The organism is Aquimarina penaris, assembly GCF_040786285.1.
Taxonomy (GTDB): domain Bacteria; phylum Bacteroidota; class Bacteroidia; order Flavobacteriales; family Flavobacteriaceae; genus Aquimarina.
In genome coordinates this window covers 1-115,343 of the sequence record NZ_JBFMKQ010000003.1, presented here as the reverse complement: position 1 = coordinate 115,343, position 115,343 = coordinate 1, and the positions used below count along the sequence as shown (strand labels likewise).

The 115,343-nt window shown below is 33.2% G+C and carries 105 protein-coding genes, 4 tRNA genes and 1 pseudogene; 43 read left to right on the top strand and 67 right to left on the bottom strand.

Annotated features, from left to right (window positions below):
• Positions 1 to 47 precede the first annotated feature (47 nt).
• From hisS to rpsF, 6 genes are all read right to left on the bottom strand, one after another.
• Complete coding sequence (gene hisS, locus ABW637_RS14355) at positions 48 to 1,415, bottom strand: histidine--tRNA ligase (protein WP_367585403.1); 1,368 nt, start codon at positions 1,413 to 1,415, stop codon at positions 48 to 50.
• A gap of 94 nt (positions 1,416 to 1,509) precedes the next feature.
• Positions 1,510 to 1,989 (bottom strand): DUF6495 family protein, encoded by a 480-nt coding sequence (locus ABW637_RS14350; RefSeq protein ID WP_367585402.1) that lies wholly within the window; start codon positions 1,987 to 1,989, stop codon positions 1,510 to 1,512.
• Between the two features lie 159 nt (positions 1,990 to 2,148).
• A complete protein-coding gene (locus tag ABW637_RS14345; RefSeq protein WP_367585401.1) occupies positions 2,149 to 5,367 on the bottom strand; it encodes a TonB-dependent receptor in 3,219 nt (1,072 codons plus the stop codon).
• 122 nt (positions 5,368 to 5,489) lie between these two features.
• Positions 5,490 to 5,942, bottom strand: a complete 453-nt coding sequence (rplI, locus tag ABW637_RS14340) for a 50S ribosomal protein L9 (protein ID WP_367585400.1) — start codon at positions 5,940 to 5,942, stop codon at positions 5,490 to 5,492.
• Positions 5,943 to 5,958: 16 nt separating this feature from the next.
• Positions 5,959 to 6,258 (bottom strand): 30S ribosomal protein S18, encoded by a 300-nt coding sequence (gene rpsR, locus ABW637_RS14335; protein ID WP_201918229.1) that lies wholly within the window; start codon positions 6,256 to 6,258, stop codon positions 5,959 to 5,961.
• On the bottom strand, positions 6,258 to 6,596 hold the full coding sequence (gene rpsF, locus ABW637_RS14330) for a 30S ribosomal protein S6 (protein WP_027391118.1): 339 nt from the start codon (positions 6,594 to 6,596) through the stop codon (positions 6,258 to 6,260). Before rpsF ends, rpsR begins: the two co-directional genes overlap by 1 nt.
• Before the next feature lie 164 nt (positions 6,597 to 6,760).
• Here rpsF and ABW637_RS14325 point away from each other — a divergent pair, with 164 nt between their 5' ends.
• Positions 6,761 to 7,474, top strand: coding sequence for a LytR/AlgR family response regulator transcription factor (locus ABW637_RS14325; protein ID WP_367585399.1), 714 nt, complete (start codon positions 6,761 to 6,763; stop codon positions 7,472 to 7,474).
• A 69-nt stretch (positions 7,475 to 7,543) separates the two neighbouring features.
• Here the strand turns inward: ABW637_RS14325 and priA are convergent, their stop codons facing one another.
• The 7 genes from priA to nadC form a co-directional block, all read right to left on the bottom strand.
• Positions 7,544 to 9,997, bottom strand: coding sequence for a replication restart helicase PriA (priA, locus tag ABW637_RS14320; RefSeq protein ID WP_367585398.1), 2,454 nt, complete (start codon positions 9,995 to 9,997; stop codon positions 7,544 to 7,546).
• A 142-nt stretch (positions 9,998 to 10,139) separates the two neighbouring features.
• Entirely contained in the window at positions 10,140 to 10,706 is a 567-nt protein-coding gene (locus tag ABW637_RS14315; protein ID WP_367585397.1) for a chalcone isomerase family protein, read from the bottom strand.
• A gap of 70 nt (positions 10,707 to 10,776) precedes the next feature.
• A complete protein-coding gene (locus ABW637_RS14310) occupies positions 10,777 to 11,205 on the bottom strand; it encodes a DUF2147 domain-containing protein (protein ID WP_367585396.1) in 429 nt (142 codons plus the stop codon).
• A gap of 115 nt (positions 11,206 to 11,320) precedes the next feature.
• Complete coding sequence (locus ABW637_RS14305) at positions 11,321 to 11,887, bottom strand: chalcone isomerase family protein (protein ID WP_367585395.1); 567 nt, start codon at positions 11,885 to 11,887, stop codon at positions 11,321 to 11,323.
• Positions 11,888 to 12,053: 166 nt separating this feature from the next.
• Positions 12,054 to 12,614: a chalcone isomerase family protein gene (locus tag ABW637_RS14300; RefSeq protein WP_367585394.1), complete on the bottom strand. Its 561-nt coding sequence runs from the start codon at positions 12,612 to 12,614 to the stop codon at positions 12,054 to 12,056.
• 43 nt (positions 12,615 to 12,657) lie between these two features.
• On the bottom strand, positions 12,658 to 13,575 hold the full coding sequence (locus tag ABW637_RS14295; protein WP_367585393.1) for a YihY/virulence factor BrkB family protein: 918 nt from the start codon (positions 13,573 to 13,575) through the stop codon (positions 12,658 to 12,660).
• 3 nt (positions 13,576 to 13,578) lie between these two features.
• Complete coding sequence (gene nadC / locus ABW637_RS14290) at positions 13,579 to 14,436, bottom strand: carboxylating nicotinate-nucleotide diphosphorylase (RefSeq protein WP_367585392.1); 858 nt, start codon at positions 14,434 to 14,436, stop codon at positions 13,579 to 13,581.
• Positions 14,437 to 14,596: 160 nt separating this feature from the next.
• Between nadC and rlmH the strand changes: the two genes are divergently transcribed.
• Positions 14,597 to 15,070 (top strand): 23S rRNA (pseudouridine(1915)-N(3))-methyltransferase RlmH, encoded by a 474-nt coding sequence (rlmH, locus tag ABW637_RS14285; protein ID WP_367585391.1) that lies wholly within the window; start codon positions 14,597 to 14,599, stop codon positions 15,068 to 15,070.
• Between the two features lie 18 nt (positions 15,071 to 15,088).
• On the opposite strand, the gene ABW637_RS14280 is transcribed toward rlmH, so the two are convergent.
• From ABW637_RS14280 to ABW637_RS14255, 6 genes are all read right to left on the bottom strand, one after another.
• Entirely contained in the window at positions 15,089 to 17,971 is a 2,883-nt protein-coding gene (locus tag ABW637_RS14280) for an RICIN domain-containing protein (RefSeq protein ID WP_367585390.1), read from the bottom strand.
• A gap of 152 nt (positions 17,972 to 18,123) precedes the next feature.
• Positions 18,124 to 18,540 carry a hypothetical protein gene (locus tag ABW637_RS14275; protein ID WP_367585389.1) on the bottom strand — a complete coding sequence of 139 codons (417 nt, stop codon included), beginning with the start codon at positions 18,538 to 18,540 and terminating at the stop codon, positions 18,124 to 18,126.
• Positions 18,541 to 18,566: 26 nt separating this feature from the next.
• Complete coding sequence (locus ABW637_RS14270) at positions 18,567 to 19,007, bottom strand: hypothetical protein (RefSeq protein ID WP_367585388.1); 441 nt, start codon at positions 19,005 to 19,007, stop codon at positions 18,567 to 18,569.
• Between the two features lie 50 nt (positions 19,008 to 19,057).
• Positions 19,058 to 19,840, bottom strand: coding sequence for a CPBP family intramembrane glutamic endopeptidase (locus tag ABW637_RS14265; RefSeq protein WP_367585387.1), 783 nt, complete (start codon positions 19,838 to 19,840; stop codon positions 19,058 to 19,060).
• A gap of 39 nt (positions 19,841 to 19,879) precedes the next feature.
• Complete coding sequence (locus ABW637_RS14260) at positions 19,880 to 20,563, bottom strand: response regulator transcription factor (RefSeq protein ID WP_367585386.1); 684 nt, start codon at positions 20,561 to 20,563, stop codon at positions 19,880 to 19,882.
• 5 nt (positions 20,564 to 20,568) lie between these two features.
• Complete coding sequence (locus ABW637_RS14255; protein WP_367585385.1) at positions 20,569 to 21,972, bottom strand: sensor histidine kinase; 1,404 nt, start codon at positions 21,970 to 21,972, stop codon at positions 20,569 to 20,571.
• A gap of 250 nt (positions 21,973 to 22,222) precedes the next feature.
• On the opposite strand from ABW637_RS14255, the gene ABW637_RS14250 reads away from it, so the two are divergent.
• The 7 genes from ABW637_RS14250 (at position 22,223) to ABW637_RS14220 (ending at position 27,096) form a co-directional block, all read left to right on the top strand.
• The gene (locus ABW637_RS14250; protein ID WP_367585384.1) at positions 22,223 to 23,125 is read left to right on the top strand and encodes a geranylgeranylglycerol-phosphate geranylgeranyltransferase; all 903 of its coding nucleotides are present in this window, start codon (positions 22,223 to 22,225) and stop codon (positions 23,123 to 23,125) included.
• 3 nt (positions 23,126 to 23,128) lie between these two features.
• Positions 23,129 to 23,716 carry a Maf-like protein gene (locus ABW637_RS14245; RefSeq protein WP_367585383.1) on the top strand — a complete coding sequence of 196 codons (588 nt, stop codon included), beginning with the start codon at positions 23,129 to 23,131 and terminating at the stop codon, positions 23,714 to 23,716.
• Between the two features lie 140 nt (positions 23,717 to 23,856).
• The gene (locus ABW637_RS14240) at positions 23,857 to 24,789 is read left to right on the top strand and encodes a septum formation inhibitor Maf (protein WP_367585382.1); all 933 of its coding nucleotides are present in this window, start codon (positions 23,857 to 23,859) and stop codon (positions 24,787 to 24,789) included.
• A 23-nt stretch (positions 24,790 to 24,812) separates the two neighbouring features.
• Positions 24,813 to 25,103: a 4a-hydroxytetrahydrobiopterin dehydratase gene (locus ABW637_RS14235; RefSeq protein WP_367585381.1), complete on the top strand. Its 291-nt coding sequence runs from the start codon at positions 24,813 to 24,815 to the stop codon at positions 25,101 to 25,103.
• A 71-nt stretch (positions 25,104 to 25,174) separates the two neighbouring features.
• Complete coding sequence (locus tag ABW637_RS14230; RefSeq protein ID WP_367585380.1) at positions 25,175 to 25,900, top strand: YebC/PmpR family DNA-binding transcriptional regulator; 726 nt, start codon at positions 25,175 to 25,177, stop codon at positions 25,898 to 25,900.
• 84 nt (positions 25,901 to 25,984) lie between these two features.
• Positions 25,985 to 26,485 (top strand): hypothetical protein, encoded by a 501-nt coding sequence (locus ABW637_RS14225; RefSeq protein WP_367585379.1) that lies wholly within the window; start codon positions 25,985 to 25,987, stop codon positions 26,483 to 26,485.
• Positions 26,486 to 26,592: 107 nt separating this feature from the next.
• The gene (locus ABW637_RS14220; protein WP_367585378.1) at positions 26,593 to 27,096 is read left to right on the top strand and encodes a hypothetical protein; all 504 of its coding nucleotides are present in this window, start codon (positions 26,593 to 26,595) and stop codon (positions 27,094 to 27,096) included.
• On the opposite strand, the gene ABW637_RS14215 is transcribed toward ABW637_RS14220, so the two are convergent.
• The 4 genes and pseudogenes from ABW637_RS14215 to ABW637_RS14200 form a co-directional block, all read right to left on the bottom strand.
• Positions 27,093 to 27,647, bottom strand: a complete 555-nt coding sequence (locus tag ABW637_RS14215; RefSeq protein ID WP_367585377.1) for a 1-acyl-sn-glycerol-3-phosphate acyltransferase — start codon at positions 27,645 to 27,647, stop codon at positions 27,093 to 27,095. The genes ABW637_RS14220 and ABW637_RS14215 overlap by 4 nt on opposite strands.
• A gap of 24 nt (positions 27,648 to 27,671) precedes the next feature.
• Complete coding sequence (locus tag ABW637_RS14210; protein ID WP_367585899.1) at positions 27,672 to 28,733, bottom strand: iron-containing alcohol dehydrogenase family protein; 1,062 nt, start codon at positions 28,731 to 28,733, stop codon at positions 27,672 to 27,674.
• A gap of 78 nt (positions 28,734 to 28,811) precedes the next feature.
• A pseudogene (gene kdsB, locus ABW637_RS14205) lies at positions 28,812 to 29,516 on the bottom strand (3-deoxy-manno-octulosonate cytidylyltransferase); the annotation flags it as partial.
• A gap of 158 nt (positions 29,517 to 29,674) precedes the next feature.
• Positions 29,675 to 31,102 carry an ATP-dependent DNA helicase gene (locus ABW637_RS14200; RefSeq protein ID WP_367585376.1) on the bottom strand — a complete coding sequence of 476 codons (1,428 nt, stop codon included), beginning with the start codon at positions 31,100 to 31,102 and terminating at the stop codon, positions 29,675 to 29,677.
• Between the two features lie 132 nt (positions 31,103 to 31,234).
• Between ABW637_RS14200 and ABW637_RS14195 the strand changes: the two genes are divergently transcribed.
• From ABW637_RS14195 to ABW637_RS14185, 3 genes are read left to right on the top strand one after another with little or no spacing between them, the layout of a single operon-like run.
• Positions 31,235 to 31,879: a hypothetical protein gene (locus ABW637_RS14195; RefSeq protein WP_367585375.1), complete on the top strand. Its 645-nt coding sequence runs from the start codon at positions 31,235 to 31,237 to the stop codon at positions 31,877 to 31,879.
• Positions 31,860 to 32,690 (top strand): DUF3822 family protein, encoded by an 831-nt coding sequence (locus ABW637_RS14190; RefSeq protein ID WP_367585374.1) that lies wholly within the window; start codon positions 31,860 to 31,862, stop codon positions 32,688 to 32,690. Before ABW637_RS14195 ends, ABW637_RS14190 begins: the two co-directional genes overlap by 20 nt.
• 1 nt (position 32,691) lies before the next feature.
• Positions 32,692 to 33,228 carry an RsmD family RNA methyltransferase gene (locus tag ABW637_RS14185; RefSeq protein WP_367585373.1) on the top strand — a complete coding sequence of 179 codons (537 nt, stop codon included), beginning with the start codon at positions 32,692 to 32,694 and terminating at the stop codon, positions 33,226 to 33,228.
• 34 nt (positions 33,229 to 33,262) lie between these two features.
• Here the strand turns inward: ABW637_RS14185 and ABW637_RS14180 are convergent, their stop codons facing one another.
• The 10 genes from ABW637_RS14180 to ABW637_RS14135 all read right to left on the bottom strand — a co-directional run bounded on the left by ABW637_RS14180 (position 33,263) and on the right by ABW637_RS14135 (position 43,950).
• Positions 33,263 to 33,730, bottom strand: coding sequence for a hypothetical protein (locus tag ABW637_RS14180; RefSeq protein WP_367585372.1), 468 nt, complete (start codon positions 33,728 to 33,730; stop codon positions 33,263 to 33,265).
• Between the two features lie 172 nt (positions 33,731 to 33,902).
• Positions 33,903 to 34,355, bottom strand: a complete 453-nt coding sequence (locus ABW637_RS14175; RefSeq protein ID WP_367585371.1) for a hypothetical protein — start codon at positions 34,353 to 34,355, stop codon at positions 33,903 to 33,905.
• 252 nt (positions 34,356 to 34,607) lie between these two features.
• Positions 34,608 to 35,510, bottom strand: coding sequence for an aldo/keto reductase (locus ABW637_RS14170; protein WP_367585370.1), 903 nt, complete (start codon positions 35,508 to 35,510; stop codon positions 34,608 to 34,610).
• Positions 35,511 to 35,556: 46 nt separating this feature from the next.
• A complete protein-coding gene (locus ABW637_RS14165) occupies positions 35,557 to 38,481 on the bottom strand; it encodes a serine hydrolase domain-containing protein (RefSeq protein ID WP_367585369.1) in 2,925 nt (974 codons plus the stop codon).
• A 7-nt stretch (positions 38,482 to 38,488) separates the two neighbouring features.
• Positions 38,489 to 38,974: an ABC transporter ATPase gene (locus tag ABW637_RS14160; RefSeq protein ID WP_367585368.1), complete on the bottom strand. Its 486-nt coding sequence runs from the start codon at positions 38,972 to 38,974 to the stop codon at positions 38,489 to 38,491.
• Positions 38,975 to 39,094: 120 nt separating this feature from the next.
• Complete coding sequence (locus tag ABW637_RS14155) at positions 39,095 to 39,886, bottom strand: (Fe-S)-binding protein (RefSeq protein WP_367585367.1); 792 nt, start codon at positions 39,884 to 39,886, stop codon at positions 39,095 to 39,097.
• Positions 39,887 to 39,945: 59 nt separating this feature from the next.
• Entirely contained in the window at positions 39,946 to 40,392 is a 447-nt protein-coding gene (locus tag ABW637_RS14150) for an LNS2 domain-containing protein (protein ID WP_367585366.1), read from the bottom strand.
• 61 nt (positions 40,393 to 40,453) lie between these two features.
• Entirely contained in the window at positions 40,454 to 41,779 is a 1,326-nt protein-coding gene (locus tag ABW637_RS14145) for a 4Fe-4S dicluster domain-containing protein (RefSeq protein WP_367585365.1), read from the bottom strand.
• 5 nt (positions 41,780 to 41,784) lie between these two features.
• Entirely contained in the window at positions 41,785 to 42,735 is a 951-nt protein-coding gene (locus tag ABW637_RS14140) for an MlaD family protein (RefSeq protein WP_367585364.1), read from the bottom strand.
• An 87-nt stretch (positions 42,736 to 42,822) separates the two neighbouring features.
• Entirely contained in the window at positions 42,823 to 43,950 is a 1,128-nt protein-coding gene (locus tag ABW637_RS14135; protein ID WP_367585363.1) for an N-acetylmuramoyl-L-alanine amidase family protein, read from the bottom strand.
• A 301-nt stretch (positions 43,951 to 44,251) separates the two neighbouring features.
• Between ABW637_RS14135 and ABW637_RS14130 the strand changes: the two genes are divergently transcribed.
• Together ABW637_RS14130 and ABW637_RS14125 are read left to right on the top strand one after the other, a co-directional pair.
• Complete coding sequence (locus ABW637_RS14130) at positions 44,252 to 47,032, top strand: putative LPS assembly protein LptD (protein WP_367585362.1); 2,781 nt, start codon at positions 44,252 to 44,254, stop codon at positions 47,030 to 47,032.
• A gap of 59 nt (positions 47,033 to 47,091) precedes the next feature.
• Complete coding sequence (locus ABW637_RS14125; protein WP_367585361.1) at positions 47,092 to 47,472, top strand: RidA family protein; 381 nt, start codon at positions 47,092 to 47,094, stop codon at positions 47,470 to 47,472.
• A gap of 833 nt (positions 47,473 to 48,305) precedes the next feature.
• Here the strand turns inward: ABW637_RS14125 and ABW637_RS14120 are convergent.
• The 3 genes from ABW637_RS14120 to ABW637_RS14110 form a co-directional block, all read right to left on the bottom strand.
• Positions 48,306 to 48,773 (bottom strand): hypothetical protein, encoded by a 468-nt coding sequence (locus tag ABW637_RS14120; protein ID WP_367585360.1) that lies wholly within the window; start codon positions 48,771 to 48,773, stop codon positions 48,306 to 48,308.
• Between the two features lie 211 nt (positions 48,774 to 48,984).
• Positions 48,985 to 49,971 carry a 6-phosphofructokinase gene (gene pfkA / locus ABW637_RS14115; protein ID WP_367585359.1) on the bottom strand — a complete coding sequence of 329 codons (987 nt, stop codon included), beginning with the start codon at positions 49,969 to 49,971 and terminating at the stop codon, positions 48,985 to 48,987.
• Between the two features lie 137 nt (positions 49,972 to 50,108).
• Positions 50,109 to 54,497: a translocation/assembly module TamB domain-containing protein gene (locus tag ABW637_RS14110; protein WP_367585358.1), complete on the bottom strand. Its 4,389-nt coding sequence runs from the start codon at positions 54,495 to 54,497 to the stop codon at positions 50,109 to 50,111.
• 123 nt (positions 54,498 to 54,620) lie between these two features.
• Between ABW637_RS14110 and tsaD the strand changes: the two genes are divergently transcribed.
• Together tsaD and ABW637_RS14100 are read left to right on the top strand one after the other, a co-directional pair.
• Entirely contained in the window at positions 54,621 to 55,643 is a 1,023-nt protein-coding gene (gene tsaD, locus ABW637_RS14105; protein WP_367585357.1) for a tRNA (adenosine(37)-N6)-threonylcarbamoyltransferase complex transferase subunit TsaD, read from the top strand.
• Positions 55,643 to 56,347 (top strand): 16S rRNA (uracil(1498)-N(3))-methyltransferase, encoded by a 705-nt coding sequence (locus tag ABW637_RS14100; RefSeq protein ID WP_367585356.1) that lies wholly within the window; start codon positions 55,643 to 55,645, stop codon positions 56,345 to 56,347. Before tsaD ends, ABW637_RS14100 begins: the two co-directional genes overlap by 1 nt.
• Positions 56,348 to 56,452: 105 nt before the next feature.
• Here ABW637_RS14100 and ABW637_RS14095 read toward each other — a convergent pair whose 3' ends face one another.
• A complete protein-coding gene (locus ABW637_RS14095; protein ID WP_367585355.1) occupies positions 56,453 to 58,138 on the bottom strand; it encodes a T9SS type A sorting domain-containing protein in 1,686 nt (561 codons plus the stop codon).
• 307 nt (positions 58,139 to 58,445) lie between these two features.
• On the opposite strand from ABW637_RS14095, the gene ABW637_RS14090 reads away from it, so the two are divergent.
• Positions 58,446 to 59,603, top strand: a complete 1,158-nt coding sequence (locus tag ABW637_RS14090) for an esterase-like activity of phytase family protein (RefSeq protein ID WP_367585354.1) — start codon at positions 58,446 to 58,448, stop codon at positions 59,601 to 59,603.
• A gap of 3 nt (positions 59,604 to 59,606) precedes the next feature.
• On the opposite strand, the gene ABW637_RS14085 is transcribed toward ABW637_RS14090, so the two are convergent.
• From ABW637_RS14085 to ABW637_RS14060, 6 genes are all read right to left on the bottom strand, one after another.
• A complete protein-coding gene (locus tag ABW637_RS14085) occupies positions 59,607 to 60,152 on the bottom strand; it encodes a pyridoxamine 5'-phosphate oxidase family protein (protein WP_367585353.1) in 546 nt (181 codons plus the stop codon).
• 27 nt (positions 60,153 to 60,179) lie between these two features.
• The gene (locus tag ABW637_RS14080) at positions 60,180 to 60,665 is read right to left on the bottom strand and encodes a GyrI-like domain-containing protein (protein ID WP_367585352.1); all 486 of its coding nucleotides are present in this window, start codon (positions 60,663 to 60,665) and stop codon (positions 60,180 to 60,182) included.
• A gap of 11 nt (positions 60,666 to 60,676) precedes the next feature.
• Positions 60,677 to 61,153 (bottom strand): DinB family protein, encoded by a 477-nt coding sequence (locus ABW637_RS14075; RefSeq protein ID WP_367585351.1) that lies wholly within the window; start codon positions 61,151 to 61,153, stop codon positions 60,677 to 60,679.
• A gap of 107 nt (positions 61,154 to 61,260) precedes the next feature.
• Positions 61,261 to 61,719, bottom strand: coding sequence for an SRPBCC domain-containing protein (locus ABW637_RS14070; RefSeq protein ID WP_367585350.1), 459 nt, complete (start codon positions 61,717 to 61,719; stop codon positions 61,261 to 61,263).
• Positions 61,712 to 62,041: an ArsR/SmtB family transcription factor gene (locus ABW637_RS14065; protein ID WP_367585349.1), complete on the bottom strand. Its 330-nt coding sequence runs from the start codon at positions 62,039 to 62,041 to the stop codon at positions 61,712 to 61,714. Before ABW637_RS14065 ends, ABW637_RS14070 begins: the two co-directional genes overlap by 8 nt.
• Before the next feature lie 108 nt (positions 62,042 to 62,149).
• Positions 62,150 to 62,869 carry a DUF1223 domain-containing protein gene (locus tag ABW637_RS14060; RefSeq protein ID WP_367585348.1) on the bottom strand — a complete coding sequence of 240 codons (720 nt, stop codon included), beginning with the start codon at positions 62,867 to 62,869 and terminating at the stop codon, positions 62,150 to 62,152.
• Positions 62,870 to 62,913: 44 nt separating this feature from the next.
• Between ABW637_RS14060 and ABW637_RS14055 the strand changes: the two genes are divergently transcribed.
• The 4 genes from ABW637_RS14055 (at position 62,914) to ABW637_RS14040 (ending at position 66,565) form a co-directional block, all read left to right on the top strand.
• Positions 62,914 to 63,558: a DUF4159 domain-containing protein gene (locus ABW637_RS14055; protein WP_367585347.1), complete on the top strand. Its 645-nt coding sequence runs from the start codon at positions 62,914 to 62,916 to the stop codon at positions 63,556 to 63,558.
• A complete protein-coding gene (locus ABW637_RS14050; RefSeq protein ID WP_367585346.1) occupies positions 63,558 to 64,082 on the top strand; it encodes a TrmH family RNA methyltransferase in 525 nt (174 codons plus the stop codon). Before ABW637_RS14055 ends, ABW637_RS14050 begins: the two co-directional genes overlap by 1 nt.
• A 134-nt stretch (positions 64,083 to 64,216) precedes the next feature.
• Positions 64,217 to 65,305, top strand: a complete 1,089-nt coding sequence (locus tag ABW637_RS14045) for an AI-2E family transporter (protein ID WP_367585345.1) — start codon at positions 64,217 to 64,219, stop codon at positions 65,303 to 65,305.
• Between the two features lie 66 nt (positions 65,306 to 65,371).
• Positions 65,372 to 66,565, top strand: coding sequence for a THUMP-like domain-containing protein (locus ABW637_RS14040; protein WP_367585344.1), 1,194 nt, complete (start codon positions 65,372 to 65,374; stop codon positions 66,563 to 66,565).
• On the opposite strand, the gene ABW637_RS14035 is transcribed toward ABW637_RS14040, so the two are convergent.
• From ABW637_RS14035 to ABW637_RS14025, 3 genes are all read right to left on the bottom strand, one after another.
• On the bottom strand, positions 66,555 to 67,034 hold the full coding sequence (locus ABW637_RS14035) for a hypothetical protein (protein ID WP_367585343.1): 480 nt from the start codon (positions 67,032 to 67,034) through the stop codon (positions 66,555 to 66,557). The two genes, ABW637_RS14040 and ABW637_RS14035, sit on opposite strands and share 11 nt — an antisense overlap.
• 107 nt (positions 67,035 to 67,141) lie before the next feature.
• Positions 67,142 to 68,149 (bottom strand): hypothetical protein, encoded by a 1,008-nt coding sequence (locus tag ABW637_RS14030; RefSeq protein WP_367585342.1) that lies wholly within the window; start codon positions 68,147 to 68,149, stop codon positions 67,142 to 67,144.
• 95 nt (positions 68,150 to 68,244) lie between these two features.
• Positions 68,245 to 69,840, bottom strand: a complete 1,596-nt coding sequence (locus tag ABW637_RS14025) for a hypothetical protein (RefSeq protein ID WP_367585341.1) — start codon at positions 69,838 to 69,840, stop codon at positions 68,245 to 68,247.
• Positions 69,841 to 70,110: 270 nt separating this feature from the next.
• On the opposite strand from ABW637_RS14025, the gene ABW637_RS14020 reads away from it, so the two are divergent.
• The 6 genes from ABW637_RS14020 (at position 70,111) to ABW637_RS13995 (ending at position 73,246) form a co-directional block, all read left to right on the top strand.
• Positions 70,111 to 70,194: transfer RNA gene (locus ABW637_RS14020), tRNA-Ser, on the top strand.
• A gap of 11 nt (positions 70,195 to 70,205) precedes the next feature.
• Positions 70,206 to 70,280: transfer RNA gene (locus ABW637_RS14015), tRNA-Pro, on the top strand.
• Positions 70,281 to 70,300: 20 nt separating this feature from the next.
• A tRNA-Arg gene (locus ABW637_RS14010) sits at positions 70,301 to 70,374 on the top strand.
• A gap of 117 nt (positions 70,375 to 70,491) precedes the next feature.
• Entirely contained in the window at positions 70,492 to 71,820 is a 1,329-nt protein-coding gene (locus tag ABW637_RS14005; RefSeq protein WP_367585340.1) for a Fic family protein, read from the top strand.
• A 93-nt stretch (positions 71,821 to 71,913) separates the two neighbouring features.
• Entirely contained in the window at positions 71,914 to 72,726 is an 813-nt protein-coding gene (locus ABW637_RS14000) for an AraC family transcriptional regulator (RefSeq protein ID WP_367585339.1), read from the top strand.
• Between the two features lie 139 nt (positions 72,727 to 72,865).
• Positions 72,866 to 73,246: a VOC family protein gene (locus tag ABW637_RS13995; RefSeq protein WP_367585898.1), complete on the top strand. Its 381-nt coding sequence runs from the start codon at positions 72,866 to 72,868 to the stop codon at positions 73,244 to 73,246.
• A gap of 102 nt (positions 73,247 to 73,348) precedes the next feature.
• Here ABW637_RS13995 and ABW637_RS13990 read toward each other — a convergent pair whose 3' ends face one another.
• Positions 73,349 to 75,250, bottom strand: coding sequence for an acyltransferase family protein (locus ABW637_RS13990; protein WP_367585338.1), 1,902 nt, complete (start codon positions 75,248 to 75,250; stop codon positions 73,349 to 73,351).
• 368 nt (positions 75,251 to 75,618) lie between these two features.
• Between ABW637_RS13990 and ABW637_RS13985 the strand changes: the two genes are divergently transcribed.
• From ABW637_RS13985 to ABW637_RS13965, 5 genes are all read left to right on the top strand, one after another.
• Positions 75,619 to 76,110 (top strand): DinB family protein, encoded by a 492-nt coding sequence (locus ABW637_RS13985; RefSeq protein WP_367585337.1) that lies wholly within the window; start codon positions 75,619 to 75,621, stop codon positions 76,108 to 76,110.
• 172 nt (positions 76,111 to 76,282) lie between these two features.
• On the top strand, positions 76,283 to 76,933 hold the full coding sequence (locus ABW637_RS13980) for a DUF2459 domain-containing protein (RefSeq protein WP_367585336.1): 651 nt from the start codon (positions 76,283 to 76,285) through the stop codon (positions 76,931 to 76,933).
• Between the two features lie 276 nt (positions 76,934 to 77,209).
• Positions 77,210 to 78,631, top strand: a complete 1,422-nt coding sequence (locus tag ABW637_RS13975; protein ID WP_367585335.1) for an amidohydrolase family protein — start codon at positions 77,210 to 77,212, stop codon at positions 78,629 to 78,631.
• A gap of 122 nt (positions 78,632 to 78,753) precedes the next feature.
• On the top strand, positions 78,754 to 78,906 hold the full coding sequence (locus tag ABW637_RS13970; RefSeq protein WP_367585334.1) for a hypothetical protein: 153 nt from the start codon (positions 78,754 to 78,756) through the stop codon (positions 78,904 to 78,906).
• 75 nt (positions 78,907 to 78,981) lie between these two features.
• On the top strand, positions 78,982 to 80,829 hold the full coding sequence (locus ABW637_RS13965) for a PLP-dependent aminotransferase family protein (protein WP_367585333.1): 1,848 nt from the start codon (positions 78,982 to 78,984) through the stop codon (positions 80,827 to 80,829).
• 248 nt (positions 80,830 to 81,077) lie between these two features.
• Here ABW637_RS13965 and ABW637_RS13960 read toward each other — a convergent pair whose 3' ends face one another.
• The 6 genes from ABW637_RS13960 to ABW637_RS13935 form a co-directional block, all read right to left on the bottom strand.
• Positions 81,078 to 82,382, bottom strand: a complete 1,305-nt coding sequence (locus tag ABW637_RS13960) for a hypothetical protein (protein ID WP_367585332.1) — start codon at positions 82,380 to 82,382, stop codon at positions 81,078 to 81,080.
• A 256-nt stretch (positions 82,383 to 82,638) separates the two neighbouring features.
• Positions 82,639 to 83,172: an FKBP-type peptidyl-prolyl cis-trans isomerase gene (locus tag ABW637_RS13955; RefSeq protein WP_367585331.1), complete on the bottom strand. Its 534-nt coding sequence runs from the start codon at positions 83,170 to 83,172 to the stop codon at positions 82,639 to 82,641.
• Positions 83,173 to 83,638: 466 nt separating this feature from the next.
• Positions 83,639 to 84,127, bottom strand: coding sequence for a hypothetical protein (locus ABW637_RS13950; RefSeq protein ID WP_367585330.1), 489 nt, complete (start codon positions 84,125 to 84,127; stop codon positions 83,639 to 83,641).
• A 1,266-nt stretch (positions 84,128 to 85,393) separates the two neighbouring features.
• Positions 85,394 to 86,062, bottom strand: a complete 669-nt coding sequence (locus ABW637_RS13945; RefSeq protein WP_367585329.1) for a response regulator — start codon at positions 86,060 to 86,062, stop codon at positions 85,394 to 85,396.
• A 16-nt stretch (positions 86,063 to 86,078) separates the two neighbouring features.
• Positions 86,079 to 88,034: an ATP-binding protein gene (locus ABW637_RS13940; RefSeq protein WP_367585328.1), complete on the bottom strand. Its 1,956-nt coding sequence runs from the start codon at positions 88,032 to 88,034 to the stop codon at positions 86,079 to 86,081.
• An 88-nt stretch (positions 88,035 to 88,122) separates the two neighbouring features.
• Positions 88,123 to 88,287, bottom strand: coding sequence for a hypothetical protein (locus ABW637_RS13935; protein ID WP_367585327.1), 165 nt, complete (start codon positions 88,285 to 88,287; stop codon positions 88,123 to 88,125).
• Between the two features lie 341 nt (positions 88,288 to 88,628).
• Here ABW637_RS13935 and ABW637_RS13930 point away from each other — a divergent pair, with 341 nt between their 5' ends.
• The gene (locus ABW637_RS13930) at positions 88,629 to 89,177 is read left to right on the top strand and encodes a hypothetical protein (RefSeq protein ID WP_367585326.1); all 549 of its coding nucleotides are present in this window, start codon (positions 88,629 to 88,631) and stop codon (positions 89,175 to 89,177) included.
• A gap of 243 nt (positions 89,178 to 89,420) precedes the next feature.
• Here the strand turns inward: ABW637_RS13930 and ABW637_RS13925 are convergent, their stop codons facing one another.
• The 3 genes from ABW637_RS13925 to ABW637_RS13915 form a co-directional block, all read right to left on the bottom strand.
• Positions 89,421 to 92,594, bottom strand: a complete 3,174-nt coding sequence (locus ABW637_RS13925; RefSeq protein WP_367585325.1) for a cytochrome c biogenesis protein — start codon at positions 92,592 to 92,594, stop codon at positions 89,421 to 89,423.
• Positions 92,595 to 92,709: 115 nt separating this feature from the next.
• Positions 92,710 to 92,991 (bottom strand): hypothetical protein, encoded by a 282-nt coding sequence (locus tag ABW637_RS13920; RefSeq protein ID WP_367585324.1) that lies wholly within the window; start codon positions 92,989 to 92,991, stop codon positions 92,710 to 92,712.
• Positions 92,992 to 93,106: 115 nt separating this feature from the next.
• A complete protein-coding gene (locus tag ABW637_RS13915) occupies positions 93,107 to 94,435 on the bottom strand; it encodes a hypothetical protein (protein WP_367585323.1) in 1,329 nt (442 codons plus the stop codon).
• Positions 94,436 to 94,634: 199 nt separating this feature from the next.
• Between ABW637_RS13915 and ABW637_RS13910 the strand changes: the two genes are divergently transcribed.
• The 3 genes from ABW637_RS13910 to ABW637_RS13900 all read left to right on the top strand — a co-directional run bounded on the left by ABW637_RS13910 (position 94,635) and on the right by ABW637_RS13900 (position 96,600).
• Positions 94,635 to 95,399 carry a Rossmann-like and DUF2520 domain-containing protein gene (locus ABW637_RS13910; protein WP_367585322.1) on the top strand — a complete coding sequence of 255 codons (765 nt, stop codon included), beginning with the start codon at positions 94,635 to 94,637 and terminating at the stop codon, positions 95,397 to 95,399.
• Complete coding sequence (locus tag ABW637_RS13905; protein ID WP_367585321.1) at positions 95,383 to 95,907, top strand: KdsC family phosphatase; 525 nt, start codon at positions 95,383 to 95,385, stop codon at positions 95,905 to 95,907. The genes ABW637_RS13910 and ABW637_RS13905 overlap by 17 nt, the downstream gene beginning before the upstream one ends.
• Before the next feature lie 120 nt (positions 95,908 to 96,027).
• Positions 96,028 to 96,600, top strand: coding sequence for a non-canonical purine NTP diphosphatase (locus ABW637_RS13900; protein WP_367585320.1), 573 nt, complete (start codon positions 96,028 to 96,030; stop codon positions 96,598 to 96,600).
• On the opposite strand, the gene ABW637_RS13895 is transcribed toward ABW637_RS13900, so the two are convergent.
• The gene (locus ABW637_RS13895; RefSeq protein WP_367585319.1) at positions 96,597 to 97,229 is read right to left on the bottom strand and encodes a CPBP family intramembrane glutamic endopeptidase; all 633 of its coding nucleotides are present in this window, start codon (positions 97,227 to 97,229) and stop codon (positions 96,597 to 96,599) included. The genes ABW637_RS13900 and ABW637_RS13895 overlap by 4 nt on opposite strands.
• Before the next feature lie 795 nt (positions 97,230 to 98,024).
• On the opposite strand from ABW637_RS13895, the gene nhaC reads away from it, so the two are divergent.
• Entirely contained in the window at positions 98,025 to 99,509 is a 1,485-nt protein-coding gene (gene nhaC / locus ABW637_RS13890; protein WP_367585318.1) for a Na+/H+ antiporter NhaC, read from the top strand.
• 154 nt (positions 99,510 to 99,663) lie between these two features.
• On the opposite strand, the gene ABW637_RS13885 is transcribed toward nhaC, so the two are convergent.
• Entirely contained in the window at positions 99,664 to 100,059 is a 396-nt protein-coding gene (locus ABW637_RS13885; protein ID WP_367585317.1) for an acyl-CoA thioesterase, read from the bottom strand.
• A gap of 88 nt (positions 100,060 to 100,147) precedes the next feature.
• Between ABW637_RS13885 and ABW637_RS13880 the strand changes: the two genes are divergently transcribed.
• Positions 100,148 to 100,777 carry an NAD(P)H-dependent oxidoreductase gene (locus tag ABW637_RS13880; RefSeq protein ID WP_367585316.1) on the top strand — a complete coding sequence of 210 codons (630 nt, stop codon included), beginning with the start codon at positions 100,148 to 100,150 and terminating at the stop codon, positions 100,775 to 100,777.
• A gap of 159 nt (positions 100,778 to 100,936) precedes the next feature.
• Complete coding sequence (locus tag ABW637_RS13875) at positions 100,937 to 102,127, top strand: DegT/DnrJ/EryC1/StrS family aminotransferase (protein WP_367585315.1); 1,191 nt, start codon at positions 100,937 to 100,939, stop codon at positions 102,125 to 102,127.
• Between the two features lie 10 nt (positions 102,128 to 102,137).
• Here ABW637_RS13875 and ribB read toward each other — a convergent pair whose 3' ends face one another.
• From ribB to ABW637_RS13830, 9 genes are all read right to left on the bottom strand, one after another.
• Complete coding sequence (gene ribB, locus ABW637_RS13870; protein ID WP_367585314.1) at positions 102,138 to 103,289, bottom strand: 3,4-dihydroxy-2-butanone-4-phosphate synthase; 1,152 nt, start codon at positions 103,287 to 103,289, stop codon at positions 102,138 to 102,140.
• Between the two features lie 46 nt (positions 103,290 to 103,335).
• On the bottom strand, positions 103,336 to 104,778 hold the full coding sequence (locus tag ABW637_RS13865; protein ID WP_367585313.1) for an LptF/LptG family permease: 1,443 nt from the start codon (positions 104,776 to 104,778) through the stop codon (positions 103,336 to 103,338).
• A gap of 149 nt (positions 104,779 to 104,927) precedes the next feature.
• Entirely contained in the window at positions 104,928 to 105,563 is a 636-nt protein-coding gene (gene lolA1, locus ABW637_RS13860) for an outer membrane lipoprotein periplasmic chaperone LolA1 (RefSeq protein ID WP_445012726.1), read from the bottom strand.
• A 48-nt stretch (positions 105,564 to 105,611) separates the two neighbouring features.
• Positions 105,612 to 108,125 carry an FtsK/SpoIIIE family DNA translocase gene (locus ABW637_RS13855; RefSeq protein WP_367585311.1) on the bottom strand — a complete coding sequence of 838 codons (2,514 nt, stop codon included), beginning with the start codon at positions 108,123 to 108,125 and terminating at the stop codon, positions 105,612 to 105,614.
• A 67-nt stretch (positions 108,126 to 108,192) separates the two neighbouring features.
• On the bottom strand, positions 108,193 to 108,561 hold the full coding sequence (locus tag ABW637_RS13850; protein WP_367585310.1) for a diacylglycerol kinase: 369 nt from the start codon (positions 108,559 to 108,561) through the stop codon (positions 108,193 to 108,195).
• 6 nt (positions 108,562 to 108,567) lie between these two features.
• A complete protein-coding gene (gene tpx / locus ABW637_RS13845; protein WP_367585309.1) occupies positions 108,568 to 109,068 on the bottom strand; it encodes a thiol peroxidase in 501 nt (166 codons plus the stop codon).
• Between the two features lie 181 nt (positions 109,069 to 109,249).
• Positions 109,250 to 109,507, bottom strand: coding sequence for a DUF6952 family protein (locus tag ABW637_RS13840; protein ID WP_367585308.1), 258 nt, complete (start codon positions 109,505 to 109,507; stop codon positions 109,250 to 109,252).
• On the bottom strand, positions 109,488 to 109,802 hold the full coding sequence (locus tag ABW637_RS13835) for a thioredoxin family protein (RefSeq protein ID WP_367585307.1): 315 nt from the start codon (positions 109,800 to 109,802) through the stop codon (positions 109,488 to 109,490). The genes ABW637_RS13840 and ABW637_RS13835 overlap by 20 nt, the downstream gene beginning before the upstream one ends.
• A gap of 75 nt (positions 109,803 to 109,877) precedes the next feature.
• Complete coding sequence (locus tag ABW637_RS13830; RefSeq protein WP_367585306.1) at positions 109,878 to 110,516, bottom strand: peroxiredoxin; 639 nt, start codon at positions 110,514 to 110,516, stop codon at positions 109,878 to 109,880.
• 280 nt (positions 110,517 to 110,796) lie between these two features.
• Here ABW637_RS13830 and ABW637_RS13825 point away from each other — a divergent pair, with 280 nt between their 5' ends.
• From ABW637_RS13825 to ABW637_RS13810, 4 genes are all read left to right on the top strand, one after another.
• Complete coding sequence (locus ABW637_RS13825; RefSeq protein WP_367585305.1) at positions 110,797 to 113,031, top strand: response regulator; 2,235 nt, start codon at positions 110,797 to 110,799, stop codon at positions 113,029 to 113,031.
• Positions 113,032 to 113,153: 122 nt separating this feature from the next.
• Complete coding sequence (locus ABW637_RS13820; protein WP_367585304.1) at positions 113,154 to 114,323, top strand: trans-sulfuration enzyme family protein; 1,170 nt, start codon at positions 113,154 to 113,156, stop codon at positions 114,321 to 114,323.
• 3 nt (positions 114,324 to 114,326) lie between these two features.
• Positions 114,327 to 115,043 (top strand): bacillithiol biosynthesis deacetylase BshB1, encoded by a 717-nt coding sequence (gene bshB1, locus ABW637_RS13815; protein ID WP_367585303.1) that lies wholly within the window; start codon positions 114,327 to 114,329, stop codon positions 115,041 to 115,043.
• A gap of 59 nt (positions 115,044 to 115,102) precedes the next feature.
• Positions 115,103 to 115,179, top strand: a tRNA-His gene (locus tag ABW637_RS13810).
• The last annotated feature ends 164 nt before the right edge of the window (positions 115,180 to 115,343 follow it).

The window sequence follows — 115,343 nt, the reverse complement described above, 5'->3', positions numbered from 1 at the left end:
ATTTTACTTAGATGTATTTATTGATCAATTAAGTTAATGATTTTTTATTAAAAAAGTGTTTTTAACTCTTCAAAATTCATCTCCTCTTGCGTACCCAATTGCATGTTTTTAACCATGAAAGTGTCATTATTAATTTCGGTTGTACCTGCCAAGATTACAAATGGTATTTGCCTCTTATTTGCATATCCCATTTGCTTTTTCATTTTAGCGTTATCGGGATAGAGTTCGGTTACCACCCCTTCATCACGAAGTAAATTAACTGCTTTTAAACAATAAAGTGCTTCGGTTTCTCCAAAATTAATAAACATCGCCTTGGTAGAAGGTGCGACAGTTTGGGGAAAAAGACCCAATTCTTCAAGAACCAGATAAATCCTATCTAATCCAAACGAAATACCAACCCCACTTACATCCTTTAGACCAAAAATTCCTGTGAGATCATCGTATCGACCACCTCCGCCAATAGATCCCATTTTTACAGCTTCTGGAGCTGCCACTTCAAAAATTGCTCCTGTATAATAATTTAACCCGCGTGCTAAAGTAACATCCAGGTCTAAAGTAGCTGTCTTTAACGGAATATTTGCTATAGCATTGATGATAAACTGTAGTTCCTCTACTCCTTGCAACCCTTCTTCAGAAGAGGCTAACAAATTTTTTAATTCGTCTATTTTTTTTTGAGCAGTACCAGAAAAGTTGAAAAGTGGTTTTACCTTCTCGATAGCAGATTCAGAAATACCTTTTTGCAGCATTTCTTTCTTCACTCCTTCTTCTCCTATCTTATCTAATTTATCAAGCGCGACTGTGAAATCAATTAATTTATCCTTTGCCCCTATAACTTCGGCTATACCAGATAGTATTTTCCTATTATTAATTTTGATGGTAACTCCAGACAAGTTCAATTCTGTAAAAACTTTATCATATAATTGAATAAAATCAACCTCTTGCCATAAAGATCGACTTCCTACTACATCGGCATCACATTGATAGAACTCTCTAAATCGCCCTTTTTGTGGCCTATCTGCTCTCCATACAGGTTGAATTTGATATCTCTTAAACGGAAAGTCTATTTCATTTTGATGCTGAACAACATAGCGTGCAAAAGGCACTGTAAGGTCATACCGAAGCGCTTTTTCACTGATTTTAGAAGTTATTTTAGCACTATTTTTACTCGAATACAGAGCATCATCTACTTTATTCAAATAATCACCGCTATTTAATATTTTAAAAATCAATCGATCTCCTTCTTCGCCATATTTACCCATTAAGGTATCACTATTCTCAAAACTGGGAGTTTCTATGGCTTGAAAACCAAATAATCGAAATTGTTTCTTTATGGTATCAATGATATAATTCCTTTTCGCTACTTCTATAGGCGAAAAGTCCCGAGTTCCTTTAGGTATTGATGGTTTTTGTGCCATTGTATTAGTTTATTATTTTAGAAAGTATATCTCTAAAATTTCAAATTTATGATTCTGTAATTGGTGATTTTAAAATCGATACCACCCACTTTCATTATTTATTTTCGTCAACCAACCTCTCAAAATAATGATACAATTCTCCTTTGGTAATATTTGCCCCTTTTTGGATCAATTTAAATTTATCAAGATTCTTATCATCACTATACTCTTTAGAAGCATTATAAAACACCACATCATCATTTAACAAATTACCTCGTAACCAGTCATAACCATCTTGTGTTGTAATATCTATCGACTCGTTATTAACTTTAACCGCTATAAGATGCATCTTATCTTCTTGCAATTCGAATAAATGAATCTGATCCTTCGAGAAATGCTCTAAGTATTGTGCTTTAGCTAAAACATTTTCCCACACCAAATCACTAAAAATATCGATCTCCTCTTCTGCAACATGAGGTGTATTGGTCTTAATCTCATCCCACTCTTCTGCTGTAATAGACTGCGTTGCCAAAAAGTTGATAAATTCTACATGCAATTCATCTAATTGCTCTTTGCTTAATCTCTGATACTTCATCCTAAAAAAATTGAAAGCAAAAGTAATTATAAAAAGATGAATTTGAAATAGTATACACAAGCATTTAGCATACATTTTATCTTTATCTAAAAATGCAAAATCTATCTGCCTCCAGAGGCAGATAGATTTTAAACAAATTATAAAAGACTATTGTCTTTTTTAAAAGATGTATCGCAACCCTATTTGTGCTTGCCACCTAGAATCTAAACTAAAGTCGTTAGCAAATGTTCTTGTTTGAGAAGCATCAAAAGTATACACCGGTGTCCCTGTTGTATCTACAGAAACCCCTATAGGCTGATCATTAACAGGAACCTCTATCACTCCCCAATCAGAACTTAACAGGTTACCGAAATTTAAAATATCCAAACTTAACTGTATTGTATTTGTTCTATCCCCTATTTGGAAATCGTAATCCTGTAATAATTTCACATCCCAACGTCCTCTCCAAGGGCTTAATATTGCATACTTTTCTGCATAACTACCCCTGCGATCACTCAAATATTCATCTTGCTGAATATAAGCCTCATACGCTGCTCTCTGCTCTTGCTGCTCGGCACTATTCCCACTAAAATTATATGTTGCCAAATCCTCTTGAGTAGGAATATAAATCAAATCGTTTAATGGCGAACCATCGCCGTTAATATCTCCTGAGTATGTATACGAAAATCTTCCTCCTTGTGCGTATTCATAAAAAGCTCCTATCGATGTTCTCCACTGCTTGTTTTTACCATAACTAAACGCTTTGTTGATTTGCCCAACAATTCTGTGCTTATCACCATATCTTGACGTTGTTTCTACCGCTTGATTCACATTTCCCAACGCCGGATTTCTATCAAAAGCATCACTAGAAATTTCTGCATCTAAAGAACTGGCATCTTTAGCTTCTAAGAAATTATATGCAATACTGGCAAATAATCCATTACTAAAGTTCTTTTGTAATTTAAAGGACCAATTAAAAGAATACCCAACATTAGTATTGGTAAACACATAGGCATTTGTTGGACCTCCAAATTCGTTTAGTGCTCTATCCGAAGGTAAATAGATCTCTCTATTATCTACACCGTTAAGTGTACCCGTTGGTGTCCCCAGTCCAAAATTTCTAACCATTTGTGCATTAACATCTTCTGTATAGATAAGATCTGTAGAAGCTACAATACCATTTTTAAATTTATAATCAACACCTAAACTATTTCTCCATACCTGCGGAAATCGAAAGTTTGGTGCGGTAGTCGTATAGAAAAAGAAATTAGGGTTAGCCACTTGGTTACCTATCCATACAAAAGGAAGACGACCTGTAAAAATACCTGTACCTCCACGTATTTGGAATGTTTTATCTCCTTTTACGTCATAGTTAAAACCAAATCTCGGCGACACTAAAATTTTTCTCGTTGGTAAGTCTAAGCTATTTAACTGGGTTGGTGCTCCATTCTCATCAAAATAGGTGATTCCCGGTTGATAATTACCATCAGGAAACGTCCCTCCGGCCGCTCTTTCTATATTTTCGGCAATTTTATCTTCTGTATCAAAATACAACGGCTGATCTAACCTAAGTCCATACGTAATCGTTAGTTTATCATTCACTTTCCATTTATCCTGAGCATATAGTGCAAATTGCCCAACATTAGTTTCTGCTAATGCCCAACGATCTAATGCATTGTTCGTATCAAAATTGTTTTGTGCATTAGCTAAAGCAGCCGCAATGGTTCCATTATTAATAGCGTCTTCAAAACTTGTTCCTGGTTCTAGAGCAGGGTTTATTCTAACACTTTGAAAAGCATCAAAGAAAGTACTCACAGGTCCCAGACCCAAATCTTCATCTCCTCCAAAATCATACACTCCTAAATTAAAAGAGTTATCAAATTCAAACCGTTCAAAAGTACCTCCAAAAGTAAGAGTATGATCTCCAGTTACTATATTTAAATTATTAGTAACCTGAAACACCTTTTGTTCGAGGCGGTTATTAATCGAAAAAGGTTCATGCCCTGCAACTATATATCTCACGCCATCTTGTTGAATATTAATTGGTGGTGCCGGCGCAGAAAAAGGATCTCTACTATCATCAAAGAAAGTATATCCAGCCTGAAATTTATTACTTATATTACTCTTAAAATTAGAATTTAATTCAACTAAAAAAGAAGTGATCTTGTTATTAATGGTATAACCAGAATTTCTAAACTGTAATGTTGTTAAATCTGGCCCTCTTCGCCCTATAGCTTCAGGATTAGCCGGGAGATCCCTTGACGCATCTAAGAAATTATAAATTAATGCCAAGCGATGATTATCATTAATATTCCAATCTAACTTTAATATTCCCTTTGTAGATTCGGTATCATGCGTATACCCTTCGAATGGTCCTGTTTCATATCCTAATGCACTTAATTGCTGGGATACATAGTCTAAATCTTCTGCAGACACCCTGGACACATTGGCTCCAGTTAATCCTGGTCTCGCTGCCAAAAAGTTTGACCCTAAGTCCTCACGATCATCTCTTTCAAAATTACCAAAGACAAATAATTTGTTTTTAATAATTGGTCCGCCTACACTAACCCCATATTGAGCCTGTGTTAAATCCGGGACAATAATATCATCATCTCCTACTTTGTCACCAGTCATATCCTGATTACGATAGAATCCATATACAGTTCCTTTCCATTGGTTCGTTCCACTCTTCGTAACAGCATTTACCGACGCCCCTGTAAATCCAGCTTGAGTTACATCATATGGCGCTGTAGAAACCTGTATCTGATCAATTGCATCCAAAGAAACTGGTTGCGCATTGGTTTGCCCTCCTGGTGTTGCTGCATCCAGCCCAAATGGATTATTAAAGATCGATCCATCTAAGCTAAAATTATTAAACTGGTCATTTCTTCCACCAAAAGAACCATTGCTAGATGCTGTAGGCTCTAATCGATAAAAATCTGCAGCCGAACGTGTAATTGTAGGCAATGCTTTTAATTCTCTATTACCGATACTTGTTTCTGCGCCTGTTCTTTCGCTACTAAATGTCGTACTCTTATTGGAGGTGATCACAACTTCTTCTAATTGATTATCATCTTCGACCATGACCACATCTAAGTTAAATGTCTGTCCCAATTGAAGGGAGACATCATCAATTAGCTGTTTTTTGAAACCAACATAGCTTATTGTAACCCTATAAGGCCCTCCTACCCTAAGGTTAATAAGATCAAATCGTCCATCAAAGTTAGTTACACCACCATAAGATGTTCCTGTTGGCTGATGAACAGCTGTAACATTTGCCCCTGGAAGTAATTGATTATTATTATCGCGTATGACTCCAGAAATATTTGATGTAGTTACCTGCGCATTAACCGCCATGGCCATCAAAACAAAAATTGAAAATACTATCCGTTTTTTCATATGAAGAGAATATATGTTATAATTGAAGTTATCTTCAAATAAAATTAAAACAAAAAAATCGCTCGAATGAGCGATTTTTTCTATTATTATACACTAGTTATCAACCAGCGATATACTATATATTATTTTGCTTGAGCAACGATCTCAAAAGAAACAGGTGCTTTAACCTCTCTGTGTAATCGAACAGAAGCTTCATATTGACCTAAACGTTTTATAGTTCCACCAGGCACAGTAATAAACTTCTTTTCAATTTCTACACCACCTTTGGCAAAAGCCTCGGCAACATCAGCATTAGAAATAGAACCAAATAATTTGTCTCCAGATCCTACTTTTGCAGAAATTTTAATTTCTAATGCACCAAGTTTTTTAGCCACTTTTTGTGCATCTTCTATTTCTTTCTTCTCTTTAAATCCACGTTGCTTTAATGTCTCAGCAAGTGCTTTTTTTGCAGAAGGAGTTGCTAATAACGCAAGTCCTTGAGGTATTAAATAGTTACGTCCATAACCATTTTTAACTTCTACTACATCGTCTGCGAATCCTAGATTCTCAACGTCTTTCTTTAATATAAGTTCCATAATGTTATGACGAATTTTATTTTAATAAATCACCCACGTAAGGCATTAAAGCTAAATGTCTAGCTCTTTTAACAGCCACACTTACTTTACGTTGGTATTTTAATGAAGTTCCTGTAAGACGACGAGGTAATAATTTACCTTGTTCATTTACAAATGCCATTAAGAAATCAGGATCTTTGTAATCAATATACTTGATTCCCGATTTTTTGAAACGACAATACTTCTTATTTTTCGTTGTATCTATATTAAGAGGAGTAAGATATCTGATCTCTCCGTCTTTTTTTCCTTTAGCTTGTTGTTCTATAGATGACATAATTAAGCTTTTTGTTTGTTTCTATTTCTTCTTTTCTCGGCCCAAGCAATTGCATGCTTGTCAAGGCGAACAGTAAGGTAACGCATTACCCTTTCGTCTCTTCTAAACTCAACCTCTACAGTGTTGATAGCTTCTCCTGGTACAGTGTACTCGAATAAGTGATAAAAACCACTTTTCTTGTGCTGGATTGCATATGCAAGCTTTTTAAGCCCCCAGTCTTCTTTGGATATCATCTTGGCGCCGTTAGAAACAAGAATGTCTTCGTATTTCTTAACTGTTTCCTTTATCTGTTCTTCAGATAAAACGGGATTCAAGATGAAAACAGTTTCATAATGATTCATAAAAAATCTATTTTTAATTAAATTGGCTGCAAAAGTAAGACTATTTTTTCGATTTTCAAACATAAAAATCACCTCGATGAAACACTATTTTTATCGATAAAAAGCCTAAATTGTTTGTGGAAACGATATATATTCATTAATATTGTATTCGGAATATATAACCTATGCAAGTGGAACAATCACAATTAAAATGTGCGGTAGTAGATGATTCTCGCCTTCAAAGACTAGCTATAGTTAAGCTTATAGACGAACATCCGTCACTAGAATTAGTGGCAGAATGGAACAATGCTATTGAAACTAAAAACGGTTTACTTGATACTCAAGTAGACTTATTATTCCTGGATATAGAAATGCCAATACTTACCGGTTTTGACCTTTTGGATGATTTGGAAAACAAACCACACATCATTTTTGTTACCGGAAAAACAAAATACGCATTTAAAGCTTTTGACTATGACGCAGTAGATTATTTAAGAAAACCTCTTAAGAAAGATCGATTTAATGCGGCTGTTGAGAAAGCTCTTAGTATGTCTCGTTTAGGTTCAGAAAGTGCTATCATTGAAGATGATGATTATATTTTTGTAAAAAGTAATCTGAAGAAACGTAAAATCTTTCTAAATCAACTTAAATACGTTGAAGCTCTGGGTGATTATGTAAAACTGATTATGGAAGAAGGAGATCCTATCGTTGTTTTAGCAACTATGAAATCTTTTGAAGCTCAGTTACCAGCCGATCGTTTTTTAAGGATTCATAAGTCGTATATCGTTAACCTGGATAAGGTAGAGCGTTATAATAGTCGTAATATAGAAATTGCTGACGAGAAGATACCTCTTAGTAGACACAAAAAGCATTCATTAATAGAAGCTTTAAATAATTAAAATAGCAAACATAAATTTTGTTACCAAAATAGTATATATAATCCCGCTTATTTAGCGGGATTTTTAATTTTAGTAGTGATCCACATTTATTATTATTCGCACTCCAGAGAACTCTTTAATAGTAGCGAATGAAATCTGTATCTTTTTTATCACCTCTTTAGTTTTTAATAATGATTGGCCTTGAGGTATTTTTACAAGTATATTTTTATGATATTGATTTCTGATTCGTGAAATAGGTGGAAACTCTGGACCAAGTATATTTTCATTAAAAATGTTCTTCAAAGATTTAGCCAACCAATTCATTGCATCATTTACTTTGTTATAATCTTTATGCTTACCTGTTATTTTAATGAGTCTGTAAAAAGGAGGATATTTATACTGATGCCTTTCTTCTATCTGATCTTTGTACATACCCAAGTAGTCATTAACCGACACCTGTTGCAGAATCTGATGAAAGGGATTATAGGTTTGAATCAACACTTTGCCTCTTTTTTTAGTTCTTCCTGCCCTACCCGCTACTTGTTGCATTAATTGAAAACTACGCTCATGCGCTCTAAAATCAGGGAAATTAAGTAAATTATCAGCATTCATTATGCCCACGAGACTCACATTCCTAAAATCCAATCCCTTAGATAACATCTGTGTACCTACCAAAACATCTATTTCACCTTGTTCAAATTGATTTATTATTTTTTCATACCCATACTTACCTCTTGTTGTATCTTGATCCATTCTGCCAATTGCATGTTCTGGAAAAATTTCTTGTAGTTCTTTCTCTATTTGTTCTGTTCCAAAACCTTTTGTCGATAACTCTGTACTACTACAAGCCATGCATTGTTGTAACATAGCCATATTGTATCCGCAATAATGGCACCTTAATTGGTTTCTGTGGTTATGAAAAGTAAGACTAACATCGCAATTAGGACATTGAGGTGAATGACCGCAAGTATTACATTCTATAACAGGAGAATACCCTCTCCTATTTTGAAAAAGAATAACCTGCTCTCCTTCTTTAAGCGCATCTTGGATACTCTTAAGCAGTGTATCACTAAAATGGCCTGTCATTTCCTTTTTTTTGTATTTAGTCTTTATATCTACCAAATTGATTTCTGGCATCAATACATTACCAAACCGTCTGGTTAACTGTACTAATCCATATTTTCCATCTTTAGAGTTATAATAGGTCTCAAGAGCCGGTGTAGCCGAACCTAAAACCACTTTTGCCTGAAACATTTTAGCTAAAACTATGGCCGTATCCCTTGCATGATATCTTGGTGCCGGATCATATTGTTTAAAAGAACTTTCATGTTCTTCGTCTACAATGATTAATCCAAGGTTCGTAAAAGGAAGAAATATAGCTGATCTTGCACCGATAACCACTTGAGCTTTAGATTTTTCATCCTTAACATTATTCCATGCTTCTACTCTTTCATTAACAGAATATTTAGAGTGATATACCGTAAGTTTCTCTCCAAAATACTCCTGCAACCTGGTAATGAGTTGCGTTGTTAAAGCGATCTCTGGCAACAAATACAACACCTGTTTTCCAGCATTAACAACATCCTCTATTAGTTTTACGTAAATTTCTGTTTTTCCTGAAGAAGTAACACCGTGCAACAAACAAACTTCTTTTTCTTTAAAAACTGTTTGTATTTCATTAAAAGCTTGAAATTGATATTCATTAAGCTCTTTGGTATCGGTGCCGGTACTTCCTTCATAATGTATGCGATCTGTTTGCAGAGTATATTCTTGTAGAATCTCTTTATCTACTAAAGCTTTTACTGAAGCTGATGTAGTGTTAGCTACTTTTATCAAATCTGCCGCTTTAATGGGTTTAGCGATTTTTGCTTGTAAAGTAAACAGATGCATTAACACTTCTCTTTGCTTAGGTGCTCGATTCATTGAATCTAGTAAAGATTTTAACGATTCTTCACTCACATAATTAGGGCTAAGTTTTACATATCTAACTAGTTTAGGCTTGTATTGCTCATAAATTTCTTCCTGCACAGTAATTACTTCTTTCTCTAGTAATCTTTTTATTACCGGAAGCACACTTTTCTTACTAACAATATTCATTACTTCTTGTATACGAAGCAAACTCTGATACTGAAGCGCTTCGTAAATCAAGAACTCATCATCTTTTAACAGAGACTCGTCTATAGCAACTTTTTCATTTTTAAGGATTATGGTTTCGCTTTCTAATAAAAATGCACTCGGAAGAGCAGCTCTCATCAATTCGCCTCTGGTACACATATAATACTTAGAAATCCAAGACCAAAGCTCTAATTGTTCATTAGTAACAATCGGTGATTCATCAAGAATATGCTCAATTTCTTTAGCCTCGTATACTTGCGGTGGGTTTTGATGAACTCTGGTTACCAGTGCTGCATATATTTTACTTTTTCCAAATTGCACAGCTACACGCATTCCGGGCTTTAGAAAAACCGCCTCATTTTCATTAATAGAATAGGTAAACTCTTTATCAAGAGGTATAGGAAGAATTACGTCTATAAAATATGGCATTACCAATTACTGAATAGTAGAATAGTTAAGTTTATGAAACAAAAATACAAGTTTAACTGATAGAAAATAGTGTATGTTGACAATAAAAAAGTCCGACATAGATTTTATGTCGGACCGTATTCATATTTTATGTTTAAGGATATTACTTTCCTAGCCCTAACATCCCTCCTTTAATAATTTCACATGCAGGTTCGTTTCCTAACCATATTTTAAACAGTGCGTATTTAAAATCACGTCCTTCAATAAAACCAAGTTCTTTTCCATTTTTATAGGTTTTTATACCTTTTCCTTTGAGATAAACCAAATCATAAAAGTCATTGATTTGCATAGGAGAATTAAAAAGTTTAAGAAAATCTTCTATTCGAGCATCTAAACTTTGCGTATTTCCAAACATAGCATCGTCAAATCCTTTTCTAAAAACTTTAATCATTCTATCATTGGTAACCTTCTTAGATGCAATGTTTAAACGAATAGCCATAGTCTCATCTGAGTCTAATACTTTTTTATCGTCGGCATACTTAGCTTTAGTGTATAACGTACCAGAGTAGGTTTTAAAAGACAAAACTTTTCTCATAGCACCTCCATTAAAGTTTAATTCTTCTCCATCGAAATTAACTTTCTCGGGTACTACTACATCTCCAATTCTTACTTGTGCTATGGTTAAATTAGAGGCAAACAATATAACAATCAGGGTAATTATTTTTTTCATGGTTTAGTTTTTTTTTAAGATTACCCTGGTTTAGTACCAGAAAACTTAAAAAACTAACACTAAAAAAATGTTAAACTTTTAACCATTGTTGAGTTCTATACAAAAAAGCGATGTAACCTCTAACATTTAAGACTTTAGGGTTATCCTCATCGATCCAAATTTTGCAACGATATATTTTTCCGTTTTCGGGGTCTAAAATAGTACCATCCTCATATTCATCGCCATCTTTTTCTAAACCTTTAAGTATTACCATTCCCTCGATTGGTTTATTATGATCACTACCTTTACATTCTTCACATAGGTTTCCTCGTTCTGATTCATCCAAAATACGTGCGATCTTACCATAGAGTTTATCTCCTTTTTTATAGATTTCTACAATAGATCTTTCTTTTCCGGTATTATCATCTATTGTTTTCCACTTACCTACTATTTGATCCTGAGCATTAGCTGTTATCGATAGCAAGAATAATGAAACAAGGAGTACTTTAAAAAAATTCATAGCATTTAGTATTATAATAATTTTTATTTAAGAGGTTTAATATATAAAATTAAAACAAAAAGCTACCTCTTTAGTTAAGATAGCCTTTTGTAATATTTGTTAGTTATAGGACATGTTATTGTATGCCAAGCATTCCTTTTTTGATTCCTTCACTAGCAGGTTCTTCGCCAAGCCATATTTTAAACAACGCGTATTTAAAATCACGCCCTTCTATTATCCCTAGCTCTTTTCCATTTTTAAAGGCCTTCACACCTTTGTCCTTAATATATACAATATCAAAAATGTCATTCTTTACTATAGGCTCTGAAAAGAATCTAATAAATTTATTTATTCTCTCATCAAGTGCTTTTGTATTACCAAACGTAGCTTTGGTAAAACCATCTCTTACCGCTTTGATCATTTTCTTTTGTGTAACAAAGCCTGAAACAATATTTAATTTAATAGCCATAGTTTCATTTGCATCTAATATCACCTTTGGATCATTGCTTTTATTTTGCAAATACAGACCTCCAGCGTACAAATCAATCCATAACATTTCTCTCATACCGGCACCATTAAGTTTTAGATCGGTTTCAGCAAAATTTTCCTCATAAGGTAAAATAGCTTTACCAACTCTAATTTGTGCAGTAGCGGCAGAAAGTGAAATTAATGCCACTAGTACTAAAGTAACTTTTTTGAACATATAATATAATTTATGCGGGGTAATTAATAACTAAGTTTTAAAGTTGCGTAAATATACTATATTTTACTATGCCTGCATAGCAAAAACATATAAAAAATGACGAATTTGTGCTTTTTATCGTTAAAATCATGCCTTTTATCCTATAAAATAAATTTTATAGGTTTTATTAAGATCCTAACATTTCCTTTTTAAGATTTTTATCCGCAGGTTTATTTCCTAACCAAATTCCAAAGAGTGCTTTTTTGAAATCTAACCCTTTAACATATCCTTTTTCTTTACCATCTTTATAGATCACACTTCCTTTTCCTTTTTCATATACAATATCATAAATCTGGTTCACCTCTATTTCGTCTTTAATAAAGCCGATAAATTTTTCTATTCTATCATTTAAAGGAGCTAGGTTTCCGTTTGTAGCTTTTTTAAAGCCATCTCTTAAGGCTCCTGCCATTTTACTTCTAGACATCATACCAGATAAAATATGTAGTTTAATAGCCATAGTTTCATCTGCTTCTGCTATTGCTTTTGCGTCACTACTTTTTTTCTTTAGATATAATCCTCCGGCATAAATATCAAAAAAGAATTTCTCTCGAATACCGGCTCCATTAATCATTAAATCATCACCACTAAATACTACTTTATTAGGCAATGTTGCATCACCAACTTTAGTTTGTGCTTGAAAAGAATTAATGGACATTAAGATAAAAAATAATATGCTAAATTGTTTCATTTTTAAAAAATTATTTAAGTGTTAGTATTAGTATAATTATGTGTCAAAATTTTTTCCTCAATTGGTTCAATGATGCATTAAGCTCGAACCCTAATAATAATAGGTTAGCATTAAGCCATATATACAACATTAATATCAGCATTGCTCCTATCGACCCATACAACTGATTATAATTCGAGAAATTATCGATATAAATCCCAAATAGATAGGTTGTTACTATGATTAACAAAGTGGTCATAAAAGCCCCAGGGGAAAAAAATGTATTCTGTCTTCCTTCTGAGGTGCCAAAATAGAATAATGTAGCAACGATTACAAATATCATAAAAACAAATAATGAATATTTACCAATAGTTAACCAAAAAACTGTATCATCTACTACTCCCATTGTGTTTAAATCATCGACTAAATATGAAAAATATAAAGTTCCTATTACGGTAATTAACAATAACGATGCCACAATAATCGACACCCCTAGTGCAACTATGTATTGTCGTAAAAAATTTCGGTTTAGACTAACATGATACGAATATTCAAAACCAGAAAAGACTGCATTAATCCCATTGGTCATAAATAAAATCGAGAGTACAAATACAGTAGACAATAATCCTCCTCTGGGATTAGAAGCAATATCGTCAAAAATTCCTGAAAAAAAATCTGAAGATTGTTTAGGCAAAGCTCCATTAATAAATTCGAAAAAATTATTTTCGAAATTATCGATAGGCACGTAGGGAATGAGGTTTAAAAGAAATAATAAAAATGGAAACAAGGATAGAAAAAAGCTCCATGATATCGCACTAGCTCTAGCAGAAAAAGTACCTTTTACAATTCCGATAGTATAGATTTCTATTAAATCATATACAGACAACCCTTCGAAACCAGGGAGAATAAGTTTTTTCCCCAGTTTAACTAAAAAATTGATTACAGGAATCTTATTCAGTTTATCTTCTACCGTTTTAGACATATATTATATAGCTTTCAAGCTCAAATCCAGATTATATACCGAATGTGTTAAGGCACCACTACTAATATAATCAACCCCACATTCTGCATATTTTCGTACTGTTTTCTCATTAATCCCTCCACTGGATTCGGTAAGACAAGTAGCGCCTATAAGTGCTACGGCTTTTTTAGTATCATCATAATTAAAATTATCTATCAAAATGCGATATACACCAGGTGTTTTAAGTATTTCTTTAATTTCATTAAGATCACGTGCTTCTACAATGATTTTAAGATCAAGATTATGCTCTACAAGATATTTTTTGGTTTTCTCTATTGCATTAGTAATTCCACCGGCAAAATCAATATGGTTATCTTTTAGCATAATCATATCATATAGAGCAAACCTATGATTTTCTCCTCCGCCTATTTTTACCGCCCATTTTTCTAATGCTCTTATTCCGGGGGTTGTTTTACGAGTGTCGAGTATTTTGGTATTTGTACCTTCTAAAAGTTTAACAAAATGATTTGTTTTTGTTGCTATTGCACTCATACGTTGCATGGCATTAAGAACCAATCGTTCAGCCTTAAGGATTGATTGCGAGCTCCCTGAAACATAGAAAGCTATATCTCCATATTTTACTGGCGTTCCATCCTCTATCTTGACCTCAATTTTCATATTCGGATCTACATAGCTAAATACTTGTTTTGCAAAATCCACTCCAGCAAGAATTCCTTCATCCTTAACTAAAAGCTTAGCCTTTCCTGTTGCTGATTTTGGAATACAAGCCAATGAACTATGATCACCGTCTCCTATGTCTTCGCGAATAGCATTAGCAATGATTAAATCAATTTCTTTATTAAATTGGGCTTCACTAATCATATTGAATGGTTATTTTTGCTAATGTAAAAAAAGAAGTCGGAAGTATGAAGGCTGAAACAAAAATAAGATGTAAAGCCGCTTCATTACTTTATCATTAAGGGTATCCACTCAACAAAAAAAGAAGCTGAATTTTAGCCTCATTACGTATGAAACTAAAAAAATGAATATCAAACTACTTGCCATAGGAAAAACGGACAACAAACAATTAGAAGACCTCATCAATAACTATATCAAGAGATTAGGTTTTTATGTCAAATTCAATTTTGAAGTTATTCCCGACCTAAAAAATGCTAAAAATCTAAGTGAATCGCTACAGAAGGAAAAGGAAGGAAAGTTGATATTAGATAAACTTGAAAATTCTGATGTTTTGATACTATTGGATGAAAATGGAAAACAATATGATTCTGTAGGTTTTTCAAGTCTTTTACAAAAGCATATGAATAGTGGCATCAAAAAATTAATTTTTGTAATAGGTGGTCCTTATGGTTTTAGTCCAGAAGTGTATCATCGAGCAAACGGCAAGCTATCTTTATCCAAAATGACATTTTCTCATCAAATGATTCGCTTGTTTTTTATAGAACAACTCTATAGAGGGTTTACTATATTAAAAAATGAGCCTTATCATCATCGATAAGACTCATCTATTATAGTATTATTTTTTTAATAATGTATGTTGTGTTTTTCCGACAACAGCTACACTATAATATCCGATTTCTAAATCTCTAATCGAAATTGTCTCCTTCTTGTGTTGAGCAATTGATTTTTTTACAACTTTTCCCATAAGATCATAAATTATAATTTCATCCCCCCGTTCTATTCCTGTAAGGCTTACCAATTCTTCTGCTGGATTAGGATACAGTATTACTGCTGTATCTTCATTATTATAATCTACACTGTTATCTTTATTTCTGGCAGAAGGTACAATTTTCCATTTTTGATTATTATTTGAAGGGTTAAAATCCCATAAATGTACGTTAGCATTAAAATTACCTCCTGCTCTATCTAATGCTTTTTGTGGGCAATGCATTGGCATAAGTGCAAATACTCCACTCTCATTAGAGATTACTTTCCATTTTTGATGATTATCATTCGCACTTCGCCAAGACATCACATTTCCACTATTAGTACACTCTGCATTACGAACTTCTAAGTACCTGTTATATGCTTTATCTCTAATGGTATATATGTTATCTCCCAAATGCTTAAAAACCCACCGTTCATTATTATTATTTCCCGGGCTATACATTTTAGCATTGTAATTCTCCCACCATCTGGATGCGATTCTTTGATTAGACTGCGTAGAATTTATATGGTAGGTCCCGTCTGCAATTAATTGTGATAGTTCTACTGTAACCCCAGTGAATTCTACTCTTTGAATAGCATCTTGCCATGTAGTACCTACTGGGCGAATATGTGCTTTATAAAAGTAACCTGAACCGGGTTCTGGTAAACCAGAAAGATTTACAGTCACCGATTTTGTTCCCGTACCTGCAGAAACGCGTTCTACATTTTCGCCTAACCATCTATCGGGAGCCCAAAATTCAACCACGATCTCGCGATCGATTGAAGCCGAATAATCAATAGCAAAAATATAGGAATTTTGCGGTTCTATAATTGAAGGTGGATTATTAAATGCAATCTCATCATATATCGAATTCGCTACAGTAACACCTGTAAATTCTGTTCTAAAAATCGCTTCTTGCCATGTTGTTCCTACCGGGCGGATGTATGCCTTATAAAAATAACCAGAACCTGGTTCTGGTAAACTAGAAAGATTTACAGTCACCGATTTTGTTCCTGTACCTGTAGAAACACGTTCTACATTTTCGCCCAACCATCTATCCGGAGCCCAAAATTCTACCACAATTTCACGATCAATTGTAGCCGAATAATCTATATCAAAAATATATGCGTTCTGCGGTTCGATATCTGCAGATGGATTTCTAAATGCAACTTCATCATTTATGGCGTTAGACACTGTAACTCCGGTGAATTCTACTCTATGAATTGCTTCTTGCCAGGTAGTTCCTACTGGACGTATATACGCCTTATAAAAGTATCCCGCACCAACTTCTGGGGGATTCGAAAGGTTAACTGTTATAGATTTTGCTCCCGATCCTTTACTCACACGTTCTACATTTTCTCCCAACCATCTATCTGGTGCCCAAAACTCAACAACAATTTCACGATCAACGGCAGCAGTATAATCAATAGTAAATGTATATGAATTTAAAGGCTCTATTGTATTAGAAGCATTGTTAAAAGCAACTTCATCAATAATTTCTTCTCCAGCATTATCACTTATATTTTTGATAATAGTTCCCATTCTATTTCTCTCATTAGAAGAACTTCTATCTGTCCAGGACCAAACCAATGAACCTGCCCATTTTCTATTGACAAGGGTAGTTCCTAAGTCTGTGGCACGAATAGTTGCTAAATTATGATCGTTATCACCACCTTGCTGACCAAAAAATAAATCATCTGGATAATACTCCCCGATGATTGCTTGCTTATCAATCTTATTAACATCATAAGTATTATGAAAAGGTGATCCTTTAGAACGTGCCCAGTTATAATAATGGATGTTATAAAAATCTAAATATCCATCCTGATCATTCCCTTGAAACTGAAGGTTTGCATCAGAGTAGGCATTCCAAAATCCGTTTGAACTGTCTTCAACACTAGTAAGAAACCCTAAAGCTCCGTTAGTTATTTTTACAGCAGGTTGTGCTTTTCTAATCGCTCCCGCAGTTTTATTTACGAAACGCTGGATATTAGCCATGGTAATCCTTTCTTTAAATCCTGGCCAATGACCTGCATACTCGTTGGTCATTCCTTCTGGTTCATTAAAAATTTCCCATGCAAATAGAGCGGGATGATTACCAACAGAATTTACAAGAGGCAATAAAGCATTATTAATATAAGCATTCATATACTCATCCTGAGTAAGTAGTTTTTTATTGGCAGAAGCATCTACTCCCCATTGATCCTTAAGCATATCAAAAGACCATAAGCAGATTTGCACTTTAAGCCCTTTACTCTGCGCCAAATCTAAAATAGCTTTAACATCTTCATGAAAAAAGTTAGGATTACGTTTTACTTTTTGATTATTGTCAAAAATCGGGTTGGTAGAACCATTGGTATGATACCACCATCGCACTACATTACCCCCTTGATTTTTAACAAAATCCATTACCTCTCCAAACTTATTAAGATCGGGATGGTATTGATTACTAGAAAAGAAGGGATCTACTCCAACATCTCTTCCGTATTCTATCCAGGCAAGATTAATTCCATTTACAAATGAAACACCTCCTACAGATCTGGATGTTTTTTTTGTCTCTTTCAAAGGTTGTCTATCGTTCTGATTATCTTTTTGAAAATGTTTCTTAAGATACTTTAAATTGATTTGATCTTGATTGATTTTTTGAAAATTCTCTTTGTAATTGGGATTATTAGTCCATGGTTTCTGAGATCTTTGCGCAAAGGTTTGCAAAGAAAAAATTAAGCATAAGAGTGCTATGAATTTTTTCATTTTACGAGTTTGTTATGGTTAGTTACTTCATAACGTATATTTCATAAAATATTTCAATTTATGTCGTCTTACATTTTTTTTAAAACGTAAAAAAGCATCAAATTACGGATTACACATAACTCAATGCTTTTTTACCAATAATAGGCTACAAATTACTCTTTTACAATGTCTTTTAGATCACTAAAGATGTCTATAAAATCTTCTACAAGATCGGCAGATATACGTTTCTTATCTATATATACATCAAGTTTTCCATTTTTCAATTTTACGGTATGTCCCACGCTACCTTTAACAGTATAGACCCAAGTATATCCGGAACCATTTTTTGTCATTTTGGTTTGTAATTGTTCTTTTAGATACTTCTTTAATTTTTCTGTTTTTGATGTTGGAAAACTAGCGTTCAAAGTATACAAATCATCATTGTTTGTTATTGAAATGTTTACCTTATAATTCTTATCTCCAGGTTCATCATTAGAATAACTAATAGAAACCTTAGGGTTCGATGTTTTTTGAGCATTTCCCATGCAAATGGAAAAAAGCAAGCTTATTATGCAGATAACTGTTTTCATATTTTTCATTTTTTGATGATGATTGATTATTTTTCCTTTTTTGAAGTCAATGATTTGAGCTCTTTACCCATCTGTATAAACTTTTTAAGTAATTTATCAGATGCTAATTCTTTATTTACATTAATTCGCAATCGATTTTCTTTAAGTCGTACTTCATACATTTCTTCTTTCTCAACTTCTTTTCTCCATACATATGTTTCAGAGTCTATTCGCATATTCTCTTTTCCAAACTGATCAATGAGATATAATTTCACATCATTTTGTAACGACTCTAAGAATTTAATTTTTATCCTAAAAAAGTCATCCATATCAATTATTGCAAAAGATCGATAGTAATCTTTCTCATCATCGGTAACACTTACCGTTACCTTAGTAGATGAATTAGAAGTTGTTGTGGTCGTTGTTTGTGCTTTGGCTGAAAGTAAGCCTAAAATTAAGCTTACTAATATTAAAACTAATGCTTTCATAATTGTTCGTTTTTTTTAATTCTCGAATTTTCGAAAAGGATTGATGATGATTATTGTACTGGACTTAGTTTAGCTTTTTTGGTAAGTAGTAACCCGTAAGCAAAACAGGGTAATATTATGAGTATAATTAATACACTATTGATAAGAGAATCTTCTTCTACAATTTTATTAAAATCCATAGGAATTCCAACATTATCTAGCTTGGCTGCAAAATCAATAAGAGCGTGTAGAATTGCGATTCCGAACATATTGTTAGTTCTTAGTAAAATCCCTCCGAACATAACTCCCAGAAAAGTTGCAAATCCAACCTGTGTTAATTCGCCATAGATTCCTTTATCGAAGTTTATAAGGTGCAATAACCCAAAGATGAATGCGGATCCTACTACAGCAAAAACAGTATTTCTTTTTGTGTTTTTAGATATTTTGATCAAATAGGATTGTAAAAAACCTCTAAGTAAAAGCTCTTCAGAAAATCCAATAGAGAGTACGTATACAAGAAATAGGGCAAAGTTTACCCCATTAGAGTCTTGAATTTCATCTAAATTCATGAAATTTATAAGAACTACATAAAGAGGAAATATTAATAATAACCAATTCTTAGTTTTTAAGTTTCCAATTCCGGCGAGATTTGACAATTTGAATTTCTTAATTAGTATAAGAGCACCTATTATCAATCCAATATTTACCATAAGCCGTAAACCTATACCTTCTGCATAAGTATCAAACCCTTGATTAAACAAAGCTTCGTGAATTTGATCTCTACTAAGTAAAATAAGCGATAATACAATAGTAAATAGACTTACTACAACTAATGGTTTATTCATTTTCTTCATAACGTTCGTTTTTTGATTGATGATTGATTTTGATTGATGTTAATCTTCTATTCTAAAAATAAGACCTACTCCTCTTACGCTTTCTATAGTGATATGCTGATCTTGCTTAAAATACTTTCTTAATCTACTAATAAATACATCCATACTTCTACCAGAGAAAAAATCATCATTACCCCAAACATCTCTAAGCAAATCTTCTCTCTTTATCATGCTGTTTTTATGCTCCCATAAGTATTGTATCAAGATGGCTTCCTTTTCGGTTAAACGTTGAGCTTCTTTTTTAAATTTTAACTGATGATTTGTAGGCTCAAAACAATAATTCCCGATGGTAATCACTTCTTCTTTATTGGGTAGAAATTTTCCTGTTCTTTTTAAAATATTTTGAAGTCTCAGCACTAAAATATCAGCTTCAAAAGGTTTTACGATATAATCGTCGGCTCCTAACTTTAGACCTCGTATCCTGTCTTCTTTCATTTTCTTAGCAGTAAGAAAAACAAAAGGGATTTCTGGTTTAATTTCAATTACCTTTTCTGCAAGTGTAAAACCATCCATTTTTGGCATCATGACGTCGAATACACATATATCAAAATTATTTTCATTAAGGCTCTTTAGAGCTTCTTCTCCATTTTTTACCCAGGTTACAGCGTACTCATGAAGCTCTAAATATTGTTTTAGAATACTTCCGAAATCAAAATCATCTTCTGCTAATAATATATATTTCATTGCCATTAAATTATGGGTAAGGTTATAATAATTGTGGTTCCGACATCAGGTTTACTATCAATCTTAATGGCTCCATGATGGGCATTAACAATTTGATTCGCATAAAATAATCCCAAGCCCAAACCTTTTACTTCATGTACATCTCCTGTTGTAACTCTATAAAATTTTTCAAAAACCTTATGATATTCCTTTTCTGGAATCCCAACACCATTATCCTGAATTGAAACCTCATACACATTATTCTTAAGTGCTGTTCTTAGACTAATTTCTATTTTTTCTTTACCATACTTTACTGCATTTTCTAAAACATTAAGAAGTGCAGTTGTAAATAGAAATTTATCGATATTAAGATTGACTTCTTTATGTTCTATCATAGTATTTACATCAACTTCTCTATCCTTAACAGATAGCTTAAAGTCTTCTATAACTTCTGTGAAATATGGTGTATCAGAAACATTTTCTTTAGACAAAACAATGTCTTCTGAACCTAACGCATTATTCATAACCTGATCAATGAGTTTTTGTAATCGATTATTTTGTCTATCTAAAACATCTAATGCATTAGAAAATGATGATGATGAATCTTGAATTTTTTTATTTCTTAAACTTTTAGATGCTATACTTAGGGTTGCTAAGGGAGTTTTTAGCTCATGCGTAATATTATTAATAAAGTCATTGCGCACATCGGCTATTTTCTTCTGTCTAATCAAAGTTTTTATAGCATAAAAGAGTAAAACCACAACAAACAACAATAGTAGTATAGAAAACATAAAAAGGCTAATCATTTGGCCAAAGACAATGCGTTTCCAGCCAATTATATTTATAGTATCTTGTGTTTTAACTTCAATATTTAATGTCGTTTTAAAAGCTTCATTATGATCAGTTTGATTATCTTCATAATCATGTTCTGTAAACCATCGAGCTTTGCTAATTAAAATACCTTCTGGATCAGGAAAATCTTCTCCGAACAAAAAATAACTCTTACTTTTCTTGTTAGAAAATATAGTATCTCGAATATCATTATCATACAAAACAATACTCTGTATTGTCTTTTTATATTTTAATCCATAGTCTAGATTAACTTTGTTGATCTCTCTTGTATAATACTCCTTAAAAACAGTATTCAATGAATCCGTAAATGGCCTAAACTTAGTAATCACATCCTTTTTTAGATATTTATTCTTTTTATACTCTACTAAGTTTTCTGCTAATAGACTATACCATAACTCTGCAAGGGAATCCATCTCTTTAGTATTGTCAAATTTTGAAACAGATTTCTTAGTTTCTTTAATAAAGACATCTTTTTTTAATTGATACGTATTAAAAATCAAATACCCCTGAATACCAGACAATGCCAATAAGGTCAAGACAGAAGTAATAATAAGGATATTTATTTTTTGTTTTTTCATAATAACATTACAATAGTATAGCTAAGTTGTTTTCGAGATTATGCCTTAATAACCATTCGCTTTTTGATTGATGATATGATCAAATGTAAAATAAACGATTGTAGATAGTGCATAAATTAGAATCGTTAACCCACTGTTAACCTTTATATTCTCCAAAACTACTATAAATAGGTGTTTTGAAGGTGAATGTTAATACTGCAGAAATTGGTATTAATTATTACATTTGTTTCCAAATTAACCGAAGACTTCTATGCTACCCTATTTAAAGCTTATAAAATTTGACAATTTACTTGTTATTGCTCTTGCTCAATTATGTATTAAATATGGCCTTTTTGAGCCTTTTGGTGTAGCCATTACATTAAATGGTTTTGGTATTAGTTTGCTTATAATTGCAACAATGTGTATTGCAGCAGCGGGCAATATTATTATCGAAATCTATAATCGGACGGGGGCTAATTCAAAAAGTTCGATGAACAAAGAAATCTCAGAAAAATCTGCCAATAAGTTATTTATCACTCTTAATGTTATTGGAGTTTTAATCGGGTTTTATTTATCCAACCAAATAGGAAGACCAGGTTTTGCAGCGCTATTTGTTATAATTTCTGGCCTGTTTTATATTTATGCTTCATATTTGAAAGAGATTCTTGTTCTCAAAAATATAATCATTGGTTTACTAGTGGCACTAAGTCTAATCGTAGTGGGTGTTTTTGATTTATTACCAGCAATAACAGAAAAAAACAGAGACTCACAGACTGTTATTTTTTCTATCATATTGGATTATTCGATTTTCGCTTTTATGATCGTCATACTTAGAGAACTCATCAAAGACAGTATACATGTCGATAGAGATCATAATATTGGCATTAAGACTGTACCTATTGCCCTAGGTAAAGACCGTACAATAAAGCTAATTGGTATAGCAACTATACTACCAATTGCTGCAGTAGTGTATTATATCTACACCTATCTTTTTTCGAATAGTACTGCAGTACTTTTTGTGTTGGCTCTAATTATAGCTCCGTTGCTTTATTTTATGATTAAAAGTTTTTCTGTAGACTCTACCAAACAGCTAAAACAGCTACAATTCATTTTAAAGATAATTCTAATCATAGCATCAATATCATTATTATTTTATCAGTTTATTTTAAAATAAATTATGTTAAACAATTTTCTAAAGGATTACACGATCGTTCTTGCTTCTGGATCACCGAGAAGGCAACAGTTTTTTAAAGATTTAGCTTTAGACTTTACTATTCAAGTAAAAGAAATCGATGAGGTATATCCCGATCATTTAGAAGCTGAAGAAATTTCTGACTACCTGGCAAAACTTAAAGCTAGTGTTTTTACAAATTTAAAACCAAAGGATATTTTAATAACCAGCGATACTATTGTTTGGCATAAAAATAAAGCGTTGGGGAAACCAAAAAGCAATAAAGAAGCTATAAAAATGATAACATCATTATCAGATGATACTCATGAAGTTATCACTTCGGTATGTTTTAAGACTACAAAACAAACCTGGATCGTTAATCACAACACCAAGGTAACTTTTAAAAAACTCTCTGCAGAAGAAATTGAATATTATGTAAACACGTATACGCCATTAGATAAGGCCGGGGCCTATGGTATACAGGAGTGGATTGGTTTTATAGGAATATCCTCTATAGAAGGCAGTTATTTTAATGTAATGGGATTACCTACTCATCTTGTTTACGAAACGTTAATGACAATTGCTACGCCATAGGTTTATTGTAATTTAGCGGGACTCTATTTTGGAATATCCTGTGTAAAGTAAATTCTAAAATAATACGTTGAACAAACCATACTGTATAGTTAGGATGCATTATTACAACCCGTTCAACCTTCATTTTAAAAGTAAACACCATGAAAAAGTCATTCATATTATTTGTAATTCTAGGGATATTAGTCATTATAGCCTGCGGTAATATCAAAGCAGATGAGCCCTCTAAAACAAACACAGAAAATACATTAGAGAACACCGAACCTACTAAGGAACTTTCAGAAAATTTTAAAAAATATTGGTACGCGGGAGAGGCAGAAATAACCTCATATCAATTAGAACAAGCCCGGTATGGTGAAATAAGAAAAGGAACTGCGGTTCTAATTTATGTTACCGAAGATTTCTTACCAAAAAAGCAAGTCAAAGCAGATTATCAAAACAATACGAATGTGCCCGTATTAAAATTAAATGCAACCAAAAAATTTAATACCGGCATCTACCCGTATTCTATTATGCAAAGTACTTTCTATCCGGTGGCAGATAACCAACACGCTATAAAAATATCAAGTTCGATGCAAGAATGGTGTGGCCATGTATATGCACAACTTAATAATAGAAATCGATTTGAAGTCATGTCGCATTCTTATTTTGAAAATGAAGCCGATCAGGAATTTTCGTTGGATAAAGCTATTTTAGAAAACGAGCTTTGGACAAAAATCAGAATTGATCCAGAGGGTTTACCAAAAGGAAATATTAAGATAATCCCTTCTTTTGAGTATAGCAGGTTGCGACATAAAGAAATTAAGGCATACTCTGCCACCGCTACGCTAGAAAAACAAAATAACACGACTATCTTTACGCTACAATACCCAGAGCTTAAAAGAACGGTTAGCATTACTTTTAACAGTAAATTCCCTCATGAAATTGAAAGCTGGACAGAGACTTTTATAAGCGGTTTTGGCTCTAATGCAAAGGAGCTTACAACAAAAGCAACCAAAATAAAGCAGATCAAATCTGCTTACTGGGGAAAAAACAACAATAAAGATGAGGTGCTAAGAGAAGAACTAGGATTATAACAATACACATTAATACACAAACAATGATAAAATTATCAGAATCAGAAATCCAAGAAAAACTAAAAGAGGTAGATGGTTGGGAATATCATGACAATGCCATCCACACTACTTTCGAGTTTAATGATTTTAAAGATGCCTTTTCGGTGATGACCCGTATTGCTTTTGAAGCTGAGGCCCAGCAGCATCATCCAGATTGGTCTAATGTATACAATAAATTGCAAATTAGCTTATCCACTCATGATGCAGGAGGAATCACCGAAAATGATTTTAACCTCGCCAAAACTATTGATCATATAATTGAAGGCGAAGAATAAATTCTGATGAATTCGGTTTGTTAAAAAAATGCATTCTACTTATGTTTGTATTCAGATTTTAAATTTAGCATATGGGAAGAGCTTTCGAATTCAGAAAAGCACGTAAGATGAAACGTTGGTCAGCAATGGCTAAAGCGTTTACTCGAATAGGTAAAGATATTGTGATGGCGGTAAAAGAAGGTGGACCCGATCCTACTTCTAATTCGCGCCTTAGAGCAGTGATCCAGAATGCCAAGTCTGTGAACATGCCCAAAGACAATATCGAGAGAGCCATCAAAAAAGCCTCTGATAAAGAACAAGGAGACTACAAGGAAGTTCTTTTTGAAGGGTATGCTCCCCACGGAATTGCGATCTTGGTAGAAACTGCAACAGACAATAATAACAGAACCGTTGCCAACATTAGATCTTATTTTAATAAATGTGAAGGAAACTTAGGAACATCTGGTTCTGTTGAATTCATGTTCGATCATACTTGTAACTTCAGAATAAATGGAGAAGGCATTGATCCTGAAGAACTAGAGCTTGAATTTATCGATTTTGGAGCCGAAGAAGTATTTCAGGATGACGATGGGATCTTAATTTATGCACCATTTGGAAGTTTTGGAGCTATCCAAAAAGAATTAGAAAGTCGTGAAATAGAAATTTTATCTTCTGGTTTTGAACGTATCCCTCAGGTTACCAAGAAAATAACTCCAGAACAAGCTGCAGATGTAGAAAAACTTTTAGAGAAAATAGAAGAAGACGATGATGTGCAGAATGTATATCATACTATGGAAGAATCATCTTCAGAGGAATAAAAGCTCTTATTAATTTTTGATAAAAACAATCTGACATATTTTTTTATAATATATTTGCGCCTTTAAAACCCTTAATCAATTATTATGAAAAAATTTATTTATTTATTTAGCCTACTTTCTGTCGTTACTTTTTCTTCATGTTCAAGTGATGATGATGGTGCAGTTGCTGCTAACACCGGAAGTATTACTCTTGATGGAAAACAAGTAACTATTACATCTGCTGTTCTTGAAGACTTTGGTGCAGATACAACACACCACAATATCGATTTTACACTTAGCGGTTCTGATGGTACAACTACTACTGAAGTATATTTAGAATTATTTTCTCCTTCAGACGGAACTGGTTTTAAACCAGGTACCTTTAATTTTGTTGCCGGTGGAACTCAACCAGAAGCTGGAACTTTTTATTTTTCTGCTGCAGAAGTAGTTGTAGGAGACGATCCAACTATTTTCGCTACTGGTGGGCAAGTAGTCGTTGCTGGTTCTGGAAATACATATAATGTAGCCGCAAATCTTACGCTTTCAAACGAAACGACTTTAACCTTAAACTACTCAGGAGCATTTGCTGCATTTCCTGGTCTATAATAAAATAACATACATTCGTGTGTATAACAAAAAGAGTTTAGCTATGCTAAGCTCTTTTTTTGTTATCTTCAGTATATAAAACCGACTACATACGAAACACCCTTGGTATGAAAAACCTATTCATTGTCCTTACACTTCTTTTAAGCAGTATATCCTATGCTCAGCAGATGAACAACAATACGCTTCGAGAAATTATATATAAAAAAGCAGATACAGTAGGAGGAGTATCTGGGAATTGGAAATTTATATACAAACAAGTCCCTATGCTTTGTGTAACCGATGAAACCAATAATAGAATGAGAATCATTTCACCTATCACAGAATCTGATAATCTTGATAAAGATTTATTACTGGATTCTATGACGGCGAATTTTCATTCGGCTCTTGATGTAAAATATGCTATCTCTAATGGTATTTTATGGTCTGTATACATCCATCCACTAAAAGAGCTGACCAATGAACAAGCAGAAAATGCAATTTCTCAGGTATATTATGCTGCTAAAACCTTTGGCACTACTTTTTCTAGTACCGAATTAATTTTTGGAGGTGGGAATGCAAATCAAGAAAAATCAAAGGACAAAATCAAAGAAGAAAAAATACACAAGTTTTAATCAACATCAAAACTGTACTCGCGAACTTTACCTTTAACCCCCTTAAAGAAAGCGTACATAAATTTAAAATCCTCTTCAATATTATCTGTAGGATAAAATGGTGCTGAAATTTTATTTTGTTTTTTCCCGAAATCGAAAGTAACCATAATAATAGGAACTCCAGCGGCTTTTGCTATATGATAAAAACCCGTTTTCCATTCCTTTACTTTTTTTCTAGTCCCTTCGGGTGCAATGGTAAGACGTAATTCGTCTCTTTTCTTAAACAATTCTGCAATAGCATCAACTTTATTCTGTCCAGGAGTACGATCAAGCGGAATCCCTCCAACCTTTTTAAAATACCATCCAAAAGGCCATTTAAAAAGTTCTTTTTTAGCCATAAAGCTAATTTTAATATTTGCTACTTGTCTTATAAACAAACCAATATAGAAATCATGCCAACTAGTATGAGGTACTGCAACAACAACACATTTTTTTATATCATCTGCATTGAAATCTCCAATAATTTTCCATCCCAAGATTTTATAATACACAAAAGTCCATAAACGCTTCATAAAAATATCTGTTGAGATTTGTATTTACAAAGAGCGATAAATCTCTTTTAACTTGTTCGCATTTATTTTTGATTTCCAATTAGGACCTAATGCATTTTCCCACAAAGGCTCTAATCCAAGCGCAACTGTTGTCATAATGTTTAATTGCTCTTCAGTAACATTAGCACAAACTCCCGTAGGTAAAGTAATCTCATGGTATTCTTTCATTTTTTTGAACACTTCTACTCCTTCAGGATAGTACTCCCCTAATTTATCAAATACTATACAATTTCCAATTCCATGCTTAGTCCCTAAAACATAGGCCAATCCATAGCTCATTGCATGTGCAACACCTACCTGAGAATATGCGATACTCATCCCGCCATGCCAAGATGCCATCATTAATTTAGCATCGGATTCTTCTTTAGTTATATTATTTTCAAGAAAAATCTCATTACACAGATCTAATGCTTTTTCGCCATAACTTTGGCTGAAAGCATTTAAATATGTACCATCTAATGATTCGACACAATGGATATAACAATCCATTCCTGTATAAAACCATTGATCTTTTGGAACATCTTTTATAAGTTCTGGATCAAGGATAACCTGATCAAATGGGGTATAATCAGAATTAATTCCTAGTTTGCGCTCTGGCCCTGTGAGTACTGTAGTACGCGATACCTCGGCACCTGTTCCTGAAATTGTTGGTATACCTACATGATAAACCGCTTTATTTTTAACTAAGTCCCAACCTTGATATTCTGATGCACTACCTGAATTGGTTAACATAATAGCAACGGCCTTTGAAAGATCGAGTATTGAACCTCCACCTATTCCCACAATCCCACTAGGAATAAACTGATAATCCTTTTTAAGTTTAGAAACTATATTGTCAACCTGCACTGTTTTAGGTTCTTCTGCCGTAGAAATATAAATTATTTCATCGGTTGAGGATAATGGTATTCTATCTTCAATAAAAGAAGTATTGTTTTCAAAAACATTATCTATCAAATAAATAAATGGCGCAATACCATTTCTTTTATCAGAAAGAATCCCTCCAATTTGATTAAAACATCCTTTTCCAAATACAACTTTTGGAACCATTGGAAAATTTCTATGGTTGGGAGTCTGTACTTCAGGCACAGTGGTCTGTTCGGTTTTCAATGAGTTCTCTTTATTAATTATCTTTTTTGCTCTTTCTAAGTCTTCTGGAGTATCAATTTCGACTCCTTCATGACTTGTTTCTACCATTTTAATATTCTTACCGTATTCCAAGTATCGAATACACTCAATTTTTTCTGAAGCTTCTAATGATCGCATTGGTAAATGGTAAAAATCCAAAAGAGCTTGTTTTCTAAACGCATAAACGCCTTTATGCTTATGATATACATGATTAATCTCTTTATCTCTTGGATAAGGAATAGGAGCGCGAGAAAAATATAATGCATAGTTATTTTCATCTACAATAACTTTTACACTATTAGGATTCATGATATCATCCCATTCATCCATAGGAGTCATTAGACTGGCCAAATCAATCTTATCAGAATCATTTTCATAAAATACGCTTAAAACTTTTTCAAGACTTTCACGATCAGTAAATGGTTCATCACCTTGTACATTCACAACAATATCCACATCCATATCCTCTACTGCTTCAGCAATTCTATCACTTCCACAATCATGCTCCTTTACACTCATAATAGCATTACCTCCATTAGAAGTGATTTCTTTATAAATGATATCACTATCAGTTACAACATAAACTGAATCAAAAAGCTCAGAATTAACGGTAGCTTCATATGTTCTTGTGATTACACTTTTTCCTCCAAGATCCTGCATTAACTTAGCAGGAAACCGTGTAGCGGCATATCTCGCAGGAATCATCGCGATGGTTTTTAGAGTGTTTTTGTTCAAAATTTATTGCTTTTTAGGAATCGCAAAAATAACTTTTTTTAATCGATTTTCAAGGCTGCGGAAATATTTTGTTTGTTATTGATATAGTTTCCGAAACCTATATAAATTTTAATAAACATTTAAAGATACTAGTTTTCAACAAAAAAATCATTCTTAAACCCAATAAGAAAAAGTTTTTTCTTAGCTCTAGTTACTGCAGTATAAAGCCAGCGTAAGTAATCTTTAGTTATTCCATCGGGTAGATATGGTTGCTCTATAAAAACTTTATCCCATTGTCCTCCTTGCGATTTGTGACAGGTAATAGCATAAGAGAATTTAACCTGTAAGCCATTAAAATACTTATTATTTTTTACCCCTAAGAATTTCTTGTATTTTGATTTTTCTCCTTCAAAATCTTTCATAACTTCTTGGTACAACTTGTTTGATTCTTCGTATGATAATGAAGGTGTTTCTGATACTAATGTATCTAAAAGTAAAACTGTTTCAAAAGGTTGTTGGTTTGGATAATCCACCATATTAATTTTTACTTCTGCAAATCTAAAACCATATAGCTCTTTTATAGCATAAATTTCTAATACTTTAATTATATCACCATTAGCTATAAAACCAGCTTCACTTTTAGTATCCAACCAGAAATAATTATTTTTTACAACCATCAAATAATCTCCAGGTGATAATTCTTCTTCTTGAAAAAGTATTCTTGACCTAATTTGTTGGTTGTATACATTTGCTCTTTTATTAGATCGCAGTATAATCACCGATTCTTCATGACCAGAACTTGAGTACGCGTCATTCAAAGCATCCATAATTTCATGACCGTCTATAAATCTTACAATATCTGAATACCCAGATATCTCAAATTGAAAAGAATCATAAAAACCATCATTAAGCAACTCTCTTAGCTTTGTTGCATTCATTAAAATTCCACTATTCTCTGCTTGTCTAACAACTTCATCCAACTCTATCTGGGTAACTTCTTTATTAAACCCTATTTCAAGATTATCTCGATTAAGAGCTGGACTGACTTCTAATTTTACCGGTGGTAATTGGGCCGTGTCTCCAATGAAAAGAATTTTACAATTATACCCAGAATATACATACATCATTAAATCATCCAATAATGATCCATTTTCAAACAATTTACTATCGCTTGGAGTATCTGGAATCATTGAAGCTTCATCAACGATAAATACAGTATTACGACTTTTGTTTTGTTTAAGTTGAAAAGCTAAACCTCCATTTTTATTTTTTTTGGGATAATAAATATTTCTATGAATAGTCTGTGCATGTTTTCCCGAATAATTACTAATCACTTTAGCCGCACGCCCAGTCGGAGCTAAAAGAATAGCATTTAACTTGGCTTTCCATAAGTTTTTAACCAAAGTTCCTATCAATGTAGTTTTACCTGTACCGGCATACCCTTTTAATAAAAAAAGTGAGTCTTTTGACCCCGACAAAACAAAATGAGATAATTTCTGTAGAACTACATCCTGCTTAAGAGTAGGTTCAAACGGGAAATCTTTCTTCAACAACTCATAAAACTCTTTTTCCCTCATTAAAAATATATGTAGAATTAATACTTTAGTTAATAAATCAAAGATAGGGATGATTTTTTGGCAATAAACTTTTACGATTAAAAAAAAATTGTAGATTTGCGTATACACTAATGTTTAAAGTTAAATCATAAAATGAAAATTGTTATTCAATTAGTTCTGTGGGTAGTTATAGGTTTTTTAGGATACTTAGTATTCAATTCTATTAACGGTCCTGTGAAATTCAATAAAGTAAAGAAAGCAAGATATGCTCAAGCTGTTGAAAATTTAAGGGACATTCGTACTGCTCAATTAGCTTATAGATCTATAACTGGGAAATTCGAAAAGGATCCCGAAAAACTAATTACTTTTATAGATACCGCAAAGTTTACTCTTATAGAGAGAAGAGATTCTAGTTTTATTAGATTCAATAAAATTCTTAAAATAGACGAACCAAGAGACACTGTTGTAATCGACACTTTAGGTTATGCATCTGTTAAAGATTCTTTATTTAAAACAGATAATCATAAGACGATGATGAAAATTCCTTTAGAAGGAATTGATGCTAATTTTGAATTAAATGCTGGTTTTATTGACAAAAACGATATAAGAATTGCGGTTTTTGAAGCTAAAGTAGCTAAAGATGTTCTTTTACATGATCAAGACAAAGATCTTTTATCTCAAGAAAAAGAAGTAGTATCAGTTGACGGAGTTAATGGTCCTTATCTTTCTGTAGGCTCTATGAGCGATGTAAAAACTATTGGTAACTGGCCGAGAACATATGGTGCAAACGACCAATAATAATACTATTGATAATAATACATCAAATACATTGTCCATTCAGGTAAGCCTGAATGGACTTTCTTTTTGTACTATAGATTCTAATCAACAAGTAACGGCTGTAGGGCAAAACAGTTTCGGACTACAATTAACTCCAGAACAAGTACTGGGTAAAATAAAAACCGCTTTTGATGACAACCCTTTATTAAAAGGCAATTTTGAAACTATAGAGGTAATATATCATAATGTTTTGTATGCCTTGGTTCCTAAACCATTGTTTAACAAAGACCTGGTGAAGCAGTATTTACAATATAATGTTAAGGTTTTTGAGAGCGATTTTATTGTTTATGACGAATTGGATCAACATGATATTGTTAGTGTCTATATACCCTATGCAAATATCAATAATTACTTTTTTGACACTTTTGGCTCATTTACATATAAACATGCCATTACCATATTAATAAACTCATTACTTACTCAGGAAAAAAATAGTGAAACCACTACTGTTTTTGTAAATATCAATGAGAAACTGTTTGACTTAGTAATAATTAATAAAGGAAAATTGATTTTAGGAAATACATATAGGTATGAAAGCAAAGAAGATTTTCTCTACTATTTATTGTTTACAACAGAACAAGCAAACCTTAACCCTGAAGAGTTTACATTAGTGTTTTTAGGGGATATCACTAAAGAAAGTGATTGTTTTAAAATAGCTTATAAATATGTACGTAAAATCACTTTTGGAAATTATTCGAGGAACCTCGAAATATCATCAGAAGTTGAACCCTTTGAACCTCATCAACACTTTACCTTACTAAGTCACTTTTGATATGCGTATTATTTCAGGAAAATATAAAGGAAAAAGATTAACTGCTCCAAAAAAACTACCCGTTCGACCTACTACCGATATGGCAAAAGAAGGACTATTTAACATCCTTAATAATAATTACAATTTCTCTCAACTATCTGTTATTGATCTTTTTGCCGGCACAGGAAATATTAGTTATGAATTTGCTTCTAGAGGTGCAGAACACATTATCGCTATTGATTCTCATTATGCTTGCATGGGTTTTATAAAGAGTACAGCTAAAGAACTTGATTTCTCTATTGAAACGGTAAAAAGTGATGTCTATAGCTACTTAGAAAAAACAAGACATAATGCTGATATTATTTTTGCTGATCCCCCTTATGATTTTACCAAAGAACAATTTATGAAAATTGCAGCCTTGGTTTTTGAAAATGATCTTCTTAATGAGGAAGGTCTTCTAATTATTGAGCATTCAAAACACACATCTCTTGAAGATGCTCCCTATTTTGATAATTCTAGAAAATATGGAGGCTCTGTATTTAGTTTTTTTAAGAAATAACATTGTAGTATTTTTCTAGCACAGATTCCTTAAATTATTTTATAACACAACTTTCTCCCATAACCGATGTTCTAATTGCCGATTCATCAATTGTATCAAGGCTACTTAAAGAATTAATTTGGTGTGTGGCAGTATCTATAATTTCTTCATAAAGAGATAAAACTTGCCCATCAAACCCTGGGGTTTCTTCTGCAGCAGTTTTAAATATACTCATCTGATATACAAAATTATTAAGGATATGATGACTAGAAGACAACATCGCTTTATAAATTTTTAGTTTTTCATTCTCCATTTGCATAGCTTTAATGCGCCTCCTCTTATCTAAAAAAAGAAATACAAAAAAGATCAAGATCGGAATTATTATCTCATCAAGTTCATACTCTTCCAAACTTGCTAATACAGCAATAATTTTTTCAAACAAATCTAATTGCAATACAATACTTATTACATAAATAATTGCAGATAGAATTAATCCTATTAACGTTAATTTGTACTTGTACATCAGTATTGAAAGGGGGATTAGGGTATGAGGGTTTATAAAGGATCAGATAAGTATAAAGAAATATCGAATTTTTGCTAACGTAATTTATTATTCAAATCAAATATACATAAAAAGGTTAACTCATCGATAATTTCCTTTGTAACCATGAGCAGAACAATAAAATCCTTTACTTTTATTCATTCATAACCGACGTTCGAATAGAAAATTCATCAATGGTTTCTAAATTACTCAAAGAATTAATTTGATGGGATGTATTACTAATGATGTCTTCATAGAATGATAAAATCTGTGCATCAAATCCCGGAGTATCTTCTGCTGTAATTTTAAATATATCCATTTGATAAACAAAATTATTTAAAATATGGTGACTAGAAGATAGCATTGCTTTATAAATGTTGAGTTTTGCATTTTCGATAAGAATTCTCTTACTACGCCTATGTACATCAAAATACAAAAACACAAAAAAGACCATTATGGGAATAATTATCTCATCTAATTTAAATTGTTCCATATTAAGCAAAAACTCCAAAAAGTGTTCAAAAAGGTCTAGTTCCAAAATTGTGGTTGTTACATAAATAAAAACAGATAATACCAATCCTATAAGCGTTAATTTATACTTGTTCATTGGTTAGGGGATTAAAGTTAGGGAGTGATGATTTGTGAGGTTTATTAGGGTACGATTCAATACAATTAGAAGAAAAATTGCATCTACGTTTAAGAGTCAGGTAGGTTAAATATAAGTAAAAAATAAAACGACAAGGCATTTTACAAGTATTTTAACATTAAAAAAATGATGTAAACCCATAATTAAACAAGGTTAAAATACGTAAATGTATGCGGTTTTTATACTCCTAAAATTTAAAAAAAACCATAGCCACTAAGCTACTTCTTCTCCTATAGAAGCTTCCCAAATCATGAACCACTCTTGGTCGGTAATCTTAGTATTTAAAGACTCTAACGCCGATTGAATTCTATTAATCTTAGTTGAACCAATGATAGGAAGAATTCCTGAAGGATGTTTTAAAATCCAAGAGGTAAGGATCTGATCTGGTGCTACATTATATTTTTGGGCTAATTGATCAACAACTTTATTAATGCGAAGAACTCGATCTTCGGGTTTTTTAGCAAAAAACTTACCCCCTGCAAGAGTAGAATACCCCATTGGTTTCACTTTTTTCGAAATACATTGATCCAGAGTACCATTAACAAAGGGCTCTAAATGTAAAGGAGAAATCTCTATTTGATTAGTCTCTAAAGGAACAAACGTATTTAGCATTTCAAATTGTGAAGAGGTGAAATTTGAAACCCCAAAATACAATACCTTACCATCCTTTTTAAGCTTTGCAAAAGCCTCTGCCACTTCTTCGGGATGTAGTAATGGACTTGGCCGATGAATCAAAAGTAAGTCAAGATAATCGGTTTGTAGATTAGTTAAAGATTGTTCAACAGAGTGAAGTATATATTCTTTACTTGTATCATATGACTTAATTTTGTTATCCGGGCGATTTGGAGTCACTAATTTAATTCCACACTTTGAGACTAATTGCATTTTTTCACGAAGTGATGAATTTCCTTTAAGCGCATTCCCAAAAAGTGTTTCGGTGGTATAATGACCATAAATATCGGCATGATCAAAAGAAGTCACATTGAGATCAAGACAACCATCGATTAATTTTCGAGCTTGGTCAACAGATAAATTTGCTCCCCATTCTCCCCAATTCATACATCCCGCTACTATTCGAGAAAGTATAGGACCACTTTCGGAAATCTTACTCTTCATATTTTTTAACTTTCAAAAATTGTAATTTGTTTATACTTAAAACTGATTAATAATCTATCGCCTGATAAATAGCTCTTTGTATCTCTGATCGTATATCATTAGAAATCAATTTGCGATTTGCCGAATCTGGAAATGTTCGATTACTTAAAAACACATAGACAATCTCTTCTTCGGGGTCTGCCCAGGTAAAAGTACCTGTAAAACCGCTATGCCCAAAACTGGTCATAGATATACATCCACATGTTGGACCTATATCGCCCAATTGCGGTTTATCAAACCCAACTCCTCTACGAACATCTTTATGGCAATAATAACAGGTATTAAACTCTTGCAGCGTTTGACTTTTAAAATATCGCTTTCCTCCGTAATACCCACCATTAAGATACATTTGCATTATTTTGGCGACATCATTAGCATTAGCAAACAATCCTGCATGTCCACCAATACCACCAAACATAGCTGCCCCCTGGTCATGAACATATCCATGAATAATTTCATTTCTAAAAGCTTTATCATTTTCTGTAGGCACAATTCTTTTTCTTTTAAATCTTGCCAAAGGTATATATGATGTATTACTAGCTCCCAAAGGCCTATAAAAATGCTGTTGTGTGAGTGCATTTAAGGTATTACCATAATGATTTTCAATATATGCTTTTAACATATAATAAGGCAAATCACTATATTTATAACGTAGTCTTTTACGCAACTCACTATCCTTAATTCTTAACATTAAAGAGTCTCTCATATCACTACGCAGATAAAGATTATTTGTTACTTGGATATTAAATTCTTTGGAAAGATTATTTCGATAATATTTTTTATCAGGTTTTTGTGTTACGCTATCCAGGGTTTTTAGATAAAACGGAATCCATGCTCTTAATTTTGCATAATGCGATAACATCGATCTCAATGTTATATGTTCTTTGTTAGATCCTTTAAAATCTGGTAGCATCTCACCGATCTTGGTATCTAAAGAAAGTATACCTTTATCTTTTAATTCTACGGTAAGCGGTAATGATGCCAATATCTTAGTTAATGATGCCAAATCATAAATATCCGATCCTTTAACTTTTCGCAATTTATTATAGGTATGATAGCCATAATTTTTATTAAAAACCACTTTCCCTTTTCTAGCAACAATTAATTGCAAACCAGGTGTCATCTTATGCTTTAATGCACGATCAACAATAGAATCAATTCTTCTAAGCTTATAAGAATTAAGCCCAACGCTCTCTGGTATCCCATAAGTCAACCTTTTTAATGATCTTGTTTCGATACCTGTACCTATCGGAAAATCCTCGCCCAAACTTACAGGAAGTTTTCCTTTAGATTCGATAGCACCAAAAAGTAACTGAGCTGCTTTTTCTTGAGCAATAACACTATTCTGATACCCCATCAAAATTCCTTCAAAATTTGTGGTTGTCAACATATCCAGCATTGCATACGGACGAGCAAATATATTTAGAACAGTAGTATTAAGCCTTGCTATTTCATAGAGCCAAACCAACTCTTTATCTTTAAATTTATAATCCTTCCAAGGTGAAGCATTAGATTTATGAAATCCAATAATTACATAATTGTAATCCTTCAATTTTTCTATCATTTCGCTTAACTGACTTGCTTTCACCCAATCCACCTGGGTATACTGACTAAGTTGCTCATAAAATGCTTCTCCCGAATCATCCCCCATCGATACATAAGCTACTTTCTTAAGATCAAGATTCTTTATTGGTAATGTAGCTCTATCGTTTTTAAGTATTGTTAAAGAGTTTTCTACCAAATCATGATGTAGCACTTCATTTTTTATACTGTTTAGTTCTTCGAAAAGATAGGATGTTTCTATAGGCATATACTTATTAAGGCCAGCTTTATACTTAGACAACAAGATTTTTCGTACAGAATGAGCTAAACGTTCTTCGGTTATTATCCCAGAATAATATGCCGAAACTATTTTCTGAGATGCCAAAGGAACATCTTCAGAAATTAATAACACGTCATTTCCTGCTAAGAAAGCTGCTAAGTCAATCTCACCGGGGTCTTTAAAATTAGAAGCTCCTTTCATATTTAGAGCATCTGTAAAAATCAAGCCTTTAAATTTAAGGCTGTCCTTTAACAAGTTGGTAACCACACTTTTTGAAATTGAAGAAGGATACCCAGATCTAGGTTCTAGGCTAGGAATATTAAGATGAGCTACCATAACGCTAGACAGTCCCTCATTAATAAGCTTACGATATGGATACAACTCTATACTATCTATTCTTTGAGCATCAAAATTTATGGTAGGAAGCGTTTTATGAGAGTCACTATCGGTATCTCCATGGCCAGGAAAATGCTTTGCACTTGCCAGAATACCTTCTTTTTGCATCCCTTTCATAAACGATAACGCTTTTTGAGTTACCATCTCCTTATCCTCTCCAAAAGAACGGTTGCCAATTATAGGGTTTTTGGGATTCGTATTTATATCTACTACAGGTGCAAAATTAATATGCACCCCAAGTCGTTTACAGTGCCTTGCTATTTGCCGACCGGTTTCTTCTATTAATGCATTATCCTGTATTGCACCTAATGTCATATTCCAGGGAAAAGCTTGTGTAGAATCCAATCGCATAGCCAAACCCCATTCTGCATCCATACCAATGAGTAACGGTACTTTTGATAGTTCCTGAAATTCATTATTGAGCTTAGCTTGACGTTTTGGTCCTCCCTTAGAAAAGATGACACCTCCTATATGAAACTCCTCTATAAGTTGTTTTATCTTATCGGTTTCCTTTTTAGGGTCTGAAGAAAAAATATCAACCATAAACAGCTGCCCTACCTTCTCTTTAAGTGTCATTGTATTATAAATGCTATCTACCCAGCGTTTTTGAGCATTGTAATCTTCTACATACAAAGGGTTTTGTTGCTGAGCATAAACACTAAAATTTATAAGAACAATTATTAAGGATATATACTTTTTAATTATGTGCCACACAAAAATCTTAATTTAAAAAACGATTATGCCAACTATCTTTAGCGGGTACTTCCCAATTGGTAAGATACTCGGCAATATTAGTAACTAGGTTATTAAAAACAATAGTATTTGGGGATACCGATCTGTTTTTTGCCATTTTCTTAAAATCTGCAAGTGGTTTATAGGCTACATACTCTCCTTGTTTAAAAGAAACATTCATTTTATCCATTAGATCCACATCATATGCTTTTTCTAATTCTTGAATAAAATGTACTGATGCATCAATTGAACAGCCTGTAGCAGAATTTAAACCTTGATCCAATCCAATGGTTATAAATCTTTTATATTTTATATCATACCCTGCCTTTAGATCAGCACCATGTGCTGTCCATTGGGTTATGAATTCATCTAATTTTTGTCTAATTTCTTCTAATTCATCTACAGAAAATGATCTATTCGCTTGATAAATCCACACTCTTGATGTTTCGGGAAGGTCATTAAAATCTACCAACATTATCTATCTTTTTTACTTTTTACTAAAATAACAAAAACTATCTCTAATCTCTTATATAAAAAAGAGTTAATATGAACAACATATTAACTCTAATTAAATTGTATATAACTAAGAAAAAATCTATAAATCCTGTGCGTTGGCAATTAATTCTGCCACATCTAGCACTTCGATACTATCTTCTTTTTCTTTACTCTTAACTCCATCTGTCATCATCGTATTACAGAAAGGGCACCCCGCAGCAATAATATCTGGTTTAGTTTCTAGAGCATCTTCAGTTCTCTCAACATTTACATCTTTATTACCTGGTTCTGGTTCTTTAAACATTTGCGCTCCTCCTGCTCCACAACATAAGCCATTTTTCTTACATCGTTTCATTTCGATTAACTCTACTTCTAATTTTTTTAATAGATCTCTAGGCGCTTCGTATACATTATTAGCCCTACCAAGATAGCATGGGTCATGAAATGTAATTCGTTTACCTTTAAATTTCCCTCCTTCGACAGTTAATCTACCTTCATCTAAGAGAGATTTAAGAAATTGCGTATGATGCATCACTTCATAATCTCCTCCTAGTACAGGGTATTCATTTTTAAGCGTATTAAAACAGTGCGGACAAGCGGTAACCACTTTTTTAATTTCATATGCATTCATTACCTCTATATTTGTAACGGCCTGCATCTGAAATAAAAACTCATTACCTGCTCTCTTAGCAGGATCACCAGTGCAACTCTCCTCTGTACCTAACACAGCAAAGTCTACTTTGGCACTATGCAATAATTTAACAAAAGCCTTTGTAATCTTTTTAGCTCTATCATCAAAACTACCAGCACAACCCACCCAAAATAAAACTTCAGGTTTTTTACCTTCGGCCATATACTCTGCCATTGTAGGCACCTTTACTGTTTCGCTCATATGTAATTTTTTATTTTTCTTAGTTTAAAAATCTAAGGTTTTTAAAATACAACCTTAAACTAATCGTGTTTTCCATCATCAAAAACCTCGATAGTAACCACTCTTTCTACTAGTTCTGTAAACTTACCTGTATAACGGGTAGCTTTTACTAAGTGATTATCGATCCAGTGATAATTTCCTCCTCTTGGTTTACCCATTAGAAGGCTATGATATTTAAATCCATGCTCTTTTAACCATGCCTCAGTAACTGTTCTATGGTTTTCGGTTCTAGAGGTAAAAAAACATATAATATGTCCTTCATCAAACCATTTATTTAACGTTATCAATGCATCCGGAAATGGTTTACAAGTAACCATTCGTTCTGGCTCTTCATTGGGTACATCTTCGGTAATGGTGCCATCGATATCAATTAGATAATTTTTGATACCTTCTGGTAAGACAGGACTTATATGTTCTCCTGCTTCTACTTTGTCATGCAATAATTTTTCTACTTCTTCCTTCTTCATAACTTCTTTTTTCTCTTAATTTAAAGGTTTATTTGGTTAATCTTTGGTTACTACTATAATTTTATTCATTACTCCAGTTCACCCTATCCATCTGGTTAAATGGCCAAGGAGCTCCGTTATTTTCTATATTAGACATCATAACATTTAGTTCTGTAGGTGCGGCACTTTCTTCCATCACTAAATATCTTCTCATATCAATAATAATTGATAATGGACTAATGCTTACCGGACAAGCTTCTACACATGCATTACAACTTGTACATGCCCATAATTCTTCTGGTGTTATAAAGTCATTTAATAGTTGCTTACCATCATCCACAAAGCTACCGTTCTTATCAATATTATCTCCAACTTCTTTTAGACGATCTCTAGTGTCCATCATGATTTTTCGAGGAGAAAGTTTCTTTCCTGTCTGGTTTGCCGGGCATTCACTGGTACAACGTCCACACTCTGTACAAGTATATGCATTGAGTAATTGTGCCCAATTAAGATCCATAACATCTGAAGCTCCAAATTTTGCCGGGTCTCCTTCTGTTTCATCCTCTGCAGGAGCTGCAAAAGGGTCTGCACTTGGATCCATCATTAATTTAACCTCGTTGGTTATTGCTTCAAGGTTATCCAACTCTCCTTTAGGTTTTAGATCTCCATAATATGTGTTCGGAAACGCTAACAGAATATGTAAATGTTTTGAGAAATACAAGTAATTCAAAAACACTAAAATCCCTAAAATATGCAGCCACCACGCTGATCTTTCTAGAAGAAACAAACTTCCTTCAGACATCCCATTAAAAAGTGGTGAAATAAATTGACTAATAGGGTATGCTCCTGCTTTGATATAATGATCAGCTCCTAACTCTTGCAACTGTAAATCTGCGGCATTCATAACTAAGAACAAAGTCATTAAAACCATTTCAAAATAAAGGATCAGGTTTCCATCATTTTGCGGCCATCCTTTCATCTCTGGATTCCAAAAACGTTTTAGTTTAATTACGTTACGACGAATCCAAAATAAAATGACACCAACAAATACTAGAAATGCTAAAATCTCAAAAGAGGCTATTAAAAAGTCGTAGAACCCGCCTAGAAAAGCAAATATCCTATGAGTCCCGAAAATACCATCAATAATAATCTCTAAAACTTCGAGGTTGATGATTATAAAACCTAAATAAACAACAATGTGTAATATCCCCGAAACTGGACGTCTTACCATTTTAGATTGCCCTAAAGCTATCATTGCCATGTTTTTAAATCTCTCTCCTTTATTATCAGATCGATCCACATCTTTACCAAGTCGAATATTACGAATGACTTTACGTATGTTTTTTGTAAAATATCCAATACCGGCTACTAAAACAATTACAAATAGGATATTAGGTATATATTGCATAATCTTTAATTTATTGAGTCTGTTGGTTTTTGATATGGTTTATTCTTTTTTCCGAAAACAGATACATTAATGTATCGTGTTGGATTTAATCTCAAATCCTGAAGTAACAGTTCTAATTCTTTACTAGTTTTTTCAAGATTGTTATATAATTTATCATCTTTCAATAGCTTCCCAGCAGTTCCTTTACCTGAATTTAAATCTTTCGAAATCTTTTCAAAATTAGCAAGAACTACCTCTAGTTCTTTTCCTATCTTTTTAACATTGATCTGGGATAAAGAATCTGAAACTTTGTTAAGCTTTGCTGAAATTTCATCAGCATTAGAAAATGCTCGATTCAATTTTTCTTCATTAGTAGCCATTAAGTTATTCAATCTAATCGATGTCCCTTTGAATTGTTTAATACTAATACTCAAATCCTTAAAAATTGAATTTAAATTGTTTTTATTATCAACATTCAGAATGCCATTCACCGAAGTCAATAATGTATCCGCATCTGTAATGGCTGCTTCAAGTTTTTCTTGCAAAGGTGTTAACCTGTCATTCACCAATTCTAATAAACCAGCCTCTATTCTGCCTGGTAAAGTATCATTATCTTTGGCTTCTAGACCTTGTTCATATTTTGGGATGATAGCCAATGATTTTCCTCCAATTAACCCTCCGCCGTAAACTTTTGCTTCACTATTCTTTGAAAAAGAGAAATCACTATCTACATTAAACTCTACCACTAAATTACCTTTAGTATCTGCAAAATTAATGCTCACCACCTGTCCTACAACCAAACCGTTTATGGTAACCGGTGAAGAAGGGATTAGGCCTTCTACATTGTCATAGACTGCATAAAGCGTTCGATCATTTTCCAAGAGATTTTTTCCCTTCAAAAAACTATATCCAAAAATTAAAAGTGCAATGGCACAAATAGCTAATATTCCTGTCTTAACTTCTCGAGTAAATTTCAAAGTAGTTTAAATTTTAAGACACAAATTTAGAATAAAAAATAGATTTCTACTGATTATTCTTTAATGAATTATCAGTATTTATTTAGATTAATTCGAAGATGTGCTCGCTTTTAGAGCATCTGCTAACGGAATTGATTCATTATTGCGAAAAGCAACAACAAAACTAGAATCGAATCCTTTACCCACTGCAATTTCTTTTAATTCTTGTATTAATGTATAATTCGGTGTGTTTCCGAAGTAGTATTTATATAGGTCACCCGTTTTGGTTTTTGACAATTGATCTAAACCATTAAAATTAAAAGGCTGAAGTTCTATATCGGTTGACCCTGCAGCAATTTGCACTTTAAAAGTTACATCCTCATACACCTTATCTCCTTCCATTTCTGCGGTTACACTGCCTACTTCTTTAGGAGTTTCAGGTTCTGGAACATAATAGATGGCATCGAGACTTTCTTTATAATCTACAACAGAGGTAGTAATAGATTTTGCCATATCATCTTGGCCTTTCTTAGAGTTAAGGTATTTTCCTTCCTTATTATTAGTTAGAAAACCAAGCTCGATAAGAACACTTGGCATATAGGTTTGATGTAATACTACAAAACCAGCTTGTTTAACTCCTCTACTCTTTCTTTCTAAGGTTTTTTTGAACCGGTTTTGCACAAAACTTGCCAGTGTAAGGCTTTGGTCTAAATATTCTTCCTGCATTAAGGTCAATCCAATTATAGATTCTGGAGAATTAGGATCAAACCCATCATAGTTAGCTTCATAATTATCCTCGAGAAGAATTACAGAGTTTTCATTTTTAGCAACATTAAAATTTTCATTATTAGCGTGTAATCCTAAAACAAAGGTTTCTGTACCATAGGCTTGGGATCGATGAGAATTACAATGCACAGAGACAAAAAGGTCTGCATTTGCCTTATTAGCAATTCGTCCTCTTTCATGCAACTCTATAAATTCGTCTGTTTTTCGGGTATAGACTACCTTAAATCTTGGATCTTTTTCTAGTGTGGCACCTACAGACAAAACTACATTAAGTGCTATTTCTTTTTCTTTATATCCATTCCCCCTATTTCCAGAATCATGTCCCCCATGTCCTGCATCTAAAACTACCACAAACTTGTCTTTTTCTTGAGAAAAAACAGATGTATTGAAAGCTGGCAGTACACAAATTAAGGTTCCAATTAAAATACTATATCCAATATTTTGTTTCATGTGCATATTCTATTTTTTTCCAATAATTTTTTGGAAATACTATCTATTAAAACAATTATCATTTTTTTAAGTTTATAATTGTGTTTAATATCATTGATACTATCAATTACAAAAATTTAACCATTAATTTGAAACATTCCCTTTATGTTTCAGTATTTAATAATAACTTAAAAATATAAAGATTATGATTTATAAAATAAATTCATATTCTCTTAGTTTAAATGGCTTTAGAGGTATACTGTTGACATATTTTTTTATTTTTTTTACAATTGCAATCTAAGCACAAAAAATATATGTAATTTTGACACTTCAAAAACTAAGCCATAGTTTTACAAAAATAGGATTTAAACCATTGCAAACAACGGTACGTAACATACTTTATTCACTAAGTTTTTCACTGTTTTGTATTTGTCAAATTACTGCACAAGAAACAAACAAGACTACAGAGGTACCTATTCCTGCAGAGAAAGATACTATAGCTAATACTCAAAAAGAAATAAAGGTTGACTCTGAACTACTATTAAATGAAAAAGCTCAGGATACAACAAAAAAAGACACTATAGCTACCGAACCACAATTATTATCAGACAAAGTTGACTACAAAGCAACCGATTATATGAGGCTAAGTCGTAAAGAGAACAAAATGTATCTTTATAATGAAGCAGAAATAATTTATGGTGATATGCAAATTAATGCCGGATCTATCATTGTAGATAATGAAAAAAATGAGGTTTATGCATATGGTATTAAAGATTCTTTGGGTGAGTATGCACAACCCCCTATTTTTAAACAGGCGCAAAATGTTGTTGAACCGGATTCAATTCGTTTTAATTTTGATACCGAAAAGGCACTGATATTTAACTCTAGAACAGAGCAAAACGGATTTAAAATTAAAAACGAAGTCTCTAAACGTGAGAATGACTCTGTAATTTACATGAAAAATGTGAAGTTTACTACTTCAGAAAATATAGAAGATCCAGAATATTATTTCTATGCCCGTAGAATTAAATTTGTTCCTAAAAAGAAGATTGTTACTGGGTTAGTTAATATGTTTATTGCCGATGTCCCTACTCCTCTTGGTTTGCCATTTGGGTATTTTCCGTTAACAGAGGATAGAACATCTGGATTTATTATACCCAACCCTGGAGAAGAAAGTGCTCGAGGATATTTTCTTCAAAATGGAGGATACTACTTTGCTATTAGCGATTATGTAGATTTAACACTTCTTGGAGATTATTATACCAATGGTAGTTATACTTTTGCCGTAGAATCGGCATATGCATTACGATACAGATTTAGGGGTAACCTAAGATTTAGATTCGAAAACAATTTACAAAGCGAAAGAGGTTTTCCGGATTTTTCTAGAACCACAACCTATAACATACAGTGGTCACACAGCCAGGATGCTAAGGCTAATCCGAATTCTCGTTTTTCAGCTTCGGTTAATTTTGGTAGTAGCGACTTTTTTCAGCAGTCTACAAACCAACTAAATACGGGTAATTTTTTAAATAATCAGATTAGCTCATCGATATCCTATGCAAAAACATTTCAGGGAGATCCACAGGTAAATGTTAATGTAGCGGCCACTCATAACTCTAATACTAATACAGGCATTGTAAATTTATCTCTTCCAAATGTAAATGCAAGTGTATCCAGAATATTTCCTTTTGCTCCAAAAGTAGGTGTAAAAAAAGGGATTATTCATAACATAAACACGCAATACAATTTTAGAGGTGAAAATAGAATAACCACAGATGATGATGCTCTATTTTCTGCAGAAATGTTTGAAGATTCTAGAATGGGAATGCAGCATACTATTCCCTTAAGTACAAATTTTAAAATATTTAAATATTTAAGCGCGACAATGGGGACAAATTTTCAGGAAAGCTGGGTTTTTGAAACCATAAATCAAAGTTATGACTCGACTGCAAATGAAGGTGCTGGTGAGGTTGTAAGAGATACCATAACAGGTTTTGACACTTTTAGAACCTATAATTTTAGTACAAGTATAGGAACCACAATTTATGGTACTTTCAATTTTAAAAAAGGAAAGAAAATACAGGCAATTCGCCATACAATGAGACCTTCCATTAGTTACAATATTAATCCAGCCTTTGATGAGTTTTATGACACCTATACGGTTACAGATAATCCAAACACTACGGATATTGATGAAACAGAAGTTGTAGAGTATTCTAGATTCGAAGGTGGTTTCTTTGGTGCTCCAAGCAATGTGTTTTCGAGTAGCATTGGGTTTTCTTTAGGTAACAACCTAGAAATGAAGGTAAAAAGCAAAGACACAACTGCTACAGAGCCTAAAAAGATTACATTGTTAAACAACCTTAATTTTAGTACGTCTTATAATATTGCAGGAGATTCATTAAAATTAAGTCCTTTATCCATTACCGGTAACATTCCTATTATTCAGAATAAACTAGATATAAACTTTAATGCGCAGTTAGACCCTTATGCGCTCGATAATAATAATCGTAAGATTGATGTTTGGAACATAGATAATGGTGGTAGTTTATTTAGACTTACCAGAGCTAGCGCTAATTTTGGGTATTCGTTTTCTAATAGGGATTTTGAAAAAGGAGCAGTTAACGAGGATCCTTTTGAAAATCAAAACTTTAGAAATGAAGGTAGGCCCGATGATCTTTTTGGGGGAAATACTAATTTTAGAGAAGGGCAATCCTATGTCAAGGATAAAGACAAAGGTCCTGATAAGGACGTAAAAAATTACAATTACAAAATTCCCTGGTCTCTAAGATTAGCGTATAATGTTAACTATAGCAATAACGCCCGGCAAAATGAAATATCATCGCACTCCGTACAATTCTCTGGAGATATAGAGCTTTCTCCAAGGTGGACTGTTGGCGCTTCTTCTGGTTATGACCTTAAGGATCCCGGTTTTACATTTACTAATTTAAGATTTCAAAGAGACTTAGAAAGTTGGACCATGAGTTTTAACTGGATTCCTTTTAGTGAAAGAACATCATGGAATTTCTTTATCGGTATTAAATCATCTGTACTTAGTGACATTAAATACGATAAACGAAGAGAACCAGACAGGCAGTTATAAACAACTGATGTGAGGTAAAAATAAACTCGATACATTAATACTATTAATCTCTTTACGCAATGAAAAAAATAATAACAACCACTAAGGCCCCTGCACCTATTGGCCCATACAACCAGGCTATTTTAAACGGAAACACCCTTTATACTTCGGGACAGATTGCTATAAACCCAAGTACCGGAGATTTGGTTCTTGATGATATCAAGACCGAAACAGAACAAGTAATGCAAAATCTTAAAGCCATTCTTGACGAAGTTGATATGACTTTTGAACATGTAATTAAAACTACTATTTTCCTTAATGACATGAACAATTTTTCTCAAGTAAATGAAATCTACGGAAATTACTTTAATGAAGATACAGCACCAGCCAGAGAAACCGTTGCAGTTGCTGCATTACCAAAATTTGTAAATGTTGAAATCTCAGTAATCGCCGTAAAATAGAGATTTCCCTTTTTTGTAAAAAAGAAACCCCCGAGTTGAATCCAATTCGGGGGTTTCTTTTTTTAATTTATATAATGTTACTATAAATCAACATGAGAAATAGCCTCTTTTATATTTACAAAAATCACAAAATCAAACATTTACATAAAATATTTTCTTAATAATTTCGTTAATACAATGCAAACCCGAGACTTAGCCAAAAATATTATGGTTCTTAAAACTCACTTTTATCGATCTTTTCATATCCTGAAAAGATCGATTTTTTGTTTATCCAATTATTAGAAATAAAAATTTGAACAACTATATCTTCTAAGTTACAGAACCACTCCATTAATAGTCAATAACAAGTATATTCTGGTTAAATTAAGTTCATATCGTTTACAGAAATATAATGATCAATATCCTTTAGAGTTTTGGATCAAAATCCGATCTTTTTATCCAGTAACTTAACTCAATCACTGTCTTTACTTAAAAAAACAAGATTAAAAAACACCAGTAATAGCAAGGCTTCACAAAGAAATTTAATTTTTGGCACGGCAATTGTTTATACTATAGCAAAACAATAAACAAACATTTTAAAATTAAATATTATGAAAACTTTTTACATTACATTAGGATTTAACTTTGAACCATTTATTAACTTTTTAAAAGAACTTCCTGCATCATGTAGTTATGCAATCCACAGATAAAATATAATTAAGAAGATTAATTAAACAATTTACATATGGATTGTGCGAAAATATAAAAAGCGAGATATAATTATCTCGCTTTTTTAATTAATATCATATTTCCTTACAACAAGAGTTAATTTCTCGTTATATGAGATCTTTTTGTTACGGTTTCAAAATCTTTCCATAGATACAATCTTTAGCCAGGCTTTTAGAATAACTCGTTTTTGTAGTAAGATCCATTATCAAATAAAGTACATTTCTTATATATACACTCACCTGATCCTTTTCCCAATCGATTTGTATATCTTCATTCTTTAAATTTCTAACATAGCTATAGTGATTAGACAATGAAATTGGCAAAGGTATTTCTTTCTTATCTTCAATCCTCTCTGGTATATCTTTTTTTAGCAATTTTGAATCTACTACAGAGCATAAAAAGCCTTCAAAATCAACATCTCCTCTATCAGGACTCAACACATGCACCCATACAGAATAGGCATCTTCTTCAATGATAAGTGTTCTTCCTGCATCTGTAGATGTTAAAAAGACGTTATTTTCTGTCTTTGTTGAATTTTCTTTAGTCTGCGCATGGAATAGTCCGTCTATTACGGATAAAAAAAAGGTTTTCATTTTGGGGCACTCATTTGGGGTTTCTACTATACTTTTATGGTATTCTTCTGAGAATATCATTACTTTAACACATACTACGACTTACATCTATAAGAGTATACTATTAAACCGCTAAACTATGGATTTATTTTTAGTTCTAAACAGGGGTTTACCTCCTTATACTAAGGGGCATTTACCCCTAAAAAAAATGTTATCTATAAGATCATCAAAATTAGGTAGAGAGTATATCAGAAATACGTAGTAACTCTTTGTTGATTTCATGGTCCTCTTTTAAACCATGTTCAAAACTAGTCGTTTTCACTTCATTATTAAGTAACCCGACCATAACATTTTTTTTCCCATCGAGCAGTACCTCAACTGCTTTTACACAGAGTCTACTGGCCAAAGTTCTATCAAAACAAGTAGGTGATCCACCACGTTGTACATGTCCAAGCACCGTAACTCTAACATCATAATCGGGTAGATTTTCTGTAACATAATCTGCTAATTCGAATACATTTTTCCCTGTTTTATCACCTTCACTAACGACTACAATACTCGAGGATTTACCAGAACGCTTACTTCGTTTTAGAGATTCTAGAAGACGATCAAGCCCCAGGTTTTCTTCTGGAATCAATATCTCTTCTGCTCCGGCACCTACTCCACTATTTAGCGCAATAAACCCAGAGTCTCTTCCCATTACTTCGATAAAAAATAATCGATCATGCGAACTTGCTGTATCTCGTATCTTATCTATTGCCTCAATAACTGTATTAAGAGCTGTATCATAGCCTATAGTATAATTTGTACCTGCTATATCATTATCTATTGTACCCGGTACACCAATAATCGGAATATCGTATTCTTTGCTAAAGATCTCGCCTCCTCTAAAGGTTCCGTCTCCTCCAATGAGCACCATAGCATCAACACCGACTTCTTTTAGATGTTCTGCTGCTTTTTTTCTCCCCTCAGGAGTTCTAAAATCCTTAGATCTTGCTGATTTAAGGATAGTACCTCCTCTGCTTATAATATTACGCACACTACGAGCATTTAGCACACAATAATCCCCTTCAATCATCCCTTGAAATCCTCTATAAAATCCAATACATTTTACATTATAATATGCACAAGCACGTGCTATAGCTCGTATGGCTGCATTCATTCCTGGAGCATCTCCCCCCGAAGTCATTACGCCAATGGTTTGGATTTCTCTTGCCATGTAGTATTTTGTTATAATTGGTTATTGATAATCTTATTTAGTTTATTATTCAAGATTTTGATACCGTTACGGCTCGAACTCTAATCATAAAGAAAAAAACAGCCTTTCAAATATTAATAATAAACAGATAACTAAGATTAGTTATTCTTATCTGTAAAGTTAATAAAATCTGGTGTTTCAATTTTGACTGTATCTTTGGGTTTGGCAATAGAATCTTTAGTTTTTTTATTTTTAAAAACCTTAGTCCAGAGTTCTTTAAAATTATCAAAATCCACAGAGTATGACAACCCTAATCCTTGTTCATAGACTTGATTTGCTGCTCCTATAAATTGAATATCATTTTCGCGATTAAAAATCTTACCTCTTAATGATCCATCTTCGTTAAAAAGATATTCTACTTCAACATCCCCCACTACATTGGTCTCGTTTACACCTCCTATAGGAACCCCAACCCTACCGTTAATCAAGATTCTTTTATTGATTTGGGTAGAAAGAGTTAAACCAAATTGATCTGCATTTTCCTGATCTAAAGTACGAACTCCTTGCACATAGTTTAATCCTACCTGAAATTTATCGTCTTTATCAGAAAGTATATTATTAAAAAGACTTGAGGCTCGTTCTGCCACCAAACCACCCGTAATCGCATTAGCATCAAAGGTGCCACTATAAAACTGTCCCGAAGACACTAGTGATATTGCCTGAAGCTCTTTATTGGATTGATCATTCAACTTATAATCCAACTCGCTTTTTACTACAGAACTTAGATTAGGAAACTCTATATCAAAGTTAAGATTAGGCTTAATTAACTCCCCTTGTAAGTCTACCACAACCTCTATGGGTATTTTACGATTGATTGAAGAGTTTTCGAGCAATATTGCAGGGTTTGCTTCAGTTTTGTACACTGCACTCATGTCAAGGACCGCTCTTGTTGGGCTTCCGTCCCAGTTTATAGTTCCACCATCACGTACCGTAAACAATTTTTCAACAAATGCACCATATCTAAAATTATAAGTTCCTTCATATGCTACAAAATCCCCCCACATATTAAACTTCCCATTAGTATTAATCTCAATAAGCAGTGTACCCGCACCTCTTCCCCTTAAAGAGCTTCCCGTATCCTTATCTACTACAATTTCTACTTCGGCATTTTTATTTACATCCAATTCAAAATTAAGTTCTAATCCTTTTAAATCGTCTAAGATTATCTCTTCGCCTGCTAATCGAGCACGTTTTTCTTCGGGGCTTAAAAAATGAATAGAAGAATTATCTCCTATCGACTCTGTTTCATTTAGTGGAATTTTAAAAACAGTGCCTTCTTCAGTAGTAGCGTTCACATCAATAACAAGCTCATCTGTAGGACCTTTTATCGTTGCTTCTCCACTTATAAAACCGGTACCATAATATAGAGATTCCTCATCCTCTTCGGTATCTAAAACCAATAAACGTTCGTTAGCATATAACTCTAATCCCATTATCCATTTCGAAAAACGCCTATGGGCAATATATCCACCAAGGACTCCTTTAGTCTTATATTTTGTGTCTGTGATATTAATATTATCAAAATCAAACCGTTGTTTATTTAATATAACTCTTGAGTTATTATCAAAATCCAGATCTACATTGAGATAGGGTACCGAAAGTCCGGCTCGATCCAAGGTAAGTAGGCCATTAATTTCGGGGTTTTTATAACTCCCCGAAACTTTTGCCTGGCCCGTTACAAACCCTCTAATATTTGAAATCACCACTCCTCCTAAAGCACTAAATTCTGAGACATCTAATTCATCTAAAACCAAATCTACATCAATTGACGGGTTATCTTTTGAAACATTTATCGAACCTAAAGCCGACAATGTTCTTTGGTTATCATCATTTATGAGTCGGGTATTAATATTATATTCGGTAAGATCAGAATTACCCGCTATATTAAGCCTAAGTTCTCCTAATATAGTCTCATTGATTTCAAGATCATCTATACTAATTTCAGAATTTGGGAAATACCCGCCATTCTCTTGTAAAACAGATAAATTACCATCAACTGTGCCCTTAAATTCTAAACTATCTATTCGTGGTGTAATTTTGTTGAGATCTACTCCTGCAAAAGTTGCCTTTAAGTTTTTATAATCTTTTCCCCTTGTTACACCATCAATCCTTATTTCCTCATCCATATAACTAAGGATTACAGACTGTATATCTATACTACTAAAGTCATTATCAAACACCACCTTATTCGTGTTTTTATCTTTTTCTTTATTGGCATACCAGGTATATCCTTTATAGGTAAAATCGGATTTTCGAAATCCTACAACAGAATTATTTTCTTCGTTGATGGTATGATAAATCTCAAGGTTAAAGTTATCTTCACTATTTCTCCCTCCTTTAAATTCGGAGTGCATAAACAGTGTATCTTTTAGAGTAACATTAATCAAACTAAACTCTGAAACATCATAATATTTTGAATCAATACTATCAATAGCTACATACGTATTAAATAAAGGGTTTTTATTATCAACTTGGATATCTACATCCTGCATCAGATTGTCAAAAGCTTTGATAGATGGTGATTTAAAAGTAAGCTTAAACTCTGATTCATTACTTTCTACTTTTCCTTTGATAAATGTATTGGGTGCAAATTGGATTTCGGGGAAAAATACATCGACAATTTTGTTATAGATATTAAAATTGAATTCCATAAACTCATCATCGGTAATTTCGGCAGCTTCAAAATTAGTGTATAAACTTCCAATCGAATTTCTAAATAAATCATATACATTTTCAAATCTAAAAATACCTTTTACACTACCATCTACTATATCCGGGCTATTAATTTTGATGGTTCTAACATTATCTTCATCAAAACTCGATGTTATATTAAAATCTTCAAAGTAATATCCTGCATTTTGATTTGTATACAATGTTTTTTCGAAAGAAATTGTACCAAATACATCATTTATACCCTTACCTTTCATGTTCATAAACACATCTCCATTAAAAACGGAAATGCTATCCCTGGTAAACACATTTATTTTATTTAAATCTACATGGTCTACTTTGGCAACAAAATCATAATTATGTATTTCTTCTGATAGATTTGCAACTCCATTAAAGCTAAATCTTACATTTGGATCATTGGAATTGAGGTTACCATCAAATACACGGTCTTTAAGATTTCCTATCGCCTTTAAATCGGTATAGGTATACCCATTAATTTCTAATCCCTTTATATCACCTTCAATTTTAGTATCCAGACTTTCGAGTGTAAAACCGCTTCCATCAACATGAATATCAAAAGATGCATTACCTATTGTCTTTCTTCCCAATAGTTGGCCTACATTGAAATTATTCGAAATAATATTTCCATTATATGTGGATTCTTCTAGGTTATTTAACTTCTCCAATAAAACGAATGCATTAATCTTACCTAATTGCGAAAACAGGTCCATATCAATATCAACCGCTTTTGTGGTTACAATTGCATTACCTGTAGCTCGTACACTACCAAATTGATATAATTTTCTAGGTAAAGAATTTCCCAAAACTCTGGGTAATAAGTTGACCAAATCATAATAATTCGTAGTTAGGTTTTCGAAATCACCTTCCAATTCAAATTTTGATGCATCAGAAACTGCATTTTTAATCCTAATATCTCCTTTTATAATTGATCTATCTAAACCAGAAATATTAGCGTTTACAATTTTAAAGTCGTTCAATACTCCTCTTACAGCTGTATTTCTTAATTTTAATTTCCTGTTTTTCCCAAACTCTTTATAAAAAGGTATCAAATCATTTGTAGATACGGTAGCTCGATTAAAATTTGCATTGATATTTACCTTATTCTCAAAATCACTTAACCCTCCAACTTTATAAGAAAACAATACTTCGCCTTCAATTTTAGAATCTGGTGTTTCGATACTAAGTTCCTGAAAATTCATTTCTTCGGGCTTGATCGAAAAACATGTTTGAAGTTTAGAAATATTCATACCGCGCTGGTCATTAAAAGCCAGGCTATTAATATTAAGATATACATCGGGACCGTCTACCATTAAATTTTCAGCCTCTAAAAATATATTTCTATAATGTACTACTTCGGGTTTAGTCAATTTTTCATCGGTATATCGATAAACACCTTGATTAATAGTAATATTTTTTGTCGTAAGTAGGAATCTTGTGTTTGAAGACGATGCTTTACCCGAATCGAACTTTCTGATAAAAGTCATAAGATTATCACTCGGTTCATCTTTATAGAGTTTCATATTAAAGACTAGGTCCTCAATTAAAACATCGCCAAGTTCTGGTCTATTGTTTACAACATCTCTCATGCTACCAATAGAAGTTTCAATACTACCAGCATACATTAACGTATCCTCATGATGATCTTTTACGAAGACTTCTTTAAGAGTAATATTCCCTGCATAGGTTAAACCTATTTTATTAATGTCAATAGCAACATTATATTCAGAATTAAGATAATTTGTAGCTTTTTTGCCCAGAAAAGTTTGAACAAAAGGAATAGAAAATACGACCACCATAAATGCAAAAAGTGATAAAAGGACAAGAAATATCCTTAACAATATTTTCCTTAATTTTTTGATACGTTTTATTGTTTTAACTTTGTAGACAATATTAACAATTTCTATGCCCTTTTCCTCATAATGAACCCACAAAAAATATACATTCTTGGCATTGAATCCTCTTGCGATGATACTTCTGCGGCTATACTATGCAACGGAGAAGTTTTATCAAATGTTGTGGCATCACAAAAAATACACGAACAATACGGTGGTGTCGTACCAGAATTAGCCTCAAGAGCGCATCAGCAAAACATCGTTCTAGTTATAGATCAAGCGATTAAACAAGCAAATATTGAAAAAAAGGATATTACTGCAATTGCATTTACCAGCGGACCTGGATTAATGGGATCATTACTGGTAGGAACATCATTTGCTAAATCATTAGCATTGGCATTGGATATTCCTTTAATCGATGTAAATCACATGCAGGCACATATTCTGGCTCATTTTATTGAAGAAGATGAATTTGATAAACCAGAATTTCCGTTTTTAGCCATGACTATTAGTGGTGGGCATACGCAGATTGTAAAAGTTACCGATCATTTTGATATGGAAATTATTGGTGAAACTATAGATGATGCGGTAGGAGAAGCATTTGACAAAAGTGCTAAAATACTTGGATTGCCATATCCAGGTGGGCCATTAATAGATAAATATGCACAATTAGGAAATCCAAAGGCGTTTCCTTTTCCTAAACCAAAAGTTGGAGAACTTAACTTTAGTTTTAGCGGACTTAAAACTGCTGTGCTTTATTTTATTCAAAAAAAGGTAAAGGAAAACCCTAATTTCATAGAAGAAAACCTTAATGACATTTGCGCTTCTTTACAATACACAATTACAAATATCCTTATCGATAAGCTGAAGAAGGCATCTAAACAAACTGGCATTAAACGTATTGCAATTGGTGGTGGTGTATCTGCAAATTCTGGAATACGAAAAGCATTAAAAGATGGGAAACAAAAGTATGGTTGGAAAACTTTTGTACCAAAATTTGAATATACAACCGATAATGCTGCTATGATTGCTATTGTAGGACATCTTAAATATTTGAACAAAGATTTTACCGATATGAATGTTGTTGCTAAAGCCCGAATGAAGTTCTAATGCAATTATTTTATAACAATACATTAATTGAATCCAGTACTGAGATTAAATTCTCTAGAGAAGAAAGTAAACATATTGCTAAAGTATTGCGTAAAAAAGAAGGTGATATATTACATATAACCAACGGAAAAGGTTTTTTGTTTACGGCTACGATCACATTTTCTAATCCATCGCAATGTATTGCTACAATAGACTCTTATGAAAAGCAAGAAAAAAGAACATACCGACTTCATTTAGCCGTTGCCCCTACCAAAATGAATGACAGATATGAGTGGTTTCTCGAAAAAGCCACAGAAATAGGCATTGACGAAATCACCCCTATTATTTGCGATCACAGTGAACGAAAAATAATTAAACCAGAACGTTTTGAACGTATTTTGCTAAGCGCAATGAAACAATCTTTGCAATGTTATTTACCAAAGCTTAATCCCGCTATTTCTTTTTCTGAATTTATATCACAAAAAAACAATGATCAATTACTTATTGCGCATTGCGAAGAAACTAAAAAACAATCCTTAAAAACTACACTAAAACCAAAATCTAATACAACAATTCTTATAGGACCCGAAGGTGACTTTTCTACAAAAGAAATTGATTTAGCCTTAAGTCATGGGTATATACCAGTTACATTAGGAGAAACCCGATTAAGAACAGAAACCGCTGCTATGGTTGCTGCACATAGTGTTACATTCGTAAATGAATAAACTATAGATAGCTTTAAAATAATACTTTACTTTTTATTAAAAAACTATAACACCTCCTATGTTGGACAGGAAGTGTTACAGTTTGTTTATAAGATAGGGGTCGTTTTATTTTTTTAAAAATCTCATAATGTGATTTTTACCATCTTCGGTATGTAACTTAACAATGTATATCCCCTTAGATAAAGCTTCTGTAGACATTACTATTTCTCCAGTATGACTTACATGTATATTCTGAATAACCTCCTTACCATGCACATCAAAAATCTTAACAGCTGTTACTTTTGATTCACCTCGCGCTCTAATCGTGAGTAAATTATTTACAGGATTAGGAAATAGTTCTGCTCCATTAGATTTTTCTAATGCCTTAATCTCATCTGCTCTACCTCCTATTACACTCCCACATCGATCTTCCTTATATTCTATTCTAATTGCTTTAGGTTGTATTTTTCTGAAATCATCTACAAAAATCTGTTGTGCACTACGAGTAACACAAGGTTCATGTTTCACTTCTTTTAAGTCTATTTCTTTCTCACAAGGCGTTCCTGTTTTACCAGTCTCGGTTGTTTCTACCAAGTAAATATCCGCTCCACCGGCTCCAATTGATGTGGTATATCCAGTAAATGCAAATCCTTTGTCAAAATCATCAGTCACCAACTCCAAGCCACCTTCTTGTCCATTTCTTCCGTAATTACGTGCCCATAATAAATTACCTCCTGCATCAGTCTGAAATAGTATTGTTTTTCTAGATGAAATGTATTGTAGACCCACTATGGTATATAATTGATTTCCACTTGGGCTTATGGTTTCTTCTAAACCATACCCAACTTCGGTACGCTCTGTACCATAAGTTTTCAGTCCTAAAAAATTACCTGTTCGGCTTATAGTTAACAGAAAAGCGTCATACGAATTATTAAGTCCGAAACTATTAGTATATCCCGTAAGCACATAATTACCTTGTCTATTTTGTTTAACACAAGTAGCAACATTTCTATAGCCAATTGCAGGATCCAAATCTTTTGGGTATCCTAGGATTCTGTTCCATTCTATAGTAAGATCAGGTTTTAGCTTAACTACGAAAATATCAGTTGGAGGATTCGTTAATCCATCGCTACCGGCACATCTATAATTAGTAGTAGAACCCGCAATAATATATCCTCCGTCTCTTGTTTGTTCTATCCACATACCTCGTTGATCTCCTTCGCCCCCAATCACCGTAGCTCTTGTTAGATTTCCTTGATCATCGGTGCGTACTACATACATATTAGTTCTGGGAAACGCCTGAGAATAACTTCTGGTTTCACCCACCATAATATATCCCGGTCTTCCATTTTCATCTTTGATATTTTGCACACAATGCGCGGCATCATATCTTTCTCCTCCGTACACTCTAGAAAAAACAGGAGCTCCGTTGATATCTGTACCCAGTAAGAATGCATCTCCTCTTCCAAAACCAAAACTACGAGTCATACCAGCCGCAACATATGCAGCTTTGTTGTTCGTACTAAAATTAGTGGACTGTCGTACAGAGTTAAAATATTCTCTATCTTCACCTCCATAAACGCGAGACCAGATCTGATTTCCATTAAGATCTGTCTTGACTAATGTTGCATCCTGACTTCCAATAAATTGTTGCGATGTATATCCCGCTAGCAAATACCCTTTTTCAGTTTTCTGAAGTTGATCAAGTGATCTCCCCATTTCTGTCTTTTCGGTACCATAAGAACGTTGAAATTGCGAAAAGCCCGTATTTACAACAAAAAAACAAGCAATACAGTAAAAAATTGTTTTCATAATGATTCATATTAAATTAGTTAATAAATATTTTCTGTAATTCTGCGCCGCTTAGATTTTAATAATCAGTGGCCTGTAGTTCGTAGTTTTCTGAAAATACAGAAGGGGTAAGTATGTGATGTCACATTTTTATCTTGGGCTAAGTAATAAAATGCCTGTGCTAATATCAAGAGGCATACACCTTATAACCAAGGGTTAAAAACCTATAACTGAGTAAGGTTTTCCTATAGCAGCCACATTTTTAACACCATCATAAAACATGATATTGCTCAGAAATCAATACCTTTAACACATAATCAAGTTTATTATGATCGGGGCTATCAAGAGGTTCATTCCTATAATTCTGCTATGTTGGAGTTGTTCATCAAACAATAATTCTGAAACCATTTCAAATACAGATGACACTCCCCCTGTAAGCCCACAAAATACTATTAGTGGTATTACGCTCATCGATGAATTTATAATTCCGAACCAAGAGATTGATGGTGTTCCTATTGGAGGGTTCTCGGGAATTGATTATCAAAATGGAAAATGGTTTATCATTTGCGACACCTCAACGCCACCTATACGGTTTTATGAAGCCGACATAAGCTTCACAAAAGATGCGATACAAAAGGTAGAGATCACTTCAATGATTGAAATAAAAGATGCTTCTGGTAATCCACTAGCACAAAGTGTTGTTGACCCCGAATCCATTAGATTTGATCCCAATTCGAATACTTTTTTATATACCAGTGAAGGTTCTATAAATAATGGTGTTGATCCTGCATTGATAGAGATTTCTGCACAAAATACTCAAATAAGAAACTTTACTCTACCCGATAACTTTAAAGCAAATACTACTGATGATCTATCAGGACCCAGACATAATGGAGTATTGGAAGGGTTATCATTAAGTTTTGACAACAAAGGCTATTGGATTTCGTTTGAGTTGCCTCTTATCGAGGATGGCCCAGAACCTACCACTACAGATACAGAATCCCCAGTACGAATTACATTACTTAATAAAACATCAGGAGTAGCAGAACGACAGTTTGCCTATGAACTTGATCCTGTAGCAAGAGAAGCTGCGCTGGGTACTACTTTTGAAGTTAATGGTTTAGTTGAGATATTGGAGTATGACAATAATAAATTCCTTGCACTAGAACGCTCTTTCGCTTCGGGTTATATCAATGGTGGAAATAACGTAAAAATCTATAACGTTGATGCTACGAATGCCACCAATACATTATCCTTAAACACATTATCTACAGCAACGTATACCAAAGCCGCTAAAACTTTACTTTTTGATTTTGAAACAATTCGTAGTCAGTTGACCAATACTACTGTAGATAATCTAGAAGGTATTACTTTTGGGCCAAAACTCGAAGATGGAAGTAGAACAATAGTAGTTATTTCTGACAATAACTTTAATTCCTTTTTCCCTCAACTTAATCAATTGATTGTTTTTAAGGTGATACCATAGGAATTATTCTTCTATCATTCCAGTTTTAAAATTATCAATGCTATGTGTATTTTTTTCTTCCCAGTATTCTTGTAGTCGATCTTTTCCTTTTTTTTCTGCCCAAGATTTCAATTGTGTTCTTTCTTCTTTAAAATCCATAAAAGGCACAGCAAATCCGCAAGAAGTTTGCACCATATCGATATCCATTTCGATGATTTGCCTAGAGCCCACTATTTTTGGAAACAAATCGATATACTCACGATACCTCTCATCTCGGTCATGATATATTTTTGCCAATCCGTATAGTCTTAGAATAAGAGGCTTGCCTTCAAAAGCACAAAACATAATGGTCATTCGATTGTTTTTAAGCAAATGAGCAGCAGTTTCATTACCACTACCAGTTAAATTGAGCCAAACAATTTTGTTGTCGCCTAGTACTCTAAAAGTATCCATACCTTTTGGTGAGATATTCACCCTTCCTTCATTGGCCGCAGTACCTACAAAGAACATTTTTTGATTTGCGATAAAACTTTTCTGTTCTTCGGTAATCTCCTCAAATACTTTTGCCATGTGTCTTTTCGATTGATTAATTAGTAATTAGCTTTTTTTCTGTATCGGAATCCATAACTCTTCTTCAGAATTAGGATCTTCGTTCTTATATTTTTCTCCCATCAGAGCAAAATGAGGTCTGTTATCTATAACATAATCAGAATTCGGAACCCATTCACTATAAATATACTCATAGGTTTCAAATGCTTCACTTGCCTTGCCGATATATATAAACACTGCATAAAGCCCTTCTGGAATTTTTATACTTTCCATTCCTTTTGGAACAAAATGAAAATCATTTACCTTAATTGCAGCCCACTTTTCATACTCCCGATTAGGGTTAAAACTCTCAAAATATCCTACATCATCATATACTTCGATCGAATAAAATTTTGAATCTATCCTGTTTTTAATTTCCGCTCTTTTTGGCATAAAACTTTGCCACAACTCTTTGGCTCTATTTTTTGACACAGACATTTTTAATCGATTGCCAATTAATTTTATTTCTTGTAGTGATTCAATTCGTGGTTGCATATTTTATGCCTTCAATTTTTATCAGACTGTAACAGTATTTTTTTTAGTAATACAATTTGTCCAAGGTGGTAATGAGTATGCTCGATAATACCATGAATATTTCTATAGTAATTTCCATATTTTTCTTCTGTAAAGTTTTCCCAAAGTGTACTTTCTGGTAATTGTTCTATGAGGCTTGCAAAGTTTTCGGCATCAGTCCAGGTTTTATTTAATAGTTTTTCCCAATCTTCTGCAGATTGAATTGGTGGGTGATCAAAACTATACTTATCCTTAGCATCAAGAGGGCCTCCTTGTAATACTTTTATGACTGCATCTACATAATAATTTATATGATACACTAGCGTCGCAATAGTATTAAAAGAGTATACTTTCGTTGTAGCTTGTTGCCAAGTAATACCTGCTAAATTATCTTTTAGATTAGAGTACGTCCAATTTCCTCCAAAATGAACTTCTCTAAAGTGCTTTGCCATTTGCGCTTTTAAATTCATATTTTTTAGTTTTTATAAACTTATAAAAATTTAATGCCTTAGCAAATAGAAAACCACCTTTTGATTGGGGTATAAACTATTAATATTGAATAGCCCAAATACTAATTTTACTTTTTTTGTAAATACTCTTCAAGTCTTTCAAAAGTAGAGCCCCAACCATTATAGAACCCCATTTGCTCTTGTTGTTTACAATATTCTTCTGTTGGGTGAATAACGTTAAAAGTAAAATTGGTTTTATCACCATTTTTTTCGAGTAATACCTGCATCTCAACACCTTCTGTCATTGGTTTAAAGTTTGCTGATGAGATAATTTTTTCAAGCTCAACAATTTCAGAAAATATGCCCTCGGCAATAAATTCATTTCCATCTGGCATTAACATTACGTAATTCCATTTTCCACCAACTTTAAAGTCATGCTCCACAACTTTGGTTTTCATCCCTTTAGGCCCCCACCAAAGTGCTATATGTTCGGGCTGGGTCCATGCTTCCCAAACTAGTGCAATGGGCGCATTAAATGTTCTTTTTATTGTTAATGTGCGCTTAGCTAATTCATTTTTACTACTCATCTTTTGTGTTTTTTGTTTGTAATTTGGTTAAATAATTCTCGAAAGAATCTATTTTATCTTCCCAAAGGCTTCTATATTGCTCTATCCATAAGAAAGCTGGGATAAGGTTTTTTGGTTGAATTTTGCAAAATCGCTCTCTCCCTTCTTTATGAATCTCTATGATTCCGCATTCTTTTAAAATTTTTAAATGCTTTGAAATCGCAGGGCGGCTAACATCGAATTTTTCGGCAACAGAATTAACCGTAAGACTTTGTTCTGCTAAAAGTGTAATTATATCTCTTCTAACAGGATCTGCTATGGCTTGAAAAACATCTCTTCTCATATAAAACGTAACCGATTGGTTACAAATATAAATGTAATCATTCGGTTACGCAAATATTTTTAAGAAATCCTTCAAAACAACTTCTTTATTCCAATACAAAAAGATACTTTAGATTTCCTCTCTAGTCGCTCCAGTGGTCTTTAAAACATCATCCTGAGTATATGCTATTATTGAAAGCTTATCCTTTTTGGACACCCAACCTGGTATGTTTATGGATACCCTCCCAGAATTTTCTCGTTTTACGATACGATTGACAACGATATTGGTGTTTTTTAATGTTCGATTGCGGTTTTCTCCTCTGGGAATAGTAGTAATCCGTTCAGAAATAACCAATGCCAATGTAACCCTATCAAATGTATCGCCTTCTACTTCATAACCTAAATGTACCTGTTTTTCTTTCCGTTTGATATTACTCAATGTTATGGTATTACGAGTTTTTGATTTGGCATATTTCTTCAGAGCCGAATCAGTTTTATACCGATTAGAGCCGGTAAAATGTTCACTACCATTGACTACTAATTGAGGGGTGTATATCGACCTACTCCTAAACTGTACCCCATACTCTCTTTGATACTCACTGTATGCCTTAGCGCTAAAAGGGTCTTTCCAACCCAGTCTGTTCCAATAATCAACATGATAAGACAGTACAAATACATTTTGATTTTTATATTGTTCTCTAACCTCATCAAGTAATTTATCTGCAGGTGGGCAGCTACTACAGCCTTGCGAGGTGAATAATTCTAATACAATTGCAGATGTATTATTTTCTTGTGCATATATTGATATTGAAAGAACACATGTTAATAGGAGTAAAAGCTTCTTTTGCATCTGTTTTATTTTAGTACTTTTAGACTTTAATTTAGACGAATGCTATGGATAAACTTACGGGGTATGTCTTCATTTTTTTAATTTCGGCATGTATCAATGCCCAGGATATTGCCGTTTTGCAGTACAAAGGTGGTGGAGATTGGTACAGTAATCCTACAGCCTTACCTAATCTGATTACTTTTTGCAATCAAAATATAAACACCACAATTTCTAACAAACCCAAAACAGTAAAACCCGAGAGTGTAGATATTTTTCAATACCCTTATATTCATATGACGGGGCATGGTAATGTATTTTTTACTGAAGAAGATGCAGAAAACCTAAGAAACTACCTATTAAGTGGTGGTTTTATACACATTGATGATAACTACGGAATGGAACCTTATATTCGAAAAGAACTCATTAAGGTCTTTCCGGATAGTGAATTGGTAGAATTACCCAATACTCATCCTATTTTTTCTTCGAAATATGATTTCCCTCAGGGCTTACCAAAAATTCATGAACACGATGGTAAACGGCCGCAAGCATTAGGGATAATACATGAAGATCGATTGGTACTACTCTTTACTTTTGAAAGTGATTTAGGCGATGGTTGGGAAAACCCCGAGGTACACAATGATCCAGAAGAAGTTCGTACAAAAGCCCTAAAAATGGGAGCTAACATAATTAAATACGCATTCGAAAATTAATGAATCAACAACTGCATCACGATAATAACCAATTTACTAAAAAACGATTCCCAATAACATTGGTTTGTGATAGAGTAAACTCTCCTGCAAATATTGGTAGCCTATTTAGAATTGCAGATAGTTTTGGAGTAGAGCAAATTTATTTTTGCGGAGAAAACGTTACTGTGGTTAGCAAAAGAATGCAGCGTACAGCCCGGTCCACTCACGAATTTATTCCGTATAAACAATCAAAACAAATTATAGATATAATTGAACAACTTAAAGCAGAAGGCTATACTATTTTGTCACTAGAAATTACAGAGAATAGCATTCCTGTTTCTGAATATCTTTTAAAACCCTCAGAGAAAGTAGCATTAATTATTGGTGAAGAAAATTTCGGAGTATCAGAAAAGGTGTTAGCATTGTCAAAACAAAATGTGCATATTAATATGTATGGTAAAAATAGTAGTATGAATGTTGCTACAGCTACAGGGATAGCATTGTATGAGATTACGAAACAGTGGTTAGTGGTTAGTGGAATTTAAAGCTATTGATCGTTCTAAATACTCCAATACTTGGATTATTTGAAACTCTATAATTTTGATTCTTAGCCACTTTACGGCTTTATAACTTTAGCACTCTAAATCTTTGTAACTTTGATTCTTTGAAACTAAAAAAAATGAATTCGAAAACAATTGCATACGGTATCCTAAGAGCGGTGGCCATTATTGTGGGCACCCTTGGGTTATTATGGTTTTTATATAAAATACAATCCGTTCTAATCTATATTGCATTTGCCGCTGTTATTTCGTTAATGGGAAGACCGTTGGTATCTTTTCTAAAAAGAAAACTAAAGTTTAACAACACTCTTGCTGTAGTATTTACTTTGTTTATAACCATAAGTCTGTTTTTAAGCATTTTCACATTATTTGTACCTATCGTTGTTGAACAAGGGCAATTAATAGGCGAAATCAACGTAAATAGTATTGGTGATGATCTGGATCGACTCAATCAAGAGGTTAGTGACTACTTTAATATCGAAAAGTTAAGCCTGGTAGAACTTATCAAGAAAACAGATCTTATGCAGTTTTTTGATCTTAAGGCGATTCCAGATATGATCAATTCTTTTTTAAGTGGTTTTGGGTCTGTATTGATTGGCTTGTTTTCGGTATTATTTATTTCTTTTTTCTTATTAAAAGACAGTCTTTTATTAGAGAATAGCTTATTGGTATTTGCCAAAAAAGAAGATGAAAACAAGTTCATGCGAGCTTTTACGAAAATCAAAGATTTGTTATCCAGATATTTTGTTGGATTACTTTTACAGGTTTTTATTCTATTTGTTCTGTACACCATTCTACTTCTTATTTTTGGAGTACATAACGCCATTGCAGTGGCATTGATAGCGGCAATTTTTAATCTTATCCCCTATATCGGTCCTTTATTCGGCGGTATCTTTGTACTTATCCTTGCCATAACAAGTAATCTGGGACTCGATTTTCAGAGTGTAATGCTGCCAAAATTAACCTATATTCTTATTGGGTATTTGGGTATTCAAATGATTGATAATTTCTTAAATCAACCTTTAATTTTTGGCACTAGTGTAAAATCCCACCCTTTAGAAATTTTTCTTGCTATAGTTATTTTTGGGCTCATATTCGGAATAGGCGGATTGATTGTTGCTGTGCCTTTTTATACGGCAATAAAAGTTATTGCAAAAGAATTTTTATCTGAGTATAAGATCGTTAAAACACTAACGAAGGATTTGTAAGTTTTAATTAGAAAAAAATGGATCCCGTTCTACAACGGGATGACAAAAAACAGAGCATAAAGAAACTTGAAAACCAAAATACTACATAAAGAAGTACAAGAATTTATATTCGAAAAATCAAATACTTCTATTGATTTAAGTAAGTTAATTTTGAGTGGAAGTCCTTTTGAAAATGTTTCTCCTCAGGAATTGGCACAACAGATTAGCGGAAGATTAAAAGCAAAACAAAAATTACCCACATGGTTTTCTGAAAAAGGAATTTACTATCCCCCTACTCTTAATTTAGAACAAACTTCTTCTGAAGCAACAGCGAGGTATAAAAGTAACTTGGTCTCAGGAGATACATTAATAGACCTTACCGGTGGTTTTGGTATTGATGATTATTTTTTTTCAAAAAAAATGCAGCATGTAATCCATTGCGAGCTCAATGAAGAATTAAGTACTATTGCAGCACACAATTTTAGTACGCTCGAAGCAAAAAACATCAGATCTGAAATTGGTGATGGAATAAAAATTTTGGAAAACACAAAACCTGTCGATTGGATATATATCGACCCCTCAAGAAGACACGACAGTAAAGGAAAAGTTTTCTTTCTCGAAGATTGTTTACCTAATGTTCCTAACCACCTGGAATTTCTCTTTACAAAGAGCGAAAACATTCTTATTAAAACCTCTCCTCTACTTGATTTTCAGGTAGGAATCAATTCATTACAACAGGTAAAGGAAATTCATGTCATAGCTATCGAGAATGAGGTAAAAGAATTGCTGTGGGTTTTGGATAAAAACTTTACTGGTGACAGCACTATCAAAACCGTTAATATTCAAAAAAACCAGAATCAGGAGTTCTCGTTTGTTCTAAAGAAAGAAGCACAACAACCAGTATATCTTGCTGCTCCAAAAGGTTATTTATATGAACCCAATGCTGCAATTCTAAAAAGTGGTGGATTTTTAAGCGTTGGCAACACCTTTGAAATAGAAAAACTTCATTTACATTCTCATTTATATACTTCTGACCAAAAAATTGAATTTCCCGGACGGAGTTTTAAGATTATATCTGTTTTTCCGTATCACAAAAAGACGATTGCTAAAGCAGGGATAACTAAAGCTAATATTACAACACGTAACTTCCCCGAAAATGTAGCAGCGCTAAGAAAAAAGCACAAAATTAAAGACGGTGGTGATATTTACCTGTTTTTTACTACAGATTACAATGATAAAAAAATTGTAATATGGTGCGAAAAGTTTGGAGTTAAGGTGTAGTAAATACAGGAGAATGTGAAATATACCCTTCTACGTATTCTTTTAGTTCCTGACCAGAAACTCCTTCAATATTACCGAGTATAAATTTCTTGTCCTCTTCTATATTTTGATAATAACCAGCTATTTTAGGAGCATTTGATTGAATGCTTAATCTAATCATCCTTAGTTCAATATTATCAGGCTCTGACTGAATCGCTTCATCAATCATTTTTTTTCCTTTATTGAAGTAAGATAATTTACTAAAAGGATTCCATAAGAACGAAGCTTTTAAGGCTAATGCAGCACCATGATATCCCTCGTAAATTGCTCCTTGATTATGTAGTGCATTTTTAGTCAGCTCAAAGAATTCTTCGGCATTTTCTTTCGACTCATTACAAATTTTATACGAACTACGAATCTCTTCTATACTAATTTCATTAGTTGTTATGGTCGAGATAAAAACCAGTAGGATTGATAAAATTTTCATCATGCTGTTACAAAACTTTATATGTTAGAACGACTAATTTGAAGCGATATTACAAACGTAATAAAAGGAAGTGTGCACTTCCTTTTATTACGTATTTCATTAATTTAATATTATTTAATAAGCTTGGCAATACTTTTAATATCAGAATCCTTGATATTATACGACCCTTCTTCGCTCAAGTAAATAATTTCTCCTGTTACACTATGTATTACAGAAACTACTTTCTTTTGGTTAAACTGCGTATGCATTAAATAATAAAAATCATCTCCTTTTAAAATTTTATCATTTATACTTTTATTATCAACAACTTCGTACTTATATCCATATTTCCCGAATAACTCCTCTTCGGTTCTGGTCTGACCCCACGAAGCTGCTAATGCATTATATTTTTTCAAAATCCACTTCGGAGCATATAAAGTCTTATCTTTTAATTCTTTAATTTTTTCTTTCTTTTCGACTCCATCTTCTATGACTAAATTTTCAGAATTCGACAACCTCCTATTGAGTTCTTGAAAGTAGTTTTTAATATAACCCATATCAAAATTGTAGAAGCCAGGTTCCTCACCATACTTTTCGTTGATTTTATCTGAACTTCCTATTCTAACTTTAGAACTAAAATCCTGACGATATCTAATATTAGGGGTAAAAAACATTTCTGCGATATTTAAGGCATCATATTTTAACTTCCCTTTTTTATTCTTTTTGATGTTCTCAAAGTTAGATAACATCATAAATTTAAACACAATATACTCTGCAACAGTTCTTGTTCCTGGCCCCATGGCACCACCTGTTTTTTGTTTTTGATATCCATTATCAACTAATCTGACAATCGAATTTTCAGCAGAAACATACTCTTCACCTTTTTCATCATACGTTTCCTGATCAACAAAAACAAACTCGTTAAAGGTCCATACTTCTTTGATAATTGACTTAAACTCATCGGTATCCAGCAAAGTTGGAACAACAAAAATCGTTTTAGTTTTTTTTAAGTCATCAAAAACTCCTTGCTTATGTTTTGACACGTATAAGTTAATAGGTGATTTACTTTTTCCAATGTTAATCTGTGCATAGGAATTGGTAATACAAATTAATGAAATCAGAATTATAATTTTTCTCATGATTAGTTCTTAAGTATGATTTATTTGTGAATTATATTTTAGCAGTCTACCAAAATTTCTTTAAGTATCCTTATAGGATTATTGACTCTACCCTATTATTTAGTTAGCGATATTTTTACTAATAAATTACTCTTTTTACCATCATACACCTCTAAGATCATATCATTATTAGGTAATCTAGCCGCTTTAGTCAATTCTAAAACATCTAAACGCGAATTTCTAATATCGCTTCCTGTAAGGATCGCTTCTTTTGTGGCTTCTCCGGTGGTTTTATCTATAACATACGACGTTAAATAATTAAACTCTTTCTTACCATCAAAATATCGCGTCGGAGTTTCTTCAAATGATCGTTTAAGATTGGTGAAATCATCAATAAAAAACAAGTAATATTTTCCGTTGTTCTCAAAATTAACATACGACATACTTCTTTTGCTTATTGTACCCATTTGCCACTTTGGAAGCTTATGCATCCACTCTAGAGTACCTTTAGAAGACAGTTTAAACACAAAAATATCTCTGTAATAATACTTATAGGTGGTTCTGGATCCCGAAGAGCTTGAGGTCGTAAATGATTCGGCATAACGTTGCTCTCCAAATAAAGTAGTACTTCCGTCTGAGTTAAAAACGATATCGTTGATTTTAAGTTTTTCTAAATCTTTCAGGTCATCATCCTTTTGGGTTCCTTCGTTGATACGTGCTTCTCTTTGAAATGCTAAATCCTGTAATTTTTCTGCAGGGATATTACTTTTTGTAAGTGAATTTATCGAACCATCATTAGCTAACAAAGTAGAAAAGATACCCGATATTTCAGTTTTATTAGTTGTATTGGCATAAAACCCAGAAAATGTTACTTTACCTTCAGTATTAAGCTCTAAAGCACCAGCAGTAATAGCACTTTTGGGGATATCAATTCGGTGTTTAACCACCTCGCCACTATCTTCGGTGATTTTATATACTTCGGTATGATAGGTAGATTCTAGTTTATTTTTATCTTGTGATCCATCGTTAAAAACCGAAGCGGTCATAAAGAAATTTCCTTTATTATCGATAGCAAAATCCTCGTATTGAATTTTATCAGAAGCATAAGGCATGGTTACTTTTCTTCGCCATAACATATTAAGTCCATCACTAAAAACAGTAATTCCTATCTTATCCGCATTTCCATCTCCTGACTTGATTCGAAATAAAACCACTAATTTTCTTTCATCCGGTGATTTTTTAAATACAAATTGATTTATTCTTCCTCCGGCGTCAAAACCATACGTACTTTTAAAACCAACATCTCTAGCTACACCTTCTTTTTCATTAATAAGTTGAATGGGTTTTTCTGCCACAATCCCAGTAAGAGAAATTTTTTGCCCGTACGCTCTATTGCCTTTAGTATAAAAAACAACGGCTTTTTCATTAAGTCTCATCACCGTCTGAAAATCGCCTTTGTCCTCTATAACCTGTCTTTTCTTAAGATTTTCTTTTAAGTCTTCTAAAGAGAATCGCTGTATGGTCATACCATTACGACCTTTTTTAATCGAAACGAGTCGATTTCCTGAAGCAACTTGATAGGTATTTATACTTTTTATTCGTTTATACTTCTCTCCGTTTTTAAATGTAAAGTCTTTAAGTAAGACCGGTTTTTGGGCAAAAGCATAACCGCTAAAAAAAAGTGTAAAGATCAGAATATATCTAATATTCATATTTATAGTATTTTTATACATACACATAACATAATAAATAGGTCATTATTACACAAATATATGAAAAGAAGTATTTAGGGTTTATTTGGATATCTGATTTAGGGTTTTATTGAATTGAACTATGGAGAAAAAACTGATTTTCAACTTTTTAAAAAGAAGCTGAAATCAAATAAAAAATAATGATAAAAAAATGTTGCATTGTAGATACATAAAAGCTACATTTGCATCCGCATTTGAAATATTAAATGCGTCGTTCATAACAGAATATTAGGAGAGGTGCCAGAGTGGTAATGGAGCAGATTGCTAATCTGTCAACGCGCAAGTGTTGCCCGGGTTCGAATCCCGGTCTCTCCGCATTATTGTTTCGGGGTGTAGCGTAGCCCGGTTATCGCGCCGCGTTTGGGACGCGGAGGTCGCAGGTTCGAATCCTGCCACCCCGACAATTTTTTTTAAGAGTTACGGGCTCGTAGCTCAGCTGGATAGAGCACCTCCCTTCTAAGGAGGCGGTCATAGGTTCGAATCCTATCGGGCTCACATTAAGCCATACTAGAAATAGTATGGCTTTTTTGTTTCTAATTACTACTTTTATAGTTTAGAAATAATAGCAATTGCTATTATATAATTGTTCTCGACAATTAAAACAATATTAAAATGATCAATGTAGAAAAATCTATTAAACTCAAAAAAGAACTGGATTCTCTTCGTCCCTTAAAAAAAGATGATGAATTGAGAATTATGCAAAAGTTTAGATTAGATTGGAACTATCATTCAAATAATTTGGAAGGGAATACTCTGACCTATGGTGAAACTAAGGCATTAATTCTATTTGGGGTTACTGCTCAGGGAAAACCTTTAAAAGATCATTTTGAGATTACTGGACATGATGAAGCTATAAAATGGGTAATGGAGATAGTAAAACATGACAGACCGATAACCGAAAATTTTATTCGAGAGTTACATGAGCTAATCTTAAAAGAACCATATGAAGTTGATGCGATTACTCCAGAGGGTCAACCGACTACAAAAAGAGTAAATATAGGCGTGTATAAGACAACTCCCAATCATGTTAGAACTAAAACAGGTGAAATATTTAGGTTTGCAACTCCAGAGGAAACGCCTGCTATGATGAATGATTTGGTTAACTGGTATAGAACCAAAGTTGATGAAAAAGAAACAAATCCAATACTACTTGCTGCTGAATTTCATTACAAATATATAAGAATACATCCTTTCGATGATGGAAATGGTAGGACAGCAAGAATAATTATGAACTTCATTTTAATGCAGTTTGGTTATCCTCCTGTAATAATTAAGACTAGTGATAAAGAAAACTATTTTGCTGCACTTCGACAGGCAGATGCCGGTTTATTAGAACCTTTTATCGAATACATTTCGGAAAATTTAAATAATTCTTTGGAAATAATGATTAAAGGTGCAAAGGGAGAGAGTATAGAAGAACCTGACGATTTAGATAAAGAAATAGCATTGCTGGAGCAGAAATTAGAAACAATTGGACAACAAATAGAAATTTCCAAGAGTAGAGAAGCAATTCTAGATATCTATGACAATTCAATTTCCGAAATAACTCGAAAATTCATTAGCAAAGGACAAAGATTTGAAAAATTTTATGCTAAGAATGAATTTCACATTTTTGTCAATAGTAATTCGAACCACAAATCAAAAGAAGATGCAATTACAAATAGTAGAAATCAAATAAAAGACAATATAAGCTCAATAAGAATTCAATTTCAATATCAAGGATTCAAACAAATAGGTTTTCAAGAGTTTAGTCATATGTCTCAAATAACGTTTCATTTTAGTTACACAAGATATCGAGTTACAAATCAAGCGAACGTAACTATTGAAAAACATTATTCAGAACAATTAGAAGAAAGTGAAATAAACAAATTGATAAATACTGAGATCAAGAAGCATACACTATTAATAGAAAATAAAATTAGGCAAATAAAAAAGAAATAAAACTGTCGAGAACAATTTGTATAGTTCATTTGCTCCCTTCGAGAAGCAAACGCACCATACAAGAGACGTTATGCATAATGCGAACAAAATGAGGTGAAAGAAAATGAAACTATAAAGAACTATTACAAACCGATTCAGCCGACCGTAAAAGCTGAAAATGGAGATGTATTTTACCAAGAGGTTCGACCAAGTGTAAAAATAGAAAATTTTGTTTACTGTTTTTGGCAACTCAAAACACAAAAAGTACTCAATCAACCTTTCATTTACCGAGTTGTTTCAGACGGCTGTATTGACATATTTTTTGAACACCACCAATCGTCAGAAAATTTTGTGATGGGGTTTTGCAGAAAATATACAGAATTTCCCATTGGTAAAACGTTTGACTATATCGGTATTCGATTTTTGCCTTCTGCCTTTCCGTTTTTGTTTGGAGTCGATGCCAAAACCTTGAGCAATCAATCAAGGGAATTGAAACATGTTATACCAGAGCTTTCCGACTGGATTACCACTAATGTCAAATCATTAGAATCGTTTGAAAATATAACACAACTCTTAAACGGAAAATTAATTGACATCACTGAAAAACAAAATTTTCGATACGACCAACGCTTATTCAATGCATTAAATCTCATTTTCCTAAAGAACGGATTTTTAGACACAGAAAAAGAATTAAATACAGATTTGAGTCCACGGCAACTTCGTAGAATTTTTAATTTCTATATAGGAACAACAGCAAAAACCTTTAGTAACGTTGTACGTTTTCAATATATCCTAAATGCTAAACCATCAAAACAGAGCCTCAAAGAAAATAAACTATACTTTGATGTTGGATTTTTTGACCAAGCTCATTTCATAAAAAACTTTAAGACTTTTTATGGAGTAACACCTACCGAAGCCTTTCGTTAGACCATGTCCGATTTTTACAATTCCTAGCAAAAATCTCACTCTAAATTTGTTTTCAACAAAATATTCAGAGATGAAGAAATTAGTATTAATCACTTTTGCTCTAATCGTAGGTTGGACAAATGCGCAAACACCAAGTAAAATGAAACTAAACGCAGGAATAATCACAGATAAACTAACAGAAACAAAAGAATTCTATACGAATGTATTAAATTTTGGTATAAGCTTTGAAAATGATTTTTATCTCTTAATGCATACCCCTGACAAATCATCGGAAATCAGTTTTTTACAACCCAATCATCCAAGTCAAAAACCAATTTTCCAATCTTCTTTTAACGGAAATGGTGTGTTTCTGACTATTGAAGTGGAAGAAGTAGATAAAATGTACAAGCAACTTAAAAATAGAGGAGTTTCAATCGAAATTGAAATTAGGGACGAGCCTTGGGGAGACAGACATTTCGCAATCGTTGACCCAAACGGTGTTGGAATTGATATTGTGACCTATAAAAAACCTGAAGAATAAAGCACTTCGTTTCTTATACTAAACGTTGTACGCAATTTGACCGAAATGCAAAATATAGAATATGTAAAAAACGGTGGAGTTTGCCTGTTTTTAACCAGATCTTTATTGTAAAGACCTTAAAGGGTTTCCTTTCTCTTCTAGGTACTTTTTTGCTATCAATCTTGCTCCACTTACATTTAAATGATAAAAATCCCGATAAACGATTTGCTCATTTATCGCATAATCACATTTATCATTCACACACATAACCTCATTTAAATCAATAATTGTAACCGAAGGGAATCTTTTCTTGATTTCATTTACAATATATTTTTCCGGACGCTCGTACAACGGAATTAATAAATCTTTTTTCAAAAATTGAGCTCCCATTTTGGCTTTATGCAACTTCATTTTATGCGCATTAGCTTCGGTGGTCATCCTTAAATGATCAATAATAACTACGTTTTTTTTCAATGCAACCAACTCTTTTATAGATTCAAGTATTTGATCGTAGTTTTCTGAATCGACCCTCATCGCCTCCCAAAATGCCGCAATGCAGATAATATCCATTTTTTTAGCATATTCGAACCTTTTTTTCTCATAGTCATCACCAGATGTATCAGGAAAATCCAGATTACGCAATAACGGATAACCCGGAGCCGCGCTAACATCAAAATACATATTGGCATCTTTAGCTAATTCGTCAACAAAATAGACCGAATGATTAGCAAACGAATCCCCTATCAAAATACCATCAACTTTATTTTTAACCACCCCTATATTGCAGTTTCTATTATTACCAATACTGTGTGTATTGTAACAATTAGACCTTACTTCATCTGGGAAATTTACTTTTCTATTAAACTCAGTTAGATTTGGAAAACGATCAGGAAACCCATCTTTACCATCAATGATTCCATAAGTCAAACCACCAATAAGTAAACTTGGGAATAAGATATATCGTAATGTTTTAGAAAATGTATACTTGAATGTATACCTAAAAGGCTGTTCGACGAATTTCCAGGAAAAATACGACAATACAATGGTAGTCGCAACCACCATGAAGACTATAGGTAATGTGAGCTCAAAACCTAAATATTTAATAAACACTATTATTGGCCAATGCCACAGATATATAGAATATGATAGCAAACCTAAAAACACTATACCCCGAAACTCTAATACACTATTAACAACTCCTTTTGAATCTTTTTCTTTGCCAGACAAAATTAGCAACACTGCCCCCAGACAAGGCCAAAAAGCATTTAATCCAGGAAAAGCACTCTCTTTTGTTAACACGATAGAGGGTATAAAAACCAATACAATTCCTAAAATAGAAACGATGTGATTTATTGATTTTGTAAGTTTTGGAATTCGCTCCCACAATATGGCTAAAATCGCTCCCATCAAAACCTCAAAAAAGCGAGCCGGTAATAAAAAGTAAGCCATCGACTTATCTTCTCCTGTTAAATAAATAGATAACAGAAGAGTACAAAACAAAAGAGCAGTAACAACATATACTCTATTATTTGAATTTAAAAAACGGTGAAGGACTAAAAGTAAAATGGGCCAAACCAAATAAAATTGCTCCTCAACAGATAAAGACCATGTATGCAGCAATGGCATAAACTCAGTATTCTTGGCAAAATAATCATTACTGGCAGACCATAAATAAAAGTTATTAGTACTCAACATCGTATGTACAACCGTTCGAGAATAACTTTCAAAATCATTGGGAAATAAAAACAAATATGCTAGAATGGTGATTATCACAATAACAAAAACCAAAACAGGAATAATTCTTCGTATTCTTCTTAAATAAAATTCTTTGAAAGAAAATGAATTACTAAGAATCTGCTTATTTATAGAACTCGTTATTAAATAGCCCGAAATCACAAAGAATATATCGACGCCAACATACCCACCACTAAATAATGAAAAATCGACATGAAATAGAATTACAAGAAACACCGAAATTGCCCTTAAACCATCAATATCCGGACGATAGGTAATAATTTTACTCACTTACTCTGAAAATTTTATATTTTACATTTCTTATAGTCCAACACTTCAAAACCTTAAACTCCCCTTACAACATACTCATTTTCAAAATGAAACACCACCACTCGCTACCAAATTCGTCGTAGTACAACACCACAAATCTTCTTCACCAATAGTATAGAGAGCCTAACGCAATATCTTTGCTATAATTACAAACCTTTACTGCGTGAAAATAGCATTTTACTTTCTGATTAAGAATAAATCGGTTACTTCTTATTCAGAATTTAGTTAATTTCCTCTGGTCAAACCATGATTCATGTATTAAACATTAGCGGTCATTGCTAATAGACTCATTTAAATAGTATATATTGAATAAAACCACACACAACATTATGAGATATACACCAAAAGATGGTTTTCCATATTATTTTGAATTGGCTAAGAAAGATAGTTTGTCGACACTTTTTGCAACAGCAGCAACATTTACCTTTCTAAGTACAATAGATGAGAAAAAGGCTGCTCATCGTTATGAACCGAATAAATGGAGTATAAAACAAATAATAGGACACATCACCGATCATGAAAGAATAAAAATGTTTAGGGCATTTCAATTAAGTAGAAACGAAAACATCCAATTATGGGGTTACGATCAAGATTTTCTAACCAACAATAGTCGTTTTGATGAGTTAAAAATAGAACTTTTGGTGACCGATTTTTATAATGTAAGAAAGTCATCGTTAAGTTTTATTGAAACCTTATCCGAAGCTCAATTAAAAAAAACTGGTTTGGCTCAACAACATGAAATTACATTAGTAGATTTTCTTAAGTCAATTATTGGTCACGAGAGGCATCATTTGGGTATACTTAAAGAAAGGTATCTCTGATAAGAATGCGGTTCATTATCTCTACTAACAATTGTATATAAAATTACGACTCCCATTCGGTTGTTATACTTCGTGTCCTAAAGTTATTGTAAAGTACTTTCACACAGCATATTTGTTATTATGATTCTACCAATTAGTTGTAAATCATACATTAATTTTTGAAATTCGCAATATGAGATTAGTAAAAAATATTCTGAAATGCACGGGTGTAGTTTTAATTTTCCCAATTGCGTATTTCGTTTTATCCGTAATCTTCACATATATTACTGTAAACAAAAAAGCGAACGATGTAGAAACAAACCAGAGCATTTATCTTGGATCTAAAGAATTACATCTAGAAATTATCATTCCCAAAACCGAATTAGATACTACGCTTCTCAATGGACTGAAGTATAATAATAATGAAAAATTCTTGTCTTTTGGATGGGGAGATAAAACGTATTACAGTAAAACTTCGACTTCGTCAAATTTCACTATAATAAATAAGTGCCAAGCAGCATTTACTAATACTTCTGCCCTATTACATGTAACAAGGTATAGTACTAAACAAAATGACTGGGTCGAGATAAAAATGACACCTTCTCAGTTAATAGTGCTGCAAACCTATATCAATAACACTTTTAAAAATAATAATCAAGATCAAAAAATAATTATACCAGGGTTAAGTTACAGCACTAACGATAATTTTTATGAAGCAAATGGAAATTACAATTGCTTTAATACATGTAACACTTGGATCAATACAGGTCTAAAACAAAGTAATGCCATGGCTTGTTTATGGACTCCTTTTGATTTCGGATTATTACGTATTTATAAAAACTAAACTACCTTGGGGCAAACCGGCGAGGCATTGGTTGGAAAATAATTTTGATTTCGAGGCAAACCTCGGAGCATTTAAATCTCGATTATCGAGTAAATAAGGCATTGAACAGATCTTAGAATACAGTATTGTGGTGGCAGAGCGGTTAGGCATGATAATCATATTCACTTACAATAAAAATAAGGGCGAATGCACAACAATTTGCTATATTGCACATGTTCCTTTTGGGAAGCAAACGTAACGTATAAGAGTAAAATATTATCACTAACAGTATATAAAATGAAAATTAAACTTGCACTATGTATTACAGCATTGTTACTAACGAATATGGTCGTTGCACAGAAATTCTCTAAAGAGGTAACATCATTTGTTTCAATAGATACATCTGTGGTTGCAATTACCAACATTACTTTAATTGATGGAACCGGAAAGGATATAAAAAGAGAACAAACTATATTAATCAATAATGGGCGTATACAAGATATAGGAAGTGCAGAATCTGTAAAGCTACCCGAAAATGCCTTAGTTATTGATGGTTCTGGGAAGACAATAATACCCGGGTTAGTGATGTTGCACGAACATCTCTTCTACCCCAAGCCTTTTGAGAATTGGTTTAGTGTCGGGCAAATGCCTTTTACGTTTCCCAGATTATATCTGGCAGGCGGAGTAACCACCATGAGAACTGCCGGTAGTATACAACCCGAAACAGATTTAAATATTAAAAAATGGATTAACGAAGGTAAAATGACCGGCCCCAAAATGGATGTCACCGGCCCCTTTATAGAACGCGAAGGATATGAAATTCCGGAACTTGGTTTCATAAAAGGCACCGATGAAGTAGCAAAGGTGGTAAATTACTGGGCCGATAGAGGGGTTACCTCTTTTAAAGTCTATAATCATATAACCAAAGAGGATCTTCGTATTTGTGTCACTGAAGCACATAAACGTGGATTAAAAGTAACAGGACATCTATGTTCTTTAACCCATCGCGAGGCTTCCGATATTGGTATCGACAATTTAGAACATGGATTTATGGTTTCGAGTGATTTTATAGCAAACAAAGAAGAAAATCTGTGCGATCCTATTGAAGCTCGTAAGGCGCTGGGACTAGCATCAGAAGATGATCCTAAGATCGAATCCCTTATAGATCTTCTTATAAAAAACAAAACTGCAATAACCACAACACCGGTAGTTTTCGAACCATTTACTGATCACGAGGTAGTTCCCGGTGGAGGTCTTGAAGCTTTGGCGCCACAATTCCAGGAGAAAGTAAAAGCCACATACGATAGATTCGTAAATAAAGATGAAAAGAGCATTGCACTGTTTACTAAAAATATGAAGTGGCTTAAGAGGTTTAACGATAAAGGTGGATTGCTTATAGCGGGAACAGACCCAACAGGAGCCGGAAGAACCGTTGCAGGATATGCAAATCAACGTACTATTGAAATTTTAGTCGAATCGGGATTTAAAATTGAAGAAACTATAAAAATATGTACTTTAAATGGTGCCACTTTTTTAGATAGACAAAAAGAAATAGGAACGATCGAAAAAGGCAAAAAGGCAGATATAATTCTTATAAATGGAGATCTCACGAATAATATAAAAGAAATTCGAAAAATGGAGATCGTTTTTAAAGATGGTGTTGGATTTGATTCGAAGAAATTATTTGAATCTGTTAAAGGTAAAGTTGGATTGAACTAAAAGAATTAAAATGATCAAGAACTTCTGGATCATTTTAATTTTTCTTATGGGTCTGCAACACCAATACTGCCATATTAACGCTACTAGTCGAAGAAATTAATGGTCTTACTTTAAATAATTTCATGGAACAGAAAATATGGAGAAAGATTGGATCAGAATATACCGGTCTTATGGTGAAAAAGGCTAATGGGACAGGTATTTGTTACATTCAATCCTTATTAAACCTGGCAAGCAGGAAGCATACTCATTTTAGTTTAACATTGTACACATTTTGACTGAAAATCGAATTATGAATATGCAAAAAAAGCCTAAATACTGTATATTTGTCGGCTTATCAAAAGGTGAACATCATGCAAGACAATAAAATGCTGACTTATATTAACGATGTCTTAGAAAACATGCCAACTGACTGGTTGAATCTAACCACCCATCGACTCGATATTTATGATGAAAAATTGGCCAAAACTCAATTTTTAGAACAGTTCGAAATCCTGTTTGAGGATAATAATTCTCAATCATCATCACTAAGCGAGTTACCTACAGCATTCGATTATATTAGATTAGGGCATCCATTATCTAGTGTACTAGAATGGGTAATTGCTAAGATGCATAATCTAGAGGGAGAAAATGTAATCAGTTTTTCGTCAATGACAATTCCCGTTTTGGCAGTGCTAAGAAAAAACTTATTAGTAAGTAAAAACACGCAAATCATTTATACGGGTGAATTACCTGATGTTTTTGATGCCGAAATACTACAACGCGTTTATGGCTATTCATTTGAGGTAAAGAAAGTAGCACAAGCATCAACCATTCCTGAGTTCAATGGTAGCACCATTTTCATTTCGCAAACAGATGATATTTGCAATTTTGACCTCATCACAAATGTTGACTTTTTAATCAATATTAATACTCGCCTGGGAAGTATTTTATTAGTAAATGGCGAACGAAATAAAAGTTATATTTCAGAAATTCAGCATGTAAGAAGAAGAGAAACCATTGCAATGACACCCGCCAATACCTTAATTGCCTTAAAACATTTATTGGGGAAGTCTTCTCTTGATTATGCGATCGGTAATGTTGAGACAAACAAAAAACATGTCTTAGATTCAATAAGGAAGATTACGGGTACAGATATAGAGGCTTTAGTGGGTTCTAGTGGACTATCTATGCAATATGCGATTGTAATGGGACTAGTTCATGATGCTCTCGAAAAACATAAAGGAAAAGATATCAAAATTGTTGTTCCTCCAAATTGTTATGGTGGGACCAATGACCAGGCAAGACGAGTAGCCGCTTGTATTGACAATATTGAAGTAATGGATTTACCTGTTGATGGTGGTAAAAATATGGTTCAAAGTATTGATATTGTTTTAGACAAAATTGCAAAGGAAGATGCTGTTCCCTACATAATCGCAGAAATCCCGACAAACCCTAGAGTCGAAGTTCCGGATCTTATACAATTAAAAGATGTTTTAAGTAAAGAACGTCACACTGCGACTGGTGAAATTGCTATCGATCCCGTTTTTATTTTAGATCAAACATTTTGTCCTAATGTACACTTTCTAGGTGAAGATGAAATACTCGCTACAGTTAAAACCATTGCCTATGTTAGTGGATCAAAATTTCCGAGTGGCGGTCAATGTACTGCCGGATACTGTGTAGCCAACAAAAAATCTGAAGCTTTGATAGACAACATAAAATTGCATCTAAGACTTTGTGATAATGAGGCTACAGATCTTCAAATGGAAATATTGGCAAAACAATTACCTTCAATGAATCAAAGAATTCATGATGCCTATAAAAATGCGCGCGAATTTGTAAACTTTATCAATACTACTTTACCAGAGGCAAAAATCAATTTTGTTTCAGAAGCATTGGCAGAACAAGGATTTACCCCATCTGTGTTTTCATTAGACCTTCCGACTAAGGGAAATACTGAAGAAGAAAAAGAATCCTATAAACGGGCCTTAAATCTTAAATTAATCAATCTAATGATTCATGAAATCCCTAATGAAAGTAAGTTCTGTGTGAGCTATGGGCAGTTAAAGGGATGTTATTGGACTATACCTGCAACATCTACTCAAGGAACAACTAAAGAAGGCGACAAAGATTATATTGTACGTGTAGCCCTTTCTCCTAATTTGGATTTTAAACTTCACAAAAAAGTCTTTTTAGATTTTGTTGAAAATATTGGATAATGACCGAGGTGGTGAGAGCCTCTCCGCCTTTTCTCATAGCTAACCCCGTGGCTGGCGCAAGTTTGCAACTTGTGCCTCCTCTATCACATGTAATAAAAATACAAAAGCTATGATACTAACGATACCATAGCTTTGTTTTACTTATTCTGTATTCTCATCTCCGGGCAATACTTGGCGGTACCAGAAACATCTGGTGTTAACGGGGGTGTTCACGCTGGCTTGGGTATTCTACAGGTAAAAACAAATACTCAATTTTTAGATATAAGAAGCTTCAAAGGGCTATCAAGGCTTTCAAAATAAAAAGCATCAAAAACAAATCTTGACAGCAAGGTGAGTACAATATCTATTTTGTCTATTTCAAATTTTTGTATGCCATAGATATAATCCTTTTCTTTCTCAATAAACCCCAGTGATTTTAATACTGTAAAATTACAATCTAAAAATCTTTCATTTCCATCACATTGCAATACTAATACCAGCTCATTCTTGTTTATAGAAATATTTAAAGTAGTGCTATATTTTTCTTTAAGTATCAGTCGTATGTTTTGAATTTTACAATTTAAAAGTTCAATAATTGCATTCTTTAGTTGATTAGACATTGAAGTTTGCTTAATTTTTTCTTCTTTAAATCGTTGAATTTTTTTCTCATAGACCTCAATATAATTGAGTAAAGAATCTTTCAGGTAATCTACTGTGTCCTCAGATTTGAGCCTTTGTTTTGTTCTCTCTAAAATTTGTTCGTTCCATATAATTTCTGGGTGATTTTTGTTTTTGATTGTGCTTAACGCATTAAACTTTTTATTAGTCTTAGCATAAGAATCAGCCAAGTAATGAGCTACTAAATAATTTTTATCTTCTAATGCAACATTTAATTCGTTAGAAATATTGGTTCTATGCCTATTAAGCTCATCGATGAGAAGATTAAGCTTTGGTTCAAAAAAAACATCTGATTCTCCTTTAGTAATGGGCTGTTTTTTTGGGATAAATTCATCGAGTTTTATAAAACTATTACTTAAAGAAAAACCGTAAATCAACAAATAGTTGATTCCAATTTCTTTTATAGGGAAAAGCCAAGTTTTCTTTCTTCCATAAGTAGCTATCATAAAATGGGTTCCCAATATTTTTTGAATATGTAGGTCAATAGATTGACTTACATTTAAATTGCTTAAGTCAAATATCTGATCTCTCATGTTACCCGGTGCATCCTTAGCATACATTATGTATTGTTTTTTTATGGCTTCTTCTATAGGTAAATTAATAATTGTGGGGTGTAATCTTACAAAATGGGTCTCAGTGTTTTTTCCGTTATAGGTGTGTTTTTCCTTTAACAGATTATCACTAATAAGTTCATAGTCTATCCTATAAGTATCATTTGTGATCATCTGTCTATTTTTAGTATCAATCTTTAAGGGGAATGAAGATTTTTCTTCATCAAAATGATAGATTTTTATACTATTCTCAGTAATCTCTTCAAAAAATACACTGGGGGTGATCATGGTACCATTGCCAACTACCATCACCCATTTTCCGATTGGATCTTGATTATTTGTCATGATACAAAGATTATGAAATCCATTTTTAATACATTTATTTCTTTTATACCTTCTACTGGCGCACATTTGCACCTTGTGTCTCATGCATCTATATTAGGCAGCCCTAACAAAACTCCATCACTTTGTTTTATCTATTCTGTTTTCTCATCTCCAGCCAATCCTTAGCGGCACCAGTAACATTCTGGTACTAACAGAGGTTTTAAATCTGTCGATTTAGATTAAAAAAGAACTTACCATCAGGTCTGCACCTATAATCTTAAGGCTTTACGACAATATTTAATTCTACCTCGAACATTAAATTCGTTTCAGCAGAAATATAATTATCGCCATAGGATTGGCCATATTTTCCATAACACAAGTAAGCAGGAACCAGCATCGTTAGTATAGAACCTTCATTAACCAAAAATAATCCTTCTTTAAACCCTTCTATCAAATAATCAAAACGTACTACCTGTCCGTATGGATTGTTTTCTCGATTAGATTCACCTAAGAGTTCTTCCGTTTCCAGGTTAGTTGTTTTAAAATGAAAGATTACCTGATCCCCTTCTTCAGGAGTTAATCCATCTCCTTGTTGATCTATACGATAAAATAATCCAGATTCGGTTTTTATCATTCCTGTAATGTCGTTGTCTATAATGTAATCTTCAATCCTTACAATCTCGGCATCTTTTTCTTCTTGTGTATATTCAAAACTAATAGGTGGTATTATTGGTACTGAATTGTCATCATCAGATTTGCAAGAAAAAGTTAGAGCAATCATACTCAATACTACAATGGTTTTTTTAATCATGTTGTTTGTTTTTGTGTGTTATATATTTGGTTAAATAATTAAATTGATTACAATACTAAAACATCCCAGTTTCATTTTTCGGGACTGGGAAAATTATTTTTGATTTACGAATTACAAATGTTATAAAGCTATTTGCTGAAGCGTTACAGGTAGTTTTGTTGCGTGCATCTGGTCCAGATAATTTTGTTTTTTAATAGTCTAATGATGTAATGAGGCAATAATCAAATGAGTTAGTACTCCAACCATCTGATAATCTAAGTGTCTTTGCAACAAAGCTGGCGCAAGTTTGTAACTTGTGCGGCTATCCCATTCTATAAAAGCACAAAAGCTACGATACTAACGATACCATAGCTTTGTTTTATTTATTCTGTATTCTCATCTCCAGCCAATCTTTGACGGCACCAGAAACATTCTGGCGCTAGCAGGAGAGCCATCCGGAATCTAACCGTTTTCAATTGTAAGTTTTTTATTGCTCTTGTTTAACATAGTATGGTATAAAATATGCCGGATCATCGCTTCCTTTACGAAAATATAAGAGCGAAATTATCTTAGAGTTGTTTAACAAAATATAAGATTCTATCTTATTATCTACACTTACAATAAAGATATTTTTTCTTTCTTTCCTTTCAAATAACCATAAATCTTTCATGGAACTATTATTATAATTTTCTACTTTAAAACGAGTGTCTTTTTTTAGTAGATGTTTTTTTTCAGTTCTCAAATATGTGATATATTGTTTAAACATTTCGTTTGCTTCATCTTTTGATTTAATCTTTGAACCTTTATATCTATATTTATTTGATATTAACTCCAAAGGTTTATCATTGATAAAAACGTCTTCAAAAAACGATTTTACAAAATCTTGTTTTTCTGTTTTATTATCCTGACAATAAGTAAATAATGAACAAATTAAAAAAAATGGCACAGCTAATTTTAGCTTATTCTTTTTATACATAATATAACGGTTTATAGTTAACATCCTCCTTTTTTGGTAGGAGCATTACCTCCTTCTTTATCAATAATTATTTTCCCCTAGGAGTTATTTCTCTAATATCTTCTCCCAAATCAGCAGGGGAAAGATAAATATTATAGATCAACCTTTTTCGATATTTATCCCTATTTAAACAACTATCAACTAAGTAATACTTGGATTAGTTATATATTTCAATTACTATATAAGAATTAGAAAAACCACCAAAAAGACAGATGAACTAATCCACCCTAAAGTTTAATTGATACAGGATATAGGCAATGAACTGATTTTTGTAATGTTGTGGGTAGGCTTCCATTTTTTTGTTTTTTGTTGGGTCAAAAATAGCAGGACAGATAGGTGGTTTGCAAGGGAAGTATGTCGTGATTTATAAAATTAGAGGGGTCAATTTATATATTACGACTATGAAAAACAAGCGTTAATTCCTAAAAATCAAGGTGTTATAAAAAAATAGCCTGTTACACATATTATTATGTTATTATTTCTGTAAAAGTTAGGTACTGTATGATGTCATTAAGAGTGGAGTGAAGCAATCTGCTCACTAGAAAAAAAGATTACTTCGTCGTACCTCCTCGTAATGACAATATTACCTGTCATTGCGAGTGAAGCGAAGCAATCTGTTCACCAGAAAAAAGATTACTTCGTCGCGCACTCCTCGTAATGACAACACAACTCGTCATTACGAGTGTAGCGAAGTAATCTGCTTACTATAAAAAAAGATTACTTCGTCGCGCACTCCTCGTAATGACAACACAACTCGTCATTGCGAGTGTAGCGAAGCAATCTGCTCACCAGAAAAAAGATTACTTCGTCGCGCACTCCTCGTAATGACAATATTACCTGTCATTGCGAGTGAAGCGAAGCAATCTGCTCACCAGAAAAAAGATTACTTCGTCGCGCACTCCTCGTAATGACAATATTACCTGTCATTGCGAGTGAAGCGAAGTAATCTGCTTACTATAAAAAAGATTACTTCGTCGCGCACTCCTCGTAATGACAACACAACTCGTCATTACGAGTGTAGCGAAGTAATCTGCTTACTATAAAAAAGATTACTTCGTCGCGCACTCCTCGTAATGACGTTACTATTTGTCATTGCGAGTGTAACGAAGTAATCTGTCTTTGCATGATATAAAAAAACCGAGACATCATCTCGGTTTTTTATATTGATCATTATTCAGACCTGCACTTATCGGCTCGCCAAAGTTGTATAAATGCAAGAACGTATCGTTACAAAAGTCCTAAATCCTTAGTCATAGCTACTAGGTGGATCGAATTTTTGGCTTTAAAATTATATTTTAGTTTCGTAAGACGTTTTTCTATCGAACTTACACTGTGTGGTGAGATGCGATTTTTCTTAAAATACTCTCCTATTTGCTCCTGGGTAAGTCCGTCTGATAAATATTTTAACAACAAAATATCATAATCCTTTAGCTCAAAAACGTTATTCTTACTCATAGCATTTTCTAACTGCGGAGAGAGATAGGTATTCCCCCTGTAGACCTCGGTAACCGATTGTACCAATTCGTTTAATCCTTTGCGGCCCTTGCACACATAGCCATTGATATGCTGATCGGTAAAAAATGATTTTACTTTACCGGGTCTGTCTTCCATCGAGTATACAATAATCTTTATATCGGGCTGTAAGGCTCTAACCGCTTCGATAAGCTCTACTCCCGAACTCATTTCGCGTTCTCTATGGCTTTCTTTAAAAGAAAGGTCTGTAATCATAAGATCAAAAGGCTTTTTGTCTTTATACGCTCTTCTAAACCTAAGATATCCTTCATCACAATATTGTGCCTGCTGGATGTTATCTACTCCTGTTCTTTCATAAAGGATATTTGCAATCCCGTGATTAATACTCCCAAGGTCCTCTGTGATTAAAATTTTCTTGAACATATACTTTTCATTTTACTTAACTCGGAAAATTTATCTTGGCTTTAAAGCCTTTTCCTTTTTCTGAGTCAAAGATAAATGATCCACCAATTGTTTTTATACGGTTTTCCGCATTCTGGAGTCCATTACTATAAATTATGTCTTTTTTAACAACTCCCACCCCATTATCGGCATAGCTAATTTCTATGTTTTTTCCTCTTTTTTTGAAGGTAATGGCGACAAGATTAGCCTGGCTATGTTTTTTCATATTAATCATCAACTCTTGTATAACGCGGTGTATAACGATCTTTTTTTCAGGTTTAATGACTCGCCAATTAATATCATCGATGTCTTTGATAATAATTTTTGTATCATACGAACTATAGCTACTTAACATACCTCCAAGTTCTTGCGCATAATTTTCTCCGGTATCAAAACTGCTATTTTCTCGAGAAATATCTCGTGTTCTGCTATAAATATCTTCGAGTTTATCTAGTACCTCATGGTCATTTGTTTTATTCTGGATCGTATTCATCACATGATACACGTCGTTAGCCAGCTCATCATGAATTTTTTTAGAAATACGGGTTTCGGCATTAAAAACATCGCGTATTTTTTCTCTTTTATGCCGTTGTTGTAGTAGATAAAAGATCAATCCACCTGCTAACAAAAGGATAATGGTACCAAAAAGGTAGATAATTTTTTGTCGATCTTTTTTAGCTGTTTCTGCTTTTAGGATTAAATTTTCGTTGGTGAGTTTATTATTTTCATATTTAGTCACCGCATAGATCTCTCGGTTACTTTGGTTGATCTCGCTAAGCTTAAGATAAATATCATTAAACACCTTAGCTTCTTCATTAGTATTATCTTTAAGCTGAAATACAAATCCTAAGGATTCCAAAATCAATGCTAAATTTCGTTGCTCTTTTGCATTTTTATAAGTAGCTTCAGCATATTGTAAAGCCTTTGTTTTATCTTTTTCAAAATAATACTTGGTTAAATAAATATTACTTGCTATTAGCCCTTCAGTATTACTTATTTCTGTACTAATTTTTAATGAATTAAGTAATATACCTTCAGAATCCTTGTTTTCCTTATTTTGAAGCCATTTTACAAACCCAAGATTACCCAATACTCTCGCATATTCTTGTTTATTTTTTTTAATTACAGAATCTGACAATAACATTGAGAAAATCATAATTGCCTCTTTATAATTCTTTAGGTCAGCTAATATATTGGCCTTTGTGTTTTTAAAAATCAAAATATTTTTATCGCCTATTTTATTTCGAGAGATACTATCTTTATTCAGAGTTAATACAAGTTTATTATACCTAAAAGCTTCTTTATAATTTTTCTGTTGCCGATGAGCTACAGAAATAATATGATATAAGCCGGCAAGACTAAGTAAGTCCGAAGAATTCTCTATGTACCTTAGTCCATCAATTGCCGTGGTTTTACTTCCAGAATAATCTCCTAACATGTCCTGAATATTTGCCATCTGAAGTAGACTTCTACCTGCCCTAATGGTGTCTTTTAGTATTCTCGATATTCTAAAATCTTCATTATAATATTGAAAAGCGTTAGCCAATTGATTATTTTTTTTATAATAAAACTCTAGCTTCTTTAACGCCTTTCTAATATAAACAGTATCCTTATTTAATCTTGCAATATCATATAACCGATGAGTATATACAATGGCACTATCTAATTGTTTAGCTTTACCTAGCAACCAGGTTTTTTGCAATAACCCTTTATAAACTAAAGAATCCTGTTGGTATGATACTGCCGCATCTAAAAAGGAAGAAATATAATACAATCGTTCCGTTAAATATAAAGAGTCTTTATTACTTAAAGCGTAGTATTTAGCAATACTATCTAATGAATGCTGTGAAGGATTTATTTTTGCCTGTTCTTGACTAAAACCCGAAAATATATTATATAAAAATATTACCCCTAGTATAACATAAAAAGAGGAATTGAAGTGCCAAAGTTTCATTCCCCAAAATTACTAAATTAAATCTGGTCTGTATATTTTAGTTTTTATTATACAGACCAGATTTAATTATTACATGATTTTATATCATTTAATTTCCTCCTCCAGAATCTTCACCATTTGTATCAACATGACCATCTCCTGTAGCAACTTCTTCAATAGCCGGAGCTTCGTTATCGGCAATACTATCTGCGGTACAGGCAGTAAAACTGGTGGTCATAAATAGGGCGATGAGTATATAAAATATCGTTTTCATAATTTTTACTTTTTTCGGATTTAACAAAGGGGTTACCGTCCGGAAATTTTTTCCAGATATTTTGGTATTCAGTAACCGTTAGGTAATAGGGAGTACTCCTTTGATTTTCGGAAAGTTGAAATCGTAAACAGTAGGTGTTGGCTACTTTCCTAATTTGGCCAATTATTACTGCATTACGGATTTCCGTAAAAACCGGGTCGATACATTTGCTATGTTAGCAATACGTAATCGGAACTAGTTACTCTGTGAATTTATGGAGACTTTGCACATCGGTCTATAAACGATTCCAAAGATTCCAAAGATTCCGCAGAAGGCCTTAAGATTCCAGTAATTTATTAGCTATGAACCAAAAAACAAGTGTATCGTACAAGAATGAAATTCTTGAAAAATACAAAAGGGAAAAAGGTGGAGAAATGAGCAGTTATTTGCTCGAACCGACACGAAAACAGATTAAAGAAGCCTGTATTTGGCTTTTAAACCGAAGAAAAGACAAGTATGATGAAGGTATTTTAAACCGCTTTTTTAAGTTTAAAGAAGGAGAAAATAAATTATATGCGATCGAGCGGGTTAAGGGAGACAAATTTAAACCTATCGTAAATTTTTTAACAGGGGAAACAAAATCAACAACACCGGCCAATTTAGAATTAATTAGTTGGCTTATCGATTTTAACCCACGACCGCTATGTGTTTATTTAAAATCAGATAACGAAAGTAATGAAGAAATTAAACCAGAAATCATCGATAAAAACCATTATCCGATCTATGCCAAAAAAGAAGTTGAATTGCCCGATATACCAGAGACTAAGGTGATCCATAGAAATGATAAGAGTATTACAATTATTTCTCAAATCAATCCAACGCTTAAAATAACGACTATAGTTTCGTTATAACTATGGAATACATTAAAAAGTAAATAAGGGATCACAATATATGTTGAAGACAATATATTTAGGGGCTACTGTATAAAATAAAGAAATCAATATGAAAATTTGAATATGGTATAAAGAACATCTATTTACTATGCCTGAATGTACCCTAAATTATATGCATTAGAGCATACCCAGTTTTCTACGTCCACATCGTCAAATAGTACCCCGGTTTGTAGTAAAAACTTACCTATATACGAACAAGTATTAAGAAGCTACTTCTTTCTTTTTCTTTTTATAATGTATATTATTTCTCCAATACGAGAGTGCGCCAAGTACTGCTAAAACCGCAATCGAATAAAACACCGCATTAGGGGTAACTACTTTATCTCCGCTCGCATAAGAATGCAATCCTTTTAGATAAAAATTCACTCCAAAATAGGTCATCAATACGCTATAAATGGCAATTATCGAAGACAAATTAAACCACCATCGACCTCGTAACCCTGGCACCAGTCGCATATGAATTACAAAAGCATACACCATAATACTTATTAAAGCCCAGGTTTCTTTGGGATCCCAGCCCCAATAACGACCCCAACTCTCATTAGCCCACATACCTCCTAAGAAATTTCCTATGGTTAGCATGACCAACCCGATAGTTAGTGCCATTTCGTTAATGATAGTGATTTCTTTAATATTAAGATCCATTCGTTTCTTATTGGATGCAGTGGTTAGGATCATCAATACCAGAGAAAGAACTCCCAGAATTGCACCTACAAAAAATGGCCCATAACTCCCTACAATGATCGACACATGAATTAATACCCAATATGAGTCTAATACAGGTTGTAAGTTTGCTATGGCAGGGTCTGTCCAGTTTTGATGTGCAAAAAACAAGATGATTGCCGCTACAAAAGTAGTAGCCGCTATGGTTAGGTTACTTCTCTTACCAAAAGCCAATCCTATGGCCAGTGTCATCCAGGCAACATAAATCATAGACTCATATGCATCGCTCCAAGGTGCATGCCCAGACACATACCATCGTATAATTAATCCAGCGGTATGCAAAATAAACAGTAAGACCACAACACCAATGGTTCCGTTAATTAAACCTCTGATGACCTTAGATTCTTTAAAAATTCTAATAATCACAAAAATCATTAACAACAACCCAATTAATCCATAGTATCTATATAAGGTTCTAAAGATGTCATATTTGTTTAATGCAATTTCGGCTTTGATCTTTTTATCTGTTGGTACTACTTCGCTTCCAAATTTTTTCTGGAAACTCTTCATGCTTTCAACATATTGATCAGGCTTACTATAATCACCTGTTTGTCTTGCTTGATGAAGCGATTGCTTATAGATCTGAATAATCTGCCTGGTATATACAGAATCCATTCCCGTAAACTTGTATTCGTTTAATTCTGGCGGAGAAACCCACTTATTACCTTCATCTCCCGGTACAGGAAAAACCTTAAGTATACCTCCACCCAAAGCTTGATTAAGCAGGTAGAATTTCTCATGTGTTTTTAGAAAGTCTTTTTCGAAACTACTTGGCGTATTTGTACTACTGGCACGTTCTAAATAAGGAGTTAACTTATAGGTACCATCGGGTTCTACAAGATCGATAAGCGACACACGTCGTTCTGATTTAGGAACTCCTAATATTTTTCGAATACTGTCATTTTCTCTTTGTAATTCTATAATCGGAACACTATACCAGATAAATGGATTTTCTACCATCGATACAAATACCTGATCTGCATTTAGGCCTTCGTAGGTATCTTTCTTGCTTAGTTTACGAAGTAATTCTGAAGAGAATGTATTTACGGGCTTCATTCTTCCTCGTTCATCCTGAATCACTATACTCCCGAATTTTGCCGCATGCTCTACAGGTACTACATTCGCTTTAATTACAGAATCCAGCTGTGCTTTACTAGGTAATGTTTGTGCATGATTGGTATGATCTGCAACATCTTGTGCAAAAGAAAATGTAGAAACAACCAATGCTAATACTACAGTTAAGGCCTTCTTTTTTGATTTCACTTTATCAAGCATGACCTCTAAATCGGTAAATCGTGATCCTTTGGTAAAAAGAATTAACATCAATCCTAAATATAACAACATATAACCCGCATAGGTAATCCAGGTTCCCCATCGGTCATGATTTACAGATAATACGGTGCCTTTTTCATCAGGATCAAAAGATGCTTGAAAAAATCGATACCCTTTGTGGTCCAAAACATGATTCATATAAATATCATAAGGGCGCGAAGAATTGCCTTCTACAATATCCACTTTACTTTTAAAAGATTTATAAACGTTCTTTGTTCCCGGATACTTTTCGGCGATAAAATCATTTAGTTTTAAAGCAAAAGGTAGCTCTAATTGTTTCGATCCATAGGTAAAGTACATATCCAATCCTCCTAAAGAAAATTTTGACATATCGTTATTATATCCTTTACCACCAAGTAACTTAACTTCTTTCGTTTCACCATTGGTCGATACCTCTAAAATTAAAGCATCTTCTTGCCCTTTATCCTTATTTTCGATAGGTACAACATCATATTTACCCGTCATTACCGGATCAGGAATCACAAATTGCATCCCCGCGGTTTGATATAGAGATCGCAGCATCAAAGGTTGTACGCTATCTTTAAACACCAATCCTTGTTTTTGATCAGCCATTCGTAAATAAGACCCTTCAAAAGGAGAGGTTATAAAATACTCATCATTGGTATAGGTAATATTGATTGCTCCTTGGGTGGGTTTATTAAACGCTATTAAAATATTGTGGATATTAGAAACTTCTCCTTCTTCGAGAAAATGATCATGACGATTACCATCACCAGCCTCTACTATTTTTAGATAATTTTTCCCATCTTGGGTAGCAACTAATCCCATCTCTGCTCCCTGGATAAATTTTTTGTATTGAATGGTAACCGGTTGTTTATTATAATCGGTATCTATTGAGAAATCATTATCGGTAGCTTCTGCCAATTCTAATGCTTTAGAAATAATTCGTCTACGAGGTTCCCCATCGATTTCACCATCTAAGAATAGGGTGAGGTATGTTTTTTCTGAAAGAAAAGTAGATGTAGTTTCTCCTTCACGAATAGGCATTACCCCTTCATAACTTATATAACGGGTTACAAAAGCACCAATGATGATTAATATAAACGATAAATGAAGCAATAATGTCGCCCATTTTTCTTTTTTGTACAGTTGAAATCTAAAAATGTTTCCGCTAAAATTAATAGCAAAAAATACCATAATAACTTCGAACCACCACGTATTATATATCCATATTCTGGCTGCTGTAGTACCGTATGCATCTTCTAAAAAAGTACCTACTCCCATAGAAATTGCAAAGACAATAAATAAAACTGCCATTAATCGTGTAGAAAACAAAATGCTTTTTAGCGTATCCTGCATAATAACCTTTCTTTTTTAGCTCGGCAAATTTAATGTTTTTAGCAGGATAAAGTATAATTATCGGCTTTTGATTTGCAGGTTTTAACAGAAGTGTTAATAACACGCGCAAGAAGTGTTATTTCTTTCTCTCCCTACAAAAACAATTCATCCTATACATATCATCAATTTTATCTCCTTTTGGAGGAAATCCAAGGTACGTTAAGCAGTTTTCTGTAGTAGAAATATCATTCGACCCGGTAAAATTAAATCGTATAGCAGAATCACGTACAGAAATATCGATATAAGAAATACTTCGTATTTGAGAAAGTTCATTTTTTATGATTTCTGCACAATGATCACAATAAAGATTATGTATAGCAATGTTCGCTCTTTTTATTTCTTTTTGTATACAATTCATCGTTAATTCTTTTTAACCTAAGGTTGACATATGCTAAAGCACAAACCCTTGATTTTCCCTTCTCTATACGAGAAGGTGCTCTTCTAGTTTTTAATAATACACCTGTTACAAAATGTTATAAAGCCTTAAGATATTGAACTAAATCATCTTGTTCCTGATCGGTTAACGCTAAACTAAAATGATCATTATAATGTTCGATTACACTATTCAAAGTGGCAAATCGTCCGTCATGAAAAAAGCCATTCTTTTCTTTTACAAATAACCCACGTAAAGGGGGAGTTCTGTATTTTCCTGTAGGCGATCTATTGGCTTCAAAGTCATCAATCCCTATTTCTTCCGGAAGATGTAATACATTATCGGCAAATGCAGCTCCAGAATGACAAGAAACACAATTTGCTTTACCTTCAAAAATAGATTTTCCTCGTATTGCTGCGATTTTATCAAAACTATTTTCATCGGGTTGTGGTGCCAATAATGACAATTGATATTCTCTTAAGCCTTCTAATTTTGAGTCTACCATATCATCGACAACCATAACATCAAAAGCTCCTCTGGCAACAGCAATTGGAAATTGGGTTTCATTATTCAATCTTGGATCCGAGAAATTTCCTTGCCCACCCATTTCGAGGATCGACACAAATCTATTCCAATAGGTAATATCTCCCCATCCGGTATATGTAGCAAGGTCAATTCCTTGTAAGCCATATGCAGGAGGAATTAAATTTGCGGCGATTGACCCATCAGGACGTGTGGCTTTTCCATCCAAAAGTAAACCGGCCGGAAACCTTCCTTTTCCCCATCCATTGAGTACACTATTAAGCGTAGCTACATCAACTCCCAAAAGGTCTGCTAGAGGCATGTTTTTGGTAAGTGCAATGATCGCTCCAACATTTAGCTCGCTATTAGGCCATCCATCAAGTCTTTTCCCGATACCGGGAGCAAAAGAATCATCTACTGTAGAATGGCATAATGCGCATGCAATACCCATTGAAGTTAAGTTTCCTGCTGGGTCAAAGTTTCCTTTTACTCCGACAACGGCATTCAAACTTAGCAGAGCGATTGTAGTTGCGGGATCATCCAAATCTATTTCTCCAGCGGTTATGGCATCAACAATATTTTGAGGCAATGCTTCTGCATCAACTTTAAGTCCTACTCCTAATGCCGCATTTGGGCTTAATCCAGATCCGAAACCACCATTTGCCTCGCCCAGTACCGCCTTATCTAATTGTAGTGTGCCACTCCAAAAAGCTTCGTCACCAAAAGTATCAAACCTAAATGTTTCTTTGCCTTCCTCTACCAAAGTTGGATTTAAATCCAACTCAATGGGCGGCGGTATTACTAGTTCTGTAGGTATCGGAATCAAATCATCATCATCCTTACATTGAAAAAAAGTCATGCTAATACTAAGTAATACAACAACAGGTATTATGTTTTTGAGTTTCATGATGTTATTTTTTTTTGTGTGTTATGATAAACCATCTTTTAGGATATAGTTACTATTGATTGTATTGAAGTAATTCATTCTTTTGATGATAAACATTAGATAAAAACTCTAAAAAAAGGTTACAAAATTTTGTATGTATTTGAGAAAAAGAAAAATTGTATTGTTCATTTTTTAAAGGGAACTTCCTTATTTTAGCCATATGATTAGAGTTGTAATTCTTGGCGCCGGAAATGTTGCTCAGCATTTGTATACTGCCTTTAGTAATCAAGCATCTATTGAAATTATACAGTGCTATAACCGTAAAGGTTTGAAACTACATCCTGATCAAAAGAAAAGCTCAATTATAACTAGTCTTAAAGAGCTTGACATAGCCGATGTGTACTTATTGGCCGTAAGTGATGATGCCATTGCAGAAATTTCTTCAAAATTTCCTCTTAAAAACCAACTTGTAGTGCATACATCGGGCAGTGTTCCTATGGCTGCGATCGATGACTCAAACCGCAAAGGCGTGTTGTATCCCTTACAAACATTTAGTAAGGATAAAACTATTGATTTTAGTGCAGTGCCTTTTTGTTTAGAAGCTGAAAAAGAACAAGATTTAGAGCTTTTAAAAAAGTTAGGATCTGTATTATCACAAAAGCTTTATGAGATCTCATCAGAACAACGCAATGCATTACATGTAGCGGCCGTAATGGTCAATAATTTTACGAATTATTTATTCTCTATTGGTCATGACATCTGTAAAGAAAATAATATCCCGTTTGAGATTTTACATCCATTAATTAAAGAAACAGCGGGTAAAATCACAACAATGGATCCTGATCTGGCACAAACAGGGCCTGCAATACGAAACGATGGGAACACTATTGATCGTCATTTAAATTTTTTATCTGATACAACACAAAAAGAAATATATCAAACCCTCACGAAAGCTATACAATCTAAATATGGAAAAAAGTTATAAAGAATATCTACAACATATTACAACATTTATTTTTGATGTAGATGGGGTATTAACCGACGGGACAGTTTTTGTTAACACCGATGGAGAGCTGCTAAGAACCATGAACATTAAAGACGGTTATGCGCTTAAAACAGCCGTGCAACAAGGGTTTAATGTTTGTATTATTTCTGGCGGAAAAAATGAAGGTGTTAGACAACGATTAAAAAACCTGGGAATACCAGATATTTACTTAGGTGCCCATCACAAAGTAGAGCAGCTAAATGAATATTTTGCTGGTAAAAATATTAAAGCCGAAAATGTACTTTATATGGGGGATGACATTCCCGACATGCCAGTAATGCAAATTATAGGCTTACCTACATGCCCGCAAGATGCCGTAGCAGAAATTAAAGAAATCTCTAAATACATTTCATATAAAAAAGGCGGAAAAGGGTGTGTAAGAGATGTTATCGAACAAGTACTTAAGGTGCAAGGAAAATGGATTACCAGTTTTGATGCTGAGGCCTAGTATCATTGTTGGAAGTTGGAAGTTGGAAGTTGGAAGTTGGAAGTTGGAAGTTGGAAGTTAGAAGTTAGAAGTTAGAAGTTAGAAGTTAGAAGTTAGAAAACAAACATTAATTATTCATCGATGAAAATTGTATTTGCAACCAATAATCGTAACAAGTTAAAAGAGGTACAAGCATTAGTTCCTTCGGGAATACAATTATTGAGTCTTGCCGATATTGGATGTAAAGAAGATATCCCTGAAACCTCGCCCACTATAGAAGGTAATGCTAAACAAAAAGCAGAATATGTCAAGAAAAACTATGGCTACGACTGCTTTGCCGATGATACCGGACTTGAGGTTAAAGCGCTTAATGGAGCTCCTGGTGTATACTCGGCTAGATATGCAGGACCACAGAAAGATGCCAATGCCAATATGGATAAACTTTTAAACGAATTAGACGGAAAAGAAAATCGTGAGACTCAATTTAAAACTGTAATTGCTTTGGTAATTAAGGATACGTTAAAAACATTTACCGGGATTTGTGAAGGTATAATTACCGAAGAAAAAAAGGGCGAAGGTGGTTTTGGATATGACCCTATTTTTTTACCCAATGGATATTCTGAGACATTTGCAGAACTTCCTTTATCAGAAAAAAACAAAATCAGTCATCGAGGGAAAGCGGTACAACAATTAATTGAATTTTTAAATCATTAATCTACCCCGGGAAAAGCTAGCATCTCCCCCATACCCACTGTAAATAGCCAATTACCATAAATCGCATGTTCTACAGAGACCAAAGTTGTAGATTTTGTTTTTTGATAGGTGTAGGCAAATAGCAATCCTCCTATAAAAGTTAATAACTGCACTAAGAAGCTTTTAAGAAAAAGATGCGCTAAAGAAAAAAGAACTGCGTTTACGAAAATAAACAACCATTTATTCGTAATCAATTTTTCATAGCGCTCGTAAAAAAATGTTCTATAAATGATCTCTTGCGGCCAAACAGATAAAAAAGTATAAATAAATAAGATCATGATCCATAATTCTGGTCTTTTAATCAATACAGAAAAAAGTTTATCAGGAGCAACAAAAAAAACGTATAGTCCGGTTATGACCACTATAATTGCCAATTTGATCATCAACTCTTTCCAAAAAGGTTTCCAATACTCTTTATTAGGAAATTTTAATTTTAGTAAACCCATCCGTTTAAGAAGTAACAAAATATACACAAAACCTATTACCGTGAATATAATTTTAAAAAGGATAGGATAGTTAAGTAAGAAACTTACCGGAAGTAAAATAAAAAGAAAGAATAATTCTAAGCCCTTGTATAGGTTAGTCTGCATACCTTGATTTTTAGCTAATTTCAGTATAAAAAATGAAATCATTGCCATTAAAATCATGATTATGATCAAAAATGAGGTAATTTGTATTCTCTTGTTGGGTTATAGCGCTATACCCTTGATTAAATAGGATTTTTATTTACTAAAAAACAAAAAAACCTCGGAAATCCGAGGTTTATAAGTTTAGGGGTAAGCATAAGTTGGGGTATCAAATTGCATGGGGGCAAAAAAAGTTTAAAAACAATTCCAATTTTTTTCTTACTTTTTTAATACACTTCAAAAGTAAAATACTTACTCATATATTTCTTATAAGCAAGCACACAAAAACATGGTTTTGTCGATAAAATACCAATATTATCGATTATGTGTATTTTTATCCAACTTCATGATAAATAAAGATCATATATCTAAATACAAAAAGCCCCGGATATCCGGGGCTTTAAAGTTTTGGGGTAACTTAATTTTGAGGGGGATCATTTTTGTCATGGGACAAAAAAATCAAAAAACAATCAATCAATCAATCAATCAATCAAACAAACAAACAATTCTAATTTTTCTTTTTCTCTTACTTCTCTTTTTCCACACTTCAAAGATAGTATAGAGTAATGTTTTTGTTTTAAAATGATGAATCAACAAAACTTATATTATCGATTAAAAACAAATAATATCGATAAAACGCAATTTTAAATATATTCCAGGCTAATAAAGGTTATTAAGAGATAATTAAACTCAGTCTATACGTTGCATAGATTTTATTAATATCGTAACATTACATCCATAAAATTTCGAATATACCATATGGAAAGTCAAAACATCGCTCCTACCGGCCCCCAAAACGAAGAAATTATTGAAAATAAAGAATTAAACATCTGGGAAGCACTCCTACCTGTAATTGCATTGGTTTTAATGTTATTCTACAATGTATATTTTGTATTTGGAGATGAAGCAATCTTAGGAAGTAATCAATTCGTTTTACTTCTGGGTGCCGCTGTAGCCGCTATTGTTGGATTCTATAACAAAGTCTCCTACAAACAAATGATGGAAGAAGTGGCTAGAAATGTAAAATCTACAACAGGAGCACTACTTATATTACTTATGGTAGGATCATTAGCAGGTACTTGGCTAATTAGTGGAATCATCCCAACGATGATCTATTATGGATTACAAATTTTAAACCCAACCATTTTTTTAGCTGCTTGTGTTATTATTTGTGCAATTATCTCAATTGCCACAGGTAGCTCCTGGACCACATCGGCAACCGTAGGAATAGCTTTGATTGGTATTGGCGACACCCTAGGAATATCATTAGGCATGACGGCCGGTGCTGTTATTTCTGGCGCTTATTTTGGTGATAAAATGTCTCCATTATCCGATACCACCAATCTTGCACCAGCAATGGCGGGCGGAGAATTATTTTCTCATATAAAATATATGGCTTACACCACTGTACCCACCATTACAATCACATTAATAGTTTTCATTATTATAGGGTTTGCTATTGATACCTCTGGGACTCCTCAAATCAATGAGCAATTAGAAGCCATTAAAGAAACTTTTAATATTTCACCATGGTTATTTATCGTTCCGCTATTGGTTATTGGATTAATCATCAAAAAAACTCCTCCATTAATTGCATTGTTAGCAGGAACAATACTAGGTGCAGTTGCTGCAATTATTGCACAACCGGATATAGTAATGAATGTTGCTGGTAGTACAGAATTAACTTTTAATTCAGCCTACAAAGGAGTAATGAATGCTATTACTCTTGAAACTTCTATAGAAACTTCTAACGAACAACTTACCAAACTTTTCTCTTCTAAAGGAATGGATGGAATGTTAGGAACTATCTGGCTGATTATTTGCGCTATGGTTTTTGGTGGTGTGATGGATGCTATAGGTGCATTAGCCAAAATAAGTAAGTCCTTATTGAACTTATTTGATACTGTATTTGGCCTTTTTGCCAGTACAGTAGTTAGTTGTTTAGCTCTAAATGTTACCGCTTCAGATCAATATCTGGCCATTGTAGTACCCGGTAGAATGTATGCCAAAGCATTTAAAGATAAAGGGCTTGCTCCAGAAAACTTAAGTCGAACTCTTGAAGATTCGGGAACAGTAACTTCTGTACTTGTTCCTTGGAATACATGTGGTGCTTATCAAAGTGGAGTATTAGGTGTCCCCGTTGCAGATTATTTCTTTTTTGCCATATTTAACTGGCTTAGCCCATTTATGACCTTAATTTTTGCTGCTTTTAGAATTAAAATTAAGCAATTAGCAAAAAGTTAAGACCCCATAAAAACAAATAGTAAGAGACTATCTAAAAAGTAATATATAATTGTCAAACTGAGCTTGTCGAAGTTTTTAAGTATCTAATGTACAGACGATCTTCGACAAACTCAGGCCGACAAATCATAGTTTTTAGTTAGTTTCTATGGCTATATTACTTTCTATCGACAATCGGAATTGGTTTTTTGTCATTACCAATGGCAACAAACTTAAATGATCCTTTTACCGCCATTTCACGATCATAACTATACATATCTTCTTTGTATATTTCAACATTAACTACACAACTGGTTCTTCCGACATCAACAACCTTAGCTACCAATTCGATAATTGTTCCTTCTGGAATTGGTTTTTCGAAATCGACTTTATCCGAAGATATAGTAACTACCTTCTTTCGACTAAAACGAGTAGCACAAATAAACGAAACCTCATCCATTAGCTGTAAGGCGGTTCCACCAAAAAGAGTCTCATAATGATTAGTAGTATTAGGGAATACCGCTTTAAAAATTCTGGTTTCAGAGGTTTTGATTAACTCGTTTATAGTATTCATATAATAGATATATAGTTTTTTCTTATTATTTAGATGTTAAAGATAAATCTTATCCTAGTATCTTTACTTCGCATTTAAAAAAAATCGAATGAATATTTTAGAAAGTTTACGATGGCGTTATGCTACCAAAAAATTTGACAATACTAGGATACTTCCGCAGGAAAAAATAAACATACTTACTGAAGCTTTTAATCTTACAGCAACCTCTTATGGGCTGCAACCGCTAAAACTTGTTGTAATTAATGATAAATCGCTTCAAAAACAACTTACCGAGCATTCCTGGAATCAACAACAAGTAGCAGATGCCTCTCATGTATTAGTTTTTTGTATTGAAAAAGCTGTGGGAGAAGAATATATTACCAAATATTTCGACAATGTGAAAACAACTAGAAATACACCTGATGACGTATTAAAACCATTCAAAGATCAATTGGTAGATTCTTTTAAAAATAAACCTGCAGAAGAAATACATACCTGGGCCGCTAAACAAGCTTATTTAGCTATGGGAAATCTACTTACTGTATGTGCTCTAGAAGAAATAGATGCATGCCCAATGGAAGGTTTTATTCCAGAAAAATATAATGAAATACTAAAGCTTGCCGATCTAAACCTTACTTCTGTGCTAGTGTTGCCTGTTGGGTACCGAGCAGAAGATGATATGTTTTCAGATTTTAAAAAAGTAAGGCGACCAATACAAGATACTATAATTACAATATAGACACCCGTGGTGCATTTTGATATTTTTTTATTTCTCTAAATAATACATGTAGTTATTTTAAAGAGTAATACTTAAAAAATTGTAATATAGCAACATGAAAATCAAAACTCTTTTCGGTACTTTTGCCGGAAAGAGTTTTTTAATTGTAACACTATAGCTATGCCAGGATTTGAGTTATTTGGAGCCGAAGAAAAGAAAGAAGTTCAGGATGTATTGGATAACGGGGTTTTAATGCGATATGGGTTTGACCCCATGCGAAATGGTCATCATAAAGCATTAGAACTAGAAAAAGATCTGGCTAAGCGTATGCAAACCAAACATGCTCAGGTAGTATCAAGTGGTACAGCAGCATTAACCGTAGCATTAGCTTGTGCTGGTATAGGATCTGGTGATGAAGTAATCATGCCAACCTTCACTTTTGTTGCAAGTTTTGAAGCCATACTATCTGTTGGGGCCACTCCTATTCTATGTGACATTGACGATACTTTAACTTTGGACCCTAAAGCCGTCGAGGCAGCAATTACCAAAAATACTAAAGCTATAATGCCGGTACATATGTGCGGATCAATGGCGGATCTTAAAGCATTAAAAACTATTAGTGATACACATAATCTTATCTTATTAGAAGATGCATGTCAGGCAATTGGCGGATCATATGATGGTAAGCCTTTAGGTAGTTATGGTGATCTAGGTTGTTTTTCTTTTGATTATGTAAAGACTGTAACCTGTGGTGAAGGTGGCGGCATCATCACGAATTCTGAAAAATATGCAGACCGTGCTCATAAGTACCAGGATCATGGTCATGATCACATTGGTAATGATCGCGGAGCTGAAACACATCCGTTTTTAGGTTATAATTATAGGTTATCAGAACTTAATGCTGCCGTAGGTATAGCCCAGCTAAGAAAATTAGATCATACCATTGCTCTTCAGGAAAAAAATTATACCATATTACGTAAAGCTTTATCATCAATCCCAGAAGTTACTTTTAGAAGAGTACCAGAAACTGGAGTAGAAAGCTATGCATTTCTAAGTATATTTTTACCTACCGAGAATACCGCAAGAAAGGCTCATAAAGCCCTAGGAGAACATGGTGTAGATGCTTGTTTTTATTGGTTTGACAACAACTGGCATTACTACAAAAAGTGGGAGCACTTATTAGCGCCTAAATCTTTGAATACACTTTCGCAAGAACAACAAAACGGCTTACAAAAGAATAATAGACCTTTTGATGCTAGTGATGCATGGATGGGAAGAACCATCTCATGCTTAATAAAACTAAGCTGGACAGAAACCGAAGTTGCAGAGAGAGCTTCAAAAATGGTAGATGCTATAAAAAGTGTAGTGTAAAACTACACGATTAATACTCTACATACTCTACAATCTCTAATCCGTATCCAATCATCCCAACACGTTTTTGTTGTACTGCATTAGATACTAAACGTAATTTATGAACATTTAGATCGTGTAATATCTGTGCACCTATTCCGAAATCTTTAGTGTCCATAATAATTTTTGGAGCTTTCAAGACATCTTTTCCGTTTTGAATTTCTTTTAAGGCACCCAGACGATTAAGAAGATTAAAGGATGTACTCTCCTGATTAATAAAGAGTATTGCTCCTTTACCTTCATTATTCACCCGCTGAAACATAGAATCTAAACGTTTATCAGCATTATTGGTTAATGTCCCTAAAATATCATTATTAAACAATGTAGAATTCACTCTTGTAAGCACAGGTTCATTCTCGGCCCAGGTTCCAAGAGTTAATGCAATATGAATTTGGTTATTGGTGGTTTGCTTATAGGCTCTTAATCTATACTTCCCAAAACGAGTAACAATATCAAAATCTTCTTTTTTCTCAATAAGCGAATCATGTTGCATGCGGTATGCAACCAAATCTTCAATAGATATTAGTTTAAGATCAAACTTTTTAGCAACTTCTACCAATTGAGGTAAACGTGCCATTGTACCATCTTCGTTTAATATTTCAACCAAAATACCTGCAGGTTGTAACCCTGCTAATCGGGCTAAATCAACAGAAGCCTCGGTATGCCCGGTGCGTCTTAACACTCCTCCATTTTTTGCTTTTAACGGAAAAATATGGCCTGGTCGTCCAAGGTCTGTAGGTTTTGTATTTTCATTAACTAAAGCATTTATCGTTTTGGCACGATCATGTACAGAAATCCCTGTAGTACAGCCATTACCAATAAGATCTACAGATACAGTAAACTGTGTCTCATGTAATACAGTATTGTTCTGAACCATCATTTCCAAATTAAGCTCTTCACAACGATCCTCGGTAAGTGGAGCACAAATAAGTCCCCGACCATGTTTGGCCATGAAATTGATCATTTCTGGGGTAACTTTTTCTGCTGCCGCAATAAAATCACCTTCATTCTCTCGATCCTCATCATCAACAACAATGACTACTTTTCCTTGTCGGATATCTTCAATAGCCTCCTGAATCGTATTTAACTTGATCTTTTTCTTGGTCTCAGTTATCTGTGACATATATGATATGCTTAAAAGTTATGTGCAAAGATATTTAAAAAGAACTCTATTTTTTAGATTTAGACGATCGTTTTACAAAGAAATCTCTTATTGGTTGAATGAATGTATCAAAGTTAAAGATTCCTTGATCTGTGGTTGCTCGGTATGTTAAAAATATACTAAGCGGAAATATAATAAATGTAGCAAGCCATGAACCAATAAATGGAGGTATTCCACCTTCTTCTGCACTATTCTTTGCAAAAATCCCTATAAAATGGTAGGTAAGAAAAAGTACTACCCCAATCACAATGGGCAGTCCCAATCCTCCTTTTCGGATTATCGCACCTAATGGCGCACCGACAAAAAACAATAAAATACAAGAAATACCCAAAGCGAATTTATCATGAAAAGACATTTCATATTTATTTAAACCTCTTTTTCTAACTGTTTGGTTTCTAAGGGTTGTATTTATATTCCTAATAATTCCGTCTGCATTAGAATAAGCCAATTTATAAATCTGTAATTTTTGACTTGTATCAAAATGATCCTTTAGGTCAATGGTATCATTTGTTGCATCTTGTTTAATTATATGTCTTAAATTTTTATTGATATCTTTTAGTCCGTTCCTTCTATCGATATTATTTGTTACTGATATTATATCATTATTTACCTGAACAGATAATGTATCTATCTCTTCTACCAACTCATTAACATTAAGCATATTATACCCTTTGCTATATTGTTGAGCATCCATATCAACATTATCCAACGAGGATAAATCTATATTAAGTACATATTGCTTAAAGTGGGTTTTGGCAAAAGGTAATTTCTTTCTTCGTTTTGGTGATTTTTGTTGAATTTCATCATAATAATTACCATCATTAAGTATTAGAGTTACCAAATCCGAATTAATACTTCCTTTTAGCTCACCATCAACTGCCTTAATCACCGTAAAATTGCCTGGTCTTGCTGCTTTTTTATGTATGATAATATCTTTAAGTAATTCATCATTATCACCATACTTTTCGGCAACTTTAATATTAATATCCCCTAAATCATTAAATTGATTAGGGGTAATAACCATAGCTGGTTTTACCTTAACTATATTTTTTCTTAGATTAATAAAACGCTTTTCGGAAGAAGGGATTACAGTATTAGAAAAAAGAAATGCTCCTATCCCTACAAAAAATATGAAAACAGATAATGTTCTCATCGCTCGCTGAAGTGATATCCCAGAAGATTTCATAGCAGCAAACTCATAATTCTCTGCAAAATTTCCAAAAATCATGATCGATGTTAACAAGACCGTGAGTGGCAATACCATCGGAATTAACCTAGGTGTTGCAAAGGTTAAGAACTTTAAAATAACAGAAAAATCTAAATCCTTCCCTGCTAATTCTGATATAAACAACCAGATGGTTTGCAATAAAAGAATAAACATAATAATTATAAAGAGCGGAAAAAATGTCTTTAAAAATGTAGTTAAAATATATCTATCAAGAATTTTCACAAGTTCTGTATTTCCGAATTATCTTTATTTGGATAAATAAACTAAAAATCAAAGAACGCGTATAATTACACACCCGTTCTTAACATATAACTATTATTTTGAAAAATATTTAAACGCTGCACTTGGTCATCTTTTGCATGAAAACTTTATTAGTCCAGACGGTTTATATAGTAATTCTCATATTTTGATTCATCAAACACAAATAATGTTTTTGAAATTGGTTGATTGGTTTTAAAGCTATTTACTGTAAAAGTAACATTAGTACCATTATTAAGTTTCTGAACCATTTTGTAAATATGCTTAGTTTGCTTATCAATACCAAGTAATATTTCTTTTAAATCACTTTTAGAATCAATCGGAGTCAATTTGATAAATTGAATTTTTCTACCATTCAAATCCTGAATGGCATCCATTTTATATGTGTACCCCTCTTCATAAAACGTTAGCATTTTAGAGGGTGTTATACTATTATCATCTTCTTCATCCTGAGATGAGATGTTAATTTCTTCATCTTCAGGTACGATTACATAGATTTTTTTACCATCATACATTCGCTCTGTCCCCATTAAACTAAGAAGATACTTATTTCCTTGTAAGGTTACATCTCCTCTTGTTTCCTGAGAAACATTTTCTGCCGGATTATTAAGAGAATATTTAAAGCTTAGAACAATATTATCGTAGCTTCTTACTTTTTTAGAAACTTCATCCAAAAGGCTTTTGGCGTTTTGGGCTTGTACAGCAGTAGTTACACCTATTATACATATTAGAAGTATTATCTTTTTTATCATTATATATACTCTTCGTTAATTACTTAAATTTATATCTAAATACTATTATTCTTGATCTAATAATTGTTGAAGCGAAACCAAATCAGTTACTAATACTTGTCTTGCTTTACTTCCTTCAAAAGGGCCTACGACTCCTGCGGCTTCTAATTGATCAATTAGTCTACCCGCACGATTATATCCTAGTTTCAATTTTCTTTGTAATAATGACGCAGAGCCTTGTTGTGCTGTTACAATTACCTCTGCAGCTTGATTAAAGAGTTTATCTCTATCGCTTTTATCTATATCAAGACTTGTGCCACTTTCTTCACCTACATACTCTGGTAACAAATGCGCATCAGGGTATGCCTTTTGACTACCAATATATTCGGTAATTCTTTCTACTTCTGGCGTATCCACAAAAGCACATTGTATTCGTATTAAATCATTACCCTGGGTATATAACATATCCCCTCGACCAATCAATTGATCAGCTCCACCTGTATCGAGAATAGTACGTGAATCTATTTTAGAAGTAACTCTAAATGCAATCCTCGCCGGGAAATTGGCCTTTATCATTCCCGTGATAACATTAACCGATGGTCGTTGGGTAGCAATAATTAAATGTATCCCAATAGCCCTGGCTAACTGAGCTAACCTGGCAATTGGAGTCTCTACCTCTTTACCAGCAGTCATAATAAGATCTGCAAATTCATCTACAACCAATACAATATAAGGTAAAAATCTATGTCCGTTCTCGGGGTTTAATTTTCTAGCCTTAAATTTCACATTGTACTCTTTAATATTACGAACCATCGCATTTTTTAGCAAGTCGTAGCGAGCATCCATCTCTATACATAAAGAATTTAATGTATTGATTACCTTAGTGTTATCTGTAATTATAGCTTCTTCGGTATCTGGCAATTTAGCTAGATAATGACGTTCTATCTTATTAAATAATGTAAGCTCTACTTTTTTAGGATCAACAAGGACAAATTTCACTTCTGCCGGATGTTTTTTGTACAGCAACGATGTAAGTATTGCATTAAGTCCTACCGATTTACCCTGTCCTGTTGCACCTGCCATAAGAAGGTGAGGCATTTTAGCAAGGTCCACAACAAATGTTTCATTAGAAATTGTTTTACCTAGAGACAATGGCAATTCCATTTCGGCATTTTGAAACTTTTGTGATGCTATGGCAGATCTCATAGATACAATGGTAGCATTCTTATTCGGTACTTCTATACCAATGGTTCCCTTACCAGGAATTGGCGCAATAATACGAATACCTAAAGCTGCCAAAGATAATGCAATATCGTCTTCTAAATTTTTAATTTTAGAAATCCGTATCCCGGCCTCAGGCACAATTTCATAAAGTGTTACTGTAGGACCCACTGTAGCTTTAATCTGCGCTATTTCTATTTTGTAGTTCTTAAGGGTATCAACAATACGATTCTTATTTTCTTCGAGCTCTCCCTGATCAATCGTAATCCCTCCTGCATTTGCTGTATAGTCTTTTAATAAATCAATCGTAGGAAATTTGTAATTCCCTAATTCTAATTTAGGATCAAACTCGCCAAAATCTTTAACCAACTTATTGCTTAAATTCTTAACAACTTCTTCTTCGACCGTTGTTTCAACTTCCATGGCAATATCCTCTGGGTTATCTTCGGATTTTATAATCAATTTTTCAGGAACTTCTGAATCACGATTTTTTGGGTCCCCATAGAAATCATTAATTGTAGGGTTTAGTGTTATTTCATTAGTGTTATTTTCTTTTTTAACCGTATTGGCTTTAACACTATCTACATTAACATTATCTTTTTTGTCTTCGTTCTTTTTTCCAAAATCCTTGGATCTGGCTATAATAGCATCAATCTTTTCTTTAATACTTGAACCAGATTCATCAGAACTTACTACTGGAGTCGATACAGTATGACCATTATTGGATTTTGGAGTTTCTTCAAAATCTTTTGCAATGCCTTTTTGTGTATTTTTTAGAGACGCGGTAAGTTTTTCTGGAGTGTATCGTAAACGAATTACAATATATATAATAGCAAAAAAAGCAAGAACAAGAACAGTACCGATAAAACCAATATAATCTTGTAAAAAATCATTGGTTTCGTACCCGATAATTCCTGCCATCAAACCATTTTCACTTTTGGTAAAACCAAGAACTACCGACACCCAAATCATTACCAGAGAACCCCAAAACCAAAAACCTGCTAACTTTCTTTTGTTCAAGTCAAAAAACAAATAGACTCCAGTTAACGAGGTTAAAACCGGGATAACTAATGCCGAAATACCAAAACCTTTAAAAATAAAAAAATGACTTACTAAAGCTCCAAATTTACTCAACCAGTTCTTTGGTGATGATGTCCTGTTATAGAATTGTGATATTTCACTCTGATCAATTTTCCAGTTGAAGAAAAATGAAATAAAAGCAAAAAATAACCCTATTCCTAAAAAGAACAAAAAACTACCCAAAACAACCTTTTGTTGTCTGGATAAGGTAAATTTTTCTTTTAATGAAGTCTTTTTTTTAGTTGTTTTCCTTTTTGTGCTTACCTTTCTTTTAGCCATTTTTTGAATGTCTTATCGCAAAAATACGAATATCTATATTGGAACGTAAAAATGCCTGAAAAATTTTCTAAATAAAGTAAGGTATATAAATAATTAACCCAACAACGACTGCTGTAATTGCAGCAATAAAAACAGCTCCAGCTGCTACATCTTTAATGAAACCAATCTTATCATCAAAGTCAGGGTGTACGAAGTCGGCTACAGCCTCTACGGTAGTATTCAATCCTTCTATACTCATTACCAAACCAATAGCGAAAATTTGTAAAATCCACTCAGTAGTCGTTATCTGGAAATAAAAACCCAATATTGTTATCATTACTGCAATACCCGCTTGAACTTGAATACTAGGTTCTGTTTTGAGCAACAACAAAGCACCTTTTAATGCATAACCACATCCCCGTAATCTTCCTAGAATAAAATCAAAAACTTTGTTCATTATACTTTACGACAACATATTTAGGGCGGCAGTGTAGTTAGGTTCTTGTACAATTTCTGGTACCTGCTCTGCATAGGTAACCACACCATTTTCATCAAGAACTACAACCGCTCTAGAATGCAAACCTTTCATAGGACCATCAACAATTTCTACCCCATAATCCTTCCCAAATTTACCATTTCTAAAATCTGATTGATTAATTACATCTTCTAAACCTTCAGCCCCACAAAATCGCGCTTGAGCAAAAGGTAAATCTCTTGAGATACATAGCACTTTAGTATTTGATAAAGAACTAGCTTCTTTGTTAAACGCTCTAACAGAAGCTGCACATATACCTGTATCTAAAGAAGGGAAAATATTCAAAATTACTTTTGAACCTTTATAGTCTGATAATTGCGAGATCGATAAATCTGTATTTACCAATTCAAAATCTGGTGCTTTTTGCCCAATTTCTGGCAAATTACCACTAGTATGTATTTCGTTTCCTTTTAAAGTTATTGTAGCCATAATAAATGATTGTATTTTTTGAGCCTTAAAATTAATAAGATTATATGGTAATTTTGATAAAGTTTAGAGAAAATAAAAAAACCTTCCAATTTGGAAGGTTTTTATTTTCTTTCTCATATTCATTTCAAAAATTTAAACATCGCTTTTATCAGCCTATTATTTAAATCTTTTACTATTTATTTTATGTATCTATAGACCCCAGAACCCTTTGCATAAAATTATTTAATGCTTCTTTTTTTGGAGTCCCTTGCTTAATCATTTTATCAACTTCTAAAGCTCCGTACATATTCGAAATTAATTCTCCAATTACATCCAGTTCTTCATCTTTTAAAGAAGATACTTCGGTTAATGCCTCTAACGTTTCTATGGTTTCTACTAAAAAATCTTCATCATTCTCTTCGATAAAACTCGTGAGATGCTTAATTATTGGTAACTTCATCTACTAATTCTTTAAGAATTTCAAATTTATTGGTTTGAGCTTGATTTATGAAAGTTCCGTTTTTAAAAGCTGCAAAAGTTGGAAGGTTATCGACAGTAGCCATTTTCCTAGACTCGGGATGTTTCTCGGCATCTACAATAACAAAAACTGTGTTGGTATGTTCTGTTGCCAGTTTTTTAAACTTCGGCTTCATAATTCGACAATTACCACACCAAGATGCGGAATACTGTACAATTACAGTATCATTAGCTGCAACCATTTGGGAAAGATTATCTTCTGTTAATTCTTGAACCATATACATTCATTTAAAAATTAGAAGCAAAATTTCTCCAGAATATATTCTAGAGAAATTTTACAGTACAATACATTCTTAGTTAGAAGCCAAATATGATGCTACTCCATCTCTATTTGCGTTCATTGCTTCTTTACCTTCTTCCCAGTTCGCTGGACAAACTTCACCATTTTTCTGAACATGCGTATACGCATCTATCAGTCTTAAAAATTCGGCTACATTTCTCCCTACTGGCATATGATTTACACCTTCATGAAAAACAGTACCTTCTTCATCGATTAAATAGGTAGCTCTATAGGTCACATTATCACCTTCAACAGTTACAACACCTGTTTCTTCATTATATTTTTCATTAGTGATATCCAAAATCCCTAAAGTACTTGCTAAATTACGATTAGAATCGGCAAGAATTGGGTAAGTAACACCTTCTATTCCTCCGTTATCTTTAGTAGTATTCAACCAGGCAAAATGTACCTCTGGAGTATCACAAGACGCACCAATAACGATAGTATTTCTTTTTTCAAATTCTTTTAAAGCTTCTTGAAAAGCATGTAATTCTGTAGGACACACAAAGGTGAAATCTTTTGGGTACCAAAAAAGTATAACTTTTTTATTATTCTTCTGAGCTTCTTCTAAAACGTTAAGCTTAAAAGTATCTCCCATATCATTCATTGCGTCAACGTCTAAATTTGGAAATTTCTTGCCTACAAATGTCATATTAATGTCTTTTAAAATTTATTATTGATTAATTTTTTACAGCGCAAATATACATCTACTAGAGTAATAATATTGACTACATAATTTTAATTGTTTATATCTTAATAGTTTTTGCCAATCATCTATCTATTTTCTTAATACTTATGAAAAATTCCTACAAAAGAATATATTCACCTACAAGAATTACGGATAAATTACACTTTTATTACGGTGAATTGCACTATGTTAAATCTATTTTTGTATTTTCGTCACCTAGATTGAATCATGAATTCTTAAAGAGTTGAAAAACGTAATTCAACATATAACCCTTTTGCTCCTAATAGGTTTTGCTAAGAACGTACAATCTCAACCTTCCTTAATATCAGATAGTATACAAAGCTATATTGAGCAAGCCGAAAAACTTCAAGAAGAATATAAATATGAAAAATCTCTTGAAATTGCTAAAGCTGCATTACAAAATGCTCAATACAATAATGATGATAAAAGCCTTGGATATATCTATAATATTATTGCCAAAAATTATGAGACCAATGAAGAAGATAATAAGGCAAGAAGTAACTATAGAAGAGCTCTTGTTTATGCTCAAAGTTCAAACAGTAAAATATTAGAAACAGATCTTTATAATAATCTGGCACGTGTATATACCAAGCGTAATCTTACGCGAGTAAAAGGAGTTACTTATTATAAAAAATCATACGAGTTTGCAACCAAATTAAATGATACCGCCAGGATGATAAGGCCATTACTTAATCTTGGTGAATATTACATTTCTAGGAATGATTATGATAGCGCTTATGAATATCTTGCGCCTGCAATCGAATTGATTCATGAAAAGTCTTCAAATACCGTAAAGACAAAGTTAAATGGACTTTTAGGCAAATATTTTCTAAACATAAGAGATTATGAAAAGTCTGAAGAATATATAGATCTTGCTATATCTTACGCTATAGGAGAGACAAAGAACAAAAATAATAATGATGAGTTAATTTCTACCTATTTTGAGGAGTTAGCTTCTGCATATGAAACTAAATCAGAACTTTACCGTACGCAAGAAAATTTTGAGGAGGCCTATAATTATCAAAAAAAGCAATTTCAAAATATCCTAAAAGCAAAAGAATTTAAAAAGCTTATAGAACTTCAGCGTGTAAATATTAAGTATGAAGTTGATCAGTACGAAGAAAAAATCAAAAAAGCTGAAACCGAAAAGAAAGAAAGTGAATCCGAAGTATTAAAATGGAGGATCAGTATCATTCTTGGTATTATTGTGATTCTGATCTCTTTAGCCTTTTTAATTAGTTCATACAGAAACAATATTCAGAAAAGAAGATTAAACAATGTATTAATTGAAAAAAACAAAGAGTTAGTTGGTGCAAAAGAAACCGCAGAGCAAGTATCAACACTAAAATCCCAGTTTATATCTACGGTTAGCCATGAACTTAGAACTCCTCTTTATGGTGTTATTGGATTGACATCACTACTCATGGAAAACCCTGAGAAAAAGAAAAAAGATGAATATCTTGAATCATTAAAGTTTTCTGGAGATTACCTTTTGGCCTTAATTAATGATGTGCTTCAACTTAGTAAAATAGAAACTAATGAAGTTAAGTTAGAAAAAGTATCCTTTGATATCAGATCTTTAATTGAAGGAATAGTTAATTCATTACACACAAAGCAAAAAAGCAACAATAATACGGTTCATATTGATATTGATAAAAAAATCAATACCACTTTACTTGGGGACTCTGTAAGGCTCTCGCAAATATTGATAAACTTAATTGGTAATGCCCTTAAATTTACAAAAGATGGTAATATCTGGATTGATGTAAAATGTCTAGACTGCAAAGCAGACAGCTATATATTACGTTTTATAGTAAAAGATGACGGGATAGGAATACCCAAAAACAAACAGCAAACCATATTTGATAATTTTGCTCAAGTAAAAAATGAAAATCAAGAGTACGAAGGAACGGGCTTAGGTCTTGCTATTGTTAAAAAACTGATACAGTTACATGATAGCGAAATCAATATAAAAAGTAACGAAAATAAAGGCTCAGAGTTTTATTTCGATCTTTTTTATGAAAAAGTAGTAAAAGAAGAGGAGATCTCATTAAAAGCAGGCGAAAACTTAAGCATCGGAACAAGTAATTTTTATGTTCTCATAGTTGATGACAATAAGATCAATCAAATTGTCACTCAAAACATCCTGAAAAAGAAAGGTTATACTTGTAGTATTGCAAGTAACGGTATGGATGCTATCGAAATGATAAAAAATGAAAAATTTGATTTAGTTTTGATGGACATCAATATGCCAGAAATGAATGGTTTAGAAGCCACAAAGGTGATACGAACGTTTAACTCACACTTACCTATTATAGCACTTACCGCAGTTGAAGAAGGGGAAATAAGGAATCAAGCAATGTCCGTGGGCATGAATGATGTAATTATCAAACCATACGATACTCAACAGTTTTTTCAGACCATTATGAGAAATATCTCAAAAATGAAAATGGCCTAAAATTTTATAGGAGAAACATAAAAAATTTACGAATATCTAAGATTTTATCTGTTAAATCGTATATGGTTTCTCTCGAATACCTTAATTTAGTTCAATAAATCTTCAGATTATCATTTTAGCTTATGGATTCAAAAAAAATGGGTTTTAATACCGTCTGCACTCATCTTGGAGAAATCAAAGATGAACAATTTAAAGGGGCTATTTCGCCAATATATCTTTCTACCTCTTATGCTTTTGAAGATGTAGATACAAAACGATACCCAAGATATTTTAATACTCCAAATCAAGAAGCGCTATGCAAGAAAATCGCAAGACTCGAAAAAGGAGAATCTTCTTTAATATTTGGTAGCGGAATGGCTGCAATTAGTACTACTCTATTCGCTTTCCTGCAAAAAGGAGATCATATCGTTCTACAAAGAACGTTATACGGAGGAACAGCAAATCTTGTTAATGAAGAATTCGCAAAACATGGTATCGAGTTTTCGTACGTAGAAAAACAAAGTATCGAGGGGTTTGAAGAAAAAATAAGGCCAAATACAAAGGTAATTTATATAGAAACCCCCTCAAATCCATTATTAACCATTACCGATATAAAAGCGATTGCAGAACTAGCAAAAAAGCGAAGTCTCACTACAATGATAGATAACACATTTGCTTCACCGGTAAATCAAAACCCAATTGAGTTGGGGATTGACATTGTCTTACATTCGGCTACCAAATATCTGGGCGGCCATAGTGATATCTTAGCTGGAGCTGTAGTTTCTTCAGAACAAAACATAGAACGTATTTTTCAAGTAGCCAAAAACTTTGGCGGAAGCTTGAGTGATTTTACGGTTTGGATGTTAGAAAGAAGTATAAAAACGTTAGGCATAAGGGTCAAACGACAAAACAAAAATGCTTTAAAATTGGCTAAGTGGCTTCATAAACACAAAGATATTTCTGCTGTATACTACCCGGGATTAAAATCGCATCCAGATCATGAGATAGCAAAGAAACAAATGAAAGGGTATGGAGGAATGCTTTCTTTTGAGCTAAAAGAAGGATTAAACTCCAGTGCATTTCAAAAAGAACTAAAACTTATTAAAAGCTCTATGAGTTTAGCAGGAGTAGAAAGCACAATACTCTCCCCTACTCTTACTTCTCATGCACTATTAACCGAAGAAGAAAGACATAAACAAGGTATAAAAGATGGATTACTTCGATTTAGTGTAGGTATCGAAGAAAAAGAAGATTTAATACAAGATATACAACAAGCCCTAAGTAAAATAAAAATCCCAGAATTAGAACACTAAACTATGAAATTAGATATTCTTGCCATAGGAGCACATCCCGATGATGTAGAATTAAGTTGCTCCGGAACCATAGCTAAAGAAATTGATAAAGGAAAAAAAGTTGGAATACTAGACCTAACCAAGGGTGAATTAGGAACAAGAGGAACTCCAGAAATTAGAGATCAGGAAGCAAAAAAAGCAGCACAGATATTAGGTGTATTAACCCGAGAAAACCTTAGATTTAGAGATGGTTTTTTTGTGAATGACGAAAATCACCAGTTAGAAATAATTAAAGTACTTAGAAAATACAAACCCGAAATTGTCTTGTGCAATGCAATTGATGACAGACATATCGATCATGGCAAGGGAAGTACGTTAGTAAGCGACTCTTGTTTTCTTTCAGGATTAAGAAAAATTGAGACTATTCTTGAGGGAAAACAACAAGAAGCTTGGCGACCTAAACATGTATACCATTACATACAATGGAAGAATATTGAACCCGATTTTGTTGTGGATATTAGCAATTACATTGACAAAAAAATTGATAGTGTAGAAGCCTACGAATCTCAATTTTTTGATGCTAAAAGTAAAGAACCATCAACTCCGATATCTAGTAAAAACTTTTTAGACAGTATAAAATACCGGGCAGCGGATCTAGGGAGAATTATTAATGTAGAATATGCCGAAGGTTATACTGTAGAACGCTATGTAGCAGTCGATTCTATTTTTGATTTAATTTAATTCATAAAAATGTTTGTAGAAACGTAGAAATACTTTATTTTTGCCCCCGAATTTACATGGTGGTTGTAGCTCAGTTGGTTAGAGCACTGGTTTGTGGTACCAGGGGTCGCGGGTTCGAATCCCGTCTTCCACCCCAAAATAAAAAAAGCCCTTTTTCAAGGGCTTTTTTTTATATTTTGTCTCGTCCTGAAATAAGTTGACACAAAATCGACTTATTTATGAAAGATTCAGGGAATTCTAAGAAGAAGCGTACTCAGTGCGATTACAATTTAGGCTTTAAATTAGCAGTAGTATCTCAGG

What these genes read in the sequence shown, in the direction of transcription:
- hisS (WP_367585403.1), bottom strand. Translation starts at nt 1,415, where the DNA reads ATGGCACAAAAACCATCAATACCTAAAGGAACTCGGGACTTTTCGCCT.
- ABW637_RS14350 (WP_367585402.1), bottom strand. Translation starts at nt 1,989, where the DNA reads ATGAAGTATCAGAGATTAAGCAAAGAGCAATTAGATGAATTGCATGTA.
- ABW637_RS14345 (WP_367585401.1), bottom strand. Translation starts at nt 5,367, where the DNA reads ATGAAAAAACGGATAGTATTTTCAATTTTTGTTTTGATGGCCATGGCG.
- rplI (WP_367585400.1), bottom strand. Translation starts at nt 5,942, where the DNA reads ATGGAACTTATATTAAAGAAAGACGTTGAGAATCTAGGATTCGCAGAC.
- rpsF (WP_027391118.1), bottom strand. Translation starts at nt 6,596, where the DNA reads ATGAATCATTATGAAACTGTTTTCATCTTGAATCCCGTTTTATCTGAA.
- ABW637_RS14325 (WP_367585399.1), top strand. Translation starts at nt 6,761, where the DNA reads ATGCAAGTGGAACAATCACAATTAAAATGTGCGGTAGTAGATGATTCT.
- priA (WP_367585398.1), bottom strand. Translation starts at nt 9,997, where the DNA reads ATGCCATATTTTATAGACGTAATTCTTCCTATACCTCTTGATAAAGAG.
- ABW637_RS14315 (WP_367585397.1), bottom strand. Translation starts at nt 10,706, where the DNA reads ATGAAAAAAATAATTACCCTGATTGTTATATTGTTTGCCTCTAATTTA.
- ABW637_RS14310 (WP_367585396.1), bottom strand. Translation starts at nt 11,205, where the DNA reads ATGAATTTTTTTAAAGTACTCCTTGTTTCATTATTCTTGCTATCGATA.
- ABW637_RS14305 (WP_367585395.1), bottom strand. Translation starts at nt 11,887, where the DNA reads ATGTTCAAAAAAGTTACTTTAGTACTAGTGGCATTAATTTCACTTTCT.
- ABW637_RS14300 (WP_367585394.1), bottom strand. Translation starts at nt 12,614, where the DNA reads ATGAAACAATTTAGCATATTATTTTTTATCTTAATGTCCATTAATTCT.
- ABW637_RS14295 (WP_367585393.1), bottom strand. Translation starts at nt 13,575, where the DNA reads ATGTCTAAAACGGTAGAAGATAAACTGAATAAGATTCCTGTAATCAAT.
- nadC (WP_367585392.1), bottom strand. Translation starts at nt 14,436, where the DNA reads ATGATTAGTGAAGCCCAATTTAATAAAGAAATTGATTTAATCATTGCT.
- rlmH (WP_367585391.1), top strand. Translation starts at nt 14,597, where the DNA reads ATGAATATCAAACTACTTGCCATAGGAAAAACGGACAACAAACAATTA.
- ABW637_RS14280 (WP_367585390.1), bottom strand. Translation starts at nt 17,971, where the DNA reads ATGAAAAAATTCATAGCACTCTTATGCTTAATTTTTTCTTTGCAAACC.
- ABW637_RS14275 (WP_367585389.1), bottom strand. Translation starts at nt 18,540, where the DNA reads ATGAAAACAGTTATCTGCATAATAAGCTTGCTTTTTTCCATTTGCATG.
- ABW637_RS14270 (WP_367585388.1), bottom strand. Translation starts at nt 19,007, where the DNA reads ATGAAAGCATTAGTTTTAATATTAGTAAGCTTAATTTTAGGCTTACTT.
- ABW637_RS14265 (WP_367585387.1), bottom strand. Translation starts at nt 19,840, where the DNA reads ATGAAGAAAATGAATAAACCATTAGTTGTAGTAAGTCTATTTACTATT.
- ABW637_RS14260 (WP_367585386.1), bottom strand. Translation starts at nt 20,563, where the DNA reads ATGAAATATATATTATTAGCAGAAGATGATTTTGATTTCGGAAGTATT.
- ABW637_RS14255 (WP_367585385.1), bottom strand. Translation starts at nt 21,972, where the DNA reads ATGAAAAAACAAAAAATAAATATCCTTATTATTACTTCTGTCTTGACC.
- ABW637_RS14250 (WP_367585384.1), top strand. Translation starts at nt 22,223, where the DNA reads ATGCTACCCTATTTAAAGCTTATAAAATTTGACAATTTACTTGTTATT.
- ABW637_RS14245 (WP_367585383.1), top strand. Translation starts at nt 23,129, where the DNA reads ATGTTAAACAATTTTCTAAAGGATTACACGATCGTTCTTGCTTCTGGA.
- ABW637_RS14240 (WP_367585382.1), top strand. Translation starts at nt 23,857, where the DNA reads ATGAAAAAGTCATTCATATTATTTGTAATTCTAGGGATATTAGTCATT.
- ABW637_RS14235 (WP_367585381.1), top strand. Translation starts at nt 24,813, where the DNA reads ATGATAAAATTATCAGAATCAGAAATCCAAGAAAAACTAAAAGAGGTA.
- ABW637_RS14230 (WP_367585380.1), top strand. Translation starts at nt 25,175, where the DNA reads ATGGGAAGAGCTTTCGAATTCAGAAAAGCACGTAAGATGAAACGTTGG.
- ABW637_RS14225 (WP_367585379.1), top strand. Translation starts at nt 25,985, where the DNA reads ATGAAAAAATTTATTTATTTATTTAGCCTACTTTCTGTCGTTACTTTT.
- ABW637_RS14220 (WP_367585378.1), top strand. Translation starts at nt 26,593, where the DNA reads ATGAAAAACCTATTCATTGTCCTTACACTTCTTTTAAGCAGTATATCC.
- ABW637_RS14215 (WP_367585377.1), bottom strand. Translation starts at nt 27,647, where the DNA reads ATGAAGCGTTTATGGACTTTTGTGTATTATAAAATCTTGGGATGGAAA.
- ABW637_RS14210 (WP_367585899.1), bottom strand. Translation starts at nt 28,733, where the DNA reads ATGGTTCCAAAAGTTGTATTTGGAAAAGGATGTTTTAATCAAATTGGA.
- ABW637_RS14200 (WP_367585376.1), bottom strand. Translation starts at nt 31,102, where the DNA reads ATGAGGGAAAAAGAGTTTTATGAGTTGTTGAAGAAAGATTTCCCGTTT.
- ABW637_RS14195 (WP_367585375.1), top strand. Translation starts at nt 31,235, where the DNA reads ATGAAAATTGTTATTCAATTAGTTCTGTGGGTAGTTATAGGTTTTTTA.
- ABW637_RS14190 (WP_367585374.1), top strand. Translation starts at nt 31,860, where the DNA reads ATGGTGCAAACGACCAATAATAATACTATTGATAATAATACATCAAAT.
- ABW637_RS14185 (WP_367585373.1), top strand. Translation starts at nt 32,692, where the DNA reads ATGCGTATTATTTCAGGAAAATATAAAGGAAAAAGATTAACTGCTCCA.
- ABW637_RS14180 (WP_367585372.1), bottom strand. Translation starts at nt 33,730, where the DNA reads ATGTACAAGTACAAATTAACGTTAATAGGATTAATTCTATCTGCAATT.
- ABW637_RS14175 (WP_367585371.1), bottom strand. Translation starts at nt 34,355, where the DNA reads ATGAACAAGTATAAATTAACGCTTATAGGATTGGTATTATCTGTTTTT.
- ABW637_RS14170 (WP_367585370.1), bottom strand. Translation starts at nt 35,510, where the DNA reads ATGAAGAGTAAGATTTCCGAAAGTGGTCCTATACTTTCTCGAATAGTA.
- ABW637_RS14160 (WP_367585368.1), bottom strand. Translation starts at nt 38,974, where the DNA reads ATGTTGGTAGATTTTAATGACCTTCCCGAAACATCAAGAGTGTGGATT.
- ABW637_RS14155 (WP_367585367.1), bottom strand. Translation starts at nt 39,886, where the DNA reads ATGAGCGAAACAGTAAAGGTGCCTACAATGGCAGAGTATATGGCCGAA.
- ABW637_RS14150 (WP_367585366.1), bottom strand. Translation starts at nt 40,392, where the DNA reads ATGAAGAAGGAAGAAGTAGAAAAATTATTGCATGACAAAGTAGAAGCA.
- ABW637_RS14145 (WP_367585365.1), bottom strand. Translation starts at nt 41,779, where the DNA reads ATGCAATATATACCTAATATCCTATTTGTAATTGTTTTAGTAGCCGGT.
- ABW637_RS14135 (WP_367585363.1), bottom strand. Translation starts at nt 43,950, where the DNA reads ATGAAACAAAATATTGGATATAGTATTTTAATTGGAACCTTAATTTGT.
- ABW637_RS14125 (WP_367585361.1), top strand. Translation starts at nt 47,092, where the DNA reads ATGAAAAAAATAATAACAACCACTAAGGCCCCTGCACCTATTGGCCCA.
- ABW637_RS14120 (WP_367585360.1), bottom strand. Translation starts at nt 48,773, where the DNA reads ATGAAAACCTTTTTTTTATCCGTAATAGACGGACTATTCCATGCGCAG.
- pfkA (WP_367585359.1), bottom strand. Translation starts at nt 49,971, where the DNA reads ATGGCAAGAGAAATCCAAACCATTGGCGTAATGACTTCGGGGGGAGAT.
- ABW637_RS14110 (WP_367585358.1), bottom strand. Translation starts at nt 54,497, where the DNA reads ATGGTGGTCGTATTTTCTATTCCTTTTGTTCAAACTTTTCTGGGCAAA.
- tsaD (WP_367585357.1), top strand. Translation starts at nt 54,621, where the DNA reads ATGAACCCACAAAAAATATACATTCTTGGCATTGAATCCTCTTGCGAT.
- ABW637_RS14100 (WP_367585356.1), top strand. Translation starts at nt 55,643, where the DNA reads ATGCAATTATTTTATAACAATACATTAATTGAATCCAGTACTGAGATT.
- ABW637_RS14095 (WP_367585355.1), bottom strand. Translation starts at nt 58,138, where the DNA reads ATGAAAACAATTTTTTACTGTATTGCTTGTTTTTTTGTTGTAAATACG.
- ABW637_RS14090 (WP_367585354.1), top strand. Translation starts at nt 58,446, where the DNA reads ATGATCGGGGCTATCAAGAGGTTCATTCCTATAATTCTGCTATGTTGG.
- ABW637_RS14085 (WP_367585353.1), bottom strand. Translation starts at nt 60,152, where the DNA reads ATGGCAAAAGTATTTGAGGAGATTACCGAAGAACAGAAAAGTTTTATC.
- ABW637_RS14080 (WP_367585352.1), bottom strand. Translation starts at nt 60,665, where the DNA reads ATGCAACCACGAATTGAATCACTACAAGAAATAAAATTAATTGGCAAT.
- ABW637_RS14075 (WP_367585351.1), bottom strand. Translation starts at nt 61,153, where the DNA reads ATGAATTTAAAAGCGCAAATGGCAAAGCACTTTAGAGAAGTTCATTTT.
- ABW637_RS14070 (WP_367585350.1), bottom strand. Translation starts at nt 61,719, where the DNA reads ATGAGTAGTAAAAATGAATTAGCTAAGCGCACATTAACAATAAAAAGA.
- ABW637_RS14065 (WP_367585349.1), bottom strand. Translation starts at nt 62,041, where the DNA reads ATGAGAAGAGATGTTTTTCAAGCCATAGCAGATCCTGTTAGAAGAGAT.
- ABW637_RS14060 (WP_367585348.1), bottom strand. Translation starts at nt 62,869, where the DNA reads ATGCAAAAGAAGCTTTTACTCCTATTAACATGTGTTCTTTCAATATCA.
- ABW637_RS14055 (WP_367585347.1), top strand. Translation starts at nt 62,914, where the DNA reads ATGGATAAACTTACGGGGTATGTCTTCATTTTTTTAATTTCGGCATGT.
- ABW637_RS14050 (WP_367585346.1), top strand. Translation starts at nt 63,558, where the DNA reads ATGAATCAACAACTGCATCACGATAATAACCAATTTACTAAAAAACGA.
- ABW637_RS14045 (WP_367585345.1), top strand. Translation starts at nt 64,217, where the DNA reads ATGAATTCGAAAACAATTGCATACGGTATCCTAAGAGCGGTGGCCATT.
- ABW637_RS14035 (WP_367585343.1), bottom strand. Translation starts at nt 67,034, where the DNA reads ATGATGAAAATTTTATCAATCCTACTGGTTTTTATCTCGACCATAACA.
- ABW637_RS14030 (WP_367585342.1), bottom strand. Translation starts at nt 68,149, where the DNA reads ATGAGAAAAATTATAATTCTGATTTCATTAATTTGTATTACCAATTCC.
- ABW637_RS14025 (WP_367585341.1), bottom strand. Translation starts at nt 69,840, where the DNA reads ATGAATATTAGATATATTCTGATCTTTACACTTTTTTTTAGCGGTTAT.
- ABW637_RS14005 (WP_367585340.1), top strand. Translation starts at nt 70,492, where the DNA reads ATGATCAATGTAGAAAAATCTATTAAACTCAAAAAAGAACTGGATTCT.
- ABW637_RS13995 (WP_367585898.1), top strand. Translation starts at nt 72,866, where the DNA reads ATGAAACTAAACGCAGGAATAATCACAGATAAACTAACAGAAACAAAA.
- ABW637_RS13985 (WP_367585337.1), top strand. Translation starts at nt 75,619, where the DNA reads ATGAGATATACACCAAAAGATGGTTTTCCATATTATTTTGAATTGGCT.
- ABW637_RS13980 (WP_367585336.1), top strand. Translation starts at nt 76,283, where the DNA reads ATGAGATTAGTAAAAAATATTCTGAAATGCACGGGTGTAGTTTTAATT.
- ABW637_RS13975 (WP_367585335.1), top strand. Translation starts at nt 77,210, where the DNA reads ATGAAAATTAAACTTGCACTATGTATTACAGCATTGTTACTAACGAAT.
- ABW637_RS13970 (WP_367585334.1), top strand. Translation starts at nt 78,754, where the DNA reads ATGGAACAGAAAATATGGAGAAAGATTGGATCAGAATATACCGGTCTT.
- ABW637_RS13965 (WP_367585333.1), top strand. Translation starts at nt 78,982, where the DNA reads ATGCAAGACAATAAAATGCTGACTTATATTAACGATGTCTTAGAAAAC.
- ABW637_RS13960 (WP_367585332.1), bottom strand. Translation starts at nt 82,382, where the DNA reads ATGACAAATAATCAAGATCCAATCGGAAAATGGGTGATGGTAGTTGGC.
- ABW637_RS13955 (WP_367585331.1), bottom strand. Translation starts at nt 83,172, where the DNA reads ATGATTAAAAAAACCATTGTAGTATTGAGTATGATTGCTCTAACTTTT.
- ABW637_RS13950 (WP_367585330.1), bottom strand. Translation starts at nt 84,127, where the DNA reads ATGTATAAAAAGAATAAGCTAAAATTAGCTGTGCCATTTTTTTTAATT.
- ABW637_RS13945 (WP_367585329.1), bottom strand. Translation starts at nt 86,062, where the DNA reads ATGTTCAAGAAAATTTTAATCACAGAGGACCTTGGGAGTATTAATCAC.
- ABW637_RS13940 (WP_367585328.1), bottom strand. Translation starts at nt 88,034, where the DNA reads ATGAAACTTTGGCACTTCAATTCCTCTTTTTATGTTATACTAGGGGTA.
- ABW637_RS13935 (WP_367585327.1), bottom strand. Translation starts at nt 88,287, where the DNA reads ATGAAAACGATATTTTATATACTCATCGCCCTATTTATGACCACCAGT.
- ABW637_RS13930 (WP_367585326.1), top strand. Translation starts at nt 88,629, where the DNA reads ATGAACCAAAAAACAAGTGTATCGTACAAGAATGAAATTCTTGAAAAA.
- ABW637_RS13925 (WP_367585325.1), bottom strand. Translation starts at nt 92,594, where the DNA reads ATGCAGGATACGCTAAAAAGCATTTTGTTTTCTACACGATTAATGGCA.
- ABW637_RS13920 (WP_367585324.1), bottom strand. Translation starts at nt 92,991, where the DNA reads ATGAATTGTATACAAAAAGAAATAAAAAGAGCGAACATTGCTATACAT.
- ABW637_RS13915 (WP_367585323.1), bottom strand. Translation starts at nt 94,435, where the DNA reads ATGAAACTCAAAAACATAATACCTGTTGTTGTATTACTTAGTATTAGC.
- ABW637_RS13910 (WP_367585322.1), top strand. Translation starts at nt 94,635, where the DNA reads ATGATTAGAGTTGTAATTCTTGGCGCCGGAAATGTTGCTCAGCATTTG.
- ABW637_RS13905 (WP_367585321.1), top strand. Translation starts at nt 95,383, where the DNA reads ATGGAAAAAAGTTATAAAGAATATCTACAACATATTACAACATTTATT.
- ABW637_RS13900 (WP_367585320.1), top strand. Translation starts at nt 96,028, where the DNA reads ATGAAAATTGTATTTGCAACCAATAATCGTAACAAGTTAAAAGAGGTA.
- ABW637_RS13895 (WP_367585319.1), bottom strand. Translation starts at nt 97,229, where the DNA reads ATGCAGACTAACCTATACAAGGGCTTAGAATTATTCTTTCTTTTTATT.
- nhaC (WP_367585318.1), top strand. Translation starts at nt 98,025, where the DNA reads ATGGAAAGTCAAAACATCGCTCCTACCGGCCCCCAAAACGAAGAAATT.
- ABW637_RS13885 (WP_367585317.1), bottom strand. Translation starts at nt 100,059, where the DNA reads ATGAATACTATAAACGAGTTAATCAAAACCTCTGAAACCAGAATTTTT.
- ABW637_RS13880 (WP_367585316.1), top strand. Translation starts at nt 100,148, where the DNA reads ATGAATATTTTAGAAAGTTTACGATGGCGTTATGCTACCAAAAAATTT.
- ABW637_RS13875 (WP_367585315.1), top strand. Translation starts at nt 100,937, where the DNA reads ATGCCAGGATTTGAGTTATTTGGAGCCGAAGAAAAGAAAGAAGTTCAG.
- ribB (WP_367585314.1), bottom strand. Translation starts at nt 103,289, where the DNA reads ATGTCACAGATAACTGAGACCAAGAAAAAGATCAAGTTAAATACGATT.
- ABW637_RS13855 (WP_367585311.1), bottom strand. Translation starts at nt 108,125, where the DNA reads ATGGCTAAAAGAAAGGTAAGCACAAAAAGGAAAACAACTAAAAAAAAG.
- ABW637_RS13850 (WP_367585310.1), bottom strand. Translation starts at nt 108,561, where the DNA reads ATGAACAAAGTTTTTGATTTTATTCTAGGAAGATTACGGGGATGTGGT.
- tpx (WP_367585309.1), bottom strand. Translation starts at nt 109,068, where the DNA reads ATGGCTACAATAACTTTAAAAGGAAACGAAATACATACTAGTGGTAAT.
- ABW637_RS13840 (WP_367585308.1), bottom strand. Translation starts at nt 109,507, where the DNA reads ATGAAGTTACCAATAATTAAGCATCTCACGAGTTTTATCGAAGAGAAT.
- ABW637_RS13835 (WP_367585307.1), bottom strand. Translation starts at nt 109,802, where the DNA reads ATGGTTCAAGAATTAACAGAAGATAATCTTTCCCAAATGGTTGCAGCT.
- ABW637_RS13830 (WP_367585306.1), bottom strand. Translation starts at nt 110,516, where the DNA reads ATGACATTTGTAGGCAAGAAATTTCCAAATTTAGACGTTGACGCAATG.
- ABW637_RS13820 (WP_367585304.1), top strand. Translation starts at nt 113,154, where the DNA reads ATGGATTCAAAAAAAATGGGTTTTAATACCGTCTGCACTCATCTTGGA.
- bshB1 (WP_367585303.1), top strand. Translation starts at nt 114,327, where the DNA reads ATGAAATTAGATATTCTTGCCATAGGAGCACATCCCGATGATGTAGAA.